Annotated in this window: 119 protein-coding genes (2 of these 119 cut by a window edge); 64 read left to right on the top strand and 55 right to left on the bottom strand. The window is 61.6% G+C overall.

Features of this window, described 5'->3' with window-relative positions:
- The 3 genes in view from LQ231_RS06760 to moaB are tightly spaced (at most 4 nt apart) and all read left to right on the top strand, a layout consistent with a single transcriptional unit that may run on beyond the window.
- On the top strand, positions 1–1,477 hold the 3' portion of the coding sequence (locus LQ231_RS06760; RefSeq protein WP_230170766.1) for a tetratricopeptide repeat protein. 335 nt of this gene lie to the left of the window's left edge; the window shows 1,477 of its 1,812 coding nt (coding positions 336–1,812); the start codon falls outside the window, past its left edge; its stop codon occupies positions 1,475–1,477.
- A gap of 4 nt (positions 1,478–1,481) precedes the next feature.
- Positions 1,482–2,411 (top strand): 4-(cytidine 5'-diphospho)-2-C-methyl-D-erythritol kinase, encoded by a 930-nt coding sequence (locus LQ231_RS06755; protein ID WP_230170765.1) that lies wholly within the window; start codon positions 1,482–1,484, stop codon positions 2,409–2,411.
- A complete protein-coding gene (moaB, locus tag LQ231_RS06750; protein WP_113140448.1) occupies positions 2,408–2,953 on the top strand; it encodes a molybdenum cofactor biosynthesis protein B in 546 nt (181 codons plus the stop codon). Before LQ231_RS06755 ends, moaB begins: the two co-directional genes overlap by 4 nt.
- A 16-nt stretch (positions 2,954–2,969) precedes the next feature.
- Here moaB and LQ231_RS06745 read toward each other — a convergent pair whose 3' ends face one another.
- Positions 2,970–3,491, bottom strand: a complete 522-nt coding sequence (locus tag LQ231_RS06745; RefSeq protein ID WP_230170764.1) for a glycosyl transferase — start codon at positions 3,489–3,491, stop codon at positions 2,970–2,972.
- Between the two features lie 143 nt (positions 3,492–3,634).
- Here LQ231_RS06745 and LQ231_RS06740 point away from each other — a divergent pair, with 143 nt between their 5' ends.
- The gene (locus LQ231_RS06740) at positions 3,635–4,792 is read left to right on the top strand and encodes a PA0069 family radical SAM protein (protein ID WP_113140446.1); all 1,158 of its coding nucleotides are present in this window, start codon (positions 3,635–3,637) and stop codon (positions 4,790–4,792) included.
- Between the two features lie 223 nt (positions 4,793–5,015).
- On the top strand, positions 5,016–5,681 hold the full coding sequence (locus tag LQ231_RS06735) for a ribonuclease HII (protein ID WP_230170763.1): 666 nt from the start codon (positions 5,016–5,018) through the stop codon (positions 5,679–5,681).
- A gap of 112 nt (positions 5,682–5,793) precedes the next feature.
- On the opposite strand, the gene LQ231_RS06730 is transcribed toward LQ231_RS06735, so the two are convergent.
- From LQ231_RS06730 to LQ231_RS06685, 10 genes are all read right to left on the bottom strand, one after another.
- Positions 5,794–6,279, bottom strand: coding sequence for a F0F1 ATP synthase subunit B (locus tag LQ231_RS06730; RefSeq protein ID WP_230173258.1), 486 nt, complete (start codon positions 6,277–6,279; stop codon positions 5,794–5,796).
- A gap of 5 nt (positions 6,280–6,284) precedes the next feature.
- Positions 6,285–6,872 (bottom strand): F0F1 ATP synthase subunit B, encoded by a 588-nt coding sequence (locus LQ231_RS06725; RefSeq protein ID WP_113140443.1) that lies wholly within the window; start codon positions 6,870–6,872, stop codon positions 6,285–6,287.
- Between the two features lie 83 nt (positions 6,873–6,955).
- Positions 6,956–7,183 carry a F0F1 ATP synthase subunit C gene (locus tag LQ231_RS06720; protein ID WP_007597650.1) on the bottom strand — a complete coding sequence of 76 codons (228 nt, stop codon included), beginning with the start codon at positions 7,181–7,183 and terminating at the stop codon, positions 6,956–6,958.
- A gap of 71 nt (positions 7,184–7,254) precedes the next feature.
- Positions 7,255–8,004, bottom strand: a complete 750-nt coding sequence (locus LQ231_RS06715; protein ID WP_113140442.1) for a F0F1 ATP synthase subunit A — start codon at positions 8,002–8,004, stop codon at positions 7,255–7,257.
- Positions 8,005–8,064: 60 nt separating this feature from the next.
- Complete coding sequence (locus LQ231_RS06710; RefSeq protein WP_113140441.1) at positions 8,065–8,427, bottom strand: AtpZ/AtpI family protein; 363 nt, start codon at positions 8,425–8,427, stop codon at positions 8,065–8,067.
- Positions 8,428–8,831: 404 nt separating this feature from the next.
- Positions 8,832–10,046, bottom strand: coding sequence for a cell wall hydrolase (locus LQ231_RS06705; protein ID WP_230170762.1), 1,215 nt, complete (start codon positions 10,044–10,046; stop codon positions 8,832–8,834).
- A gap of 136 nt (positions 10,047–10,182) precedes the next feature.
- Positions 10,183–12,084 (bottom strand): potassium transporter Kup, encoded by a 1,902-nt coding sequence (locus LQ231_RS06700; RefSeq protein ID WP_230170761.1) that lies wholly within the window; start codon positions 12,082–12,084, stop codon positions 10,183–10,185.
- A gap of 14 nt (positions 12,085–12,098) precedes the next feature.
- Complete coding sequence (locus LQ231_RS06695) at positions 12,099–13,040, bottom strand: magnesium transporter CorA family protein (protein ID WP_230173256.1); 942 nt, start codon at positions 13,038–13,040, stop codon at positions 12,099–12,101.
- A 264-nt stretch (positions 13,041–13,304) separates the two neighbouring features.
- Positions 13,305–14,471, bottom strand: coding sequence for an iron-sulfur cluster carrier protein ApbC (gene apbC, locus LQ231_RS06690; RefSeq protein WP_230170760.1), 1,167 nt, complete (start codon positions 14,469–14,471; stop codon positions 13,305–13,307).
- A gap of 422 nt (positions 14,472–14,893) precedes the next feature.
- Complete coding sequence (locus LQ231_RS06685) at positions 14,894–15,631, bottom strand: autoinducer binding domain-containing protein (protein WP_113140718.1); 738 nt, start codon at positions 15,629–15,631, stop codon at positions 14,894–14,896.
- Between the two features lie 368 nt (positions 15,632–15,999).
- On the opposite strand from LQ231_RS06685, the gene LQ231_RS06680 reads away from it, so the two are divergent.
- Together LQ231_RS06680 and LQ231_RS06675 are read left to right on the top strand one after the other, a co-directional pair.
- Entirely contained in the window at positions 16,000–16,890 is an 891-nt protein-coding gene (locus tag LQ231_RS06680) for an SMP-30/gluconolactonase/LRE family protein (RefSeq protein ID WP_230170759.1), read from the top strand.
- A 215-nt stretch (positions 16,891–17,105) separates the two neighbouring features.
- Positions 17,106–17,726, top strand: coding sequence for a PRC-barrel domain-containing protein (locus tag LQ231_RS06675; RefSeq protein WP_230170758.1), 621 nt, complete (start codon positions 17,106–17,108; stop codon positions 17,724–17,726).
- Positions 17,727–17,946: 220 nt separating this feature from the next.
- On the opposite strand, the gene LQ231_RS06670 is transcribed toward LQ231_RS06675, so the two are convergent.
- Both LQ231_RS06670 and LQ231_RS06665 read right to left on the bottom strand, forming a co-directional pair.
- A complete protein-coding gene (locus LQ231_RS06670; protein ID WP_113140436.1) occupies positions 17,947–19,308 on the bottom strand; it encodes an EAL domain-containing protein in 1,362 nt (453 codons plus the stop codon).
- A gap of 123 nt (positions 19,309–19,431) precedes the next feature.
- Positions 19,432–21,117 carry a response regulator gene (locus LQ231_RS06665; RefSeq protein WP_230170757.1) on the bottom strand — a complete coding sequence of 562 codons (1,686 nt, stop codon included), beginning with the start codon at positions 21,115–21,117 and terminating at the stop codon, positions 19,432–19,434.
- 283 nt (positions 21,118–21,400) lie between these two features.
- Between LQ231_RS06665 and mutL the strand changes: the two genes are divergently transcribed.
- On the top strand, positions 21,401–23,242 hold the full coding sequence (mutL, locus tag LQ231_RS06660) for a DNA mismatch repair endonuclease MutL (protein ID WP_230170756.1): 1,842 nt from the start codon (positions 21,401–21,403) through the stop codon (positions 23,240–23,242).
- A 131-nt stretch (positions 23,243–23,373) separates the two neighbouring features.
- Positions 23,374–23,604, top strand: a complete 231-nt coding sequence (locus LQ231_RS06655; protein WP_113140433.1) for a DUF2093 domain-containing protein — start codon at positions 23,374–23,376, stop codon at positions 23,602–23,604.
- A gap of 3 nt (positions 23,605–23,607) precedes the next feature.
- Here the strand turns inward: LQ231_RS06655 and lpxK are convergent, their stop codons facing one another.
- From lpxK to LQ231_RS06625, 6 genes are all read right to left on the bottom strand, one after another.
- Positions 23,608–24,642: a tetraacyldisaccharide 4'-kinase gene (lpxK, locus tag LQ231_RS06650; protein WP_230173254.1), complete on the bottom strand. Its 1,035-nt coding sequence runs from the start codon at positions 24,640–24,642 to the stop codon at positions 23,608–23,610.
- Positions 24,643–24,771: 129 nt separating this feature from the next.
- Positions 24,772–25,479, bottom strand: coding sequence for an HAD family hydrolase (locus LQ231_RS06645; protein ID WP_113140432.1), 708 nt, complete (start codon positions 25,477–25,479; stop codon positions 24,772–24,774).
- A gap of 28 nt (positions 25,480–25,507) precedes the next feature.
- Complete coding sequence (waaA, locus tag LQ231_RS06640) at positions 25,508–26,833, bottom strand: lipid IV(A) 3-deoxy-D-manno-octulosonic acid transferase (protein WP_230170755.1); 1,326 nt, start codon at positions 26,831–26,833, stop codon at positions 25,508–25,510.
- A 166-nt stretch (positions 26,834–26,999) separates the two neighbouring features.
- Positions 27,000–27,233: a DUF4170 domain-containing protein gene (locus LQ231_RS06635; protein WP_113140715.1), complete on the bottom strand. Its 234-nt coding sequence runs from the start codon at positions 27,231–27,233 to the stop codon at positions 27,000–27,002.
- Positions 27,234–27,296: 63 nt separating this feature from the next.
- On the bottom strand, positions 27,297–28,139 hold the full coding sequence (locus LQ231_RS06630) for a 3'(2'),5'-bisphosphate nucleotidase CysQ (RefSeq protein WP_230170754.1): 843 nt from the start codon (positions 28,137–28,139) through the stop codon (positions 27,297–27,299).
- The gene (locus LQ231_RS06625) at positions 28,126–29,472 is read right to left on the bottom strand and encodes a TldD/PmbA family protein (RefSeq protein WP_230170753.1); all 1,347 of its coding nucleotides are present in this window, start codon (positions 29,470–29,472) and stop codon (positions 28,126–28,128) included. The genes LQ231_RS06630 and LQ231_RS06625 overlap by 14 nt, the downstream gene beginning before the upstream one ends.
- 87 nt (positions 29,473–29,559) lie before the next feature.
- On the opposite strand from LQ231_RS06625, the gene LQ231_RS06620 reads away from it, so the two are divergent.
- Complete coding sequence (locus LQ231_RS06620; RefSeq protein WP_230170752.1) at positions 29,560–31,389, top strand: monovalent cation:proton antiporter-2 (CPA2) family protein; 1,830 nt, start codon at positions 29,560–29,562, stop codon at positions 31,387–31,389.
- A gap of 16 nt (positions 31,390–31,405) precedes the next feature.
- Here LQ231_RS06620 and LQ231_RS06615 read toward each other — a convergent pair whose 3' ends face one another.
- From LQ231_RS06615 to LQ231_RS06605, 3 genes are read right to left on the bottom strand one after another with little or no spacing between them, the layout of a single operon-like run.
- Positions 31,406–32,284: a patatin-like phospholipase family protein gene (locus LQ231_RS06615; RefSeq protein ID WP_230170751.1), complete on the bottom strand. Its 879-nt coding sequence runs from the start codon at positions 32,282–32,284 to the stop codon at positions 31,406–31,408.
- Positions 32,285–32,307: 23 nt separating this feature from the next.
- Entirely contained in the window at positions 32,308–32,868 is a 561-nt protein-coding gene (gene rsmD, locus LQ231_RS06610) for a 16S rRNA (guanine(966)-N(2))-methyltransferase RsmD (RefSeq protein ID WP_007597573.1), read from the bottom strand.
- 6 nt (positions 32,869–32,874) lie between these two features.
- Positions 32,875–34,881, bottom strand: a complete 2,007-nt coding sequence (locus tag LQ231_RS06605; protein WP_230170750.1) for a pseudouridine synthase — start codon at positions 34,879–34,881, stop codon at positions 32,875–32,877.
- 69 nt (positions 34,882–34,950) lie between these two features.
- Between LQ231_RS06605 and LQ231_RS06600 the strand changes: the two genes are divergently transcribed.
- Positions 34,951–35,406, top strand: a complete 456-nt coding sequence (locus LQ231_RS06600; RefSeq protein WP_230170749.1) for a nucleoside deaminase — start codon at positions 34,951–34,953, stop codon at positions 35,404–35,406.
- Between the two features lie 6 nt (positions 35,407–35,412).
- Here the strand turns inward: LQ231_RS06600 and LQ231_RS06595 are convergent, their stop codons facing one another.
- The 8 genes from LQ231_RS06595 to soxR all read right to left on the bottom strand — a co-directional run bounded on the left by LQ231_RS06595 (position 35,413) and on the right by soxR (position 44,810).
- Entirely contained in the window at positions 35,413–35,892 is a 480-nt protein-coding gene (locus tag LQ231_RS06595) for a GNAT family N-acetyltransferase (RefSeq protein WP_230170748.1), read from the bottom strand.
- A gap of 67 nt (positions 35,893–35,959) precedes the next feature.
- Entirely contained in the window at positions 35,960–36,589 is a 630-nt protein-coding gene (locus tag LQ231_RS06590; protein ID WP_113140424.1) for a hypothetical protein, read from the bottom strand.
- Between the two features lie 137 nt (positions 36,590–36,726).
- Positions 36,727–39,672, bottom strand: coding sequence for an isoleucine--tRNA ligase (gene ileS / locus LQ231_RS06585; RefSeq protein WP_230170747.1), 2,946 nt, complete (start codon positions 39,670–39,672; stop codon positions 36,727–36,729).
- A gap of 298 nt (positions 39,673–39,970) precedes the next feature.
- Positions 39,971–40,951, bottom strand: coding sequence for a bifunctional riboflavin kinase/FAD synthetase (locus LQ231_RS06580; protein ID WP_230170746.1), 981 nt, complete (start codon positions 40,949–40,951; stop codon positions 39,971–39,973).
- An 11-nt stretch (positions 40,952–40,962) separates the two neighbouring features.
- Positions 40,963–41,814 (bottom strand): TIGR01459 family HAD-type hydrolase, encoded by an 852-nt coding sequence (locus LQ231_RS06575; protein WP_230170745.1) that lies wholly within the window; start codon positions 41,812–41,814, stop codon positions 40,963–40,965.
- Between the two features lie 120 nt (positions 41,815–41,934).
- Positions 41,935–43,290, bottom strand: coding sequence for a chromate efflux transporter (gene chrA, locus LQ231_RS06570; RefSeq protein WP_230170744.1), 1,356 nt, complete (start codon positions 43,288–43,290; stop codon positions 41,935–41,937).
- A complete protein-coding gene (locus LQ231_RS06565) occupies positions 43,287–44,108 on the bottom strand; it encodes a sulfurtransferase/chromate resistance protein (protein ID WP_230170743.1) in 822 nt (273 codons plus the stop codon). The genes chrA and LQ231_RS06565 overlap by 4 nt, the downstream gene beginning before the upstream one ends.
- Positions 44,109–44,306: 198 nt before the next feature.
- The gene (soxR, locus tag LQ231_RS06560) at positions 44,307–44,810 is read right to left on the bottom strand and encodes a redox-sensitive transcriptional activator SoxR (RefSeq protein ID WP_230170742.1); all 504 of its coding nucleotides are present in this window, start codon (positions 44,808–44,810) and stop codon (positions 44,307–44,309) included.
- A gap of 54 nt (positions 44,811–44,864) precedes the next feature.
- Between soxR and LQ231_RS06555 the strand changes: the two genes are divergently transcribed.
- The 5 genes from LQ231_RS06555 to LQ231_RS06535 all read left to right on the top strand — a co-directional run bounded on the left by LQ231_RS06555 (position 44,865) and on the right by LQ231_RS06535 (position 49,451).
- Positions 44,865–45,188 carry a hypothetical protein gene (locus LQ231_RS06555; protein ID WP_230170741.1) on the top strand — a complete coding sequence of 108 codons (324 nt, stop codon included), beginning with the start codon at positions 44,865–44,867 and terminating at the stop codon, positions 45,186–45,188.
- 60 nt (positions 45,189–45,248) lie between these two features.
- The gene (groES, locus tag LQ231_RS06550) at positions 45,249–45,545 is read left to right on the top strand and encodes a co-chaperone GroES (protein ID WP_007597533.1); all 297 of its coding nucleotides are present in this window, start codon (positions 45,249–45,251) and stop codon (positions 45,543–45,545) included.
- 64 nt (positions 45,546–45,609) lie between these two features.
- Positions 45,610–47,250 carry a chaperonin GroEL gene (groL, locus tag LQ231_RS06545; RefSeq protein WP_113140415.1) on the top strand — a complete coding sequence of 547 codons (1,641 nt, stop codon included), beginning with the start codon at positions 45,610–45,612 and terminating at the stop codon, positions 47,248–47,250.
- Between the two features lie 1,019 nt (positions 47,251–48,269).
- Positions 48,270–48,704, top strand: a complete 435-nt coding sequence (locus tag LQ231_RS06540; RefSeq protein ID WP_113140414.1) for a hypothetical protein — start codon at positions 48,270–48,272, stop codon at positions 48,702–48,704.
- Between the two features lie 300 nt (positions 48,705–49,004).
- On the top strand, positions 49,005–49,451 hold the full coding sequence (locus LQ231_RS06535) for a DoxX family protein (protein ID WP_230170740.1): 447 nt from the start codon (positions 49,005–49,007) through the stop codon (positions 49,449–49,451).
- 301 nt (positions 49,452–49,752) lie between these two features.
- Here LQ231_RS06535 and hisG read toward each other — a convergent pair whose 3' ends face one another.
- The 3 genes from hisG to hisS all read right to left on the bottom strand — a co-directional run bounded on the left by hisG (position 49,753) and on the right by hisS (position 53,415).
- A complete protein-coding gene (hisG, locus tag LQ231_RS06530) occupies positions 49,753–50,448 on the bottom strand; it encodes an ATP phosphoribosyltransferase (RefSeq protein ID WP_230170739.1) in 696 nt (231 codons plus the stop codon).
- Positions 50,445–51,566, bottom strand: coding sequence for an ATP phosphoribosyltransferase regulatory subunit (locus LQ231_RS06525; RefSeq protein WP_230170738.1), 1,122 nt, complete (start codon positions 51,564–51,566; stop codon positions 50,445–50,447). The genes hisG and LQ231_RS06525 overlap by 4 nt, the downstream gene beginning before the upstream one ends.
- A gap of 232 nt (positions 51,567–51,798) precedes the next feature.
- Positions 51,799–53,415, bottom strand: coding sequence for a histidine--tRNA ligase (gene hisS / locus LQ231_RS06520; RefSeq protein ID WP_230170737.1), 1,617 nt, complete (start codon positions 53,413–53,415; stop codon positions 51,799–51,801).
- Positions 53,416–53,544: 129 nt separating this feature from the next.
- Here hisS and LQ231_RS06515 point away from each other — a divergent pair, with 129 nt between their 5' ends.
- From LQ231_RS06515 to LQ231_RS06485, 7 genes are all read left to right on the top strand, one after another.
- The gene (locus tag LQ231_RS06515) at positions 53,545–53,775 is read left to right on the top strand and encodes a DUF6290 family protein (RefSeq protein ID WP_007598006.1); all 231 of its coding nucleotides are present in this window, start codon (positions 53,545–53,547) and stop codon (positions 53,773–53,775) included.
- Positions 53,776–53,808: 33 nt separating this feature from the next.
- Positions 53,809–54,027 carry a type II toxin-antitoxin system RelE/ParE family toxin gene (locus LQ231_RS06510; RefSeq protein ID WP_230170736.1) on the top strand — a complete coding sequence of 73 codons (219 nt, stop codon included), beginning with the start codon at positions 53,809–53,811 and terminating at the stop codon, positions 54,025–54,027.
- 3 nt (positions 54,028–54,030) lie between these two features.
- Positions 54,031–54,795, top strand: coding sequence for a hypothetical protein (locus tag LQ231_RS06505; protein ID WP_230170735.1), 765 nt, complete (start codon positions 54,031–54,033; stop codon positions 54,793–54,795).
- A 44-nt stretch (positions 54,796–54,839) separates the two neighbouring features.
- On the top strand, positions 54,840–55,214 hold the full coding sequence (locus LQ231_RS06500) for a hypothetical protein (protein ID WP_230170734.1): 375 nt from the start codon (positions 54,840–54,842) through the stop codon (positions 55,212–55,214).
- A gap of 82 nt (positions 55,215–55,296) precedes the next feature.
- Positions 55,297–55,686 (top strand): DUF305 domain-containing protein, encoded by a 390-nt coding sequence (locus LQ231_RS06495; RefSeq protein ID WP_230170733.1) that lies wholly within the window; start codon positions 55,297–55,299, stop codon positions 55,684–55,686.
- A gap of 107 nt (positions 55,687–55,793) precedes the next feature.
- Positions 55,794–56,507 (top strand): HAD family hydrolase, encoded by a 714-nt coding sequence (locus tag LQ231_RS06490; protein WP_230170732.1) that lies wholly within the window; start codon positions 55,794–55,796, stop codon positions 56,505–56,507.
- A gap of 2 nt (positions 56,508–56,509) precedes the next feature.
- Positions 56,510–57,175 (top strand): DNA-3-methyladenine glycosylase I, encoded by a 666-nt coding sequence (locus tag LQ231_RS06485; RefSeq protein ID WP_230170731.1) that lies wholly within the window; start codon positions 56,510–56,512, stop codon positions 57,173–57,175.
- Between the two features lie 4 nt (positions 57,176–57,179).
- Here LQ231_RS06485 and LQ231_RS06480 read toward each other — a convergent pair whose 3' ends face one another.
- Positions 57,180–57,815, bottom strand: a complete 636-nt coding sequence (locus tag LQ231_RS06480; protein ID WP_230170730.1) for a DNA-3-methyladenine glycosylase I — start codon at positions 57,813–57,815, stop codon at positions 57,180–57,182.
- Between the two features lie 214 nt (positions 57,816–58,029).
- On the opposite strand from LQ231_RS06480, the gene LQ231_RS06475 reads away from it, so the two are divergent.
- Together LQ231_RS06475 and LQ231_RS06470 are read left to right on the top strand one after the other, a co-directional pair.
- On the top strand, positions 58,030–58,842 hold the full coding sequence (locus LQ231_RS06475; RefSeq protein ID WP_230170729.1) for a L,D-transpeptidase: 813 nt from the start codon (positions 58,030–58,032) through the stop codon (positions 58,840–58,842).
- Between the two features lie 101 nt (positions 58,843–58,943).
- Positions 58,944–59,627, top strand: a complete 684-nt coding sequence (locus LQ231_RS06470; RefSeq protein ID WP_230170728.1) for a L,D-transpeptidase — start codon at positions 58,944–58,946, stop codon at positions 59,625–59,627.
- 50 nt (positions 59,628–59,677) lie between these two features.
- Here the strand turns inward: LQ231_RS06470 and LQ231_RS06465 are convergent, their stop codons facing one another.
- From LQ231_RS06465 to LQ231_RS06445, 5 genes are all read right to left on the bottom strand, one after another.
- Positions 59,678–60,148, bottom strand: a complete 471-nt coding sequence (locus tag LQ231_RS06465; RefSeq protein WP_230170727.1) for a hypothetical protein — start codon at positions 60,146–60,148, stop codon at positions 59,678–59,680.
- Positions 60,149–60,206: 58 nt separating this feature from the next.
- Positions 60,207–61,526: a glycolate oxidase subunit GlcF gene (glcF, locus tag LQ231_RS06460; RefSeq protein WP_230170726.1), complete on the bottom strand. Its 1,320-nt coding sequence runs from the start codon at positions 61,524–61,526 to the stop codon at positions 60,207–60,209.
- Between the two features lie 62 nt (positions 61,527–61,588).
- Positions 61,589–61,969 carry a DUF4870 domain-containing protein gene (locus tag LQ231_RS06455; RefSeq protein WP_113140397.1) on the bottom strand — a complete coding sequence of 127 codons (381 nt, stop codon included), beginning with the start codon at positions 61,967–61,969 and terminating at the stop codon, positions 61,589–61,591.
- Complete coding sequence (locus LQ231_RS06450) at positions 61,966–63,174, bottom strand: FAD-binding protein (RefSeq protein ID WP_230170725.1); 1,209 nt, start codon at positions 63,172–63,174, stop codon at positions 61,966–61,968. The genes LQ231_RS06455 and LQ231_RS06450 overlap by 4 nt, the downstream gene beginning before the upstream one ends.
- 265 nt (positions 63,175–63,439) lie before the next feature.
- Positions 63,440–64,873, bottom strand: a complete 1,434-nt coding sequence (locus LQ231_RS06445) for an FAD-linked oxidase C-terminal domain-containing protein (protein ID WP_230170723.1) — start codon at positions 64,871–64,873, stop codon at positions 63,440–63,442.
- 142 nt (positions 64,874–65,015) lie between these two features.
- On the opposite strand from LQ231_RS06445, the gene LQ231_RS06440 reads away from it, so the two are divergent.
- Positions 65,016–65,912, top strand: coding sequence for a LysR family transcriptional regulator (locus tag LQ231_RS06440; RefSeq protein WP_230170722.1), 897 nt, complete (start codon positions 65,016–65,018; stop codon positions 65,910–65,912).
- Positions 65,913–65,954: 42 nt separating this feature from the next.
- Here the strand turns inward: LQ231_RS06440 and LQ231_RS06435 are convergent, their stop codons facing one another.
- Entirely contained in the window at positions 65,955–67,364 is a 1,410-nt protein-coding gene (locus tag LQ231_RS06435) for a DUF6880 family protein (RefSeq protein ID WP_230170721.1), read from the bottom strand.
- A 147-nt stretch (positions 67,365–67,511) separates the two neighbouring features.
- On the bottom strand, positions 67,512–68,783 hold the full coding sequence (locus LQ231_RS06430; RefSeq protein ID WP_113140394.1) for a DUF3422 family protein: 1,272 nt from the start codon (positions 68,781–68,783) through the stop codon (positions 67,512–67,514).
- 182 nt (positions 68,784–68,965) lie between these two features.
- Here LQ231_RS06430 and LQ231_RS06425 point away from each other — a divergent pair, with 182 nt between their 5' ends.
- From LQ231_RS06425 to LQ231_RS06390, 8 genes are all read left to right on the top strand, one after another.
- Entirely contained in the window at positions 68,966–69,805 is an 840-nt protein-coding gene (locus tag LQ231_RS06425) for a FadR/GntR family transcriptional regulator (RefSeq protein ID WP_230170720.1), read from the top strand.
- A 222-nt stretch (positions 69,806–70,027) separates the two neighbouring features.
- Entirely contained in the window at positions 70,028–71,365 is a 1,338-nt protein-coding gene (locus LQ231_RS06420; protein WP_230170719.1) for a glycosyltransferase, read from the top strand.
- Positions 71,347–72,102, top strand: a complete 756-nt coding sequence (locus LQ231_RS06415; RefSeq protein ID WP_230170718.1) for an HAD-IIB family hydrolase — start codon at positions 71,347–71,349, stop codon at positions 72,100–72,102. Before LQ231_RS06420 ends, LQ231_RS06415 begins: the two co-directional genes overlap by 19 nt.
- A 198-nt stretch (positions 72,103–72,300) precedes the next feature.
- Positions 72,301–72,810: an NUDIX hydrolase gene (locus LQ231_RS06410; protein ID WP_162742566.1), complete on the top strand. Its 510-nt coding sequence runs from the start codon at positions 72,301–72,303 to the stop codon at positions 72,808–72,810.
- Between the two features lie 177 nt (positions 72,811–72,987).
- Positions 72,988–74,529: an inorganic phosphate transporter gene (locus LQ231_RS06405; protein ID WP_230170717.1), complete on the top strand. Its 1,542-nt coding sequence runs from the start codon at positions 72,988–72,990 to the stop codon at positions 74,527–74,529.
- Positions 74,530–74,538: 9 nt separating this feature from the next.
- A complete protein-coding gene (locus LQ231_RS06400) occupies positions 74,539–75,276 on the top strand; it encodes a 16S rRNA (uracil(1498)-N(3))-methyltransferase (protein ID WP_230170716.1) in 738 nt (245 codons plus the stop codon).
- A 153-nt stretch (positions 75,277–75,429) separates the two neighbouring features.
- Entirely contained in the window at positions 75,430–76,803 is a 1,374-nt protein-coding gene (locus LQ231_RS06395; protein ID WP_113140387.1) for a glutamate--cysteine ligase, read from the top strand.
- A gap of 134 nt (positions 76,804–76,937) precedes the next feature.
- Positions 76,938–77,825 (top strand): DUF937 domain-containing protein, encoded by an 888-nt coding sequence (locus tag LQ231_RS06390; protein WP_230170715.1) that lies wholly within the window; start codon positions 76,938–76,940, stop codon positions 77,823–77,825.
- Positions 77,826–77,940: 115 nt separating this feature from the next.
- Here the strand turns inward: LQ231_RS06390 and LQ231_RS06385 are convergent, their stop codons facing one another.
- Positions 77,941–78,240, bottom strand: coding sequence for a DUF1127 domain-containing protein (locus LQ231_RS06385; protein WP_230170714.1), 300 nt, complete (start codon positions 78,238–78,240; stop codon positions 77,941–77,943).
- Positions 78,241–78,438: 198 nt separating this feature from the next.
- On the opposite strand from LQ231_RS06385, the gene LQ231_RS06380 reads away from it, so the two are divergent.
- Positions 78,439–79,392: a LysR substrate-binding domain-containing protein gene (locus tag LQ231_RS06380; RefSeq protein ID WP_113140709.1), complete on the top strand. Its 954-nt coding sequence runs from the start codon at positions 78,439–78,441 to the stop codon at positions 79,390–79,392.
- A gap of 11 nt (positions 79,393–79,403) precedes the next feature.
- Here LQ231_RS06380 and LQ231_RS06375 read toward each other — a convergent pair whose 3' ends face one another.
- Together LQ231_RS06375 and katG are read right to left on the bottom strand one after the other, a co-directional pair.
- Positions 79,404–80,054, bottom strand: coding sequence for a TetR/AcrR family transcriptional regulator (locus LQ231_RS06375; RefSeq protein WP_113140385.1), 651 nt, complete (start codon positions 80,052–80,054; stop codon positions 79,404–79,406).
- 236 nt (positions 80,055–80,290) lie between these two features.
- Positions 80,291–82,462, bottom strand: coding sequence for a catalase/peroxidase HPI (katG, locus tag LQ231_RS06370; protein ID WP_230170713.1), 2,172 nt, complete (start codon positions 82,460–82,462; stop codon positions 80,291–80,293).
- A gap of 106 nt (positions 82,463–82,568) precedes the next feature.
- Here katG and LQ231_RS06365 point away from each other — a divergent pair, with 106 nt between their 5' ends.
- Positions 82,569–83,513, top strand: a complete 945-nt coding sequence (locus tag LQ231_RS06365) for a hydrogen peroxide-inducible genes activator (RefSeq protein ID WP_230170712.1) — start codon at positions 82,569–82,571, stop codon at positions 83,511–83,513.
- Between the two features lie 26 nt (positions 83,514–83,539).
- Here the strand turns inward: LQ231_RS06365 and LQ231_RS06360 are convergent, their stop codons facing one another.
- The gene (locus LQ231_RS06360; RefSeq protein ID WP_230170711.1) at positions 83,540–84,697 is read right to left on the bottom strand and encodes a patatin-like phospholipase family protein; all 1,158 of its coding nucleotides are present in this window, start codon (positions 84,695–84,697) and stop codon (positions 83,540–83,542) included.
- Between the two features lie 265 nt (positions 84,698–84,962).
- On the opposite strand from LQ231_RS06360, the gene LQ231_RS06355 reads away from it, so the two are divergent.
- Positions 84,963–85,448: a hypothetical protein gene (locus LQ231_RS06355; RefSeq protein ID WP_230170710.1), complete on the top strand. Its 486-nt coding sequence runs from the start codon at positions 84,963–84,965 to the stop codon at positions 85,446–85,448.
- 85 nt (positions 85,449–85,533) lie between these two features.
- Here the strand turns inward: LQ231_RS06355 and rirA are convergent, their stop codons facing one another.
- Positions 85,534–86,034 carry an iron-responsive transcriptional regulator RirA gene (gene rirA / locus LQ231_RS06350; RefSeq protein ID WP_113140380.1) on the bottom strand — a complete coding sequence of 167 codons (501 nt, stop codon included), beginning with the start codon at positions 86,032–86,034 and terminating at the stop codon, positions 85,534–85,536.
- A gap of 226 nt (positions 86,035–86,260) precedes the next feature.
- On the opposite strand from rirA, the gene LQ231_RS06345 reads away from it, so the two are divergent.
- The gene (locus tag LQ231_RS06345) at positions 86,261–87,250 is read left to right on the top strand and encodes a Fe(3+) ABC transporter substrate-binding protein (RefSeq protein WP_230173252.1); all 990 of its coding nucleotides are present in this window, start codon (positions 86,261–86,263) and stop codon (positions 87,248–87,250) included.
- A 79-nt stretch (positions 87,251–87,329) separates the two neighbouring features.
- On the opposite strand, the gene LQ231_RS06340 is transcribed toward LQ231_RS06345, so the two are convergent.
- The 5 genes from LQ231_RS06340 to LQ231_RS06320 form a co-directional block, all read right to left on the bottom strand.
- Positions 87,330–88,394: a M48 family metallopeptidase gene (locus LQ231_RS06340; protein WP_230170709.1), complete on the bottom strand. Its 1,065-nt coding sequence runs from the start codon at positions 88,392–88,394 to the stop codon at positions 87,330–87,332.
- Positions 88,384–89,457, bottom strand: a complete 1,074-nt coding sequence (locus LQ231_RS06335) for a DUF898 family protein (protein ID WP_230170707.1) — start codon at positions 89,455–89,457, stop codon at positions 88,384–88,386. Before LQ231_RS06335 ends, LQ231_RS06340 begins: the two co-directional genes overlap by 11 nt.
- 121 nt (positions 89,458–89,578) lie before the next feature.
- Positions 89,579–89,971: a GFA family protein gene (locus tag LQ231_RS06330; RefSeq protein ID WP_230170706.1), complete on the bottom strand. Its 393-nt coding sequence runs from the start codon at positions 89,969–89,971 to the stop codon at positions 89,579–89,581.
- A 204-nt stretch (positions 89,972–90,175) separates the two neighbouring features.
- Entirely contained in the window at positions 90,176–91,672 is a 1,497-nt protein-coding gene (locus LQ231_RS06325; protein WP_230170705.1) for a CoA-acylating methylmalonate-semialdehyde dehydrogenase, read from the bottom strand.
- Between the two features lie 116 nt (positions 91,673–91,788).
- On the bottom strand, positions 91,789–92,694 hold the full coding sequence (locus LQ231_RS06320; RefSeq protein ID WP_230170704.1) for an NAD(P)/FAD-dependent oxidoreductase: 906 nt from the start codon (positions 92,692–92,694) through the stop codon (positions 91,789–91,791).
- 143 nt (positions 92,695–92,837) lie between these two features.
- Here LQ231_RS06320 and LQ231_RS06315 point away from each other — a divergent pair, with 143 nt between their 5' ends.
- From LQ231_RS06315 to LQ231_RS06305, 3 genes are all read left to right on the top strand, one after another.
- Entirely contained in the window at positions 92,838–93,299 is a 462-nt protein-coding gene (locus LQ231_RS06315; protein WP_230170703.1) for an Rrf2 family transcriptional regulator, read from the top strand.
- 142 nt (positions 93,300–93,441) lie between these two features.
- Entirely contained in the window at positions 93,442–93,768 is a 327-nt protein-coding gene (locus LQ231_RS06310) for an antibiotic biosynthesis monooxygenase family protein (protein ID WP_230170702.1), read from the top strand.
- Between the two features lie 3 nt (positions 93,769–93,771).
- Positions 93,772–94,653: a LysR family transcriptional regulator gene (locus LQ231_RS06305; protein ID WP_230170701.1), complete on the top strand. Its 882-nt coding sequence runs from the start codon at positions 93,772–93,774 to the stop codon at positions 94,651–94,653.
- Between the two features lie 7 nt (positions 94,654–94,660).
- Here LQ231_RS06305 and LQ231_RS06300 read toward each other — a convergent pair whose 3' ends face one another.
- The 3 genes from LQ231_RS06300 to LQ231_RS06290 form a co-directional block, all read right to left on the bottom strand.
- Positions 94,661–95,269, bottom strand: coding sequence for a DUF1007 family protein (locus tag LQ231_RS06300; RefSeq protein ID WP_230170700.1), 609 nt, complete (start codon positions 95,267–95,269; stop codon positions 94,661–94,663).
- Entirely contained in the window at positions 95,266–95,973 is a 708-nt protein-coding gene (locus LQ231_RS06295; protein WP_230170699.1) for a hypothetical protein, read from the bottom strand. The genes LQ231_RS06300 and LQ231_RS06295 overlap by 4 nt, the downstream gene beginning before the upstream one ends.
- Before the next feature lie 70 nt (positions 95,974–96,043).
- Positions 96,044–96,655 (bottom strand): HupE/UreJ family protein, encoded by a 612-nt coding sequence (locus LQ231_RS06290; protein WP_230170698.1) that lies wholly within the window; start codon positions 96,653–96,655, stop codon positions 96,044–96,046.
- A gap of 319 nt (positions 96,656–96,974) precedes the next feature.
- On the opposite strand from LQ231_RS06290, the gene LQ231_RS06285 reads away from it, so the two are divergent.
- The 3 genes from LQ231_RS06285 to LQ231_RS06275 all read left to right on the top strand — a co-directional run bounded on the left by LQ231_RS06285 (position 96,975) and on the right by LQ231_RS06275 (position 99,786).
- Positions 96,975–97,613, top strand: a complete 639-nt coding sequence (locus tag LQ231_RS06285) for a HupE/UreJ family protein (RefSeq protein ID WP_230170697.1) — start codon at positions 96,975–96,977, stop codon at positions 97,611–97,613.
- A 155-nt stretch (positions 97,614–97,768) separates the two neighbouring features.
- Entirely contained in the window at positions 97,769–98,872 is a 1,104-nt protein-coding gene (locus LQ231_RS06280) for a branched-chain amino acid aminotransferase (protein WP_230170696.1), read from the top strand.
- 293 nt (positions 98,873–99,165) lie between these two features.
- A complete protein-coding gene (locus LQ231_RS06275; protein WP_230170695.1) occupies positions 99,166–99,786 on the top strand; it encodes a hypothetical protein in 621 nt (206 codons plus the stop codon).
- A gap of 1,042 nt (positions 99,787–100,828) precedes the next feature.
- On the opposite strand, the gene LQ231_RS06270 is transcribed toward LQ231_RS06275, so the two are convergent.
- Complete coding sequence (locus LQ231_RS06270; protein ID WP_230170694.1) at positions 100,829–101,332, bottom strand: helix-turn-helix domain-containing protein; 504 nt, start codon at positions 101,330–101,332, stop codon at positions 100,829–100,831.
- Between the two features lie 128 nt (positions 101,333–101,460).
- Here LQ231_RS06270 and LQ231_RS06265 point away from each other — a divergent pair, with 128 nt between their 5' ends.
- The 20 genes from LQ231_RS06265 to LQ231_RS06170 form a co-directional block, all read left to right on the top strand.
- On the top strand, positions 101,461–101,802 hold the full coding sequence (locus LQ231_RS06265; RefSeq protein WP_230170693.1) for a helix-turn-helix domain-containing protein: 342 nt from the start codon (positions 101,461–101,463) through the stop codon (positions 101,800–101,802).
- A gap of 128 nt (positions 101,803–101,930) precedes the next feature.
- Positions 101,931–102,080, top strand: a complete 150-nt coding sequence (locus LQ231_RS06260) for a hypothetical protein (RefSeq protein WP_230170692.1) — start codon at positions 101,931–101,933, stop codon at positions 102,078–102,080.
- Positions 102,081–102,089: 9 nt separating this feature from the next.
- Positions 102,090–102,458 carry a hypothetical protein gene (locus LQ231_RS06255; RefSeq protein ID WP_230170691.1) on the top strand — a complete coding sequence of 123 codons (369 nt, stop codon included), beginning with the start codon at positions 102,090–102,092 and terminating at the stop codon, positions 102,456–102,458.
- Complete coding sequence (locus LQ231_RS06250) at positions 102,458–103,282, top strand: ParB N-terminal domain-containing protein (RefSeq protein ID WP_230170690.1); 825 nt, start codon at positions 102,458–102,460, stop codon at positions 103,280–103,282. Before LQ231_RS06255 ends, LQ231_RS06250 begins: the two co-directional genes overlap by 1 nt.
- Complete coding sequence (locus LQ231_RS06245) at positions 103,279–103,743, top strand: hypothetical protein (protein ID WP_230170689.1); 465 nt, start codon at positions 103,279–103,281, stop codon at positions 103,741–103,743. Before LQ231_RS06250 ends, LQ231_RS06245 begins: the two co-directional genes overlap by 4 nt.
- On the top strand, positions 103,740–105,725 hold the full coding sequence (locus tag LQ231_RS06240; protein WP_230170688.1) for a transposase domain-containing protein: 1,986 nt from the start codon (positions 103,740–103,742) through the stop codon (positions 105,723–105,725). Before LQ231_RS06245 ends, LQ231_RS06240 begins: the two co-directional genes overlap by 4 nt.
- Positions 105,726–105,828: 103 nt before the next feature.
- Complete coding sequence (locus tag LQ231_RS06235) at positions 105,829–106,851, top strand: AAA family ATPase (protein ID WP_230170687.1); 1,023 nt, start codon at positions 105,829–105,831, stop codon at positions 106,849–106,851.
- A gap of 32 nt (positions 106,852–106,883) precedes the next feature.
- Positions 106,884–107,153 (top strand): hypothetical protein, encoded by a 270-nt coding sequence (locus LQ231_RS06230; protein ID WP_230170686.1) that lies wholly within the window; start codon positions 106,884–106,886, stop codon positions 107,151–107,153.
- Positions 107,150–107,455, top strand: coding sequence for a hypothetical protein (locus tag LQ231_RS06225; RefSeq protein WP_230170685.1), 306 nt, complete (start codon positions 107,150–107,152; stop codon positions 107,453–107,455). The genes LQ231_RS06230 and LQ231_RS06225 overlap by 4 nt, the downstream gene beginning before the upstream one ends.
- Positions 107,452–107,733 (top strand): hypothetical protein, encoded by a 282-nt coding sequence (locus tag LQ231_RS06220; RefSeq protein WP_230170684.1) that lies wholly within the window; start codon positions 107,452–107,454, stop codon positions 107,731–107,733. The genes LQ231_RS06225 and LQ231_RS06220 overlap by 4 nt, the downstream gene beginning before the upstream one ends.
- An 11-nt stretch (positions 107,734–107,744) precedes the next feature.
- Positions 107,745–108,395: a DUF3164 family protein gene (locus LQ231_RS06215; protein WP_230170683.1), complete on the top strand. Its 651-nt coding sequence runs from the start codon at positions 107,745–107,747 to the stop codon at positions 108,393–108,395.
- A 5-nt stretch (positions 108,396–108,400) separates the two neighbouring features.
- Complete coding sequence (locus LQ231_RS06210) at positions 108,401–108,838, top strand: hypothetical protein (protein WP_230170682.1); 438 nt, start codon at positions 108,401–108,403, stop codon at positions 108,836–108,838.
- Positions 108,835–109,113 (top strand): hypothetical protein, encoded by a 279-nt coding sequence (locus LQ231_RS06205; RefSeq protein ID WP_230170681.1) that lies wholly within the window; start codon positions 108,835–108,837, stop codon positions 109,111–109,113. Before LQ231_RS06210 ends, LQ231_RS06205 begins: the two co-directional genes overlap by 4 nt.
- The gene (locus tag LQ231_RS06200) at positions 109,110–109,751 is read left to right on the top strand and encodes a regulatory protein GemA (RefSeq protein ID WP_230170680.1); all 642 of its coding nucleotides are present in this window, start codon (positions 109,110–109,112) and stop codon (positions 109,749–109,751) included. Before LQ231_RS06205 ends, LQ231_RS06200 begins: the two co-directional genes overlap by 4 nt.
- Positions 109,751–110,065 (top strand): hypothetical protein, encoded by a 315-nt coding sequence (locus LQ231_RS06195; protein ID WP_230170679.1) that lies wholly within the window; start codon positions 109,751–109,753, stop codon positions 110,063–110,065. Before LQ231_RS06200 ends, LQ231_RS06195 begins: the two co-directional genes overlap by 1 nt.
- Positions 110,062–110,376: a hypothetical protein gene (locus tag LQ231_RS06190; RefSeq protein WP_230170678.1), complete on the top strand. Its 315-nt coding sequence runs from the start codon at positions 110,062–110,064 to the stop codon at positions 110,374–110,376. The genes LQ231_RS06195 and LQ231_RS06190 overlap by 4 nt, the downstream gene beginning before the upstream one ends.
- 86 nt (positions 110,377–110,462) lie before the next feature.
- The gene (locus LQ231_RS06185; RefSeq protein ID WP_230170677.1) at positions 110,463–111,104 is read left to right on the top strand and encodes an SAM-dependent DNA methyltransferase; all 642 of its coding nucleotides are present in this window, start codon (positions 110,463–110,465) and stop codon (positions 111,102–111,104) included.
- Complete coding sequence (locus LQ231_RS06180) at positions 111,104–111,538, top strand: ASCH domain-containing protein (protein WP_230173251.1); 435 nt, start codon at positions 111,104–111,106, stop codon at positions 111,536–111,538. The genes LQ231_RS06185 and LQ231_RS06180 overlap by 1 nt, the downstream gene beginning before the upstream one ends.
- Position 111,539: 1 nt before the next feature.
- Positions 111,540–111,734, top strand: a complete 195-nt coding sequence (locus LQ231_RS06175) for a hypothetical protein (RefSeq protein WP_230170676.1) — start codon at positions 111,540–111,542, stop codon at positions 111,732–111,734.
- A protein-coding gene (locus tag LQ231_RS06170) for a hypothetical protein (protein WP_230170675.1) crosses the window boundary here: on the top strand, positions 111,731–111,874 show its beginning. Its footprint extends 255 nt past the window's final position; 144 of the gene's 399 nt are visible here — the first part of the coding sequence; its start codon is at positions 111,731–111,733; its stop codon lies off the right edge, out of view. Before LQ231_RS06175 ends, LQ231_RS06170 begins: the two co-directional genes overlap by 4 nt.

Below are 111,874 nucleotides of genomic sequence, written 5' to 3'. Positions count from 1 at the left end.
TCCGGCCGTCGAGCGCGTGACATCCGTGGCGCTCGGATTCCAGGCGATCCGCGATGGCCGCTATGACGATGCGCTGAAGACCTTCAAATACGAAGGCCCGAACGATCTTGACCGGCTGATGAACGAATTGCTGATTGCCTGGACAATGGTCGGCGAAGGCAAGGGCAAGGAAGCCCTTGATCTGGTGAAAGGCCTTGAGGGTCCGAGCTGGTATGCGATTTTCCGTAACTACAATGTCGGCGTAATCGCCGCCCTGACCGGCGATAACGACGCAGCCCGGAAGGCGCTGACGGACACACTGATCGACCGCAGCGGCGGCGCGACCGCGCCGGACACCTTTGCCCGGGCAGTCATTGCGCTGGCAACGCTCGAAGCCAATGCCGGTAACAAGCAGAAGGCACTGGATGCGCTGGCGGCCGGTGACGAACTGATCAACAATTACGCACCGTTCAAGGCGCTGCGCGATGCAATCGAAGCCGGCGGCAAGCCGAAGCCGATGGTCGCGAACGCGGCACAGGGTGCGGCCGGCGTGTTGTTTTCCATCGGTGGCGCGCTCAACCGCGAAGGCGCCGAAGACACGGTGATGCTCTATCTGCAGCTATCGCATGCGCTGGACAAAGACGCGGCCGACACGCTGGTCCTGCTCGGCGGCATTGCCGAAAACGCCAAACAGCCGGAAAAGGCGATCGATTTCTACCGCCAGGTGCCGGAAACATCGCCGATGCGGCGGATTTCCGAATTACAACTCGGCCTGACGCTGGCAGAAACCGGCAAGGTTGAGGATGCACGCACGCATCTGCAGGGGCTGATTGCCTCTGACCCGAAGGACGTGCGCAGCTATCTCGCCTATGGCAGTGTGCTGTCGGAAGCCAAGGACTATGCGGCCATGGCGACAAATTACGACAAGGCCGTCGAGGTTATCGGTCAATCGCCGGCCAAGAACCACTGGTCGATCTTCTTCCAGCGCGGCATCGCCAATGAACGGCTGAAGAAGTGGGACAAGGCCGAGCCGGACTTCCGCAAGGCGCTGGAACTCAATCCGGAACAGCCGCAGGTGCTCAATTACCTGGGTTATTCCTGGGTCGACATGAACCGCAATCTCCAGGAAGGACTGGAGATGATCAAGAAGGCCGTCGATCTACGGCCCGATGACGGCTACATCGTCGATTCGCTCGGCTGGGCCTATTACCGCCTCGGTCGGTTCGACGAATCGGTGGTCGAACTGGAGCGGGCCGCCGAGCTTCGCGCCGGCGACGCGACGATCAACGACCATCTGGGCGACGCCTATTGGCGCGTCGGCCGCAAGCTTGAAGCCACCTACCAGTGGAAACGCGCGCTGGCCTCCGAGCCGGACGAGGCCGAAGTGCCGAAGATCCAGGCGAAGATCGACAAGGGCATGCCGCCCATCGAAGCCGACGCCGCCAAGATCGATCCAAAGCCGGTCGATGCGCCGAAGAAAGACGACAAGAAGACCTGATCCGATGAAAGGTCTTGACGATCAGCTGGGAGCCCCGGTCGAGGAGACCGCGCGCGCCAAGGTCAATCTCGCGCTGCATGTGACCGGGCGCCGGGCGGATGGCTATCACCTGCTCGACAGCCTGGTGACCTTTGCCGAAGACGGTGACGAGCTGACATTCCAGCCAGCAGAGACCGACAGCCTGACGCTGACGGGGCCTTTTGCACGCAGCCTCTCGCTTGGCCCGGCGAGGCCCGAGGACAATCTCGTGGCTCAGGCACGCGACCGTTTGCGCGCCGTTCTCGATCAGCATGGGCAGTCCTGGTCGCCCGTCGCCATCACGCTCGAAAAGAACCTGCCGGTCGCGGCCGGGATCGGCGGCGGCTCGGCCGATGCCGCAGCAACCCTGCGTGGACTGATGCGGCTCTGGCAGGCGGACCTGCCCGCAGGCGCGCTGGCGGAGCTTGCACTGTCGCTTGGGGCCGATGTGCCGATGTGCCTTCGCTCAATGCCACTCAGGGCAGAGGGCATTGGCGAGGCGATCACGCCGGTTGCCCTCCCCTCCTTTCCGATGGTGCTGCTCAATCCGTTGATGCCGGTCTCGACGCCGGAGATCTTTCGCCGGCTGGAGCGACGCGACAATTCGCCGATGACAGACCTCCCCGCAGCCCCCGATGCTGAGGCATGGCGCACAGCCTTTCCGCAGCTTCGCAACGACCTGCAGCCGCCGGCTGAAGCGCTTGTACCGGAAATCGCGGAAGCCTGCGGCCTGTTGCGCGAGAGCCTCGCGGTTTATGCCGGCATGTCGGGTTCGGGTGCGACCTGTTTCGGCCTCTACGAAAACGAGGCCGCGGCGCTTAAGGCGGCACTGGCGCTATCGGCCTATCGACCGCAATGGTATGTGCTTCTGACCCGCACAGTTGCCCATCAGCGCGCGCAAGGAGATGCAGCATGAGCCGGATCGACGAAAGCCGTCCCTTCATTCCGGTGGGCATTGCCGTGCTCACAGTCTCGGACACACGGCGCCTGGAAGACGACCGCTCCGGCGACACGCTGGTCGCCCGGATCGCGGAGGCCGGCCACAGGCTCGCCGCGCGGGCCATCGTGCAGGACGACAAGGCGGCGATCCGCGACCAGGTGGAGCAGTGGACAAAAGATGACGCCATCGACGTGGTCATCACCACCGGCGGCACGGGCTTTACCGGTCGCGACGTGACACCGGAAGCGCTGGAACCGCTGTTCGAAAAGCGCATGGACGGCTTTTCCGAGGTCTTCCACCGGATCTCCTATGACAAGATCGGGACCTCGACCATCCAGTCACGGGCGACCGGCGGCGTTGCCAATGCGACGTTCATCTTCGTTCTGCCGGGGTCTCCGGGTGCCTGCAAGGATGCGTGGGATGGCATCTTGAAGCTGCAGCTCGACTACCGCCACATGCCGTGCAATTTTGTCGAGATCATGCCACGGCTCGACGAGCACCTGACACGCAGCAAATAGTCTTGCCGGACGGCGATCAGCGCCTGGCTTCGCGCGCAACCCAGGACGGGATAATTTCAGACGCCAGCCGCCGCGGCTTTTGGCCATGGGCCAGATGCTGAAGATCCATGCCCGAACGGACCAGTGATTGGGCGTGGCGCTTGGGCAGGAGCAGACCATTTTCGAGCGGCGGGCGTGACCGCGTCAGGCGGCGATAGAAGGGCAGCCGATAGACACGCGATTCGGAAAAGCGGGCTGGAACCTTGTTGAGAGCCACATATTCCGCCACTTCGTCGATCCAGCCCTGCGTCATTCGGGCGCCAGGCTCGACCAGAAGCAGCCACTCGCCGCGCACGGAGCCGAGCAATTCTTTCATGTCCCATTGCTGATAAAAGCGGCAGCCCGCCGCATCCGCCACGAAGGATGATCCGTCCTGCGAGCCATGGTCCAGAACGATGACATCGCTTACAAGGCCTTCCACAGCACCGGCTACGAGCACAGACAACGTCTGAGCGAGCTCCGGCTCCTGATCGCGGCATTCCATCATCACTGTCAACATTGCCTATCTCTATCGCATTGCACAAAGATTTGCCACTGCTTTGAGATTGTCCGATTTTCTATTTTGTTCTTGCATTGTTCTCATTGTTGATGGTAGGAATATAGTCATTCGGCGGGATTGATTGACCCCGCGAGGAGCTAAACATGAACGAGCTGTCTCTTGTGGGCCAGGCTGCCTTTCAGCCTGGCAATACGGCAGATATTGCCGATGCGGTGATGACCTCTTCCGGGCTCCGGATCGAGATCGACCGACGTCGTGGTCGCGGGGCAACGCTCAATCCGGGCGGACGCTTCGAGCCGACCGAACGCGTCGCCTTCGACGACGGCTGGCAGAGCCTCGAGGACATGCCGCCGTTCAAGACGGAGGTGCAGGTCGAAAAGCCACGGACCATCATCACCCGCAATGAATCGCCGGACATTCCCTTCGACCGCTCGATCAATCCGTATCGCGGCTGCGAGCATGGCTGCATCTATTGCTTCGCCCGCCCGACACACAGCTATATGGGCCTTTCGGCTGGTCTCGACTTCGAGGCCAGGCTGTTTGCCAAGCCGGATGCGCCGAAGCTTCTGGAACGGGAACTGTCGAAGCCGGGTTACAAGCCGCGGCCGATCGCGATCGGCACCAATACCGATCCCTATCAGCCGATCGAGCGGGAATGGCGGATCATGCGCCAGATCCTCGAGGTGCTCGACAAGGCCAATCATCCGGTGGTGATCGTCACCAAGTCGGCGCTGGTGCTGCGCGATGTGGATATCCTGAAGTCGATGGCCGAACGCGGGCTTGCCAAGGTCGGGGTTTCGGTGACGACGCTCGACCGCAAGCTCGCCCGGCTGATGGAGCCGCGCGCGGCCACGCCGTCGAGACGGCTGGAGACGATCAAGGGCCTGTCGGAGGCGGGCATCCCGGTTGCCGTCATGCTCGGGCCGGTCATCCCGGCGCTGAACGACCACGAGATCGAACGCATTCTCGACAGCGGCAAGGCAGCCGGCGCCACGGAGGCCAGCTATGTGCTGCTGCGCCTGCCGCTTGAGGTCAGCCCGCTGTTTCGCGACTGGCTGCTGCAGCACTATCCGGACCGCTACCGGCATGTGATGTCGCTGGTCCGCTCGATGCGCGACGGCAAGGACTACGACGCCGAGTTCGGCAAGCGGATGAAGGGGGCCGGTCCCTATGCCTGGCAGATCAGCCGCCGCTTTGAAATGGCGACCAAACGTCTCGGCCTGACGCGCCGCAGCCTGCATCTGCGCGAGGACCTGTTCCTGTCGCCCAACAGCAATGGCGTACAGTTGTCGCTGCTCTGATACGTGCGCCGCACCACGGCGCACTACGCTATCGTGATGTCCGGCGGCTGGCACCGCCTCGACATTGCGTTTCCCGGTTCAGTCCGGGTTTCGTCTTCCGGCGCGGTTATCCGCCGCCTCGCGCCGGATGTGTCCCTGGTCAGCCGCCCCGGCCTCTCGCGTCCAACGAGAGGAAGGGACCAGGGGCTTGCAGGAGATCGGGTGCGCGTGCGATTTCTGCCGCATGAAAACGCGCACGCCACCCGATTCTCCCAGCCTGTTTCCCGATCTGCCGCTGGCTCCTGACTTTTCGATCGAGAGCCGCACCAAGCGACGCGGGCTCTGGCCTGTTGCCGGAACCGACGAAGCCGGTCGCGGGCCGCTGGCGGGGCCAGTGGTGGCTGCTGCGGTCATCCTGGATCCACGACATATCCCGCAAGGGCTGAACGATTCCAAGAAACTGTCGTTCGCTCAACGGGAGCGGCTCTATGAGGAGATCCTGGCCACGGCCACCGTCTCGATCGCCTCCTCATCGCCCCGCCATATCGATGCTCGCGATATCCGCAAGGCGAGCCTCGATGCGATGCGCCGCGCCGTTGCCGGCCTCGAATGCAGCGCCAACCATGTCCTGGCCGACGGCCGAGATGTGCCGGACGGGCTTTCCTGTTCGGGAACGGCGGTGGTCAAGGGCGATGCCCGATCCGTCTCGATCGCCGCTGCATCGATCCTTGCCAAGGTCATGCGGGACCGGATGATGGCGCGCGCCGGACTGGTCTTTCCCGACTACGGCTTTGCGCAGCATGCCGGTTACGGCACCGCGATCCATCGCGGGGCGATCGTGATCCATGGCCCCTGCCCGCTGCATCGGATGAGCTTTCGGCCTCTACGGCAGGTGGAGCCATGCGAATAGCATCCATCCCGTTCAGTCAACCTCCGTCGCTAAAGGCGTTGCGGACAGATGCTAGACAACAAAAAAGCCGGGACAAGCCCGGCTTTTTTCAATTTCACAACCGATCCGATGATCAGTTGAGGCGGGCCTTGACCTGGCCAACGGCGCTCTTGAACAATGTGTCCTGAACAGCGCCATCGGTCTTCTTCGCCAGAACCTTTTCGGCCGCGGCAATCGCGAGGTCGACAGCCGCAACGCGCACGGCGTTGACGGCTTCGGTTTCGGCCTGCTTGATCTTCTGCTCCGACAGCGCATTGCGACGTGCAATGAATTCGGCCGTCTTCTGCTTGGCTTCCGCCGTGAGGGCTGCGGCTTCGCGTTCGGCGGCGGCAACGATTGCCGCAGCTTCTGCTTCGGCTTCCTTGCGCTTGCGCTGATATTCGGCCAGCAGATGCTGGGCCTCTTCGCGCAGGCGCTTGGCTTCCGCCAGTTCGTCGCGGATCTTGTCGGCGCGCGCATCGAGGCTCGTTGCCATCATGCCCGGTACCTTCAGATAGGCGAGCAGGACGAAGAAGAGAACGAGACCGACCAGAGCGAAGAATGTTGCGTCGAGATGCATGGTGGTCACGCTCCCTGCTTGGCGGCGCCGGATACGGCAGCCTTGATGTCAGCGGCGGTGGCCTTGGCACCGATCAACTGTTCGACGATGGAACCGACGGTGTCGATGGCGATCGTGTCGACTTCAGCAAAGGCCTTGGCCTTGATCTCGCCAATGCGGACTTCGGCAGCAGCAATCTTGGCGGACAGATCCGCTTCGATGGCAGTGCGTTCCGCGTCGGCCTTGACCTTGGCTTCGTCGCGCGCAACCGAAGCAATCTGGCCGGCTTTCGCCTTGGCCGCGCTCAGTTCGCGTTCGTAAGTTTCAATCGCGGCATCAGCTTCCGACTTGAAGCGGGCTGCCTCGTCGAGATCCTGTGCGATGCGGTCGTGACGGTTTTCCAGGATACCGCCAACGCGCGGCACGATGACCTTCTGCATGAGCATGTAGAAGATGCCGAACGTAATCACCAGCCACAGCAACTGCGAGGCATAGGTGGACGAATCGAACGGCGGGAACACACCGCTCCCGTGTTCCGCATTCGGAACGCCAGTCTCGGTGTGGACAGTGCCCTCTGCCGGCGCTTCCTCGGCATAGGCGGGGGTCACAAACATGCTCACCTCCAGGTGTATTCACAAATGCACGAGATCACGGCTGCCGCGAAAGGCACGCCGTGATCCCAATCTCCAACCGTCTATTAGACAGCGAACAGGAGGAGGAGAGCGATGAGCAGCGAGAAGATGCCCAGAGCTTCCGTAACGGCGAAGCCGAATACCAGACGGCCGAACTGGCTGTCAGCGGCAGACGGGTTGCGCAGTGCGCCGGAGAGGTAATCACCGAAGATACGGCCGAGTGCGAGGGACGTACCAGCCATGCCGAGGCATGCGAGACCTGCGCCGATGTACTTTGCTGCTTCCGCTTCCATATGGATACTCCTTCGAAATGGTTGTTGCGGCTATTTTGGCCCCGGTTCAGCCGGGGCCAGCGACTATATTCTCAGTGACCGCCGTGCACTGCGTCGTTCAGGTACATGCAAGTCAGTACCGCAAAGACGTAGGCCTGCAGGAAGGCAACGAGAAATTCGAGACCGGTCATGGCGACCGTCATCAAAAGGGGCAGAATGGCGCCACCGATACCGACCGCACCCATGGCGCTCATCGACGCGACGAAGCCGGCAAAGACCTTGAGCGTGATGTGACCGGCCAGCATGTTGGCGAACAGACGGACGGAGAGGCTGATCGGACGCGAGAGGAAGGAAACAACCTCGATCGTGGAGACCAGCGGCAGGAGAGCGATCGGCACGCCGGACGGCGCAAAGATACCGAGGAACTTCAAGCCGTGCTTGTAGAAGCCATAGACCAGAACGGTCAGGATGACGAACAGCGCCAGCGCGAAGGTGACGATGATCTGGCTGGTGATGGTGAAGAAGTACGGGAACATGCCGAGCAGGTTGGCCGTCAGCACGAACATGAACAGCGAAAACACCATCGGGAAGAACTTCATGCCGTGGCTGCCGGCGCCTTCGCGCAGCATCGAAGCAATGAATTCATAGGCCATTTCGGCGACGGACTGCATGCGGGTCGGGATCAGACCGCGGTTCGACGTCGAGAAATAGAGGAAGCTGGAGGCCGTTGCGACGGTGGCAACCATAAACAGCGAGGCGTTGGTGAACGAAAAATCAATCCCGGCCACTTCGATCGGAACAATCTTCTGGATCAGAAACTGATGAGTAGGATCGTTGGCCACGTTCTGCTCTTTCGCGTTTTGCCGCCGAAGCGGATATCTTATCGTCGTGCTATGACCGCCTCAGCGATCGTCGCCTTTGTCTTTCAGGTCCATCTTGCGATCGGCCGGATGTGGCGACGCCACAATTCCAACGACACGCATGACATTCAACACGCCGGCGCAGAACCCGATGAGCAGCAATACAATCATGCCCCAGGGCGCCGTACCGACAAAGCGGTCAAAAAGATAGCCCAGAAATGCGCCAACAACGATGGCAGAGATGAATTCGCTCGAGATCTTCATCGCCATTCCGTAACCCTTGCGGGTTTCTTCGGCGTTGATCTCCGCGCTTTCCTCGCTCTTCGCCTTGGTGTCCCGGACAGCCAATTCGGCAGCCAGTCTCCGGCGACGCTCTTCCAGACCTTCTTCCCGATTATCCGTCATGGCTTCCTCCGTCCTATCCGTATCTCACAGGGCATATTTTACACCCGATTTGAATGCAGAAACGGCAGGATAGAAACCCTTGTGGCCCGCTTTGAAGTCGGCCGCACCATAATTTTGAGGACCTGCATAGTCAAGGCATTGCGGCACCAAGTTTCACCACAAATTAACCGATAAATATCAACTACTTAGATCAAATACATGGAAACAACTCACATGACAGACGCCAAATCGTGTCACTTGGTCGCGCTGTGAGGGGAGAATCTGCCACAATCGGTGACGCGCGGCGCCACATTGCGGCACAAGCAAGTCAGCGCAAAACAGAATTGCGTTCGGTGCGTGCCAGAGCCCGCGAATCTCCACCGCAATTCCTCGCAGGGCGGATCCGTAAACGGATCTGCGACACATCAGCTCCAGCCGCCGCCATAGGTGCGGTAGAAGATGTGTTTGCCGATGGTGTCGACCCGCTTCATGGTCGGGCCCCAGTCGGGCTTTACATAGGTTGCGTGGTAGTGGGTGGCAGATCCCACCTCCTTGAACCAGATCTTGCCGGCTGTCACCGCCATGGCAATGTCCTTGGCGGTGCGCCAATGCGATGGCGAGGTGATGCGATCCGGAATGCGATCGCAGGCGAAGGAAAACTGGCAGCGATTGCGCCAGTCCTCGTTCTGATAGACGACGCCACAGATTGTATTGGGATAGTGGGGATTGCGGACGCGATTGAGGATGACCTGAGCGACCGCTGCCTGGCCTTTCACCGATTCGCCCCGCGCCTCGAAATAAATGCCTTCGGCGAGGCATTGCTGCTCCTTGTCGGCAAACACGCCGGCTGGAAGTGCGGTCGCGGCCCAGGCATGGTCCTGCGGGCCGATTTCCGGCAGAAAGCGCCCGCGCGCCATCTGCTTTTCAGTCAGGATCGCATCGAAGGGCGAAACGCTGGCGTAGTCCGGCACCGGCGGTGAATAGGCCGTCGCCAGAACATCCGGATTGCGGTTGGTCACCAGACTTGCCAGCATCGCCGGCAGCGCCGGGTCGGCGGGCAGGTCCTTGCGCTTGAAATAGAAGCTTGCCAGTTCGACCGGACTTGTTTCGGTTTTCTCCTTGGCGAAGGCGGTCCGTTCGGTCGCGTCGTCCTTGGGGTCGAGCAGGAAACTGGTGCGCTGCAGGATCGATCCAGCCGAAAAGGCACGCGGCGGCAACATCTGCTCTACGGCGATTACCCTGCCCTTCTTCTGATCGCGGGTCACGCGCATTTCATCCGGCAGAGGGTCGGCGGCCGGCTTGCCGCCGTCGAAGGCGATGCGGCGACCATCGGGCAGCACGAGCCCGCTGTCACTCGACAAGGCCGACGATGCCTCCTTGGCGGAGAAGGCCAGTTCGGCTTGGTGGATCGAGCCGGCGGGCGACGACGTGAGCACCATGCGCCAATTGCTGGCGCCGCGATCGATGCCGGCCAGAAGGCCCGCCATATCGGCCTGAGCAGCCACCGTCGGGAAGGCCAGCCAGGAGACAAGACCGAAGACCAGCGGTGAAGTCCAGGTCTCCATCCGGGAGGAAACCTTGTTGGAAGGGCGAAATGAGAAACGCAAAACCGAACTCCAGCACAAGGACGCGAGATACATTAGAAAAACATCTCTCATTAACCTTGATGCTTGGTTAATGCCGGCGGATGAATGTCGGAATGGCACTCATGTTCAAATGCCAAAAGGCCGCCGGGCATGCGGCGGCCTTTCGAAGGCTGGGTCATGTCGGCTTTTGTCAGATGATGACGTGCGAGCCGAGTTCCACGACGCGGTTGGCTGGAAGGCGGAAATAATCCGAAGGGTCGGCGGCCGCATTGGCCAGGGTAATGTAAAGTCTGTCCTGCCAGTGGGGCATGCCGGACTTGGCATCCGGGACCAACTTGCGTCGGCCGAGGTAGAACGAGGTCGACATGATGTCGAATTTCAAACCGCAACGGCGCAGATTGGCCAGCGCCTTCGAGACATTCTGGCTTTCCATGAAACCGAAGCGGATCTCGACGCGGGAGAAGCGCTCCGACAGCTGTTCGATGACAAAACGCTCATCGGCGGTGGCGCGCGGACGGCCGATCGTCTTCACCGTCAGGATGATGTTGCGCTCGTGCAGAACATGGTTGTGCTTGAGATTGTGCAGGAGAGCGGCTGGCGCGGTTTCGGCATCACTGGTCAGGAAGATCGCCGTGCCGGGCACGCTGGCCGGGGCGTGATCGCTCTTGCGCTCGATCGACGCAATGAAGGGGGCCAAGGGAACGTCAGAGTGGCGGGTCTTGGCAAACAGAATGCGGCTGCCCCGGCGCCAGGTCCACATGATGAGGGTGAAGACACCGGCAAAGAGGACCGGGATATAGCCGCCATCGTGGATCTTCAAAAGGTTGGCGCCGAGGAAAACCGTTTCCAGGGCAAGAAGCGGGAGCAACGCCGCCACCGCGGTCGTGACGCTCCAGTTCCACCGCTTGCGGACAAATTCGAAGGCCATGATCGTGGTGACGACCATGGCACCGGTGACCGAGATGCCATAGGCGGTGGCCAGCGCTTCGGAACTTTCAAACAGCAGGACCAGGGCCAGAACACCGACCAGCAACAGGGCATTGACCGACGGCAGATAGATCTGGCCGGTATGGGTTTCGGAGGTGAACAGGATCTGCATGCGCGGCAGGAAGCCGAGATGGATCGCCTGTCGGACCAGCGAGAAGGCACCGGTGATCACGGCCTGGCTGGCGATGATCGTCGCAAACGTGGCCAGGATGACGACCGGCAGCAGCGCCCATTCCGGAAACATCAGATAGAAAGGGTTGGCCATGGCGGCGGGATTGTGCAGCACCAGCGCGCCCTGGCCCAGATAGTTGAGCACCAGCGACGGGAAGACCAGCACGAACCATGCCCACTGGATGGGCTTGCGGCCGAAATGGCCGAGGTCGGCATAAAGCGCTTCGGCGCCGGTGACGGTCAGGAAGACCGCGCCGAGCACGACGATGCCAAGAAACCCTTCGCGCAGCATGAAGGTGACGGCATGCCAGGGATTGAAGGCCGAGAGAATGCCGAGATCATCGAAGATGTGGTTGATGCCGCCGGCGGCCATGACCAGGAACCAGAGGGCCGTGATCGGACCGAAGAAACGGGCAACGGCTGCCGTGCCATGTGACTGCACGGCAAAAACGCCAATCAGGATCGCAACCGAAATGGGCACGATGAAATCGCTGAGGTCCGGCGCCACAAGCTTGAGGCCTTCGACTGCCGACAAGACCGAGAGCGCCGGCGTGATCATGGCATCGCCGAGGAAGAGTGCCGCACCGATCAGGCCGAGCACCATCAGGATCGGGCCATGGCCGTTGGCGGTCTTCGACAGCAATGCGAGCAATGACAGGGTTCCGCCCTCGCCGTCGTTGTCGGCGCGCAGCAGGAACAGCACGTATTTGATGGTGACGATGATGGTCAGGGCCCAGATCATCAGCGAGATCAGCCCGATCACTTCCAGGCGGGTGACACCACCTTCGCTGATCGGCTTCAACGCTTCACGGAAGGCATAGAGCGGGCTGGTGCCGATATCGCCATAGACGACGCCGACAGATCCGAGCGCGAGGAAAAACATCCCGCGCGCGCCCTTGTGACCTTCCGAAGAATGGGTGTTGTTCTGTTCCATAAGATGTCAGGCTCTCAGAGCCAGCCTTTCCAGCGGAAGAAAATGAACGGAATGACGGCGGAGATCAGCATGGCAACAAGCGCCACGCCATAGCCGTAGTTCCAATCCAGCTCCGGCATGAAATGAAAATTCATGCCGTAAATAGAGGCGACCAAGGTCGGCGGCAGGAAGACCACCGAGGCGATGGAGAAGATCTTGATGATCGCATTCTGTTCGACATTGATCAGACCGAGCGAGGCATCGAGCATGAAGGTAATGTTGTTGCTGACAAACGCCGCATGTTCGGCAAGCGACTGCACGTCGCGGGCGACCACCGTGCACAGTTCGGCCGCCTCTTCCTCGCGGCGCACGACCTGCTGAGACTGCAGGAACGTCACGAGGCGCGAGAGCGAGATGAGGCTGTCGCGCGTCTTGCTGACCAGTTGGTGATGGCTGGCGATATCGAGCAGCTTGTCTTCGAGAAAGCGCGGTGGCCGACGCTTGGCCGCCTTGCGATCGACGAAGACGGACACCGACAATGCGTCGAGACGAATTGCGACGATCTCCAGCACTTCGGCCGTGCGGTCCACCACCGTTTCGAGAAGACGTCCGAGCAAGGTTGTTCCGGTCGCGCAAGGCTCGGTCGCACGCAACAGGCTGGCGCTGAACAGCGCAAAGGATTTCGGCTCGGCGTAGCGGATCGTCACCAGCCGATTGCCGTGCAGGATGAAGGCGACATCGGTGAGCCGCGGCAGATCCGTCTCGACCTTGTAGATCAGCGAGGCCGTCATGTAGACAGCGCCGTTCTCGACATAGAGCCGGCTCGACGGCTCGATATCCTTCAGTTCTTCCGGCGTGGGCAAGGGAATTCCCAGCCGGTTTTCAACCTGCTGCTCTTCTGCCTTTGTCGGACTTATCAGATCCAGCCAGATGATCGCATCGTCGAAGTCACCAGTGGCAACATCCGGACCGATCACCTGTGCACTGCCATCAGTTCTATAGGCCCGGATCAAGACTAGCTTACCTTCATGGCTGCCAACGCGTGGCAAATTGCCCGGACCCAAACACAAGTGGCAAGAAAAACGCAAGTCGAATTTTGCACTGCAGTACTGCGCATAAGGCAGTGCTCATCGGCGACACGCGTCCCGAGGGCAGCCAGATGTCCGGCATCGGCGGTCAAGCCAGCAAGAATGGCCGCGATCTGAGATCCAGCAGCAAGGCCGATCGATCCGGATCGGTGACTATTCGAAAACGATTGCCGGTGCGGTCCGACCTGAATGCGCCTTGACCTCGTTCCAGACCTTTTCGGCAATCTGGCGATAGACGGCGGCCTGTGGTCCGTCCGGATCGGAAACGACAATCGGCGTCCCGGCATCCGACGTTTCACGAATCGAGATGGTCAGCGGCACTTCGCCGAGGAAGGGCACGCCGATCTTCTCCGCTTCGGCACGGGCACCGCCATGGCCGAAGATATCATAGCGATTGCCGGTGTCGGGTGCGATGAAATAGCTCATGTTCTCGACGATGCCGAGCACGGGCACCTCGACCTTGTTGAACATGTTGAGCCCCTTGCGGGCATCGATCAGGGCCAGATCCTGCGGCGTCGAAACGATGACGGCGCCCGAAAGCGGCACCTGCTGGGCCATCGTCAACTGGGCATCGCCAGTGCCTGGCGGCATGTCGACCACGAGCACATCCAGATCGCCCCAGGCGACCTCCCGCAGCATCTGCATCAGCGCCGACTGCACCATCGGGCCGCGCCAGATCATCGCGGTGCCCTCATCGACCAGGAAGCCCATCGACATGACCTTGATGCCATAATTCTCCATCGGCACGATGATCCGGTTCTCGATCTGCTGCGGCCGGCCGGTAATGCCGAGAAGACGCGGCATCGAAGGTCCATAGACGTCGGCGTCGAGAATGCCGACACGCAAGCCATTGGCCTTGAGGCCCAAGGCCAGATTGACCGCAGTGGTCGACTTGCCGACCCCGCCCTTGCCCGAGGCAACGGCGATGATCGCTTCGATGCCCGGAACGCCGGCCTTGGTGCGTGGCGGCTGCGGCTGGCCGTGACTATGAGCGTGACTGTGCGTGTGTCCTTGACTGGCGGGCGCGCCTGCCGGCGGCTGCGGTCGCGGCGCTGGGGCTGTCCCCTGCTTGCGCTCCGCCGTCAGGCTGGCCAGAACACCCTTGACGCCCGGGATTGCCTTGACCGTGCGTTCCGCGGCCTGGCGCAAGGGCTCGAGGGCCTCGGCCTGATCAGCCGGCACGGTGATCGAGAAATAGACCTTGCCGTCGGAAATGAAGACGTCCGAGACCATCTTCAACTCCACGATGCTCCGATCGAGATCCGGACCGCGCACGCGTCCCAGTGCTTGCAAAACCTGCTCGCGGGTCAACTCGGTCATGGCGTCCTCTTTTCTGGATCATTTCCCAGGCTCTTCGTCAAAGCCCGGATTGTCGTCGCTGCGTAGATAATGGAGGCGAGTGGCTTCGCCAACTGCAAATGCGGAGACAAAAGGTCCCACGGCGACAGAATCAACAATCAGGGAAAGAAAGAAGCAGGCCGCAGGCCTGGAAACAGGAAAGCCGCCAGCAGGAACCGATGTTCACCGCGGCGGCTTATCCTTGCAGCACCCTTGGCTGGGTGCCATGCAGCGTCCCCTCTGGACTGAACTTCAACAAGCACGAAGCGTGCCAAGTTGAAAATTCGTCGACATCACCGCAATTCAGGTCGATTTCCGCCAGTTCGGAGCACAACTTCCGGACCACCTGCTGTCATTCTAGGCGGTCACCTGACGTGGCGCACAAAAATGCACCAGGATCTGGTCTACTTGATCAAGCCGAGACGAAGCGCCTTCGCCACCGCCTGGGTGCGATTCACGGCATCGAGCTTCTTGGTGGCGCGGTTCAGGTAGTGGTTGATGGTGTGTTCGGACAGGGTCAGGATTTCGGCAATCTCAACGCTGGTCTTACCGGCGGCCGTCCAGTTGAGACAATCCAGCTCGCGTTCCGTCAGCATATCGCTGTTGCGACTGTCCATGTCGCGGATCTCGGCCAGGCGGTTGAAGACATGGGCAGCCAGATAGCTCAGTTCCATCATCTCGCGCATGGTGAAAGGCTGGCGCTCGCCGCTGAACGATACGGCGCCGCGCGCGCCCGTTGCATCATGCACCGGGAAATACGCGCCGCGGTTCATGCGAAATCGATGAAACAGCGTCTTGGACAGTTCGGCACTGCGCGGATCGCGCTGCGCGACGACCTCATCGATGTCGTAGGTAAAGGGAATGGAGGCGCGGCGCAGCACGGCCAGGATCGGGCTGCCCGACAGAAGCGCGCCTTGATCGAATTCCGTCAGCAGGTCGGACGGCCAGTTGGTGATGATCGAACTGCTGGACAGATCCAGCGACGTCGCACCCGGCATGTTGAGCACCATGAAAGCGCGTGAGCCATAATGCTCTGTCGCGCGCTTCATGAAGCGAAACACATCAAACTGGGTCTTGAAGCTTTTCACCTCGAGCACCAGCGCCTCGATGCGGCTGGCGTCGGGGGCATCATTGGCGGTCATGGCATCATTTTCTGCACGATATGTTCGGCCATCATGACGATCCACATTTTCCAAGGCGGTATTTCCAATCCGTGGCAGCACCACTCGGTCCTGTGGCACAGCAAAATGTCATCCACTTCGAATCCCAAACATACAAAACCGAAACCATCTCGTCAGGCTTGCTGTCAGTTACGCGATCACGGGATTTATCGAGAACGCGACCTCATGTTGGCTCCCCTGTGAAGCACCAACGAATCCATTCCCCAAGTTGTCATACAATAGACTTGTAAACCACTCTGCGTCCAGCAGCCTCTTTATTTTACCGTAAACCCCTGTCAAACAGCGGGGCGCAGCGGCAAAGGTCGCAGCGACCAATGCGGGAGGATAGCGTGATCTCAATAGTGCCATTCAAGGGTAAGGTTCTCACGGAAGAGCGGCTAGAGTTGGGCGAAGGCCCGACCTATGATGCGCTGACCGACTGCCTCTGGTGGTTCGATATCCTCGGCAAGACGCTTTGCCAGCTCAACATCACGTCGGGTGCCTTCACCAAACATGCATTGCCGTTTCTCGGCAGCGTGTTTGCGGTGATCGACGACAAGCAGCATCTGATCGCGTCCGACAAGGGTCTTTTCCTCAGGGACGCTCTGTCCAGTGCGCTCATCCCCTATGTCGAGATTGAACCCGGCAAGTCCCAGAACCGCTCGAACGATGGGCGTATGCATCCCAGTGGCGCGCTGTGGATCGGCACGATGAGCCGAACGGCCGAGACCGGCGCCGGGGCCATCTATCATGTGGCGGGCACAAGGGTGACCAAGCTGTTCAATGCGGTCAGCATCCCTAACTCGATCTGCTTCTCGCCGGACGGGGCGATCGGCTATTTCAACGATTCGAAGGTCAATCATCTGATGCGGGTCAGCGTCGATCCGGCAACGGGCCTTCCCACCGGCGAGCCGACGGTGCTGATCGACCAGTCCGCGCGCAGCACCGGCGTGATCGACGGCTCCGTGGTCGATGCGGAAGGAACGATCTGGAACGCCAATTGGGATGGCGGCGCCGTTGACCGCTATGCACCGGATGGCCGCCAGATCGCACGCTATGAAATGCCGGCGCGCCGCGTTACCTGCCCGGCGTTTTTCGGATCGAAGCTCGATCGTCTGGCCGTCACGTCATGCTTCGAAGGCCTGTCGGCCGAGGAGATGAAGAACGACCCGCTGGCGGGTGCAACCTTCGAACTCGGCGTTGCCGTCCAAGGGCGTGAAGAACCGCGATTCAAACTCTGAGTTCAATCGTTACAATGACTTGCGGCGCCTCTCGCCGGGCGCCGCAAACCAAAGAACGACCAAATTGTTCCCATAATCGGTGAAAAATAAACCGGTAAAAAAATCGGAACGATCGGACCCGCCAGACATTTTCCTCCCGAACCGACGCCGCGTCGATCACCCGAACGGGCCGGCCGCGTCATTCGAAGACCATCTCAGAGGAAAGGTAGTCCATCATGAACAAGTCCTTTAAAACATTCGCTGCAGCCATGCTGCTGGGTTCCACCGCCATTGCTCCGTTCGCCGTTGCGCAGGACGCCACAGCGCCTGCAACCGGCACCGAAGCCCCGGCCGGCACCGCGCCTTCCGCCACCCCCGTGACGCCTGACGCTACCACCGGCACAGACGCATCCGGCGCTGCCGGCACCAGTGCACAGAGCACGACGGGCGCGGCCATGAACGATGCATACCTGACGGCCCAGAGCGAAACGCAGATGAGCGCCAACGACTTCATGGGTCAGGCAATCTATACCGGCGACAACCAGTCGATTGGTGACATCAACGATCTCCTGGTCGAAAAGGACGGCGGCATCGTCGCAGCCGTTGTTGGCGTCGGCGGCTTCCTGGGCATCGGCGAGAAAAACGTGGCCGTTCCGTTCAGCAAGATCACGCTGACCCGTGAGGCCGGTGAAAACGGTGCCGAAGGCGATGTGCGCCTGACCACGACCGAAACGGCGGAAAGCCTCCGCAATGCGCCTGAATTCAAGACGCTTGACGAACAGGCCGCTGATGCGAGTGCCACTGCTCCGGCTACCATGCCGGCCGACAACACCACAACCTCGTCGACGAACAACTAATTCCGGAACGAGAGACGTGTTGACGTTTCAACGGGCGGCGCTTCAAGCGCCGCCTTTTTTCGTTGGTCGGCAAGCCGGACGGTTCTTGATTGCGTGCACCAATACCGCGCTATCGTAGGCTCATGGCCGGCCAGATGACCCCCGAGACGCTGATACAGCATCGGCTAATCTGGCTAGAGGACGTTTCCAGGCGTGCGAACTGGAGTCGTTGGCAATTGCGTTACGCCGAAGCCCGCTCCACAAGAGCGAATTCGTGGTGATGTTCGCTGAGGTAACGCAAGGTGGCTGCCGTATCGACCGGCTTGCCGAAATAGTAGCCCTGCCCCATGCCGCAGCCGAGCGCACGCAGCTTGTCGGCTTCAGCCTCAGTCTCGATGCCCTCGGCGACCACTTCGAGATCCAAGCCCTCACACATGGTGACGATTGCCTTGATGATGTGCTCGGAAGTGCGGTCTGTTGTGATGGCGGACACAAAAGCACGGTCGATCTTGACCTTGTCGAAGGTGAACTCGCGCAGGCGGCCGAGACTCGATTGGCCGGTGCCGAAATCATCCAGCGAGATGCGGATGCCGGCATCCTTCAATTCCTTGATGATCCGGCGCGCGGTATCGGCCGACGTCATCACCGCAGTCTCGGTGATTTCCAGTTCCAGCCGGCGCGGGTCAAAGCCGACGCTGTTGAGGATCGATAACGTGCTGAACGAGGTGCGCGGATCCATCAACTGACACGAGGACAGGTTGAACGACAGGAACAGGTCGCGTGGCCAGGCAAGCGTCGCTTCGGCGGCCTTGCGCAGCAGCGTTTCCGACAGGGTGTCAATAAAACCGCGCTCTTCGGCCAGCGGCACAAACACGGAGGGCGAGACAAAGCCGAGATCGGGATCGATCCAGCGGGCGAGCGCTTCGAAACCGACGACCCGGTTGTCGCGCAGGCGCACGATCGGCTGGAAATGCACGTCGACCGTGTCGTTGATGATCGCGTTGCGAAGGGCCTGCTCCAACTGGGTGGCACGCTTCATTTCCTGGGCGATCTCACGGGAATAGACTGTGATCTGGCCGCGGCCGCGGCGCTTCGAGCGATAGAGTGCCGTCTCTGCGCTCTTCATCAGTTCCTCGAAGTCATTGCCGGCAAACGGATAGACGGCGAAGCCGAGGGAGGCAGAGAGGCGGACGTTGCGGTCGCCGAGATCGTAGGGCGCCGACAGGACATCCTTGATCATCTGGCCGGCCCGTTCGGCGCCGGCGCGCTCGAAAACCAGCGGCAGGATGATGGCAAATTCGTCGCCGTCGTGGCGGGTGACGGTGGCGCCGTCGGGGGCGCAGGCCTTGAGGCGGTGCGCGACCTGGCACAGGATTTCGTCGCCGGCGGCCTGGCCGAAAAGATCGTTGATGGGTTTGAAACCGTCCAGATTGACGATGCCAACGGTAAACGGCGCCGGATCAGCGGCACGATCGGCTGCCAACTGACGGGCCTTGTCACGCAGCCGGTGGCGATTGCCCAGACCGGTCAGATGATCGGTATAGGCCATGGCGTGCAATTCGTTCTGGTTATACTGCTCGGTGGCAGGTCCAGCGGAGCCCATTCACGTGTCCTGATTCAGTTCCTTCCACGGGCCGAGGATGCGGGGGAAACATTAAAATAATCATATCGATATCGGCGGTCGGGACGTCGCCCGCGGCCCCTTATTTGGGGGGTTGACAGCGCGTCAGGCGTGCGAGGCCGCTTTTCCAATGCTCGGCGCAAGCCTTGTCAACGCCGCATCGACAATGTCCGGGCTCAGCGGCTTCAGGATCACGTCATTCATGCCGGACGAGTAACAGGCATCCCGATCCCGCTCGAAAGCCTGGGTCAGCACACCGATGATCGGCGTCGGGATGAGCGTAGCATGCTCCAGTTCACGGATTCGGCGGGCAGCGTCGAAACCATTGATATCCGGCAGGGTGACATCCATGAGGATGATTGCCGGGGCGAGCTCCTGCCAAAGTCGCACCACTTCCTCACCGGTTGCGGCAATCCGATAGGCATAACCCAGCCCTTCCAGAATCTGTGCAAAGACGATCTGGTTGATTTCGTTGTCTTCCGCCACCAAAACCAAGGCGGGAAACACTGAGGACAACGCGGGTTCGACCACCTCTTCGGTGGTGATTTCCCAGTCATCGACGGGCGCTGGTGGCGCCTGAAGGGCGGTGAGACGATCGAGCACCGTAAACGCCAGGTCTGTCGACAACTGATATCCATCCAGGGCGACGTAATCGACATCGACGGCCTGTATCAATTCAAGGCACCGGACATCCATCTGGACATCGACGATGGCAAGGTCGATGGAGACGCCAACGGACAGGGCGACATTGAGGAAGGCGTCCAGCTCGTCGTCGTTGCGAACGCAGCAACTATCGAGCCCGAGGATTTCAAGCGTCTGCAATGCAGCGGCTTCAAATTCGCGGTCACTGGTAACAAGCAGTGCCTTGCGGCCGCGAAGCCGCTGATCGAGCTTTATATCCGACACTGGAGACGGTTGGCCCGCTCCGACAACGGCCAGGCCATTGTCTGTGTCGGTGGCCGTCGCCATCGAGCCGACCTCGCCGAAACTGGCGACAACAAAGTAGCGGCCGGGTTTTCCCACACGCTGGACATGGGTCAGGATAGGCCGGGAGGGATCGCCGTACAGGCGCATGTTCAGCGTGACCGACGCACTCATGCCGGTGTCCAGCACATGCCGGCTGATGTTCGACAGCGGCGCTGCGATGTCCGTGTCGAAGATCGTGTTGAGGCTGCCGCCGAGCGCATTGTCCGCGCCAACCGCCAGCGCCGCGCAAAAAACCTTGTTGACGGCAACGAGCTGCAGGCTGCGATCCTGGACAAAGACCGGATGCGCGAGATTGTCGAGGATTTCCTCGGTCAGTTGCACCCGTTCCAGGTCGGCACGCCACTGGTCTTCGCGTTTCTTCTGCTCGGTGATATCGGTAATGATGCAAATGCCATAGCCGGATGGCAGACGACGCTTCGAATAACGGGTCCAGCGCTTGGCATCGTCGCAAAGCTGGTGCTCGGAGCGCTCTTTCCAATGGGCGGAAATCTGACGGGACAGCCACTCGTCGCGGTTCTGCGCGGCGCCTTCGCCCTGGTCGCGCCAGCCATTGTCATAGGCGGCGGCCAGGAAATCGCGCAGGCGCGTTCCGGGTTCGAAGAACCGCGCGGGCGCAGGAACAAGAGTTCGCACGGCACGGCTGGCAAACAGCAGTTGATCATTGCGATCGTAGACAAGAAAGGCAGCCGACAAAGCTTCCGATACGGCGTCGAGCATCGCAGCCTGGAGAAAGCTGTCCGACGTCTCGCCCGCTATTCCGTTGCGTCCCCTGTTTTCGGCGGGGACCGGTGGAAACTCGCTCACAATGCTGCCTCTAAGAACCTCATCACGGGAAGCGACAGGTTTGAAATCGGGATCGTGCCTGCAATGAACATTCCGGCAATCACTTGAGGAAGGTGGGAGTATATGAAGAGCGATCCGGCCATCCGCTCTTCCTCCGCCGGCTCGCGAGCCCACCGTGGAAAACATTTCAAGTTGTCTCGAAAACTAGAGCGTTTCCGTTAAGGCGCGCTTAATGATGCAAGCGAAATCGAGGCGGCGACAAATAGGCCTTTCCCCCCGCGCCCGAATCCCGGAAAATGACCGCATGATGATCAAGCAGCTCTCCGAAACCCTGATCAACCAGATTGCCGCCGGTGAGGTCATCGAGCGACCGGCCAGTGCTGCCAAGGAACTGATCGAAAACGCCATCGATGCGGGGGCGACCCGGATCGAAGTGGCGACGGCCGGCGGCGGCAAGACCTTGCTGCGCATTGTCGACAATGGCTGCGGCATGGGGCCGGACGATCTCGAACTGTCGATCCGACGGCACTGCACGTCGAAGATCAGCCAGACGCTGTTCGACATCCGCTCGCTGGGCTTTCGTGGCGAAGCCCTGCCCTCGATCGGCTCGGTTGCCAAGCTGACCATCACCAGCCGGCCGGCCGGTGCGTCTGCGGGTGCGGAAATCTCCGTGCAGGGCGGCAAGGTCGGCTCGGTCCGGCCAGCCGCTGCCAATCCCGGCACGACGGTCGAGGTCCGCGACCTGTTCTTTGCCACCCCCGCCCGGTTGAAATTTCTGAAGACGGAAAAGGCAGAAGCCGGCGCCATCGCCGAAATCGTCAAGCGCATGGCGATCGCCTTTCCCGCCATCCGCTTCGTGCTGTCGGGCACCGATCGCTCGACGCTGGAGTTCCCATCCACCGGCGACGATCATCTGGCGCGCATCGCCCAGATCCTCGGCTCCGATTTCCGCGACAATGCGATTGCGCTCGACGCAGAGCGCGAAGATGTGCGCCTCACCGGATTTGCCGGCGTCCCGACCTTCAACCGCGGCAACTCGGCGCATCAATACGCCTTCGTCAACGGTCGGCCGGTGCTGGACAAGCAGATCCTGTCGGCCATTCGCGGCGCCTATGCCGAGACCATTCCGCACGGGCGTTATCCGGTAGCCGTTCTGTCCCTGACGCTCGACCCGGCCCTGGTCGACGTCAATGTGCATCCGGCGAAGTCCGATGTGCGCTTTCGCGATCCGGGTCTCGTCCGCGGGCTGATCGTCGGCGCGGTGCGCCAGGCGCTGCAGCGCGAGGGCGACCGGTCCTCGACCACAGGTGCCGGCGGCATGCTGCGGGCGTTTCGTCCGGGCTTCAGCCCACAGCCGACGGCGAACTGGTCGGCGGAGGCATCGCCCTATCGCCCATTCGGCAATGCTGCGGAGACCATAGCATCTCCTTACCCCGGTTCTGGCCCATCGGCCGCCACCGGCTTTGGCTTTGCCGAGGTGGGACAGGCATCGTTCGAAACCTTGAGCCAGCCAGCGGCACGCAGCGAGGCGCGGTCGGTGATCGTTGCCGGGGAGCCGGTTGCCAATTTTCCGCTCGGCGCCGCTAGAGCACAGGTGCATGCCAATTACATCGTGGCCCAGACCGGTGACGGGCTGGTGATCGTCGACCAGCATGCCGCGCATGAGCGGCTGGTGTTCGAGCAGATGCGCAAGGCACTGACCGGGCGCCGGCTTCCCTCGCAGGGCCTGCTGATCCCTGAGATCATCGACCTGCCGGAAGAAGATTGCGACCGGCTGATGATGCATGCAGAGGCGCTGGAGCAGCTGGGGCTTGCGGTCGAGCGCTTCGGACCCGGCGCCATTGCGGTGCGCGAAACCCCGGCAATGCTGGGCGAGATGGATGTGACCGGACTGATCAAGGATCTGGCCGACGAGATTGCCGAATGGGACACGGCCGACAGGCTCTCGGCCCGGCTCGAACATGTGGCGGCGACCATGGCCTGCCATGGCTCGGTGCGCTCCGGACGGCAGTTGCGCGTCGAGGAAATGAACGCCCTGCTGCGCCAGATGGAGCAGACGCCCGGTTCCGGGCAGTGCAATCACGGTCGGCCGACTTATGTGGAGCTCAAGCTGTCCGACATAGAACGTCTGTTTGGTCGCAGTTGAGACGGGTATTGGCAGGTTGGCTGGCGCGTATCTTCGGCGGCAAATCCGGCGCGTTGATTTCCGCGGACCGCTCTAGAAATCGCCCGGAGGGCGCTGTATTGCAGTATCGTGACAGGCGCAGGAGACAAAAAATGAACCGTTTCGAAGGCAGCGGCAACCGCGAGGCCAAGATCCGCTATCTCGACGCGGACTTCCAGATTCTCACGCCCGGCAGCCATGTCGTTTGCGCGATGACCGGCCGTCCGGTCCTGATCGACGAGCTGAAATACTGGAGCGTGGCGCGACAGGAAGCTTACGTGGATGCAGCAGCCTCGCTGGAAGCGGAAAAACGCGCCGGTGCCCTTCCCAACCAGTCGCGCTGATCGTCAGGCCTTGGCGGCAAGCTTTCGGGCGCGGCACGCGGCTGAAGCCTTGTCGATGATCTGAGCCGGGGCATTCGGATCGTCAAAGGCCATATCGATTTCGACCACGACCGACTGTTCGGCGAGCCGCGCGGCCTCACCATGTCCACCCGTCAGGCGCACATGGTCCTTGGCCGTGGTCACCAATTGCAAGCCCTGCTTTTGCGCGCGCTGCAAAAGATCGACAATCTCGTCATCGGCCAAGTGATGATGATCGGGGAAACCCTGGCGATCGGTGATCACCGCGCCGACGTCCTCCAGCGTGCGATAGAACTTGCCCGGATCGGCAATGCCGGCATAGGCGAGGACGGGCTTGCCCTTCAGGTCATGCGCATCACGCGGTTTCACATTGGCGACCAGAACCGGCTTTCCGGCGCGCGATGCCTGGCGCACCAGCGCATCGGCGGCATTGCCTGATCCCACCTTCAAAATGGCATCGAGATGGCGCATCTGGGTGCGGATGGGCGCGCGCACCGGACCGGCCGGAACGGTGCAGCCATTGCCGATGCCGCGGATGGTGTCGATGACGATCAGGGCGAAATCGACCTTCAGCCTGGCGCTCTGGAAACCGTCATCCATGATGATCAGATCGACGCCCTCCGCCACCAGACGTTCGGCACCCGCCACGCGGCGGCGGGAAATCACGGTCAGCGCCTCGCGGGCAAGCAGCAGGGGTTCATCCCCTACGGCAGATGAGCGATGATGCTGCGGATCGACCACGGTCGTGACATCGAGCGAGCCGCCATAGCCACGGCTGAGAAAACCCGGTTTCAGCCCTTTTGCCTTGGCGGCACGGGCGATGGCAATCGCGGTCGGGGTCTTGCCGGCGCCGCCGACGGTGAAATTGCCGACGCAGATGACCGGCACGGCCAGCGCATGGCGACGGCGACGGTTCATCAGGCTTGCTGCAATCCGCCCATAAACGAAAGCGACCGGCTGCAGGCAGCGCGCTCGCCAGTCCATCTTGGTCCACCAGAAAGGCGGTGCTTCCGAAACCATGCTGCCCTTGCCCCCGACGCGGTTCCCCAGCCGGGATGCACGGCTCCTCCCGCCACCCCAGCGAGCCACAAGAAGCCTTGCGCGCGTCAGAAGGTCAAGCATTGGTGTATCAAATCGAGACAAAACGGGTCAGCCGAGCACCGCTTCGAGTTCGGTGATGTCGGACAGAACCATGTCGGAGGCAGGCGTCAGCGTCTCGCGCGACCCCGTACCGGACAAGACGCCGATCTTCAGCCCGGCGCCGGCATTCTGGCCCATGTGCAGATCGTGATTGTTGTCACCGACAACGGCGACCTGGGCGGGGGAAAGGCCGGTCGCGGCGCAGAAGCCGAGCACCATGCCGGCTTCCGGCTTGGCGCCATGGCCGCTGTCATAGCCGGCAACAAAATCGATATACTGGGTTATGCCGAAACGATCGGCCGCGACCCGGATCGAGCGTTCATTGTCGCTCGAGGCAATGCCGAGGCGCAGGCCGCGCCCGTGCAGCCGGGCAAACAGCGGCTGAAGCTCGGTGATCGGCACGGAGAGTTGCGCCGCTTCGGCAAAGCAGTCGTCGATGCGCGGCACGAGATCGGACAGCGCCAGCGGCGAACCCGCGACAATCATGCCCTCGGCGATCTCGCGGGTGTTGCCGGAGGCAAACAGGCTGTCGGGAACGATGTCGCCGGAGACCGGATGCATGCCGCAGGCTGCCAGAAGCCGATCGGCCAAAGTCTGATCGCCATCGGCCGCCATCAACGCCACCATGCGGTTGACCGGCCCCCAGCTCGCGTCGAAATCGAGCAGCGTGCCATCCTTGTCGAAGAGGATACCGGCAATTTCTGGCTTGGTGTTCATGTCGGCATCCCTTGAGGCAAGTCGTCGATCAGCTCTGGCTGGCAGTGCGCGGCTCAAGCTTGGCCTTGACCGAAAGCGGGCTGATATAGGGTTCGAGCGCCTTCAGCGTTGCCGTCAGGGCACCGCGCATTTCCTGCATGCTCTCGGTGCCGGCTTCCATCATCTTGGTGCGGGCGAGATCGTTGCTCATCAGGAAATGCACGGCCTTTGCCAGCATTTCGGCGTCGCGGACGATGCGGGCGGAGCCATTGCGCACCAGGCGCTGATAACTTTCGCGGAAATTGCTGACCTGGGGTCCCGAGAGCACCGCGCAGCCAAGCATGGCCGGCTCCAGCGGGTTCTGCCCACCATCGGCAGACAGGGATCGGCCAACGAAGGCGATATCGGTCATGCGCAGGTAAAGGCCCATTTCGCCGATCGTATCGCCGAGAAAGACGTCGGTCTCCGGCGTGATCACGTCACCGCGGGTGCGGCGGGCGACCTTCAGGCCTTTTTCCACCAGCATCGCCTCGATCTCATCAGAGCGTTCTGGATGGCGGGGAACGACGATCGACAGGAGGCCGGTATGCGCCTTCAGGGCGCGATGCACCATGGCGGCGATCTTTTCCTCACCCTCGAATGTCGAGATGGCAGCCCAGGTCTTGCGGGTGCCGATCTGCTGCATGTACCGCGCCAGCACCGCCTCGTCGCAAGGCGGGGCATCACTGTCGACCTTGATATTGCCGGAAATCCCGACCGGCCAAGCACCAAGGTCACGGAACCGCTCGGCATCGACATCCGATTGCGCGATGACCAGCGCGAGCTTGCCAAACAGGGCTTCGGCGACCGACTTGTAACGCAGCCAGCGGTCAATCGAGCGATCGGACATGCGGGCATTGACGAGGATCTGCGGAATCTGGCGGCGGTGCAGTTCCGTCAGCGTTGCCGGCCAGATTTCGGATTCGACACCAATTGCCACGTCCGGCTGCCAGTAGTCGAGAAAGCGGCGCACGGCCGGCAGAAGATCGAGCGGCACATATTGATGCAGCACCGTATCGCCCAGGCGATTGCGGGCGACTTCCGCCGACGTGACCGTGCCTGTCGTCAGCAACACATGCACATCGCGACGGCGCAGCTCGCGCATCAGGGGGACCACTGCGACCGTCTCGCCGACACTTGCGGCATGGATCCACACCATAGGGCCCGCCGGACGCTCCAGACTGGCGTAACCGAAACGCTCGTTGCGGCGTGCGCGGTCTTCCTTGCCCTTGGCTGCGCGATAGGCAAGCAAAGGCCGCGACAGCGGATAGGCAACCAGCCCCAACCAGCCGTAGGAGGCGACAGCGATCTTTGCCAAACCGTCGCTTAGCGCCATGGACCAAACCTGCTCATCTTCATCGACAATGCCAATATGCCCTTTCAAAATGTGGGCCATGCAAAAAGCAACAGATGCACAAAGACTGAGTTTAAAACGTGACCCTCAACGCGGATCGAACACAGCAGTGACGGCTGGGAGCGCAATCAGCTGCGCTGAAACCCGCTTATTCCGTCGGATTCAAAAGACGGTGCATATGAACAATGAAGTAACGCATATGCGCGTTGTCGACGGTCGACTGCGCCTTGGATTTCCAAGCCACAAGAGCGCTGGCATAGTCGGGAAAGATGCCGACGATATCGAGTTCATTCAGATCCCGAAACTGAACCTGTTCGAGGTTCGACAGCTCACCGCCAAAAACGAGATGGAGAAGCTGCTTCTTGTCGCTGGACTCTGTCATTTTTTTCGTTTCATCCCATAGAATTTCTGCAGACATTTCATCTGCGCGATTTCATTTGAAAGGTCAACTCCGGGCAATTGGGGTAAGACTTCCCAACAACTCCGGCAAGACCTGACTGGAGGCCGCCACCAGAACCGGATGCGTAACATCCTGCCGGTTATACATCAGCGGCGCGCCCGACAGATCGGTGAGGCTGCCGCCGGCGCACGAAAGGATCAAGTCGGCAGCGGCGAGGTCCCAGTCATGCGAATTGCGCTTGACCAGCGTCGCGTCGATCCGGCCGTCGGCCACCAGCGCCAGCCGATACGCCAGCGAAGGAACATGCTCGACCCGTTCGATGCGTTTGCGAATTGCCGGATCAAAACCGACAATCATGTCCTGGGCGCAGGCAACCTTCAAAAGTCCGGCGCTTTCGGTTGCCGACACCCGGATCACCGCGCCATTGCGACAGGCCGGACCACCGAGCACGGCCGTAAACTCCTCGTCAAGCGCCGGCGCCACCAGAATGCCGGCGGCGGGTCGTCCCTTGTGGACGACGGCCACGCTGACGCACCAGGTGTCTTTGCCGGCGATGAAGGCACGGGTGCCGTCGATCGGATCGATGACAAACAGTGTCTCGCGACCGAGGCGCGACGGATCATCATCGGTCTCCTCCGACAGCCAGCCATAGGCCGGACGGGCCTCGCGCAACACGGTCTCGAGCGAAAGATTGGCGGCGTAGTCGGCAGCACTGACCGGCGACTGGCCCTCGTTCTTCCACCAGACTTCCGGAGACTGGCCGAAGAAGGACAGCGCCACACGACCAGCCTCGCGGGCGGCTGCCGTGATCAGCTCCAGATCGGCCTGCCAGTCGAAGTCGCCCAAAGCCGTGGAAGATGGCGCTTCGCTGCCGTCAGAGCCCGGCAAGGGTCATGCCCTCGATTGCAAGCGTGGGAGCCGCGACACCGAACTTGCGATCGATGTCATCGGCAGGGGTGACGCGCATGAACATGTCCTTGAGGTTCGAGGCGATGGTCACCTCGGACACCGGATAGGTCAGCTCGCCATTCTCGATCCAGAAGCCCGAAGCACCGCGGCTGTACTCGCCGGTGATCATGTCGACACCCTGGCCGATCATGTCGGTGATATAGAGGCCTGTGCCGACAGCGCGGATCAGGTCTTCGGGCGAGATGTCGCCCGGCTCCAGCGCCAGATTGGTCGACGAGGGCGAAACGGCCGTGCCGCCACGAGCACCGCGGCCATTGGTGCGCAGGCCCAATTCGCGGGCCGCCGACGACGACAGGAACCAGTGCTTCAACACACCGTCCTCGATCATCGTCAGGCGTTCGCCACTGACGCCTTCGCCATCGAAGGGGCGCGAGGACGATCCGCGAACCTTCAACGGGTCGTCGGTGACGTTGAGACCGGCCTTCAGAACCGGCTGGCCCATCTTGTCGCGCAGGAACGAGGTCTTGCGGGCAACGGATGCGCCGTTGATGGCGCCGGCGATCGTGCCGACGAAGCCGCGCGCAACACGCGGGTCGAATATGACGGTCAGATTGGAGGCGGTCGGGACCTGGCGCGGGTTGAGCCGCTTGATCGCCCGTTCTGCGGCGCGTCGTCCGATCACTTCCGCGTCATCAAGATCGGCGTAATAGAGGCGGCTGTCGAAATCGTGGTCGCGCTCCATCTTGGTCCCCTCGCCGGCAATGACGCCGACGGAACGGGAAAAACGCGAGGCGGCATAACTGCCGGAGAACCCATGCGAGGTGACCAGAACCAGGCCACCCATGCCGGCAGAGGCGCCGGCGCCGAGCGAATTGCTGACGCCATTGACGCTGCGGGCGGCCTCTTCCATGGCGAGCGCACTTTCGCGCAGGCTGTCGCTGGAGACTTCCGTCGGATCGTAAAGCTCCAGATCGGCTATATTTCGGGCCAGATCCTGCTCATCGGCGAGCCCGGCATAGGGATCTTCCGGCGACACCCTGGCCATGGCAACCGCCCGTTCGGCAAGCGCCGTCAGGTCGAAGCCGGGATTGGCGGATACGCTGGCGACCTGGTTGCCGATGAAAACACGCAAGGAGAAATCATCGCTCTCGGAGGCTTCGGTCGATTCAACCTTGCCCATGCGGACGCTGACACCCTTGGATCGGGATCGCACGACAACCGCATCGGCGCGGTCCGCTCCAGCCTTGCGGGCCAGATCGACGAGCTGTTCGGCGCGTTGGAGAAGATTGACGGAATCAATTTCATTGGGCATGGCTTGGCCTTTCCTTCCCGCTCCATTTATTGTGCATTCCAGAGGGCATCAAGGGCGGTTCGGGCTTTTCCCGTTCACGAGCCCGGCATGCTGCCAAGGAGACCGCGTTTGTCCACCGCAACCGAAGCCCTTTTCACCCAACCCCTGCTGCTGCTCGGCGGCGCGGTTGTCGCCGCCCCGCTGTTTCGAAAACTGGGACTGGGGACGGTTCTCGGTTATCTCGCCGCCGGCGTGGTGATCGGACCCGTGCTGCACATGATCGCCGGATCGGGCGATATTCTGGCCGTGGCGGAGCTTGGCGTCGTCCTGCTGCTGTTCGTCATCGGGCTCGAGCTCAAACCCAGCCGGCTCTGGCACATGCGTCGTGACATTTTCGGACTGGGGGCGGCACAGGTCATCCTGACCGGCCTTGCCATGACCGGGGCGATCCTGCTTTCGGGGTTGCTCGACTGGCGCGCCGCCGTGGTCGCGGGTTTCGGCCTGGCACTGTCATCGACGGCATTTGCCCTGCAGATCCTCAATGACAATGGTGAATTGAACAGCCGCTACGGGCAGCGCTCGTTCTCGATCCTGCTGTTCCAGGACCTCGCCATCGTGCCGCTTCTGGCGATGATCTCGATCCTCGACGGCAATGGTGGCGAACAGGGTTCCTCCGCCTTTACCGAGATCGCCATGGCGGTCGGTGCGGTCGTCGCCATGATTCTCGCCGGGCGCTATCTTCTGACTCCGCTGTTCCAGGTGATTGCAAGAACGGGTGCGCGCGAGGTGATGATCGCGGCAGCGCTGTTTGTCGTGCTCGGCTCGGCCTATCTGATGCAGGTCAGCGGTCTCTCCATGGCGATGGGTGCCTTTCTCGCCGGCGTGATGCTGGCCGAATCCTCCTACCGCCACGAGCTGGAAGCCGATATCGAGCCGTTTCGCGGATTGCTGCTGGCGCTGTTTTTCATGGCCGTCGGACTGTCGATGGACATCCAGGTGATCGTCGACAACCTGCTGCTGATCACGCTTGCCGTGCCGGTGCTGATGATGGTGAAGGCGGCGGTGCTTTACAGCATCTGCCGGATCGCCGGATCGGCGCACAATGATGCCATCCGGATCGCCATGCTTCTGCCGCAGGGCGGCGAATTCGGCTTCGTGCTGTTCACCACGGCAGCCGCCAGCGGCATCCTGACCGGCGCGACCTCGTCGCTGCTGATCTCGATCGTGACGCTGTCGATGGCGCTCACTCCCCTGGCGACCCTGCTGGCCAGGAAGCTGGTCTCCGAAGACAGTGGCGAACGCGAACAGATGGAAGAGGATTTCGAGGGCGCAGGCGCCGATGTGCTGATGATCGGCTTCTCCCGTTTCGGCCAGATCGCCGCCCAGATCCTGCTGGCCAGCGGCCGCGACGTGACGACCATCGACGACAGTGCCGATCGCGTGCGCCAGGCGGCGCAATTCGGTTTCCGCATCTATTTCGGCGATGGCAAAAGGCTCGACGTGCTGCGCGCCGCCGGCATCGAGAAAGCCAAGATTGTCGCGGTCTGCACGCAGAAAAAAGAAGTGACCGATGCGATCGTCGACCTGATCCGCGCCGAATATCCCGATGTCCGGCTCTATGTGCGGTCCTATGACCGCATCCACAGCCTGTCGCTTCGTGCCCGCGACGTCGAATACGAGCTGCGCGAAACGCTGGAATCCGGTCTTTTGTTCGGGCGCAGGACCCTGGAAGGTCTCGGCGTCTCGGAAGACGAGGCCTATGACATCGGCGAGGACATCCGCCGCCGCGACGAGGAGCGCCTGCGGATCCAGGCACAGGAAGGCATCCAGGCGGGACGCGACATGCTGCATAACCGGCCGGTCAAGCCGGAACCGCTGGTCAAGCCCAAGCGCCCCGTCGCGCCGATGGTCGGAGAAGAGGCCGGTCCGCACAGCTAGTCTAGATCGGCCGGTGTCAGCGCCTGATGAAGTCTTCCATGCGGGCTGAAATCTCGCGCTTGAGACCGTCCTTCAGGCCTTCCGAGGCTTCGAAGATCTGGCGGGCTTTCAGAAAATCGAGCACGCGGAAGGAATTGACCTCCGGGCGCAGATAGATATCGGGCTGGCAGATCTTCATTTTCAGCGCGACGTTCGACTGCATCATCAACTGTGATGCACCAAAGAGACTGTCGATGCGGTTGGGCATCAGGGAGCCGTCGCCTTCCGGCGCGCCGACGACATCGACGCCGATGGTGATGTCGGCCTCGCCGATCAACAGGTCATAGGGCACCGGATTGAAGATGCCGCCATCGATCATCAGCCGGCCCTTGATGGTGACCGGGGCAAACAGTGCCGGAATGGCGGCCGAAGCGGCGAGCGCCTCATAGAGATCGCCATGGTCGCAGATCTGCTCGCACTGGCCGTAATAATCCGTCGCCATCACCTTCAGGGGAATGCCGAGGCCGGTAAAATGCGTCGGGATTTCCGGCGGCAGGAAGGCTTGCAGAACGCGCTGCAGGTTGAACTGGCCGAGGCGAAAGCCGCCAAGCGCATCGCGCATGCTGGCCGGGCGCAGGCCCCAGAGACGGTTCAGAACCTGGGCGCGATTGTCGGCCAGGTGCAGTGCATAGTCGCGGATGTCGCGGCCGCTCATACCAGCGGCATAGGCCGCGCCGATCAGGGCTCCCATGGAGGACCCTGCGATGATCGACGGCTTCAGGCCGAGTTCGTCAAAGACTTCCAGCACGGGCACATGGGCAAAGCCGCGGGCACCGCCGGCACCCAGCGCCAGGCCTATTGTCGGCTGGACATGCGTGCCGGAAGACGGGATCGGGGTCTCAGCAATTATATCCATGGCACCTGTTCTCTTGATCGAAGTCAGGCAGGCCTATAGGAAAAGAAGTACATTTTCGTGTCACCGAAGGTGCGCTCCTCGGTGAAGGCAAAAACCGGGTCGACCGTGACCTGGACATCGCCGCGCTCCTCGAGAATGACCAGCGCGCCGGGTGCCAACCAGCCGCCCTTATGGGCCGAGAGCATCGCCTTTTCGCCCAGGCCCTTGCCATAGGGCGGATCGGCAAAGAGCAGGTCGAACGGCTCTATATTGTTGGAAGGACCGAGATCCGTCGCATCACGGCGCAGGATCCGCGCGCGGCCGTGCAGGCCGAACGCGTCGATATTTTCCCACAGCAGGCTGCGACCCTCGACACTGTTTTCAACGAACAGCGCCGATTTGCAACCGCGCGACAGGGCCTCGATGCCGACGGCACCGGTGCCGGCAAAGAGATCCAGAACACGCGTCCCGTCCAGCAGACCCGGATGGGCGTGGGCCAGAATGTTGAACAGGCTCTCGCGCGTCCGGTCGATGGTCGGCCGGATATCATTGGACTTGGGCGTGGCCAAAGCACGGCCACGGAATTCCCCACCGACAACCCGCATGCCGGCTTACCTCTTGCCCTTCGGCGGGCCACCGCGGCCAGCGCCGGAAGGCTTGCCGCCTGCACCGCGCGGGCCACCGTCGGCCCGTGTGCTTGCCGGACGTCCGCCGGGCTTGCCGAACGGCTTGCCGGCAGGCTTTCCACCCGGCTTGCCGCCGAAGGATTTTCCGGCGGGCTTGTCGCCAAACGGTTTTGCGCCGCGTGGCTTGTCACCGAAGGGTTTTGCGCCGAACGGCTTGTCGCCGCGCGGCCGGTCATCACTGGGACGATCCGAGCGAGGACGATCACCGGCCGGGCGATCTGCGCCGAAACGTTCGCCACGCGGCGCATCGCTGCGCGCACTGTCGCCACGGGGGCGATCGGCGAAATCGCGGCGTGGGCCACGATCCGTTGTCTCACGGCGCGGGCCGCGGTCACCGGTTTCGCGACGCGGGCCGCGGTCGCCGAAGCCACCGCGCTTGTCGCCGTCACGACCTCCATCCCTGGCAGCATCTCTGGCACCGCCTCTGCCACCATCACGACCACCGGGCTTGGTGTCCGGGCCATCGGCGCGGATCCAGTCGCCTTCCTCGTCGCGGGCACGGCTCACCACAACGCGCGGGCCGGTGTCACGGTCGGCGAAATCATTGCGGCCCTTGCTGTCCGGGTTGAAACGTGTCGAACCCTTGGTCGGCTTGCCATCCTTGCCACGGCCGTAACGCTTGCTTTCCGGCAGACCTTCGCGGCGGGCGCGCGGTGCCTTGGCCTCTTCGCCCTCGACGGCTACCTTCTTTTCGGCGACAGGACGGGCACCAGGGGCCATCCAGACATTGGCGGTGCGGCTCTTTGGCGCCATCGGCGCACGCTTCGGCTTGTCACCGAAACGGCTGCCTTCATCACGGGCACCGAAGCCACGCTTTTCTCCGTCACGCTTGCCGGCCGGCTTGGTGCGGCTGTCGTCGCGACGGGTATCCAGGCGGTCGAGCGCACGTTCGCGCTTGTCGCCGGGCTTTTCGCTGAAGCGCGGCTTGGCCGGGCGCTCCTCGCGACGCTCTTCGCGCGCCCATTCCGCCTTGGCGGGCTTGGCCTTTGCCGGAGCGTCCTCGTCTTCATCGTCAACGGCACCGCCATGGGCGAAGATCGGCGCATCGAAATTCGCCTTGGCATCTTCGATCAGGCGCGGACCCAGCTGGTCACGCAGCATGCGGCCACGGACTTCCTGGACATCGCCTTCCGGCAGGTCGCCGAGCTGGAACGGGCCGTAGGAAATACGGATCAGGCGGTTGACCTCGAGACCGAGCGCGCCGAGCACGTTCTTGATTTCGCGGTTCTTGCCTTCGCGAAGGCCCATGGTGATCCAGACGTTGTGGCCCTGCTTGCGGTCGAGCGTTGCATCGATCGCACCATAGAGCACGCCATCGACGGCCATGCCTTCCTTGAGCTTGTCGAGTGCCGGCTGATCGACCTCGCCAAAGGCGCGGACGCGGTAGCGGCGCAGCCAGCCGGTGGTCGGCAGTTCCAGAACCCGCGCCAGGCCACCGTCATTGGTGAGCAGAAGCAGGCCCTCGGTATTGATGTCGAGACGGCCGATCGACATGACGCGCGGAAGTTCATCCGGCAGATTGTCGAACACGGTCGAGCGACCTTCCGGATCGGAATTGGTGGTCACCAGGCCCGCCGGCTTGTGATAAAGCCAGAGCCTTGTGCGCTCGATGCCGCGGATCGGCTGGTCATCGACCTCGATCTTGTCGGACAGCGTCACGTTGACGACGGGCGTGTCGAGCACGGTGCCGTTCAGCTTGACCCGGCCTTCCATGATCATGCGCTCGATGTCGCGGCGCGAGGCCACGCCAACGCGCGCGAGCAGCTTGGAAATGCGCTCGGGCTTCATCCCATCGTCGCCGGCCGGTGAATCGGACCGGGCTGCGCGTGCGGGGTTGATTTCGGTTTTGGCGGCCGGCTTGCGAGGAAGCGGCTTTGCGCCGCGATCAGAGGGCTTGCCCGCCGGTCGCTTGGACTTGTCTTTGAATGTCATTTGCTATTTGCCTGTGGTTTGGGCTGTCGTATCAGGTCGCGCGGCTCTGGTTAAGTGGAAAGTTCACGCATGACTAAGACAAACGGCTTCATGGAGGCGGCTTTTGCCGAGGCGCGCGCTGCCGGGGCCCGTGGCGAGGTGCCGATCGGTGCCGTCGTCGTGCATGACGGCGAGATCATCGGGCGGGCCGGCAACGAGACGCGGGCGCAAAACGATGTCAGTGCACATGCCGAAATCCTGGCGATCCGTCGGGCGGCGGCGATCATCTGCGACGAGCGCCTGGTCGATGCGGATCTCTATGTGACGCTGGAGCCGTGCACGATGTGCGCGGCGGCGATCTCCTTTGCCCGGATCCGCAGGCTCTATTATGCGGCCCAGGACCCGAAGGGTGGCGCGGTCGATAGTGGCGTGCGGTTTTATGCGCAAGCCACCTGCCATCACCAGCCGGAGGTCTATTCCGGCTTTCGCGAGAGCGAGGCGGCGGACATGCTGCGGGCATTTTTCCAGGAACGGCGTGAGAGCTAGACCGGTTCACCCGGCGGCAAAGGCCTTCAGCGCGTCGCCGGACAGGCGGTAGCGGATCCACTCAGTCTGTGGCTCGGCACCGATCGCGTCATAGACGCGGATTGCCGGCTCGTTCCAGTCGAGCACGCTCCATTCGAAGCGGCCGCAGCCCTTGTCGACGGCAACCTTGGCCAGATGTTTAAGCAGCAGCTTGCCGGCGCCGGAACCGCGAAAATCGGGCGAAACATAGAGATCTTCGAGATAAAGCCCGCTCTTCGCCTGCCATGTCGAATAATTGTAGAACCACACGGCAAAACCCGCCGGTTTACCATCAGCCTCGAGGATCCCCGCTTCGGTGACGGAACCCTCTCCGAAGATTGAGGCCCGGATGGTCTCCTCCGTCGCTTCGACCTCGTGGCCCGCCTTCTCATAGACCGCGAGTTCGGTGATGAAGCCAAGGATGGTTGCAGCGTCGTCAGGCGTTGCCGGGCGGATGGTGAATGTCATGTGCTATATCCATACGAAAAAGGCAGGTCGTTGCCGCCCTGCCCTGATCGAAACCTGTCTGCAAATCTTATTGGAAGGGCATCCACCAGGAGCTGTTGCTCTGCTGGGCGGCCTTGGCTTCCTTCTTGCGACGCTTCTGCTTCTTCAGTTCCGGTTCGCCGAGATCGGCCAGCGCGGTCTCTTCCGTCTTGCGGTAGTCGGTCGGTGGATCCGACAGCAGGCGGCGCTGGTCGATATAGGCGCCCTTCTGCAGCTTGCGGGCTTCGCGGAAGGCCTGCCATTTCTGGGTTTCGGTCATCGTGCCGGCCGTGCCGTAGCCGGCGAGCAGTGGCGAACGGTAGTTCGGGTTGCTGGAATTGGCATCGGCTTCCTCGACCAGGCGCTCACGCGTCTGCTCGGGCGCTTCGACCCATTCCGGATTTTCCTTGCTGGCCAGCGACTGCTGCGGCTGAACCAGGGGCGCCTGGGCGACCGATGGCGGCATGACCAGTTCCGGACGCGGATTGTACTTGGTGCCCTTGTTGGCCGGCTCCTTGCCGCCAATCGACACAGCAGAGCCGACGTCATCGGCCAATTGCTCGATCGCCGTCTTGTCGGTGCCATAGGTCGGGCTGCCGAGGCAACCGGTCAGGCCGAGCGTCGCGCCAAGAAGGCCCGCGACACCAAAGCCAACTCTGAACAGATATGCCGATTTCATCAGTGCCTACCAGCCTCGCCGCATTTCGTTCTGTCTTGCCGAAATTCCCAGCGTGTCCGCTGACAGTAAATTTCGGCCATTTTCAGGCAGTTTTACCGGATGGCCCGCCAAAGCGCAAACCATCCGGTAATATTTCGTCAGTGCGCTGCCGCCAGCTCACGCAAGGCCTTCGCATCGCGGGCCGAGACATCGGGATAGTCGGCATCGCTGCCGACATCCTTGGTGATCTTCCAGGAGCGGGCGCATTTGGTGCCTTCGGCCAGCTTCGGCTCGACCGAAACCTTGGTGCCGTCGTCCAGACGGAAGGCCTCCTGCGGGCCTTCATCGCCCACCACGGAGATATCCGAGGTGATGCAGATCTCGGCAAAGTCGAGGCCTTCGAGGGCGGCCAGCAGGTCCGGATCGGCGACATGAACGACGGGAGCCGCTTCGAGCGACGAGCCGATGCGCTTGTCCTTGCGCTCGATTTCGAGCGCGCCGGTGACGGCACGGCGGACCGTGCGGACCTTTTTCCACTTCTCGGCCAGTGCCTCGTTTACCCATTCGGCCGGGATCACCGGGAACTGTTCGAGATGAACCGAGACGGCGGACGGATCACGTGACAGCCAGGCCTCTTCCGTGGTGAACGGCATCATCGGGGCAAACCACAGCACGAGGCTGTCGAACAGCTTGCGGATGACAAACAGGGCCGAGCGGCGCTTCAGGCTCGACGGCGCGTCGCAATAGAGCGTGTCCTTGCGGATGTCGAAATAGAAGGCCGAAAGCTCGACATTGGCGAAATCGGTCAGCGCCCGGGTGATGCGCTTGAAGTCGAATTCGTCATAGGCCTTGCGCACCAGCTGGCCGAGTTCGGCCAGCCGATGCAGCATCAGCTTTTCGAGTTCCGGCAGATCGGCATAGGAAATCTCCTCGCCCTTGTCATGGGCGAGCGTGCCGAGCATCCAGCGGATGGTGTTGCGGATCTTGCGATAGGCGTCGATATTGGTCTGGATGATCGTCTTGCCGACGCGCAGGTCCTCGGCATAGTCCGACGACATGACCCAGAGGCGCAGGATATCTGCGCCGGCATCGTTCATGATCGTCTGCGGGGCGGTGACATTGCCCTTCGACTTCGACATCTTCTCGCCCTTCTCATCCATGATGAAACCATGGGTGACGACGGCATCGTAAGGCGCGCGGCCACGCGTCGCGCAGCTTTCGAGCAGCGACGAATGGAACCAGCCGCGATGCTGGTCGGAGCCTTCGAGATAGACATCGGCCGGCCATTTCAGGTCGGGACGATCCTCCAGCGTAAACGTGTGGGTCGAACCACTGTCGAACCAGACGTCGAGAATGTCGGTGACCATCTGCCACTGTTCGCTGTCATGGGCATTGCCGAGGAAACGCTCCTTGGCACCTTCGGCGAACCAGGCATCGGCGCCTTCATTTTCGAAGGCTGCGAGGATGCGGGCATTGACCTCTTCATCCTTCAGCACATTGCCTTCGGCATCGGCGAAGACGCAGATCGGCACGCCCCAGGCGCGCTGACGCGACAGGACCCAGTCCGGGCGACCTTCGATCATGGCGCGCAGGCGGTTCTGGCCGGCTGCCGGCACGAAACGGGTGTCGTCGATGGCGGTCAGTGCGCGCGAACGTAGGGTCGTGCCGTCGCCGAAGTCCTTGTCCATGTAGACGAACCATTGCGGCGTGTTGCGGAAGATGACCGGCTTCTTCGAGCGCCAGGAATGCGGGTATTCGTGCTTGATACGGCCGCGGGCAAACAGGTTGTTGGCGGCGATCAGCGCCTCCATGACCCGCTTGTTGGCGTCGCCCTTCTTGCCGTTGTCGTCAAGCACGCGGGCGGCGCCGCCTTCAGCCGACGGGCCGAAACCGGGAGCGTCCTCGGTGTAATAGCCGGCGTCATCGACCGGGAATGGGATCTTGGTGTCGATGCCGCGCGCTTCTAGCTCACGGACGTTCGACATCCAGGCTTCAAAGTCTTCACGGCCGTGCGATGGGGCTGTGTGCACGAAACCGGTGCCGGCGTCATCGGTGACGTGGTCGCCATCAAGCAGGGGAACGGCGAAGGTGTAACCCATGTCGGCTAGGGGATGGGCGCAGGTGATGGCGGCCAGCTCACCGGCAGACACGCCACGCAGGCGGGTGAATTCGAGCTTGGCCTTGGCAAATGACTCCGACGCCAGCTTGTCAGCGAAGATCAGCTTCTCGCCCGGCTGAGGTCCGAAATCGTTGGCAGCAGCCGTCACTTCGTAGAGGCCGTATTCGACGCGCGACGAATAAGAGATCGCGCGGTTGCCGGGAATGGTCCAAGGGGTCGTAGTCCAGATGACGACAGAGGCTTCACCTGCGAGCAATTCGGGGAATTCAAACTTGCCGTCGACAACAGGCGCACGACGATTCACATCAACCACCGGGAACTTCACCCAGATCGTATCGCTTTCGACCTCGTGATACTCCACCTCGGCTTCCGCCAGCGCGGTGCGCTCCACAACGCTCCACATGATCGGCTTGGAGCCGCGATAAAGCTGGCCAGACAGCGCGATCTTCAGCAGTTCGCCGGCGATGCGGGCCTCGGCGTGGAAATTCATCGTCGTATAAGGACGGTCGAAATCGCCCTCGATGCCGAGGCGGCGGAATTCTTCCGACTGGATGTCGATCCAGCCTTGGGCGAATTCGCGGCATTCGCGGCGGAATTCGTTGACCGGGACCTCGTTCTTGTCCTTGCCCTTCTCGCGGTATTTCTCCTCGATCTTCCATTCGATCGGCAGGCCGTGGCAATCCCAGCCGGGCACGTAATTGGCATCATAGCCGCGCATCTGGAACGAGCGGGTGATGACATCCTTCAGCACCTTGTTCAGCGCGTGGCCGATATGGATATTGCCGTTGGCATAGGGAGGGCCGTCATGCAGGACGAACTTTTCGCGGCCGGCGGCAGAGGCGCGGAGCTTCTTGTAGAGGTCCATCTGGCGCCATTTGGCGGCCATTTCCGGCTCCTTCTGCGGCAGGCCTGCGCGCATCGGGAATTCGGTTTCCGGCAGATAGAGGGTCTTGGAATAATCGAGCTTTTCAGGGGTATCGGTCATGATCTAGCCATTGAATGCGCGCCGTCAGGGCAGCGCTAAAAAATCGGGAACAGTCGTTTGAGACGGAGAAGCGCTGTGCAAGCGCTGAAAACCCGGACCCTCCGGCAGCTCAAAGCGCGCGGAAGGCCGGGCCTATAATTCGCTGATCTATGATCAATCGACGATATCGGGTCATGGTGGCCGGTTGTTTAAGATGTTTTCCCGGGAAAAGGAAGAGGGTTGAGGCGTGCGCCGACATAGATCGCCCCGAAGGGTGGTAAAGCATCCGGTGGCGCGCAGCCTGTAGAGGACGACCAGGCTAAAACGCGATCTTTTCATCCAGCGCGCCGATCGGCCGGACGCCGGCAAGCAGAGCCCTTGCCTCCTGCTCGTCCTTCCTGATCTGGGCAACCAGCGGATCGAGGCCGTCGAATTTCCACTCGTCGCGCAGATGGCCGAAGAAGGAGACCGAACAGGTCTCGCCGTAAAGATCGCCGGAGAAATCGAAAACAAATGTTTCCAGCCAGGCGGCGCCGTTGTCGGTGACGGTCGGGCGGTAGCCGAAGCTCGCGACGCCATCGCGGATCACGCCGTCAGGCCGGCGAAAGCGCACGGCGTAAATGCCGGCGCGCAGCGTTGCTTCCGGCGGAAGCTTCATGTTGGCGGTCGGGAAGCCGAGCGTGCGGCCAAGTTGGTTGCCCTTGACCACTCCCGCCTCGACGGTGAAGCGGTAGCCGAGCAGGCCGGCCGCCTCGGACACATTGCCATCGGCCAGAAGATTGCGGATGCGGCTGGACGACACCACGTCGGCGCCTTCGTCACGGAAGGCATCGACCAGCGTCACGCCAAAGCCATGGCGGCTGCCTGCTTCCATCAGGAAGGCCGGACCGCCCTCGCGACCCTTGCCGAAATGGAAATCGAAACCGGTAACCACCTCGCGGGCGCCCAGCCATTCGACCAGGATGGAGCGGACGAAATCCTCGGCCGAGCGCTGGGAAAAATCGACGTCGAACGGATATTCGATGACCGACTGGAAACCCATGGCCTCGAGGATGCGGGCGCGCAGCGGGGCCGGTGTCAGGCGAAAAACCGGTTTTTTCGGATTGAAGACCGAGCGCGGATGCGGCTCGAAGGTCAGGACAAGCGCCGGGACGCCCAAGGCTTCGGCGCGTTCCAGCGCACGACTGAGCACCGCCTGATGGCCGCGATGCACGCCATCAAAATTGCCGATCGCCACGACACCGCCGGTCAGGAGCGAAGGCAGCGCTTCTTTCTTCTCGTTGCGATGGAATACGGTCATGCCTGTCTGCCTTATGCCAGCCGCTGCATCCAGAATTTCGGCGCGGCGTTCTCGCGCTTGAGGAAGTCGTGCAGCGCCGGTTCATCCGTGGTGCCGGTCGGCGAATACTCGGCCGCATGGATGCCGCCCGAGATATAGAGAAGGTCTAGGCCGGCATCGATGGCGCCGCGCACATCGGTCGGCATGCCGTCGCCGATCGCCAGAACGCGGGCCGTGTCGATCGCGCTGCCGCGCGCCTCGCCGGCAGCGGCAAGCGTTGCCGCATAGATCGGCGCATGCGGCTTGCCGGCAATGCGGGTCTCGCCGCCGAGCGTGTTGTAGTATGCGGCCACAGCACCGGCGCAGGGGATCAGCCGATGGCCGCGCTCGACGACCAGATCGGGATTGGCGCAGATCAGCGGCACCTTGCGGGCGGCGAATTCGGTCAGCATCGCGGTATAGTCTTCCGGCACTTCGGTCTCGTCGTCAAAGAAGCCGGTGCAGACGATGCAATCGGCCTGGTCGGCTGCAACGGCCTCGACATCCAGCCCTTCGAGCAACGGCATGTCGCGCTCGGGGCCGAGCAGGAAGACCTTTTTCGGGCCGGCGGCAATCAGGGTGCGGGTGACATCGCCCGAGGTGATGATCCGGTCATAGGCGTCATCGGCAACACCGATGGCGCGAAGCTGGGTGATGACACCCGGAGCGGGGCGCGGCGAATTGGTGATCAGGACGACGGTGACACCCGCCTTGCGGGCTGCCGTCAGGGCCTCGGAGGCGGCAGGAAAGGCATCAATGCCATTGTGCAGCACGCCCCAGACATCGCAGAGGATGACATCATAGTTCGCGGTGACGTCGCCTAGGGTGGAAATGCCGAGTGCCATATTCATTCCTGACTTCAAGATCGTGTGGGCTGACATGACAAAGGAATGCCGGCAAGGCAAGAGCCTTGACCCTTTCGGTGGTGAAAATGAATACGGCGGCCAGTCTTCAGGCGGCGGTCTTCAGCTAAGCGTGCGCAGAGCAAGCCCGAGCAGCGCCGCAACGACCAGGGTGCGCCCGACGCCCTGGTGGAAGCGGAAGATCATGACGGCTGCGACGATGGCGACGGCGACGGCTGCAAGATCAAGCGAGGTCCAGTCCGGCACGGGGAGCGACAGATCCAGCGGCAGGCCCGAATGCGCGATCAGCGGCAGTTCGAATGCGCCGACGCGGGTAAAGACGACATGCAGGGCAAACCAGATGGCCAGGTTGAGGATGACGCCGACGACGGCGGCGGTGATCGCCGACAGGGCGGCATTCATCAGGCGATTGCCGCGCAGGCGCTCGATATAGGGCGCGCCGGCGAAGATCCAGATGAAGCTCGGAATGAAGGTGGCCCAGGCGGTGAGCAGTGCTCCGAGCAGGCCGGCCAGCAGCGGATCGAACCCGCCGCCATGGCGAAAGCCGGCAAGGAAGCCGACATAGGAGAGTACCAGGACCAGCGGCCCAGGCGTGGTTTCGGCAAGCGCCAGACCATCGAGCATCTCGCCGGGCTTCAGCCATTGATACTGCTCGACCGCCACCTGGGCGACATAGGCCAAAACGGCATAGGCGCCGCCGAAGGTGACCAGCGCCATCTTGGAAAAGAAGGCATAGAGATCCGGCAAGGCGGTATCGGCCGCAAGCAGCCAAAGCAGCGGCAGTGGCGCCAGCCAGACGGCAACCCAGAACAGCAGCGTTAGCAACTGACGCAGCGCCGGCGGGCGGGCCTCCAGGTTCGTGGGCGCAGGAACATCTTCTGCCGGGATGATACGGGCGCGAACGAGGCCTGCCACCGCCGCCAGCAGGATGACCAGCGGAAACGGCAGCGACAGAGCAAACAGCGCCAGAAAGGCGAGTGCTGCGAGGATCCGGTGAAACCGGGTTTTCAATGCCCGCTTGCCGATGCGGATCACCGCTTCGATAACGACGGCGAGCACGGCCGCCTTCAAGCCGAAAAACAGGCCCGCGACGAGGTCGGCATCCTGGTAGAAGGCATAGAGCGTCGACAGGCCGATGATCACGGCCAGGCCCGGCAGGACAAAGAGCAGGCCGGCGACGATGCCGCCGCGCACGCCATGCAGCAGCCAGCCGATATAGGTGGCCAGCTGCTGGGCTTCCGGTCCCGGCAGCAGCATGCAGTAGTTCAGGGCGTGCAGATACCGGTCCTCATCGATCCAGCGCTTCTCGTCGACGCAGATGCGGTGCATCATGGCGATCTGGGCGGCGGGACCGCCGAAGCTCAAGACGCCGATGCGGGCAAAGGCTGCGGTCAGCTCGGCAAAACTCGGCGGCTGCGCGGACGCCTGCGCCGGATGTTCAACAGCAATGTTTGTCATTTCACTCCATCGCGCCCGCCGCGCGCCACCCAATCGTGTTTCTCATCCATCGCATCGCGTGCCCATCTGTAATAAGCGTCATAGAGAAGCAAACCCTGCTCCAGTTGCTGCAGATCGGATGCGTAGAGCCGTGACAGGCCAAGCGATGCCGCCAGGAGACCGGCGGCCTGCGGTGCGAGATCGAGCCGGTTGGTATCGGCACCGCGGACGATCTCCGCCAGGGTCAGAAGTGCCGGCGTCTCCAATTGGAACTCCGACAGCATGGTGTCGAAGGTGCAGAGATCGCCGCGATGGCTCCAGAAGACGCCTTCCATGTCAAAGGGAATTGCATCGAACCTGTCCGCCACCCCTTCGACCTCGGAGGGCGCCACGAACAGGAAGCGGGCAAAGGGATCAATGAAACGCCGGATCAGCCAGGGGCAGGCAATGCGGTCGATCTTCGGCCGGTTGCGCGTGACCCAAAGCGTTGCGCCGGTGCCATGCGCAAGCCGGGCGATCGGTACCTGCGGCAGACCGGCCGCAGCCCAGGCCAGGACCCCGCCTTCCAGCACCTCGGCCGATAGTCCGCGAATGCGCAGATGGGCCGCCACGCCTTCGCTCAACTTGCGTCCCTGATGACAGGCGACGACAACGGAGGACGAGCCGATTTCGGCGGCCCATGCATCGACCTGTCGGTAGTCGCGCAGAAGGGATCCGGGAATAAGATAAGGATGCGCCTCGACATCGTCGGCAATGCGGACGTCGACAATCAGGGGAGACTGGGATGAACCGAGCAAGCGAAAGAGCTTGTCGGCGGAAATTGCGCCATAGGGTGCCATGATTTGCTCCGTAATTTTGATCCGGACGGATGCGAAATTGCGGCATGGCGCCTCATGGAGCTTTCGCGCACTCCACGGCTGAATCCTCTCAAATTTGCGGGATGCTGTCAAACTCCCTGATGCGGCAATCCCGACATGGCATCGCGACATGGCATCGCGACCGGGCATCGCGACCGGGCGTCTCGGGGAGGCTCAAAGTTATCGCAAAAGCTGCGGCCCGGCGCCGGATCGGCCGAGCCGATCATCCGGATTGCGCAGCGGACAGGCATCGAGCGACAGGCAACCGCAGCCGATGCAGCCATCCAACTGGTCGCGCAGGGCGGTCATCGCGGCAATGCGGGCATCGAGATCGGCGCGCCAGGAAGCCGACAGCCGACGCCAGTCTGCCGCGGTCGGCGGGCGGTCGGACGGCAACTGCCTCAGCGCTTCGGCGATCTGCGACAGAGGCAGACCGAGGCGCTGCGCGGTCTTGATCAGCGCCACCCGGCGCAGGATGCCGCGCGGATAGCGTCTCTGGTTGCCGCCGTTGCGCCAGCTCTGGATCAGGCCTTCACGCTCGTAAAAATGCAGCGCAGACACGGCCACGCCGGCGCGTTCGGCCACCTCGCCGACGCTGAGCGACAGGGATATCCTGGATGGCCCCTTCGGGTCTGTTTCCGCCGCTTCGGCAGGCCTTTGATTATTCCGCTTGATCTCAACCATGGTTGAGGTTCTAGCTTGGCGGGCGTGCAAGGGCAATCGACAAAGGAAAACCCGATGAACGCGAAGATCCCACCTCAGAACACCAAGCCGGCTGCGGCTGCTGATAACAATTCTGCAGAATCCGCGTCCACCTCCCACGTGATGCGCATCGATCGTTTCACCTGCCCGGTTGTGCATCTCTCGGTGTTCACCGGGAGGCTGGCCATCATTCACCGCCATCTGGAAACACTGGAAGGCTGCCTCTACAGCCGGGTCGGCGTCAGCATGGTCAAGCAAGAGCGGGCCCGTCGCAGCGATATTTTTTCAGCCCCGTGCTTGACTCATCAGGGGCCTCTCCTTATCTCAACCTCGCTGGCACTCACCAAGAGCGAGTGCTAACAGTATCGATGCGGACCCGCTCTGCGCTCCGCGAATGTCATTTGATCGAGGGATTAGACAATGGCAAGCACAACTTTCCGTCCGCTTCATGACCGCGTTGTAGTCAAGCGCGTTGAATCTGAAGAAAAGACCAAGGGCGGCATCATCATTCCTGACACCGCCAAGGAAAAGCCGGCTGAAGGCGAAATCATCGCTATCGGCTCCGGCGTTCGCGACGACAAGGGCAACCTGGTCGCGCTCGACGTCAAGGTTGGCGACCGCGTTCTGTTCGGCAAGTGGTCGGGCACCGAAGTCAAGCTCGACGGCGTAGACCTTCTGATCATGAAGGAAGCCGACATCATGGGCGTTATCGGCTGATCAGCCGTTTCACCCTTCCGTTCTGAACAATTCACCAATGGGCTGATGCCCGGGAGTTTTGAAAATGGCTGCTAAAGAAATTAAATTCGGCCGCACTGCGCGCGAAAAGATGCTGCGCGGCGTCGATATCCTCGCTGACGCTGTCAAGGTAACGCTCGGTCCGAAGGGCCGCAACGTCATCATCGACAAGTCCTTCGGCGCTCCGCGCATCACCAAGGACGGCGTATCGGTTGCCAAGGAAATCGAACTTGAAGACAAGTTCGAAAACATGGGCGCCCAGATGGTCCGCGAAGTTGCTTCGAAGACCAACGACATCGCCGGCGACGGCACCACGACGGCAACCGTTCTTGCCCAGGCCATCGTTCGCGAAGGCAACAAGGCTGTTGCTGCCGGCATGAACCCGATGGACCTGAAGCGCGGTATCGATCTCGCCGTTTCGGAAGTCGTCAAGGATCTCCAGGCCAAGGCCAAGAAGATCTCGACTTCGGAAGAAGTCGCACAGGTCGGCACGATCTCGGCAAACGGCGACAGCCAGGTTGGCCGCGATATCGCTGAAGCCATGCAGAAGGTCGGCAACGAGGGTGTCATCACCGTCGAAGAAGCCAAGACCGCTGAAACCGAACTCGAAGTCGTCGAAGGCATGCAGTTCGACCGCGGCTACCTGTCGCCTTACTTCGTGACCAACCCGGAAAAGATGATCGCCGACCTCGACGACGCGTACATCCTCCTGCACGAAAAGAAGCTCTCGAACCTCCAGGCCATGCTGCCGGTTCTCGAAGCCGTCGTTCAGACGGGCAAGCCGCTCGTCATCATCGCTGAAGACGTCGAAGGCGAGGCTCTTGCAACGCTCGTCGTCAACAAGCTGCGTGGCGGCCTGAAGATCGCTGCCGTCAAGGCTCCTGGCTTCGGCGATCGCCGCAAGGCCATGCTGGAAGACATCGCCATCCTGTCGGGCGGCACTGTCATCTCGGAAGACCTCGGCATCAAGCTCGAAACTGTCACGCTCGACATGCTCGGCCGCGCCAAGAAGATCTCGATCACCAAGGAAAACACCACCATCGTTGATGGTGCTGGCCAGAAGTCCGACATCGAAGGCCGCGTTGCCCAGATCAAGGCGCAGATCGAAGAAACCACGTCGGATTACGACAAGGAAAAGCTGCAGGAACGTCTTGCCAAGCTCGCTGGCGGCGTTGCCGTGATCCGCGTTGGCGGCTCGACGGAAATCGAAGTCAAGGAACGCAAGGACCGCATCGACGACGCGCTGAACGCGACGCGCGCTGCTGTTCAGGAAGGCATCGTTCCCGGCGGCGGTACCGCTCTGCTGCGCTCCTCGACGAAGATCACCGTCAAGGGTGCAAACGACGACCAGGAAGCCGGCATCAACATCGTCCGCAAGGCGCTTCAGTCGCTGGTTCGCCAGATCGCTGAAAACGCAGGCGACGAGGCTTCGATCATCGTCGGCAAGATCCTCGAGAGCAACACCGACAACTACGGCTACAACGCCCAGACCGGCGAATTCGGCGACATGATCGCCATGGGTATCGTCGATCCGGTCAAGGTTGTCCGCACGGCTCTGCAGAACGCAGCTTCGGTTGCTTCGCTGCTGATCACGACGGAAGCCATGATTGCCGAACTTCCGAAGAAGGAATCGGCTGGCGGCATGCCGGGTGGCATGGGCGGCATGGGCGGCATGGACATGATGTAAGACCTTCGGGTCTTTCATCTGGCCATACAAGCCGCCCATCACTTCAAGTGGTTCAGCGCGTCAAGCGCGCTGAACAGGCGGCATGGACATGATGTAAGACCTTCGGGTCTTTCATCTGGCCATACGGTTCAGAATACGGAAAAGGGCGGCCTTCGGGCCGCCCTTTTTCGTGGCCAAGCGTCATCGTCACGAAGCGTCTTCGTTGCCAGGCGTCGCAAAACTGCGACAGTCTTCGGTATTCATGCGTTACGGCAAGTCCGGAAAACCAAAAAGGGATCTTGCTGGATCTGCACTTGATCCGTTAACCATTTCCCCTTTAATGCGAGGCCCGTTGCTTCGTCAAAGCACAGTCCTGTGCGCAAGACCAAATTATCTTCACAACTTTTCGGAGTTGGAATTGACAAAGAATACCCGAATATAAAAGATAGCTTATTAAATCTGAGATTACATTTCTGCGTTTGCACTAATATCATATCTTCTGTGTTTCCGAATTCTTACATTATATTTCTCTAATATTTTGAGCCGAAAGATCGACTGAAAATGGGGGCAATTTCTCCTTTCGGAAGAACATGAGGCGTTTTCATGTGTTGTGAAACATGATATCCACCAGCCCATTCTTCGGGTCGCAATTTGGGACACGGGAGGATCGGCTACCGTTGGCGAAGATGAGGGCACTTAAACATAAGGCCACCTTTGTTCATCGGACGTAGTTCGAATTGCAACTCTTGCGTTATCGCAAGAAATCCGGGGAACGAGCGCTTACATCAGACTATTCTTATGTGAATATGAAATGATGTAGGTGAAGGTTGGAATTGTAACCTACGGGCGAGTTGAATGACTTGGGGCGCTGCGCAGTGGAATCCATTTCGACGTGAGCGCTTTGGAATGACTATCGGCAAGCATCAGGCTTGCTGATCCCGGCTATATCGCCGGACGGGCCATACGGGGAAGTTTGGCTCTGGAACAGACATTTGATCCGAGACTTATAGGGCCATACGGCTTTCGACTTGGGGACCACCTTGTTTAAGATTGCAAACGCTGATCTCGCCGCAAATTTCGCGTCACACTTGCTTGAGGGGGAAAGTCCCCTGGGCGAGAATGCATCCCGTTTCGGCGTTTCCGAGGACTGGACGGGTGACCTGACCAATGGATTGCTGAAACTGGGTGAAAAGGCATCGCAGTTGCACGGGTTGGAAGGCGCCGAGTGTGGCCTTCTGACCATGATGCGCTGCTACGACCAGGGCGACCGTGGCCATATCCTGCGGCTGTTCGAACAGGCCGCGACCGCGCCGTCGCGTTTCTGCTATTCCACCACGATCCTGTCGGGCAGCGGCCAGCGTCAACCGGTGTTCTGCATCGGCGAATCCGGCGGCTTCGACGGCAATGAGGGCGGCATGATCGTCGGACTGTTCATCTTTCCCCGGTTTCGCCTTTCGGCGGCCAACAGTGCCTGACGAAGGTGCGCTTCTGCAGCATTAGGTTCCTTCACATGACGGCTCGGCGGCGGCAGGCTTGACGTGTGTCGGATCATGCGTGCATCGAGTGTTGCCTGTATCCGTGTCATTGCGTGAGGCCCGAGCGCGCCGTTTCGCACTTTTGGGAAACGAACCCGGGCTTATTGTTTCGTTTTTGTGAACGATCAGTCAATTGTCGTCAATCTATCGCGTAACGAGAAAAGCAGGCATCTAGAGGTCAGCTTTCTGAAGCCCATCTGGCTTGGGGTTTCAGTGTCATCCATTCAAAGGAGTTTCCTCATGTCCAGCACCAACAATACCCTTCTTCTTGTCGCTCGCGTCCTTCTGTCGTTCATCTTCATCCTGTCCGGCTTCGGCAAGCTGACCGATCCGGCTGGCACTGCCGGCATGATCGCAGGCGCCGGCCTGCCGGCTGCAACCCTGCTCGCCTATGCCGCCGGCCTGTTCGAACTGGTCGCTGGCCTGTTTGTTCTCGTCGGTTTCCAGACCAAGCTGACCGCCTGGGCGCTCGCCCTGTTCTGTGTATTCACCGGTCTCGTCTTCCATAGCGGCACCGTTGCCATCGAAGGCTGGCCGGAAGGCGCACTCGGCTGGATCAACACGCTGAACCAGATCATGCTGATGAAGAACATCACGCTGGCCGGCGGCTACATCCTGCTCGCCATCATCGGCGCCGGTGCCTACTCGCTCGACGCCCGCCGCGGTTCGGCTGCCGTCACCGCCTGAGGCTGACATTACTGGCAACAGAAAAGCCCGCCGGAGCGATCCGGCGGGCTTTTTCGTTTGATGATTTTTGTTGTGTCGTGTGGGGTACCCCCCTCTGCCCTGCCGGGCATCTCCCCCACAGGTGGGAGATCCGCTGGAAACCAGCGCTTCGGCCTTCATTTGGCAAACAGCAGATCTAAGACCTGCAAGTGAATACTGATCGTCGGCCCCACCTTGATCTCCCCCCTTGTGGGGGAGATGTCCGGCAGAACAGAGGGGGGGCCCACGTCCGCGCCGAGCGACCATCATCCGCAAGACAGGCTCACACCACCCCGCGCACAGCCTCGATAATCCGTGCCACGGTCGGGTTGCCCTCATGCTCGGCTTTGCGCGCCCGCACCAGGCAGGCCTCCGATTTGAGGATCACACCATCCGAGAGGATCTTCAGGTGGTTGGCCTTCAGCGTCGAGCCGGTCGAGGTGATATCGACGATGATATCGGCCTGGCCGGCAGCGGGGGCGCCTTCTGTGGCGCCGAGGCTTTCGACGATGCGATAGAGCTGGATGCCGTGGCTGCCGGAAAAATGCTGCTGGGTCAGGCGCCAGTATTTGGTGGCGATCGCCAGGCGGCGGCCGTGGCGGGCGCGGAATTCGGCAGCGACATCGCCGAGGTCGGCCATGGTGTCGACATCGAGCCAGATTTCCGGCACGGCGACGATCACGTCGGCATGGCCGAAGCCGAGGCGTGCGGCGATCTCGACACGGCTGTCTGCATCCGCCAGTCCTTCGCGGATCAGGTCTTCGCCGGTCACGCCGAAATCGACGGTTCCATTGCCGATCTCGCGGGAAATTTCCGATGCCGACAGATAGGCGATCTCGACATCGTCGAAACCTTCGACGCGGCCGCGATAGGAGCGGTCATTGCCGACGGCGACGATCTTCATGCCGGCGCGTTCGAAGATGGCGGACGAATCGTCCTTCATCCGCCCTTTGGAGGGAAGTCCGATGGTGATCGTCATCGGGCTGTCCTCTCGGTTTCGATGCGGTCCAGCCAGAGCGAGAAGCCGACGGCCGGGATATGGGTTTCGGCGCCGAGCAGCGTCAGCAGCCGGTCGAAACGGCCGCCACCGGCAAGCACCGCCGGGCGGTTCTCGGCCACCACCTCGAAAACGAGGCCGGTATAATAATCGAGCGGACGACCGAAGGCGGCGCGGTAGGTGATCGCCGACAGATCGATGCCGGTATCGGCAAGGGCGGCCACCCGTTCGTCGAAGCGCGATACGGCAGCGCCCAGCTTCAGGCCGGCGGCATCGGCGAAGCCGGCCAGTGCGGCAGACGCTTCCGCCAGCGGCAGCTCGAGCGAGAGGAATTCGCGCAGCAGCAGCAAAGCCGCGCCATCGAGGCGGGTTTCGGCAAGCGCCAGCTTTTCCTTCAGCCGGCGGGCGATTTCGGAGGGCGTGCGGCTGGCATTGGTCAGATAACCGGTCGCCTGCATCGTCTCGTCGATATGGGCGACAAGGGCCGCCTCATCGCCCTTCGACAGCAGGTCGGACACTTCCGCGGCAAGACCCGGCACCGGCGACGGCGTGGCGAGACGGCGCAACAATTGGTCGATCTGGGCCGGGTTGCCGAAAGCCTGGATCAGGCGCTTCTGCCAGCCCGCCGGCAGGCCGAGCGCCTGGACAACGGCCTCGAAGACCGACTGGTCGCCAAGCATCACCGACAGGCGCTTGCCGGGCAGCAGGCGTGTGAGGATCTGGACACTGTCGGCGACAGCGCGCGCATCGGCGGCCGCCACACCGGTATTGCCGAGATCCTCGATCCCGGCCTGGTAGAATTCCTGCGCGCCTTCACGGCGCTGCCGGAAAACCTCGCCGAGATAGGCATAACGCTTCGGCGTTCCGGTCGCGGTTTCGATATGGCGCAGGCAGACGGGAATGGTGAATTCCGGCCGCAGGCACAGGCTTTCGCCGCGCTCGTTCTCGGTCAGGAAGATACGCCGACGCAGGTCTTCGCCCGCCATGTCGAGAAAGGGAGCGGCCGGCTGGATCACCGGCGTATCGACGCGGGTGGTGGCGCGGGCGGAGAACTCATCGAGCAGGATGCCGGCGAAATCGGGCATGTCGATCAGGGGCATGGGATGGCTCCTGCTGCGGTGGAAGGATACCCCCCTCTGTCCTGCCGGACATCTCCCCCACACGGGGGGAGATCGAAGGAGGCTCGCGCCTCGACCGCCTGCAAGGACCGAGTAGAAGACAAGAGATGGTGGAAAACGGTGAGCGTGCGCCCAGCCGATCTCCCCCCCTGTGGGGGAGATGCCCGGCAGGGCAGAGGGGGGTAGCCCCTCGTCGGCCGGCGAAAATCAGTCATCACTGACCCTTCGCCCGACGCCGGTCTTCCGCCTGGGCGGCCAGGATTTCCTTGACCTTGGCGACCAGCTCGGCTTCCGGCACCACCTCCTGCGCCACACGGGCCTCGCGCCATTCGGCGTTGTCGGTGATCTCGCCGGACAGGCGCTTGCCCTCGATCAGGTCCTTGATCTGCACCACGCCCTGAGCGCGTTCGTCGCCGCCCTGGATGATGGCGATCGGCGAGCCGCGGCGGTCGGCATATTTCAGCTGGTTACCGAATTTCTTCCAGTTGCCCTGGTACATTTCGGCGCGAATGCCTTCTGCGCGCAGCTGTTGCGTGAAGCGCTGGTAGCGGCCCATGCTTTCGACATCGCCGTCCATGACGGTGACGAGAACCGGGCCGAGCACGTCGTCCTGGCCAAGCTTGCCGAGGTTCTTCAGCGCCGTCATCAGGCGGGAGACGCCGATGGAGAAGCCGGTGGCCGGGACCGGCTGGCCCATGAAGCGCGAGACGAGGCCGTCGTAGCGACCACCGCCGCCGACCGAGCCGAAGACGACCTTTTCGCCCTTCTCGTTGGTGACGTCGAAGGTGAGTTCGGCTTCGTAGACGGGGCCGGTGTAGTATTCGAGGCCGCGGACGACGGACACATCCATACGGATGCGTTTGGTTCCGTAGCCTGCCGCCCGGACAAGATCGCTTATTGCCTTGAGTTCCTTGAAACCCTCGTGCGCCGGATGCTGTGCATCGAAGAGCTCCAGATAACCTGCAAGCTGTATCGAGTTTGCCGGATAGGCCGTCAGTCCGTCGGCATTCACAACCGAGTGGTCATCCTGCGCGGCAGCGTCCGTCGCAGGTTTGAAAAGGTCCTGCGCACTCTGACCCACGCCACTGTAGAAAAGCTCAAGTTTGTTGATTTGATCTTCGGCGAGACCTGCACCTTTGGTGAAGTCACCGCTCTCATCCTTGCGGCCTTCTCCGAGCAGCAGCCTAACGCCCTCAGGTCCAAACTTGTCAAGCTTGTCGATGGCGCGCAGCACGCCCAGACGCCGCCCCGCATTCTCCTCGCCGCCCAGGCCAATCGCCTCCATGACACCGTCCAAAACCTTGCGGTTGTTGACCCGGATCACGTAGTCGCCGCGCTTGATGCCGAGGGCTTCCAGCGTATCGGCCATCATCATGCACATCTCGGCATCGGACTGGACGCCGGGTGCGCCAACCGTATCGGCGTCGAACTGCATGAACTGGCGGAAACGGCCCGGGCCCGGCTTCTCGTTGCGGAAGACGTAGCCGGCGCGGTAGGTGCGGAACGGCAGCTGGATCTCGTTGAAATTCTCCGCGACATGGCGGGCCATCGGCGCCGTCAGGTCGTAGCGCAGCGACATCCACTGCTCGTCGTCGTCCTGCAGCGAAAAGACGCCCTCGTTCGGCCGGTCCGAGTCGGGCAGGAACTTGCCGAGCGCGTCGGTATATTCGAACAGCGGTGTCTCGATCGGGTCGAAGCCGTAGCGCTCATAGACCTCGCGGATGGTCTCCATCATCTGGTTGGCAGCGCGGATGTCGCCGGCCTCGCGATCGACGAAGCCGCGCGGCAGGCGGGCCTTGAGTTTCTGCGGCTTCTTGTTCTTTTCGCTCATGATCACAACCGGATTTCTTCGTTTCAAAATGTGCCGGTGTCTTAGAGGATCAAGCATTTGGCGGCAAGGGCGAAGGGTGGCGAAGTGCGGTTCGCGATGGTATATTGCGGTCTCGAAAGGGTCAGGGCCATGAACAAGCGTGTCACGATCGAAATTCCGGAAGCGATGCACAAGGCGATTGCCGAACATGCGGCGAAAGCAGGCGCCAACACGGACGCCTATGTTGTCGATGTGATCGAGCAGCATCTGGAAGACCTGCACGACATCGCTCTGGCAGAAGCCGCGATGGAGCGGATCAAAAACGGTGAGCGAACCTACACCTGGGAAGAGATGGAGCGCGAACTTGGTCTGGAAGATTGAGTTCCAGGCGACGGCCATCAAGCAGCTTAAAAAATGGGGCATGTCGAGTCCAAGCGCATACGACATTTTCTGCATACGCGCGTCAAACCACTGGAGAACGCACGCCAGCTTGGCGAAGCGCTTCAAGGTCCGCATTTCGAACATCTCTGGCGGTACAAGGTTGGCGATTACCGGATCATCTGCGATATCCGGGATCACACACTGGTCGTGCTCGTCGTCGAGATCGGCCATCGCAGCCAGATCTACCGGTAGAGCATGATCCTCGAAGTCTTGAACTATGTCGCAAGCTGGCCGCTGACGACGTCGGCGCACCGCCCTTATGTGCGCTCGTCGGTCAATCTCTGGTCTCGCGCCCATCGCTGCGCGAACCATTGGGCGGCGCATGAGGCGCACTGCAAGGCGGCGATCCTCTCGGCCATCGACGGATTGCGGCAGCGGCGGACGGCCGTTGTGCTCGGGTCTGGCCTGTTGCGCGACGTTCCGATCGTAGAACTGGCAAAGCGCTTCGACACCGTCGTTCTGGTCGATCTCGTGCATCTGGCCAGTACAAAGGCCTGGATCGCAATGAAGGGCATGAAAAACATCCGGCTGATCGAGCGCGACCTTTCCGGCTTCGAGCAATTGGCAACCGGAGAGCAACCCGAGCCGTTCTCCTTCCTGCGCCAGGTGCCCTATCTCGATTTCGTCGTTTCGGCCAATCTGCTGTCACAGATCGGACTTGGCGCGAAGAAACGGCTCGAAGCCCTGCCCGAAGCAACAATACCCGCCGATGCGCTGAAGACGCTGATCTCGGCGCATCTGGACGGTCTGCGCGATATCGCAGCAACCACCTGCCTGCTGACGGATATAGCCTATAGCGTGGTCGATCGGGCCGGACGGACGCTGGAAACCGTCGATCTGCTGCAGGGTATCGAGGTCCCGGATCCGGATGCGCGCTGGGACTGGCCGGTCGTGCCGTTCGGCGAGCAAAGCGCCGACATTCAGGTGGTCCATCGGGTGATTGCGCGATCACGGTCCTGACGGCGCGCCTTGCATTTGACCCAATCGCGCCTACCATATCAGCCATGAACCGGTTCATCCGTCTTTTGCTGCTGATTGCAGCCCTGGCCTATGGTGCGATGCCGATTTCCGGCGCGATTGCCATGGGTATGGGTATGTCGCAAAGCGATGGCATGGCGGCAGATCCCGGCCAGCACGGCACGATGGTCGCGACAACCGATCCGGACTGTCCGCATGCGGCTGCCTCTTCCAAGCCGTCGGGCAAAGCCGGTGGGGTAAAGATGCTGCCGGGCGGGCATTGCGCCGCCTGCGTGACGCTTGCGCCGCAGATCGCCTTTGCCGATGCCGGAAAGCCGGCGCGGGCCGCGGAAGCGCCACAGCTCTCGCCGCGTCTTCTCTCGCGCAGTCTTGCCCCGCAGGTGCCCCCTCCCCGGTCCTGATCGTGATGTTGCGGCGGCTTGACCGCCAAATCACCATTCAATCATCCCGGATGAGACATCCCGTTCAAGACAGGGGAAAACCATGCTGAAGACAACCATCGTTGCGGCGTCGCTGACGCTCGCTCTCACCACCTCGTTTGCCATCGCCCAGGACAACACGATGCATCAGGACCATATGATGCCGATGGCCGACAAGCAGATGCCGATGGGCGATATCGGCCCGTCGTCGCAAGCCTTCAAGGCGGCCAATGACAGGATGCATGCCGACATGGCCGTGCCGTTGACCGGCAATGCCGATGTCGATTTCGTTCGCGGCATGATCCCGCATCACCAGGGCGCAATCGACATGGCCCGCATCGTGCTGGAACACGGCAAGGATCCCGAGATCCGCAAACTGGCGGAAGGCGTGGTCCAGGCGCAGGAAGGCGAGATCGCCATGATGAAGGACTGGCTGGCGAAGAACGGCCAATAGGCCATCTGTTGAAACAGGCCTGAACAATCGCAATGGCGCAGCAAGGCGCCATTGCTTTGCCGGAGTGGCAGGCTAATCTCTGGCGCATTCACATCCCGGAGGGCGCGATGTCCATTCGTCCGATCACCGTCATCGGCTTCGACGCCGACGATACGCTTTGGCAGAACGAGCAGTATTACAAGCTGACGGAAGCGCATTTTCAAAGCCTGCTGGCCGATTTTGCCGAAGGCGACCGCGTTTCGGAACGGCTGCTGGAGGCCGAGAAGCGCAATCTTGCCCATTACGGCTTCGGGATCAAAGGTTTCACCCTGTCGATGGTCGAGACCGCGCTGGAGATCACCGACGGCCGGGTGCCGAGTTCGGTGATTGGCGAAATCCTGTCGATCGGCCGCGAATTGCTCAGCCACCCGGTCGAATGCCTGCCGCATGCACGCGAGGCGCTGGAGGCACTTTCCGGCCGCTATTTCCTCGTGCTGATCACCAAGGGCGACCTGTTCGACCAGGAACGCAAGCTGGCGCAATCGGGTCTCGGCGACTATTTCGACGCCGTCGAGATCGTCTCCGACAAAACCGCCACCACCTATCGCCGGATCTTCGGCAAACATGGCGAGGGGCCGGAACGCTCGATGATGATCGGCAATTCGCTGAAATCCGACATCGTACCGGCGATAGCCACCGGCGCCTGGGGCGTGTTCGTGCCGCATGAACTGACCTGGGTGCTCGAGCATGTCGACCGGCCGACCGAGGCACCGCGCTTTCGCGAGGTCCCGCATCTGGGCGACGTGCCGTCCCTGATCGAGACACTGAGCCAGCAGGAGTGATCATGCGATCCTTTGACGAAATCTGGGCACTTGCCGTCGATCGCAAGGGCGAGGCGGAGGTGCTGCAGACCCTGCAGCACCCAAAACCGCTTGCCGAGATTGCCGCTACGCCGGACGACCGTTTTCTGGCGACGATGACCCGATGCATCTTCCAGTCCGGCTTCAACTGGAAGGTCGTGGACGCTATGTGGCCGGGCTTCGAGGCCGCCTTCGACGGTTTCGACATCGGGCGCTGCGCCATGCTGCATGACGAAGATTTCGAGCGGCTGGTCTCCGATACGCGGATCGTCCGGCATGGGCCGAAGATCCGGGCGGTGCAGCAGAACGCCGCCTTCCTGTCGGACATCGCACGCGACCATGGCGGCGCCGGCGCCTTCTTTGTCGATTGGCCGGCGGACAATTACATTGGGCTGCTCGACCTGCTGCAGAAACGCGGAACCCGGCTGGGCGGTAATACCGGCCAGTATTTCCTGCGCTTTTCCGGTATCGACAGCTTCATCCTGTCGCAAAGCGTCGTCCACCGGTTGATTGCCGAGGGCGTGGTCGCCAAGGCGCCGACTTCGGCCAGGGACAAGGCGGCCGTGCAAGGAGCGTTCAACCACTGGCGCGAACAGTCAGGCCGGTCGCTGACGGAGATCAGCCGCGTGCTGGCGATGAGCATCGACTAGCGGCTTAGGGACGCACGAATACCAGGCGCTTTTCCTCGATACCCTGCCGGCAGCAGCAGCCTTCGATATGGTCGTTGACCAGGCCCATGGCCTGCATGAAGGCGTAGACCGTGGTCGGGCCGACAAAACTCCAGCCGCGCTTCTTCAGGTCCTTCGACAAGCGCACCGACGTCGGCGAAGTCGGATTGGCCCTGAGCGTGGCATAATCCATGCGGGCGGGACGCTCGCTCGGATCCGGCTCGAACCTCCAGAAATAGCGGGCCAGCGAGCCGAACTCGGCCTTCAGATCGATGGCATGGCGGGCATTGTTGATCGTCGAGACGATCTTGCCGCGATGGCGGATGATGCCGGCATCGGCGAGGCAGCGGGCGATATCGTCATCACCGAACAGGGCGACCTGATGAAAGTCGAAGCCGGCGAAGGCTGCGCGGAAATTGTCGCGCTTACGCAGGATGGTCAGCCAGGACAGGCCCGACTGGAAACCTTCGAGGCAGATCTTTTCAAGCAGCCGGATATCGTCGGTGACCGGATTGCCCCATTCCTCGTCGTGATAGCGGCGATAGTCTTCCAGACCGCCATGCCAGAAGCAGCGGACGAGCCCATCCTCGCCGGTGATCAGTCCTGTCTCGTCGGTACCCATGCGATTCCCCTCCGTTGCATCCGGCGTTTACCATTTGTTCACGAAGTTTCCAAACGCGGCGCTAACCCTGACGAAAGGTTTACGCACGCGCACGCATTTTCATGAACGCCTGTTTACCAATTGGCTGGGTTCGGACTGGCACGATCCGCGTCAGCAAGGCGCGTGGATTGATGCCGCCTTCCGTTGTTTTCGGTCCCATGTAGCGAGTTGTACGATGTCGAAGAAATTTATCCTGCTGGCGCTTCTGGCCAGCCTGCCGCTTGCCTTTCCGTCGTTCGCCAGCGAGCGCTACCAGAACCGGCCGCCGGTCATCGTCAGTCCCGACCTGTCGGCGCCATGGGTGATGCAGCTCGGTGGCGTGCCACAGCAGCGGCAACGGGTCGTCGCGCCGGCGCAGCGGCGGGCGACCCCGGTTTACCAGCGTCAGGTCCTGCAACAGCAGCGCCCGGTGCAGCAGCGACAGCTTCGCCAGCAGCGCCGCACCCTGTTCGACCAGCCGGGCGCCGTTTCGCGGCAGCCGGTTATCCAGCAGGCGGCGGTGCGTCCGAACAAGCCGATCCGCACGCAGATCGATCCGATCTTCCTGCCGCAAATGGTCGCCTATGAAACCGCGCACAAGCCGGGCACCATCGTCATCGACACCAACAACCGCTTCCTCTACCTGGTGATGGATGGCGGCCAGGCGAAGCGTTATGGCGTCGGCGTCGGCAAGCCGGGCTTCGAATGGGCCGGCACGCACAAGGTGACGCGCAAGGCCGAATGGCCGTCCTGGCATCCGCCGCAGGAAATGATCAAGCGCGAGGCCGCCAAGGGCCATTACCTGCCGGCCTCGATGGAAGGCGGACCGGAAAATCCGCTCGGCGCCCGCGCCTTGTATCTCGGCTCCACACTCTACCGCATCCACGGCACCAATGCGCCCTGGACGATCGGTAACGGGGTTTCCTCCGGCTGCATCCGCATGCGCAATGAAGACGTGACCGATCTCTACGAGCGGGTGAATGTCGGCACCAAGGTTATCGTGCTGTAAAATACACAGGCGGCTGAGAAGCCGTTGCGAGGCCTTTTAGGACTTGCTTTGGGAGGGGAGTCGGCTAGGCTCTCCTCCTATCGATTTTCGGGGGACTATCCATGCAGACCAGCATTCGACTTCGAGCCGCAGCCGCAATACTTGCCGCAACATTCGCGCTGCCCTTGCCGGCCGAGGCCATCAGCCTGAACCGCATCCAGACGACCAGCGACGTAGTGCTGGTGGCGCAGCCGAAGCAGGTTCCGGAGAAATTCAAGCGCCGCGCCGTGCGCCTGCAGACCGACGAACAGCCGGGCACGATCATCATCGATACCAACAACAAGTTCCTCTACCTCGTCGAGGGCAAAAACCGCGCATTGCGCTACGGCGTCGGCGTCGGCCGCGAGGGCTTCGGCTGGTCTGGCGTGGTGAAGGTCGGCCGCAAGGAAGAATGGCCGAGCTGGCGTCCGCCGGCCGAAATGCGCCGTCGCGAAGCGGCCAAGGGCCATATCCTGCCGATCGTGCAGGAAGGTGGAGTCGACAATCCGCTCGGCGCCCGCGCCATGTATCTCTACAAGGGCGGCCGCGACACGATCTTCCGCATCCATGGCACCAACCAGCCCTGGACCATCGGCCTCAACATGTCGTCCGGCTGCATCCGCATGATGAACAAGGATGTCGAGCACCTGTACGAACGCGCCTCCATCGGCGCCAAGGTCATCGTCGTCGGACCGGGCAACCGCCAGGGCGATGTGAGCTTCGAAGACAAGGGCGTCGATTTCCTGCGCACCGTCTTCGGCGGCTGAAATCACAAGAGGCCAGCGTGGTGACACACATCACGTTGGCTGCGGCACCATCACTTGATGGCGCAGAATATCGGAGCCTCGTGTGAGATGATCGTTTCGCGCGGGGCTTTTTTGTCGACGGCCAACCGCGAGACCTTCAGGGCATAGCTGCCCTTGAAACTGGCTTCCTGATCAGAACCGCGCTGGGTGATGACCGACAACTCGACCTGCGCCGTGGGCTTTTTTTCGGGAAGAAAGGCACGGATCTGGAAACGCATTTCCTTTCCGTCCATCCAGTATTGCTGCAGCATTTCGGAATTGATCTCGAACCGGCCGAGTTCGGGCGGCGCATCGGGTCCCTTGACCGCGGCGATGCCCCGGAAATGCACCAGCTTCTTGGCGTCTTTCTTGCTGAAGCCGCTTTCCAAAGACATGTTCAGCACGGCGTCCGACGTGGCGCAATAGATCCGTCCAGCCGCGTATGCCGCCTGCCCGTCCGCGATCAGCACCGCCAGCGCAAGAGAGGCCACTAACTTCAACATGTTTCCTCCTCGGGATTACACCATCCCGAAGCCACTATAACAGCGAGCACTTAATAATTTACGCCTGAACCTGCCGAGGCCGCATCAGTGCCGCCGGCTTTTCGCCGCCATAGGCCCAGTCGAGCAGTTCGACCGTGTGCACGATCGGAATGCCCGTCGCCGAGCCGATCTGGGTCATGCAACCGATATTGCCGGCGGCGATCAGATCCGGCCGGGTGGATTCGATATTCCTGACCTTGCGGGCCTTGAGCCTGGCGGAAATTTCCGGCTGCATGATGTTGTAGGTGCCGGCCGAGCCGCAGCAGAGATGGCCTTCGGGCGGATCCTTGACGGTAAAACCTGCCGCCTTCAGCAGTTGTTTCGGCGCCATCGTGACCTTCTGGCCGTGCTGCAGCGAGCAGGCCGAATGATAGGCGACGGTCAACCCCTTCGGTTCGCATGCCGGCAGATCGAGGCCGGCGAGATATTCGGTGACGTCCTTCGCCAGGGCCGAAATCCGCGCCGCCTTTTTGGCATAGGCGGGATCGAGGCGCAGCATGTGGCCATAATCCTTGATCGTGGTGCCGCAGCCGGATGTGGTGATGATGATGGCATCGAGCCCGCCGGCCTCGATCTCGCGACACCAGACATCAATGTTGCGCCGGGCGGACGCAAGCGCCTGTTCCTCGCGCCCCATGTGATGCACCAGCGCGCCACAGCAGCCCTCGCCTTGCGGCACCACCACTTCGACGCCAATGCGGGTCAACAAACCGATCGCGGCCGCATTGATGCCGGGATCGAGCACGGGCTGGGCGCAGCCGGTGAGGATAGCCACGCGGCCACGGCGTGTGGCCTGCGGCGCATGGTTTGCCGGTTGTGCCAGTGGCGATGGCGCCGGCACGGACGCGGGGGCAAGCCGGAGCATGGCCGCAAACGGCTTCAGCGACGGAACACGATCAAACAAACCAGCCAGGGGACGCCCAAGTCCGGCGAGCCGCAGCGCCAGGCGAAAACGCCCCGGATAGGGCAGGGCCATCGCCAGGACGGCGCGTGTCAGGCGGTTCATCAGCGGCCGCCTGTAGGTCTTTTCGATATGGATGCGGGCATGGTCGACTAGGTGCATATAGTCGACGCCCGATGGACAGGTGGTCGTGCAGGCCAGGCAAGACAGACAGCGGTCGATATGGGTGACGATTTCTTTGTCGGCGGCGCGGCCATTCTCCAGCATGTCCTTGATCAGGTAGATGCGGCCGCGCGGGCTGTCGAGCTCGTTGCCAAGCGTGACATAGGTCGGACAGGTGGCGGTGCAGAAGCCGCAATGCACGCATTTGCGCAGGATCGATTCCGCCTCCGCAATATGCGGATCGGCAAGCTGCTCGGCGGTGAAATTGGTCTGCACGTCGATCCTCCGAAAGAGCGACAACCGAGAAAACCCGGATCGTCGCTCTCCTCACTTGCTGATTAGACCCACCAACTGTCGGGTCGTTCGATCGGCTGGTTTGCCGAAACCTTCTGCAGGCCGATGACGCAGCGCACGACGATCCAGATCGCGGTGGCAAACAGCAGGATCAGCCCGAAGAAAAAGATCGCCAGAATGGAAGAGACCAGCGCGTAGAGAAGGCCGATCCAGAAGGTGCGGATCGCCCAGGTGTAATGTGTATCAACCCATGCGGCTCCCTTGCCGCGGTTCATATAGGCGATCACCAGGCCGATGATGCCGCTGATGCCGACGACAAAACTGACGAGATAGAGGCCATAGACCAGCTGGGCATTGAGACGGCCCGGCGTGAACCAGCTCTCCGTCGATGAAGGGGTCGGCACTTGTGAATTCGGATCGGTCATAGCGTAGCTCCTGGCGCCATCAATCCGGGATTGAAGATCCCGTGCGGATCGAATTTTGCCCTGATGCGCTGTGAAAGCAAGGCAACCGCCGGCAATTGCGGCTCGAAGGCCGGCGTGATGGCACGAACCGCATCCGGCGCCCGCATCAGCGTGGCATGGCCGCCACCGAGCGTGCGGATGCCATGGCGCAGGATCTCGGCTTCCGGATCCGCCTCCATGCGCATCCAGATCAGGCCGCCCTGCCAGTCATAGAAGGCATCGACACCGGCGCGCAGGCGCAGACCAGCGACCAGTTTCCAGCCCTCCGACGGCGGCGTGGACACGCGCCAGAGCGGGCGCGACGAGCCATCGGCGTAAGGAGCCACATCGCGGATCTCGCGCCAGAGGAAGACGGTCTCGTCGACAGAAAGCCGGGAGACCGGGCCATAAGCAGCCATGGCGGCCAGAAGTTTTTCGGCGCGCACGGCAACCGAGGCGGTGAGGCCTTCCAGCCGCAGCACGGTGGCCGATCCTTCCGGCAGCGCGCCGCCGATGAAGCGGCCCGCCACGCTTTCCGGAAGATGCGCCGCACCCGAGACTTCGACCGGCAGCGCCATGGCCGCGGCCATCGCCCGTATGGCGGCTTCATCGTCGAGGCTCGACAGAACCACGGTCACGGCCGTTTTCGGTGTCGGCAGAACCTTGAAGGTGACTTCGGTAAGGAAGCCGAGCGTGCCATGGGAGCCGGCGAGCAGCTTGACGAGATCGAGCCCGGTGACATTTTTCATCACCTTGCCGCCGGCCTTGATGATCTCACCGCGTCCATTGACGAAACGCACCCCAAGCAGATGGTCGCGGGCAGCGCCCACGGTGAAGCGGCGCGGGCCGGAGGCATTGGTGGTAAACAGGCCACCGAGCGTCGGCTCGCCAGCTGTTCCCATCAAGCCGCGATGGTCGATCGGCTCGAAGGCCATGGCCTGGCCGTTTTCGGCCAGTGCTGCCTCGATCTCGGCGACCGGCGTGCCGGCCCTTGCGGTGATCACCATCTCGGCCGGATTATAGGCGGTGATGCCCGTGAGGCCGGAAGCGCTGAGTGGTGAGGCGCCCGTCACCGGATTGCCGAAACCGGCACGGGTGCCGCCGCCGGATATCCGCAGCGGCTCGCCACGTCCGGCATGGTCGCGGACGATGTCTGCGGCTTCTGTTTCGGTTGTCGGGATCAGCATGAGATGGGCTTTCGCGGAAAGCGACGTGTGATTGGCCGGTCGGCGTGGTGGATGTGAGTACCCCCCTCTGCCCTGCCGGGCATCTCCCCCTCAAGGGGGGAGATCATTTGGAGCAGCGCCTTGCACACTTCAGACGCCGAAGACGCAAACGAGAGCGTCATGCACCACGGTTGGCTTGAGGCAAAAGCATCACGGCTTGCCGATCTCCCCCCTTGAGGGGGAGATGCCCGGCAGGGCAGAGGGGGGTGCACCATCGAAGCCACCATCACGACCTCCCCTCCAGCGGAAAGACCTTGGACGGATTGAGGATCCAGGCTTCATCGAAGGCGGAACGTACGGCCATCTGCTGGGCGAGATCGACCTCGGCGAACTGGTGGCGCATCAGGTCGCGTTTCTCGATGCCGACACCGTGTTCGCCGGTCAGGCAGCCGCCGGCATCGACGCAGAGTTTGAGGATTTCCATGCCGGCGGCTTCGGCCTTGGCGGCGTCTTCGGGATCGTTGATATTGTAGAGGATCAGCGGGTGCATATTGCCATCGCCGGCGTGGAAGACATTGGCGACACGCAGGCCGTAGCGATCGATGATCTCGGAGGTCTTGCGCAGGACATAGGCGAGCTGGCTGAGCGGCACCGTGCCGTCCATGCAGATGTAGTCGGCGATGCGGCCGGTGGCGCCGAAGGCCGATTTGCGGCCTTTCCAGATCAGCGCGGCCTCGGTCGCCGACTGGCATTCGCGCACGGTCTTGACGCCGTGTCGCCTGGCGATCTCGACGATCGACAGCAGCATCGCGTCCATCTCCGCCTCCGAGCCTTCGACCTCGATGATCAGCAGGGCTTCGACATCGAGCGGATAACCGGCCTTGGCAAAGGCCTCGCAAATCTCGATTGCCGGCTTGTCCATGAATTCGATGGCGACCGGGACAATGCCGGCGCCGATGACATCGGCGACGCAGGATCCGGCGGCCTCGGCGCTGTCAAAGCCGAAGAGAACCGGGCGCGCGCCTTCCGGCTTGGCGAGCAGGCGCACGGTCGCTTCGGTGACGATGCCGAGCTGGCCTTCCGAGCCGCAGATGAGGCCGAGCAGGTCATAACCCTCAGCATCGAGATGTTTGCCGCCGAGATCAATCACCGTGCCATCGACCAGCACCAGTTTGACGCCGAGCAGGTTGTTGGTGGTGACGCCGTATTTCAGACAATGGGCGCCGCCGGAATTCATCGCGATATTGCCGCCAATGGTGCAGGCGAGCTGTGAACTCGGATCGGGCGCATAGAAGAAGCCATCAGCACCGACGGCCTCGGAAATGTTGAGATTGGTGACGCCGGCCTGCACGGTTGCCGTGCGGTTGGCAAAGTCGATGTCGAGTATGCGGCTCATCGCCGACAGGCCGAGAACCACGGCGTCCTCCTGCGGGATCGCGCCGCCGGACAAGGAGGTGCCGGCGCCGCGTGGCACGACCGGGATGGCATGACGATGACAATATTTCATCACCGCCGCGACCTGTGCCGTGGTTTCCGGCAGGACGACGGCGAGCGGCCTGCGGCGATAGGCAATGAAACCGTCGGTCTCGAAGGGTACCAGCGCATTGGGCTCGTGCACCAGTCGTCCGGCCGGAACAAGCTCGGCGAGATCGGTAAGGATTTCGGCGCGGCGTGACAGGATGGCTGCCTGCGGCGGCAAAAAGGCGATGGCTTCGGACATGCTGATACTCCCTCGTTCCACCGTAGTCCCGCGCCGCCGGATCCTCAACATGCATCAACTGGTAAAAAATACTTACCATTTTGAATCGCGAACAGCAAATGCTAAGCACTTATGACAAATTGGTAAAAAGTAGCATTCACTGATGACAAATCTTGGCGATCTTGAAGTCTTCGTTCGCGTGATTGCGGCCGGAAGCATGTCGACCGCCGCGCGTGACCTCGGCCTGTCGCCCGCCGTTGTGTCGAAACGCATCAAGCGGTTGGAAGACAAGCTCGGCACCCGGCTTCTGCAGCGCACCACACGACAGATCTCGCTGACGGAAGCGGGCCAAGGTTTTCATGAGCGGGTGCTGACCGTGCTTGGCGGGCTGGAAGAGGCGGAAGCCTTTGCCTCCGGGCGCTCGTCGGAGGTCAATGGCACGCTGAAGATCTCGGCGCCAACCTCCTTCGGCCGCATGCATGTCGCGCCGCATCTGAAGCCGTTCATGCAGGCGCATCCGGATCTGGAAATCCATCTCGTGCTCTCCGACGAGTTCACCGACATTGTCGGCGGCGGCTTTGATCTCGCGATCCGCATTGCCGAACTGAACGACAGTTCGCTGGTGGCGCGCAGGCTGGCGCCGGTGCGCCGCGTTCTCTGCGCCTCGCCGGACTATCTGGCGGAACACGGCGAGCCCAAGGCGCTGGAAGACCTCAAACGTCATCGCTGTCTGCCGGCGCACAATCACGAAGCCTGGCGGCTCGAGGGGCCGACCGGGGCCATAACGCTCCGGCCGGAAGGCATGTTGACGACCAATTCCAGCGAGGTGATCCGCGAGGCGGTGATCGCCGGTCTCGGCATCGCCCTGCGCTCGACCTGGGATATCGGCGCCGAACTCAGGTCCGGAAAACTGGTGCAGGTTCTGCCGGCCTATGAAAGCTCGCGCAATGTGGCGCTGTCGGCGGTCTATCCGAGCCGGCAGTTTTTGCCGGCCAAGGTGCGGCTGTTCATCGACTATGTGGCAGAGCTTTATGGGCCGCACCCTTATTGGGATAGGTAAGCACACACCTACCAAACAGGCGCGCGCCAACAGCGGTCCGGCTTACGGCCAGATGCCCGGAACAGCGCTCCAGAAACCATGCTTCTTCGGATGGTTGCGGCGCAGGTCGTCGACGAAATCCTCGTGGTCCTTGAGCCTAACATCGTCCGGCAGATGTGGCGCGATCCGGCCAAGCTCGACCAAATAGCGGGCGGCAAACGGATAGGCGATACCGATGCCGCGGCGGAGGATATCTGATATAAGCGTGCGGTAGAGGACCGTTGCGGCCAGCGGCTGCTGGTCAGCCAGCGCTTCGGCCGCCGGCGCGAGATCCTCGAAATAGCGGCCTTCCCAGCGATCATCGTGTCGCAGCACATGGGCGGCAGCGCGATCGAGCTTGGGCCAGGTGACGAAAAACTCCAGCGCGGCGTAGATATCGCTGGCATTTTCGACCAGCGCAAAGGCCCGGTCGATCTCGTCGAATTCGGCAAAATCATCGAGTTTGGCGAGATAGAGCTTGAGCACGGCCGGATCGAAGGTCTCGGAAAACTCGCGCCAGCGCAAAGCCTGCGCATCTTCGCGACGTTTCAACCGTTCCAGGATTTCCGCCTCGAGCAGACGGCGCTCGCGGGCGCCATATTCCGGACCGACCGAAACCAGTTCCCCATTAAACGGCAGCAGGCGCAGACCGCTCGGACGTTGCTGCACCCATTCCAGCGCGTCCTGAAAACGGCCGGCGGCATGCAGCAGGGCGGCCATGGCCAGCGTGTCGCGGCGGTTTTCCGGCTTGCTGTTTTCGAGCTTCAGCAGCGTGTCGAGATCACCCTGATGCACGGCCAAAGCCTGCAGCAGGTCGAGCGCGCCGAGCTTCAGCGGCTCCTTTGCCAGGACCTCGTTGAGCAGCGCCTTCCAGCTTTCGGCAGCCGGCTTGCCGAGAACGCCGGTCAGCGTCCGCAGAAATCCGGTATGCTCGCCGTAGCGATCGCGCAGCCGCAGCTTTTCGATCTGCGGCACCAGCAGAACCTGCTCTTCGGGCGCAATCGTTCCGATCAATTCGGCCGCCGCGACCTCGGTATCGTCAAACACCTTCCACAGCCGTGCATTGTCCGACACCAGGCGCGCCGAGATCGGGAAGCGCAGCGCGAGGAACCGCAGGATGCGCTCGGCGGCACCGGCCGGATCGGCCGCGCCGAGTTCCGACAGGATATTGCGCGACAGGCCGGCAAATTCGATCGCCAGATCCTTGGCACGTGCCGTGTTGATGCGCGTCACCGCCTGATCATAGGTGTCGAGGCGCTTGTCGAGCAGGCGGGCCATTTCGTGCGGGCCGGTCTCGCCTGCCAGTGCCGTCAGCAGCCGCGCCTTCAGGGCCTTGTTGGCCGTCGCCTCCTCAAGCAGGATCTCGACCAGCTTGTCGAGGCCCAGGCCGGAGAGCCCCTTCTTGTCGAGTTTCGCGCGTGTCTGCCTTGCCATCTAGTCCGCTTACATCATTCCTGCCGTTGGCACCTATATCGGCTGCCCTACTGGGACGGGCAAGCAAATTCGAAACAACACATCGGTGATAAGCAAGCCTATTCGCACTAGAATGCTCTCGGCGACATTCCCGTGCAATGACCGGCCTCAATGCCCGTCTTCGTGGCTTCTCCTGATCCGCCGGACCACCCACCAGACGCCGAAAACGACGAAGGGCACCGAGACGCCGGTGATCACCGCCGCGTCGACCGGCAGGAGATCGTGGCTGACGGCCTTTGCGGCATAACCGATCAGACCGATCACATAATAGGAAATCGCCGCGACCGAGAGGCCTTCGACCGTCTGCTGCAGGCGCAGCTGCATTTCGGCGCGCCGGTTCATCGTGGTCAGCAGATCGGAATTCTGCCGCTCCAGTTCGACGTCGATCCAGGATCGCACAAGGCCGGTAGCGCGCGACAGCTTGCGCGACAGGTTGGCCTGGCGTTCCTCGATCGACTGGCAGGTGCGCATGGCCGGTGCGAGGCGCCGCTCGAGGAAGGAACCGAGGGTTTCGTGACCCGGAACCGGCGTCTCGTCGAGCGTCTTGATGCGCTCGCGCACGATGCCGTCATAGGCGCGGCTGGCGCCGAAGCGGTAGAGGCTGAGCGCGGCATTGGCCTCGAGTTCGGCGGCAAGGCGGGTGATCTCGGCCAGCATCTCGTCGGATTCTTCGCGGGCATGGGCCTTCATGCGCTGGGTGACTGCGGTCAGGCCATCTTCGATGCGGCGGATTTCGGGCGACAAAGTCTGGGCAAGCGGCAGGCCAAGCATCGCCGTTGTGCGATAGGTCTCGATGTCGAGCAGGCGCTGGACCAGCGCGCCGCGGCCGGCCTCGGTCATGCCGCGATCGATGACCAGAATCTGGGTCAGGCCGTTACCATCCTGGCGAAAGTCGGTGAGCACCGCCGCCTGGCCGTTCTTCAGCTCGCTGTAACAGAGGCTGGCAGGATCGAACGCCGCCTTGGCTTCGTCGATGTCCGGCCCATCCGGGCGCAGCTCCAGCCTTATGCCGGAAATCAAGGGGCCAGGTGCTGTAAAGCCATCGCCGAACGGATGGATCGGCACATCGCCACCGAATTTTTCCGGCAGCGGTCCGTCCCAGAACCAGGTAGAAAACTCGGTGTGGCGCTCCCAGCGCAATGTGCCCTGCCCCCAGGCCAACTGGTGGTGGCGGGCCTGGCGCTCCGGCGGGGCGATGCCGCGGCCGCGCGACAGTTCGGCGATCGCCGCATGATGCACCGCCGCGCCGCCATCCATCATGAAGGCGAGCTGGAAGATGACGCGGCCGGATTTCACCAGCGCATAGGGGCGCGCATGGATCTCGCCCAGCGCCAGGGCCCGGTCCGCGGCCAGCGGAAATGCAAAATCACCCTTTGCCACGTGTCCGTCTCCGCTTGCGTCCCTCCTGACGTAGCAGCGAGAAGGAGCCGGGGCCAAGGAACAATCGTCACAGGCGGTGCAAGAGTTGAACAGGTGTCGCGTTTTCGCCACGGCGCAAGTGGACCATTAATTTGACCATTTGCACCGACACTTGGTAAAGCTCGCTCAAAGGGGAGAGGTCGATGAGCGACGGTGAAGATGGGCTTTTTGCGGGCGTCAGCCATAGCCGAACAGCCGACGAAGTGGTGCACCAGCTGGAATTGCTGATCCTCGACGGCGTGCTGCGCGATGGCGACAGGCTGCCCGGCGAGCGCGACCTTGCGCAATCGCTGGACGTCTCCCGACCGATCCTGCGCGAGGCGCTGAAGGAACTGGAGGCGCGCGGCCTGCTTGTCAGTCACCACGGCGGCGGTACATTTGTCGCCGATATCATCGGCCAGGTGTTTTCCAAGCCGATCACCGACCTGATCTCCCGGCATGCGCGCGCGACCCGCGACTATCTGGAATACCGGCGCGAACTGGAAGGGCTGACGGCGGAATTGGCCGCAAGACGGGCAACCGAGGCCGACAAAGCACTGCTGTCGCGGATCATCGACGACATGCGCCAGGCGCATGAAGCCGGCCTGCCGGAAGACGAACTTGCGGCGGATGTCGAGTTCCACAATGCAATCGGCGAGGCGGCGCATAATGTCATCCTCCTGCACACCATGCGCGCCTGCTACCGGTTGCTGTCGGAAGGCATTCTCTTCAATCGCCGAGCGGTTTTCTCGCTTGCGAATGCCCGCGAAAAGCTGCTCGATCAGCATGTGGCAATCCAAGACGCCATTCTCGCCGGCGATGCGGTGATGGCCAAGCAGGCGGCGCAGGCGCATATCGACTTCGTCATGCAGGCGGCCGCAGAAACGGCAAGATCAGACGAGTGGAACCGGGTTTCCAAGCTGCGCATGATCCGCCGCGACGGCCATGCACCGTCCGCACGCAGCCCGCGCCCCGGGCTGCCGCCCAAACCGGACAAGGCGTAATCCATGCCCTCGCGTGGCGGCATCGGGTTCGCGTGCAAACGCATTGCCGTGACCAGGGAACAAAAAGGCGTGAGTTTTTTGTTGCTTGTTTCAGCGACTTAGCTGACAAAAGCGCGCCACAAATCGTATTTATTGAAATTTTAATCTCACAACTTGGAACTTTGGCGTATCATGCGCGTTTTCAATGCGCTTCATACAAACACATTTTTCTGAGTGGGGACCATGACAAGACATATCGACCCGCAGGAGACGCCGCGTATCGCGCTGGTTTCCACCCATGGCTATGTGGCCGCTCACCCACCACTTGGCGCGGCCGATACCGGCGGACAGGTGGTGTATGTTCTCGAGCTGGCCAAGAAGCTCGCGCAACTCGGCCATCAGGTGGACATCTATACCCGGCGCTTCGAGGATCAGCCGGAAATCGACGTTGTCGACGACAATGTGCGCGTGGTGCGCATTCCCTGCGGCGGCCGCGATTTCATTCCCAAGGAATATCTCCATCGCCATCTGAACGAATGGAACGAGAAGGCGCTGCGCTATATCAGGCGCGAGGGCCTGTCCTATCTGTTCATCAACAGCCACTACTGGGATGCCGGCGTTGCCGGCCAGCGCCTGTCAGAGGCCTTGGGCGTGCCGCATATTCACACGCCGCATTCGCTCGGCATGTGGAAGAAGCGGCAGATGGAGACCGACTATCCGGAGCGGGCGGACAAGTTCGAGACCGAGTTCAACTTCAAGGAACGCATTCAACACGAGCTGATCGTCTATCGCAGCTGCCAGTTGGTGGTGGCGACGACGCCGATCCAGCTCGACATGCTGACACAGGATTACGGCGTCGCCCGCAACCGGGTGCACATGATCCCGCCGGGCTATGACGACAACCGCTTCTACCCCGTCTCGAACGCGTCGCGGCAGATGATCCGCAACCGGCTTGGATTCGAAGGCACCGTTGTATTGGCGCTGGGTCGGCTGGCAACGAACAAGGGTTACGATCTCCTGATCGACGGGTTTTCCGTGATGGCAAGCCGTATCCCAGACGCGCGGCTCTATCTGGCGCTCGGTGGCGAAAACCTCGACCCGCAGGAACAGAAGATCCTCGACGAGCTACATGCCAAGGTCTCGCATTACGGCCTCGAAGACCGCGTCGACTTCTCCGGCTTCATTGCCGACGACGATCTGCCGGACTACTACCGTGCCGCCGACATGTTCGTGCTGTCGAGCCGCTACGAGCCATTCGGCATGACCGCGATCGAGGCGATGGCGAGCGGAACGCCGACCGTGATCACGGTGCATGGCGGCCTGTTCCGCGCCGTGAGCTACGGACGTCATGCGCTGTTTGCCGATCCTTTCGACAAGGAGGATCTCGGCATCACGATGATGAAGCCGTTCAAGCATCCGCGGCTCTACGACCGCCTGTCCCGCATGGGCGCCCACAAGGCACGCAGCCTGTTCACCTGGACCGGCATCGCACAACAGCTCGTGGCGCTGGTCGAGGGCCGTCCGGTGGCGCAGGCGCTGGAAGAAAGTGATTGGGCCGAACCATGGAACGACGGCGATTGAAACCGATCCGGCTTTTTTCATCCGATCTCGACGGCACGCTTGCGGGTGATTGCCGCTCGACGCTTGAATTTGCCAAGCTGTGGGATGCGCTCGACCCGCAGACCCGTCCGCTGCTCGTCTATAACAGCGGACGCCTGGTCGGGGACATTCTGGAATTCACCGCGGAAGAGGGACTGCCGACCGCAGACTTCATCATCGGCGGTGTGGGCACGATGCTGCACGCAGCGCATGACGAAGGCCTCTCCGGCCTATATGCGCAGGCGCTCGGACGGGGTTTCGACAACCAGCGGATCGATGCATTGCTGCATCAGCTCGAACACCTGAGCCGCCAGCCGGAACAGTTCCAGCATGGGCTGAAATCCAGCTGGTTCCTGCACGATGCCACACCGGAGATGCTGCACGGTCTGGAGGCGATGCTGCGGAATTCCGGCCACGAGGCGCGTGTCGTCTATTCCAGCAACCGGGATCTGGACGTGATTCCTGTTCTGGCCGACAAGGGGCAAGCGCTGACGTGGCTTTGCCAGAGGCTGGAGGTCGGGCTGGACGAGGTCGTGGTGGCCGGAGACACCGGCAACGATCGCGCCATGTTCGAGCTGGCGGATGTGCGCGGTATCATGCCGGGCAACGCACTTGCTGAACTCGCAAGCCTCGCGAAGGGCAACCAGCGTATCGTGCAGGCCGAAGGTCAATGCGCGGCCGGCGTCATCGAAGGTTTGCGGCATTGGCAGGTGCTTTGATCCGGCAAAGCCGAACATCGGCCTAAACAACCAAACTTAGTCAGTTGCGCCACGACATGTCGCTTGACGATGCCCTCCTATCGACGGCTGCTGTTAGCACAACGAATCTGTGTATTTCCCAGATGCTTTGATGGCAACGTCTTCAAGTTGTCGTGGTATCGTGTCTTAGTCATATTAGAGAATTAAGGTATAGGATATTTGGCTATTTTGCGCCGTATGGCATCAGATCTGAAGCTCATGTTCCGGCGGCCGCTGCGCCAGCAGTTTGCCGCCATATGCTATCGGCTGCGCAAAAAAAACGGTGATCTGGAAGTTCTTCTGATGACCAGCCGCGACACCGGTCGCTGGGTGATCCCCAAGGGCTGGCCGATGGAAGGCAAAAAGGCCCATGCCGTGGCCGAGCGTGAAGCCTACGAAGAAGCCGGCGTCAAGGGCAAGGCGAGCAAGGAGCCGATCGGCTTCTTTACCTACAACAAGCGCATGGACGGCGGGCTGAAGATCCTGTGCCGGGTCCAGGTGCATGCCCTCGAAGTCAAGGACATGCTCGATGACTTTCCGGAAAAGGGCATGCGCCGCATGGAATGGGTGAATTGCCAGGAGGCTGCATCCCGGGTGCAGGAGCCGGAACTGAAGATCCTGCTGCATAGCTTCGAACAGGACATGATCAACCGGGGCGCTGCGCGCAGCCGGGCCAATGCCGCCGAATAGGGTCGAATAGACCGGAACAACATCCATCTCCGTGTTGAACCTCTGGCTTTTTGCGCTTACGCAAGGAGATGAAATGCATGCCCGCGTCGTCGGTTTTGCCGCGACGCAGGAATGCATCTGATCCCCATGCCTCGGATGGCAAGACATCGGGTCGTTCCGTCCGAAGGAAAGCAAAATATGGCCAAGCCTGACCTGAAACCGCAACCCAGAGCGCAGTCCAAACTGTCCAAACCGACCCTGGACAAGGACCTCGACAACATCACCTACGCTGAAGAGGCCGCCCTGCATCTTTTGCGACGGGTGATGCCCTTCGGTATCGGCCTTGTCTTTCTGGTTCTGGTCATGGCGCTTGCCGGAATTTATGTCAGCGATCGGCCCGGTGCGGTGATCATGGTCGCGGCGGCTGTTCTCGGCGGCTATATGGCAATGAATATCGGCGCCAATGACGTGACCAACAATGTCGGCGCGGCCGTGGGTGCGCGGGCGATTTCCATCGGCGCCGCACTTGCGATGGCAGCCGTCTTTGAAATTGCCGGCGCGATGATCGCCGGCGACGACGTGGTCATGACGATTTCGCGCGGCATCCTGGCGCCGGAATCCGTCGGCAATCCGCAATCCTTCGCGACCGCCATGCTCGTCGCCCTGCTTGCGGCCGCACTTTGGATCAATCTGTCGACATGGTTGAATGCGCCCGTGTCGACCACGCATTCGATCGTGGGCGCGGTCATGGGCGCCGGCGTTGCCGCTGCCGGAATGGATGCCGTGAACTGGTCGTCGCTGGCCGGTGTCACCGCCAGTTGGATCATCTCGCCGCTTCTCGGCGGCGGGCTCGCGGCGCTCTTTCTCGCCTTCATCAAGGAATTCATTCTCTACCGCATGGACAAGATCGGCGCTGCCCGACGCTGGGTGCCTGTGCTGGTGGGCCTGATGGCCGGGGCATTTACCGTCTACCTGACCATCAAGGGCATCGGCCAGGTGTTTGAACTCCGGCGCTTTGACGCGCTGATCGCTGGGACATTCGTCGGCCTTGGATGCTGGCTGGTCGCCATTCCATGGATCCGCAGCCAGGCCGAAGGGCTGGAAAACCGCAATCAGTCGCTGCGCAAGCTGTTTCGCCTGCCCCTGGTGATATCCGCCGCCCTGCTGTCGTTTGCCCACGGCGCCAATGACGTTGCCAATGCGATTGGTCCGGTGGTGGCGATCTTCCAGGCGATTGGCGAGGATACGGCCATGGCACGCATGGCAACCCCGACCTGGGTCACCCTGATCGGCGCCCTCGGCATTGCCGTTGGCCTGTTGCTCTATGGCCCACGTCTTATCCGTCTCGTCGGCACGCAGATCACCAAGCTCAACCCGATGCGGGCGTATTGCGTGGCGCTTTCGGCCGCCGTTACCGTCATTCTGGCCTCGTCGCTCGGCTTGCCTGTCAGCTCGACCCATATCGCCATTGGTGCGGTCTTCGGTGTCGGCCTCTACCGCGAATGGTATATCCGCAACTCGAAACGCCGCATCCAGTATCTGCGGGAAAAATTCGGCAAATGGGACGCGGACGATGAACTGGTGGCGGAACGCGATCCCGATGAAGTCGGTCGCCGCCGTCTGGTTCGCCGTTCGCATTTCATCACCATGATCGCCGCCTGGAGCGTGACCGTGCCTTGCTCTGCGGGTCTGGCTGCCCTTCTCTACGGTGCCATTTCGCTGATGTTTGGACATATCTGAGGGTTTTTCATGCGCGCCAACTATCGGATGCAGAGACTGCATGTAAACGCCGCACTTTCGGCTGGTACTGCCTTCGAGGCAACGCCCGAGCAGTTCAACTACCTCGCCAATGTGCTGCGCTTTGAAGAAGGCGCAGATGTGCTGATCTTCAATGGCCGCGACGGCGAGTGGCGCGCGACCATCAGTTTCCCGACACGCAAGCGCATCCTTCTGACACCGGTTGAAGAGACGCGACCACAGCCGGCCGATTGCGACCTGCAGTTTCTGTTCGCCCCGCTGAAGGTTGGACGAATGGACTATCTGATCCAGAAGGCCGTCGAGATGGGTGCCGGCACCCTGCAGCCGGTGATCACCCAGCATGTGCAGGGCAAGATCGGCAATATCGAGCGGCTGCAGGCAAATGCCACGGAAGCGGCCGAGCAATGCGGCATCCTCGCCATCCCGACCGTCGCCCCACCGGTGAAGCTGAAGGACATGCTGGAGCGCTGGCCTTCGGAACGACGGATCATCTATTGCGACGAGGATGCCAGCACACAGAACCCGCTGCCGGCGCTCCAGGCCATCACCGAACGCTCGCTGGCTTTGCTGGTCGGTCCGGAGGGCGGATTCTCGGACGAGGAACGCGAGCTGCTACGCGCCCTGCCCTTCGTCACCGCCATCCCGCTCGGGCCGCGGATCCTGCGCGCCGATACGGCGGCCGTCGCGGCCATAGCCGTGGTGCAGGCGGCAATCGGGGACTGGCGGTAGGCGGTTTCGCAAACGTCAATTTCAAGAGTACGGCGTTTCTCTTTTTTGAGCAGGCCTTGAGAGTTTTTCACTTGCACACAACAAATTTCCGGTCCAATCACCTGTCCCCATGGGCCTACGCGCCCTGCGACAAAGCCCAACAAGGTTACCTTCATGGCTCGTGACACGACCGACGATACACCCCTCGGCTCCATTGAGGACATGGCCGCCTATATGGCCGCCGGCTCCAAGCCGAAAGAGGCGTTCCGGATCGGCACAGAGCACGAGAAATTCGCCTTCTTCCGCGCCGACAACAGCCCCGTGCCGTATTTCGGCGACGCGAGCATTGCAGCGCTCCTGAAGGGCATGCAGGCAAAGCTTGGCTGGGATCCGATCATGGACGGTGACAATATCATCGGCCTCGGCGAACAGTCGGGCATGGGCGCGATCTCGATCGAGCCCGGTGGCCAGTTCGAGCTTTCCGGTGCGCCGGTGGAAACGCTGCACCAGACCTGCAAGGAATCGAACCATCACCTGGCCGTGCTGCGCGACGTCGCGGAACCGATGGGCATCCGTTTCCTCGGCCTTGGCGGCAGCCCGAAATGGACGCTGGCCGAAACGCCGCGCATGCCGAAGCAGCGCTACGACATCATGACCCGCTACATGCCGAAGGTCGGCAGCAAGGGTCTCGACATGATGTACCGCACCTGCACGATCCAGGTGAACCTCGACTTTTCGTCGGAGGCCGACATGCGCCAGAAGATGCGCGTGTCAATGAAGCTGCAGTCGCTGGCGACCGCGCTGTTCGCCTCCTCGCCCTTCACCGAAGGCAAGCCGAACGGGCTGGTTTCCTGGCGCGGCGATATCTGGCGCGACACCGACAACCAGCGCGCCGGTGTTTTGCCCTTCACCTTCTCCAAGGATTTCTGTTTCGGCGACTATGTGCGCTGGGCGATCGAGGCGCCGATGTATTTCATCGTGCGCGACGGACGTTATCACGACTGTACCCACGTCACTTTCCGCCAGTTCATGGACGGCGCGCTGAAGGGCGAAGTGGCCGAATGGGAGCCGACACTCGGCGACTGGACCAACCACCTTTCGACGCTGTTTCCGGATGTCCGCCTCAAGCGCTTCCTGGAAATGCGTGGCGCCGATGGTGGTCCATGGCGGCGGATCTGCGCTCTTCCGGCCTTCTGGGTCGGACTGCTCTACGATGACGCAGCCCTTGCCGCCGCCGACGAACTGACCGCCGACTGGACCGTCGACGACGTGATCCACATGCGCGACACCGTTCCGGCGCAGGGCCTGAAGGCTTCAATTGCCGGCCGCCCGCTGATGCATGTGGCGCGCGACGTTGTCGACTTGTCACGGCAGGGCCTGAAGGCCCGCGCACGTCTCAATGGCGAAGGCCAGGACGAGAGCGTGTTCCTCGGCCCGCTGGACGAAGTGCTCGCCAAGGGCACGACACTGGCCGACGACATGCTGTCGCTCTACCATGGTCGTTGGGGTGGTCGGATCGATCCGGCTTTCGAAGAATACCAGTATTGATCGGGGGGCTGCGACGGCCCCGCTCTTTGCAACACACTGGCGCTTTCGCAACACCGGTAAAAACCGGTTTGCGCAGTGTTTTTTCCGGTTATAGTGCCAGCGATGATCTGCATGTAACCGGGGAGAAAACGTCCATGCTGCCACTGTTCGACATGATGCTTCAGGCGCAGAACGGCACGGCGATGGATGCCATGGCCCGTCAGTTCGGACTTGCCCAGGAGCAGGCGGCCAAGGCCATGGCGGCCCTGACGCCGGCCTTCGCCTCCGGTTTCAAGCGCAGCGCCAGCAACCCATACGATTTCTCCACCCTGATCTCGTCCATGACCTCTGGCAACTACGCCAAGTATTTCGAGGACATGAGCTCAGCCTTCACGCCGCAGGGCGTGGCCGACGGCAATCAGGTTCTCCAGCAGCTGTTCGGCTCCAAGGACATGTCGCGAGCGATTGCCGCCCAGGCCGCCCAGCTGACAGGCATCGGCCAGGACGTGCTCAAGCAGATGATGCCGGCGATGGCCGACACGATCATGGGCGGCCTTTTCAAGCAGACGACCGGCCAGTTTCCCGGTGCGGATGCCTTTGCCAACTCGCCGATGAACAAGATGATGCAGCAATGGCTGGAAAGCACCGGCATGCAGCCGAAACCGCAGCCGCAGGCCAACATCTTTGACAACCCCTTCACCAAGGCTTTCCAGGACATGATGGGCGGGGCGAAGAAGCCCGAGACCGCCACCGGCAATCCGTTTTTCGACAATCCGTTCGCCAAGGCATTTCAGGATATGGCGGCCTCCTATGGCGCGGCAGCCGGTGGCAAGCCGACAGAAAATCCCGCGCAGTCCGCCAGGGAAGAGGCGAAACCTGCAGCAGCCGAAGATCAGGCCGGCTTCACCGCAATGATGAACTCGATGTTCGACAGCGGCCTAGAGGTCCAGAAGAGCTATCAGAAGAGCATGGAGCAGATCTTCGACCAATATCTGACCGCCAGCAAGGGCGAAGCCGCAGTTCCGCCGGCCGAAAAGCCATAGCTCGCGGCCTTTCCGGCATCCGGCTGGTGCGGTCAAAAAAAAGCCCGGCCTGAATTCGTTCAGGACCGGGCAAAATGCAGGGCTATTGGCTATCACCCTGCGGGGATGGGAAAAGTCACTCGGCGCGCACCCCGCGCAGCGAATTCTCGGACCGGCGGCGTGCTATGCGCTTCAGATGCGGCGAAGGATCGTCCGCGTAGCTGACCAGATTGAGGACTTCGTGGATGTCGACACGGCTGAGGCCGAGGTCATTCAGGAGCCTCTCATCCAATTCAACCAGGCGGTTCGCAGCACGATGATTGCGCAGGGCGGAGCGAAGGGATCGCAGGGTCACCATCCAGTTCGCCAGACGCTGGGCAAGCGTCGGCCGTGGAGTAGCGAGGTCAAGGTCGAGGATCCGATCAGTCGTGCGCATGGCAGTCATCCTTCCGATTTTGGCACGAGAAAAAGCGTCCTTGCCGCAGTTGCGGAAAGGTCATGGGGTTGGGGTTTGAACAGAGCGACCACTATTGGTCAGTGCGATTTGCAAGACCGAGAATGTCGAAAGCATATTGATCAGTCCAACGAATGTTTCTAATGGTAAGCATCAACATCATTTATGGATGCTCCCGTCATGTCGGCACCTCTCGATATCGATCAGCTTCAGACTTTCATTGCCATCGTCGATACCGGCAGCTTCACCAAGGCGGCCGGCCGCGTGTTCAAGACCCAGTCCGCCGTGTCGATGCAGATGCGCCGTCTGGAAGAGCGCGTCGGCAAGCAGCTGTTCATCAAGGATGGGCGCGGCAACAGGCTGACGGCCGACGGCGACAAGCTTCTCAACTACGCCCGCCGAATCATCCGTCTTAACGGCGAGGCGATCGCTGCTTTCGACGACAATCGTCTCGAGGGCACATTGCGCATCGGCACGCCGGACGACTACGCCGATCGCTACATGCCGGAGATCATCGGGCGCTTTGCCAAGACGCATCCGAATGTCGAACTCTATATCGTCTGCGAGCCCTCGGTCGATCTTGCCGAGAAGATGGCCAAAGGCGAGCTCGACATTGCGCTGGTCACGCACAATCCGCTGCTGCGGCAGTCGGATGTGGTGCGCACGGAGCCTTTGTGCTGGGTCGGTTCGGCCAACCATCCGCTGCGGGAAGACGCCCCCGTGCCGCTCGCCGTCGGCCGTCGCGATTGCCAATGGCGGCAATTGGCATGCTCGGCGCTCGACGCCGACGGGCGTGAATATCAGATCCTGTTCACGAGCTGGTCATCAACGGTGGTTGCCGCCGCGGTGCTTGCCGGCATGGCTGTATCGATCCTGCCGGAATCGGCGCTGCGGACGGGTATGAAAGTGCTGACGGCCAATGATGGTTTTCCGCCGCTGCCACCCGTGCAGATCGGCCTGATGAAGCGTCCAGGCCTGTCGACTTCGCTGCTGAATGCGATCACGGACCACATTACCGCGTGCCTCGACAACATCACCCCGGCGCAGGTGGAGGACGATCTGGACGGCGAGGGCAAGCCCTACGCGCGATACTATCCGCGTCAGAGATCAGGCAACATGGTTCCCGGCTGGTAGGCGAGCCGTGTTTAGATGTCGAAAAGCGTCGCCTTGATGAATTTCTGCCACTGCACGATATAGATCTGCGCCTGCGCTTCCGGCAATCCGGCAATGAAGCGAATGACTTCGCCCGTGCTGAGGATCTGCAGCTTCAGATTGGCGCGCATGCGCTCCTGATCCTCCTCGGGCACAAGATCGCCGAGATCGGCCAGAAACGCGGTAATGATCCTGTCGTGACTGGCTGTCGACAGTTGCTTCAGGTCCGGGTCCGACAAAGTCGCCGTCCACATTGACAGGTAGACCGGCTCCTTGGTGAACATTTGATAGAATTTGATCAGGGATTCGCCGGCACGGTCACGAGCCTCTTCGCGCGTCTTCACGCCGCTGAATACAGTTGTGGTGGTTCCACTGATCGATTTGGTGAAATGATCATGCAGCGCCCGGATGATCGCCGCCTTTTCCGGAAAGAACTGGTATAGCGAGCCAATCGGTATGCCCGCCTGCGCGGCAATCTCGCTCATGGTCAACGCCGACACGCCCTTTTCCGTCACCAGGCGGATACTCGCCGCCATGATGGCTTCCAGACGCTGGATGCTGCGCTCCTGCTGCGGCTTCTTGCGCAACCGGAGTCGCGGCTTTTCATTGTGGTCGATCATCGACATACCAACCGGTGTACCCACCGGCTCCCTGTAAACTTATACCAAGCCAAATAAGGGCGGCAACTGCCCAAAAGGTTAACGCGACCGTCAGGAACTCCGCAATTGCATCGAAGAGCACAAAAAAGGTCAGCGCTGGCGGGCGCTGACCTTTTTCCGCATCATCTGGCCGAGCCTGCTCGGCCAGATGATGCTGTCGGTTTCAGGGAGACAGACAGGCTGGTTTCGGCTCAAAGACCGGCACCAGCTGCCGCATGCGATCAGACCAGATCGAACCGGTCTGCGTTCATCACCTTGGTCCAGGCCGCGACGAAATCCGCCACGAACTTTTCCTTGTTGTCGTCCTGGGCATAGACTTCCGCATAGGAACGCAGGATCGAGTTCGAGCCGAGCACGAGGTCGACGCGCGTCGCCGTGTACTTGGTCGCACCGCTCTTGCGATCGCGGATGTCGTAGGAATTGCTGCCGGTCGGGACCCAGGTATAGGCCATGTCCGTCAGGGTGTTGAAGAAGTCGGTGGTGAGTGCGCCAACGCGGTCGGTGAACACGCCATGTGCCGTGCCGCCGTAGTTGGTGCCAAGCACGCGCAGGCCGCCGATGAGCACGGTCAGTTCCGGAGCAGTCAGGCCCAGCAACTGCGCACGATCGAGCAACATTTCCTCGGGGCTGACGACATAGTCCGTCTTCTGCCAGTTGCGGAAACCGTCAGCGAGCGGTTCGAGAACAGCAAAGCTGTCCGCATCGGTCTGCTCGGCTGTGGCGTCGCCGCGACCCGGGGCGAAGGGTACGGTGATATCAAAGCCCGCGGCCTTCGCCGCCTGCTCGACGCCGACATTGCCGGCCAGAACGATGACGTCGGCAAGACTTGCGCCGGTTTCCGATGCGATGCCTTCGAGAACGGCCAGGACCTTGGCAAGCCGCTGCGGCTCGTTGCCTTCCCAGTCCTTCTGCGGCGCCAGGCGAATGCGAGCACCATTGGCACCGCCACGCTTGTCGGAACCGCGGAAGGTACGGGCGCTATCCCAGGCCGTCGCCACCATCTCGCCGGTGGACAGGCCACTGTTGATGATCTTGGCCTTGACCGCCACGACGTCATAGTCGGTACGGCCGACCGGGATCGGATCCTGCCAGATCAGGTCTTCGGCGGGAACATCCGGACCGAAATAGCGCGACTTCGGGCCGACATCGCGATGGGTCAGCTTGAACCAGGCGCGGGCGAAGGCGTCCGAGAATGCCGCGAAGTCGTTCATGAAACGCTGCGAGATTTCGCGATAGATCGGATCGACCTTGAGGGCCATATCCGCATCGGTCATCATCGGCATGACGCGGATCGAGGCATCCTCGACGTCAACCGGCTTGTCCTCCTCGGCAATGGTGATCGGTGCCCATTGCGACGCTCCGGCCGGGCTGTGGGTCAGCGTCCATTCATGCTTGAACAGCATCTCGAAGAAGCCGTTGTCCCACTTGGTCGGCTCGGCGGTCCAGGCACCTTCGATGCCCGACACGACGGTATCGCGGCCGATGCCGCGACCCTTGGTGTTCATCCAGCCGAGACCCTGGAATTCAGGCCCTGCAGCTTCGGGGTCGGCGCTGAGATTGGAGGCACTGCCATTACCGTGGGACTTGCCGATCGTATGGCCGCCGGCGGTGAGCGCTACGGTTTCCTCATCGTTCATGCCCATGCGGGCGAAGGTTTCGCGCATCTGGGCAGCGGTTGCCAGCGGATCGGACTTGCCGTTGACACCTTCCGGGTTGACGTAGATCAGACCCATCTGCACGGCGGCCAGCGGGTTGGCCAGTGTTTCCGGCTTGGTCACATCTCCGTAACGTTCGTCGCTCGGCGCCAGCCATTCCTTCTCGTCACCCCAATAGGTGTCCTTTTCCGGATGCCAGATGTCTTCGCGGCCAAAGGCGAAGCCAAAGGTCTTGAGACCGGCGACGTCATAGGCCATCGTGCCGGCGAGCGCGATCAGGTCGGCCCAGGAGAGCTTGTTGCCGTATTTCTTCTTGATCGGCCACAGCAGGCGGCGACCCTTGTCGGTGTTGACGTTGTCCGGCCAGGAATTCAGCGGCGCAAAGCGCTGGTTGCCGGTATTGGCGCCGCCACGACCATCCGTCGTGCGGTAAGAGCCGGCAGCATGCCAGGTGACGCGGGCCATCATGCCGACATAGGAGCCCCAGTCAGCCGGCCACCATTCCTGGCTGTCCAGCATCAGCGCGCGCAGATCGGCCTTCAGCGCCTCGACGTCGAGCTTCTTCAGCTCTTCGCGGTAGTTGAAGTTCGGACCCAGAGGATTGGTCTTGGCGTCGTGCTGGTGGAGGATGTCGAGGTTCAGCGCATTCGGCCACCAATCCATCACAGACTTGCTCGTGGCGGTGTTGCCGCCATGCATTACCGGACATTTGCCGATCGGTTTCGTATGTTCGTTCATATTGGCCTCCTGTTTTAACGGAACGACGTTTCTGGCGGCACAATCTCGTAATTGATCCATAATTTCCAATTGTATTTGATGGTATCTTCGATAGGATATTCCTATCATGATTACCATTCGTCAGCTGCGCTATTTCGAGGCTCTTGCCACCACCCTGCATTTCGGTCGTGCCGCGGAAATGGTGCATGTCAGCCAACCGGCGCTGTCGACGCAGATCATGGAACTGGAGCGTCATCTCGGGGTCAAGCTGATCGAGCGGACCCGCGGATCGACCTTGCTGACGGCCAAGGGCGCCGAGCTTCTGGCGCATGCACGCCTGGTGCTTTCATCGGTGGACCGGCTCGAACAGGCGGCGCGGCAAAACAGCGGCACGCTCGAGGGTCTGCTCAGGCTCGGCATTATCCCGACGGTTGCGCCCTATCTGGTGCCGCAGGTGGTGCCTTATCTACGGCGCATGCATCCGTTGATCGAACTGGAACTCAAGGAAGCGGTGACGGACCGCCTGTCCGCGGATCTCGCCGAAGGGCGGATCGACGCGATGATCGCTGCCCTGCCGATCGAAGCCGACAATTTCGTCGACATCCACCTGTTCACCGATCGCTTCTTCATGGCCATGGCCGAAAACGACAGCGACGTGCTTCTATCACCGCTCACCGAAACCCAGGTAGACCCGGAACGATTGCTGCTGCTTGAAGAAGGACATTGCCTGCGCGATCAGGCACTGGCCGTGTGCAAGGCGGCCAACCGGCGCAGCCTGATCAATTTCGGCGCGACCTCCATGGCAACGCTGCTGCAGATGGTGTCGCACGACATGGGCATGACGCTGATCCCGGAAATGGCCGTCGAGACGGAGACCAGCCGCAACCATCTGCGCATCGTGCCGTTTGCCGAACCGCAGCCGGCCCGCGAGATCGGACTGGTCTGGCGCCGCTCCAACCCACGGCGCGCCGACATGGAGGCGCTGGCCCATGCGATCATCGCCAGCCGGCGCGAGCCTTCGAAACAGCTGCTGCGGGACAGCACCGTGCGGGTGCGTCCGATTGCGTCGTAGCGCCGCCCGCTTTTCAATCAACCGCTTTAGGACACGACAGCCCGGTTGTCGTGACGTTCGCGCGCCAGATCGAAGATCTGGATGCCGTCCTTGGGCCTGCCGCGGTTGCGCCATTTGGAATGGTTGAGCGTGTAGCTCACATCGTCATAGCCGGCCTGCCAGTGCTCGTTGATCGAGCGGCGGGAGAATTCGACATCCATTGCATGGGTGGCATAGGCGGCACGGCGATGGATCAGGTGGACGATCGTGACATCATATTCCTGGCCGATGGATCGCAGGATCCTGGCGTCTTCATCGTCGAGGAATTCCGGCGGCAGCTTTTCCAGCAGGCGCTTGGCAGCGCGCCGGACCACCTGCTTTCTGGCGAATTCATCGGTGTTCATGCGGGTGCGGCTGGAATAACGGATTTCCTTGACCCGGCTTTCCACTTCGAACTGATCGCGCGGCATGGCCCCGCGGGCGCTGAAGAGATCGACCTGGAAAATTTCCAGATCGCGGGTTGCCTCATTGACCGCCAGCACATGTTGCAGCGGGGTATTGGAGACGAGGCCACCATCCCAATAGAAACGGCCATCGATCTCGATCGGAGCAAAGCCCGGCGGCAGCGCCCCGGATGCGGCGATGTGACGGGCATCAAGCTTGGTCTGGCGGTTGTCGAAATAGGCGAAATTGCCCGACTGGACATCGACGGCACCCAGGCTGAGGCGGGTCGATCCATCGTTCAAAAGATCGAAATCGATCAGGGCCTCGAGCGTCTTCACCAGCGGATCGGTATCGTAATAGCTGATCAGCGCAGCAGGATTGGCGGCAAGCTGGAACGGCGTGTAGAGGCGCGGCGAAAAGAAGCCAGGTACGCCGAAAAGTGTCCCCGCCATCGCGGCCAGATCATTGTTCATCCGGCGCAAACTGCTGTCGCTTTCGCCGAAACCAAACCCCGGACTAGACGAAACCATGTCCCAGAAGGCACGGAGATTGGCGATGCGGCTCTCGCGCGGGCTACCCGCGACGATCGCAGCGTTGATGGCACCGATGGAGATGCCGGCCAGCCAATCGGGCTCGACCTCGTGCTTGTGCAGCGCTTCATAGGCACCGGCCTGATAGGCGCCAAGCGCGCCGCCACCTTGGAAAACGAAAATCTGATTGCTGTCGGAATTGCGAACCGAATTGCTGGCGGTGTCGGACATGGGTGCTCGATACAAATTGTTGCAGTGCACCATATATAGGGATCAATCGTGCCCGAACCAGTGCCGTCAGCGCCAGACTGCGTTTCTCTTTCGACAGGGTCGCTCATGGCGTTCAATCCGGCAGCGGAATGGCACGATCGGCATGCCGAACTGCCAAAATGGCGTGGAAGCCTTCCCAAAAGAGGTTCGACCTTGCAAACAAAGACTTGGCTAAATTCCGCTCAAGCTCCTAAGCTGCGGCAACATCTGTGACATTGGGGATAACATGCGCCTTCAACTGCAAGCGGGATCACGGTCCCGGACGATTCTATCGCGCACGCTGCTTGCGTTCCTCATGTCCTCGGCACTGTCGTTGACGCCCGCCCTCGCAGACGAAACCGAGGTGGATCAGCAGATCGAAAACCTGCTCGGCAATGCCGAAGTCTTCAAAGCCACGATCGCCGACCTGCAGGGGCGTATCGCCAACGAAGATTCGATCGCGGTTTCCGCCTTTATCGACTACCCGATCACCGTGACGATCAACGGCAAGCGCAAGACGCTTCGCCAGGCGGAAGACCTGGAGCCGCTCTACTACGACATCTTCATCCCGGAGATCACCGATGTCATCGTCAACCAGGACTATGGCAGCTTGTTCGTAAACGGCGACGGCGTCATGTTCGGCAATGGCGAAGTCTGGATGAACGCCGTCTGCCTGGATGATGCTTGCAACGAGACCGAAGCCAGGATCATCACGATCCAGGCAGCCGATTAAAAAAAAGACCCGCTGGTGACAGCGGGTCGGCAGGATCAGGTCCGATCCCCGGGATGGCGCATCGGCGCCAATCCTCGGGTGGTCTTCAAGCAGCGGGCGCAGTCAAGGCAGCAGCTGCGGCCGTGGCCGCGATGCCCTTGGGCGAAAATTCATTCAACCCAAGCAGGAAGTTGATCTGCGGACGCGTCTTGACCAGGTCGTCGATCGTGTACTGCGACAGCACGTCGAAGAAGGCATTCAGAGCCTTGCGCAGGGCCGAGTTCAGGCCACAGCTATCGATCAGCGGACAATCCACATCACCATCATCTTCGAAACATTCGGCCATCGCGAAGCTGTCTTCCGTGACGCGCACGACATCGAACAGGGTGATCTTGTCGGCGGCACGACCGAGGCGCACGCCACCGTTGCGACCGCGCACGGTTTCAACCAGACCCGCCTTGTTCAAAGGCTGGAGAATCTTGAACAGGAAGAGCTCAGACACGCCATAAGATCTGGCGATTTCCGGGATCCGACTCAGGTTTTCCTGGTTCGCAGCGCAGTACATGAGCATGCGCACTGCGTAATTTGTCTGCTTTGTCAAACGCATGCATGATTCCTCAGTTTCACTTTGGCCTTATATAGCGCCTTTTGTAGTTTTGAACAATTCCAAAATACTCAAGTTCTGAACTCACGAAATTGTGAGTGAAGCTTAGCGTGATTGACACCCCGGAGCAAATTATGAATATGCGGCTCAAGTAATTCAACAGGGAGGTAAAATCATGATGAAAACCCACTTTACCCGTCTTGCGCTGAGCGCTGTTTCGGCCCTTTCGATGACCGCTGGCGCCGCCTTGGCCGATGGCGAGGTCAATATCTATTCCTATCGTCAGCCGGAGCTGATCCAGCCGCTGATGGATACGTTCACCAAGGAAACCGGCATCAAGACCAATGTGCTGTTTCTCGACAAGGGACTGGTCGAGCGCATTGCGGCCGAAGGCGCCAATTCTCCGGCCGACCTGATCCTGACCGTCGATATTGCCCGCCTGACCGAAGCCAAGGAAGGCGGCGTAACGCAGCCGCTCAACGACGAACGGATCAATTCCCAGATTCCGGCACAGTACCGGGACAAGGATGGCGACTGGTTCGGTCTGACCACCCGCGGTCGCGTCGTCTATGCCTCCAAGGAGCGTGTGACGGAAAACACGATCACCTATGAAGAGCTCGCCGATCCGAAGTGGAAGGGCAAGCTTTGCATGCGCGACGCGCAGCACTCCTACAATATCGGCCTGTTTGCCTCGATGGTCGCCCATCATGGCGCCGAATACACCGAAAAGTGGCTGGCCGGCGTCAAGCAGAACCTGGCCCGCAAGCCCGACGGCAATGACCGCAGCCAGGCCAAGGCAATCATGGCCGGCGAATGCGACATCTCGCTCGGCAATACCTATTATGTCGGTCTGATGCTGACCAACGAGAAGGATCCCGAGGAAAAGGAATGGGCTGCCGCCATCAAGGTGCTGTTCCCGAATACCGCCGATCGCGGCACGCATGTCAACGTCTCGGGCATGGCACTCGCCAAGAACGCGCCGAACATGGACAATGCGATCAAGCTGATGGAATTCCTCGCTTCGGATGAAGCCCAGGGCATCTATGCCGAGAAGGTATTCGAATATCCGGTCAGCCCGAAGGCCAAGCCTTCCGACATCGTTGTCGGCTTCGGCACGATCAAGCCCGACAGCCTGGCGCTGACCGATGTCGCCGCCAACCGCAAGGTGGCCTCCGAGCTGGTCGACAAGGTCGGCCTGAACGAAGGCCCGAGCAACTAAGCTGCTTCGGATTTTTCACGGACAGAAAGGGGCGACCGGTCAGGTCGCCCCTTTTTTTATGCGTTGTGCCTGGCTCCCGTCAGGCTGACGGGCGGCCGGACATCTCTTTGGCATAGTCCTCGATCGCCTTGCGGCGATCGCCGGTGCCGGGATGGGTGGACAGGAACGAGCTGTCATCCTTGCCGCCATACTTCTTTTCGATCAGGCTGAAGAAACGATTGATCGCCGCCGGGTCGCGACCGGCCTTGATCATCAGTTCGACCGATACGCGGTCTGCCTCGCTTTCGGCGTCGCGCGAATAGGACAGCGCCATCAGGGCCGCACCATTGGTCATGATGTCTTCGCCGGCACTGCCGATATCACCGGCAATCAGCATGATCAGCCCTGCCGTACCCGCGGCACGGTAGAGCTGGCGCAGCGAGTGCTCCCGTTCGACATGGCCGATTTCATGAGCGAGCACGCCGGTGATCATGTCGAGATCGCCGGCGGCCAGTTCCACCAGTTCATCGGTGATCACCAGTGAGCCGTCGGGCAAGGCAAAGGCATTGGCGCCGATCGGACCACCGCGGCGGAAATTCAAGTTATAGCCGCCCACACCCCGTACCGACACGGCCGCAACACTGGCAAAGGCATCGCTGATCTCGCGGCGCTTTGCCTCCGGCAAATCACTGTCGCTGAACACCGTCTTGTCGAGCGAGATCAGCGTGCCGCTCGCCATCCATTGCGTGACGACGGGCGGGGTCACCAGGACGGCAACCTCCACCAGGGCCGGAACGGCAAAACGGTAGATCAGGCCGGCCATCAGGAAGATCGCCAGCACGACGCCGATCAGGCGCGGATGGAAGCGCTCCAGTTCATGGACGAAGCCGATGCGCTGGTGGCTGCGGAGCCAGAGGTCGACGGCATCATTGTCTTCGGTCTCGAAGAGAGACCCATCGGCAAAGGTGATCCGGCGCGGGATGCGGCCGATACGGGCCGACACGTCGACACGCGACAGGTCGTTGACCGCGACCGGATCGCGCATCTCTGCGTCAAGGCTGACGAACAAGGTCTTGCCCGTCGCCGATAGTCCCGCCGGCGAGGCGAGACTGGAGCCTGGCGGATGCCAGCGACCGGCTGCAATGCGTGTGGGATCAGAAGCCAAAATCGAACCCTTCGAGATCGAGATATTCCGCCGTCACGGCAGAACCGGACTGCTGAATGGAAGCGACAACCTCGCCCAGTTCGCCATCGACGACAATGCCGGAATGGGTGACGACGTAACGGTGTTCGCGCACGGCAGCCCATGGCCGCATCAGGCCGAGGGTCACGACCGAGACAACCAGGTTCGACACCAGGATCCAGAAATAGCGCAGCCGGCCGAGATCGGAAAACAGGCGGTGGCGGGTATCAAGCGTGGTGGCGTTCATCACGACATTGCGCACGCCGACGCGGTAGAAGATCGCGGCGATGCCGAACAGCAGGAATGCGGGGATCAGTGTGCCATAGATCGCCATGACGATCTGGAATGTCGGATCGTCCTCCATGCCGAAGGAGGCGCTATCCGCCATGGAAAAATATGCCAGGAGGCCGAGGCCTGTGCCAAGTGCCATGCCGACGATCATGATCAGGAAAGCCGGTAGCCAGACGCGGTAGAGGCTGCCGATCTTCGGATCGGTGGCAAAGGGACGATCACCGTAGCGCAAATTGTTGAAAATGTAGCGATAGAGCCAGCGGCTGGCGAAGGGTGCCAGAATGCCGAACGAAAACAGTGCAACCACGCCGCCGATGATGATGGCAACAAAGGCGCCCCAGGTCTTGCCGGTAAAATCGAAGCGAATGTTGCGATAGCTTGTGACCCGCGCATTGAAACGCAGGCTGCGCATGACGATCCACGGCAGAAGCAGCAGCATCAGCACGCCAAGTGCAATGCCGACAAACGGCATAAATGTCAGGACGATATTGTAGAGGATGATATAGGCAAAAACGATCGCCCGGCCGACGAAGATCTGCATGCCACGGGCGTGATAGTCGAAGGAATGATCGTCAACGAAGCTGTTGCCGTAGAAATAGCGATTGCGGCGGACCTTGGCCCAGGCGGAATAGATGCCGAGGGTGACGATCGTCAGAAGAACATTGACGATCCAGATGCCGAAATATTCGCCGGCGCTGCCGCGGAAATCGCCGCGCTTCAGGTTGGATGCCCGTCCGAAGACTGCTTGTTGCATGAAATATCCCTTAGCTGATCAAATGGACACGCGGCCTTCACCCCAAGGCACACAAATGCCAATGAGCATGCCCGGCGGCGGCACTCAAGTGCGATACGACACTGCGGCGAACCGAATACCGTCAGGTTTCGCGGATCTCGACGCACCACCATTTCGGTCGCGTGCTGCGGTAGGAATGAAAGGTCGGTCGCAGCTCGATACTTGCCTGGCGATCAAAACAGCCGAGAAGCAGGGCTATGGTGGGCGCGTCGTCGATCGCACCCAGTGACGAGCCGCACTGGCTGCAGAAGGCGCGCGACGAGATTTCCGATGAACGCCAGACGGCGGGCACACCACCCGGCCCCACCCAGCGCACGGCATCGCGAGGGAACTCGACCCATGTGGCGGTCAGGGCGCCGGTATGGCGCTGGCACATCTTGCAGGAGCAGGTATGCGGCCGCGCGGCCGGTGCTTCCGCCTCAAAACGCAGCGCGCCGCACAAACAGCCGCCGGTGTGCAATTTCAATCGTGCCATTCCCGCCCTCCCCAGCTGCGGGAGAGGCTATTGCAATCTCGCGCGCTCGACAAGCAAACGCCACCCTGCCTTGCGACAGGGTGGCGCATATCATTGCCGGTGACGGCGCGGATCACTTCATCTCGGCATGGCGAATTCGTTGCCGTCCTTGATGCCCGCCCGGCGCCCGCAGCAAACGAAGTGCCGCGAGGACGCCAAAGCGCATTACTTCATCGTCGGCATGACGAATTCGGCGCCGTCCTTGATGCCCGACGGCCAGCGGCTGGTGACCGTCTTGGTCCGGGTCCAGAACTTGATCGAATCCGTGCCGTGCTGGTTGAGATCGCCGAAGGACGAGGACTTCCAGCCGCCGAAGGAGTGGTAGGCGAGCGGAACCGGGATCGGCACGTTGATGCCGACCATGCCGATATTGATGCGGGAGGCGAAGTCCCGGGCGGCGTCGCCGTCGCGGGTGTAGATGGCAACGCCATTGCCGTATTCATGCTTCATCGGCAGATCGAGGGCTTCCTCATAGGTCTTGGCGCGGACGACAGACAGGACGGGGCCGAAGATCTCGGTCTTGTAGATGTCCATATCGGGCGTGACGTTATCGAACAGGCAGCCACCGACGAAGTAGCCGTTTTCATAGCCCTGGAGCTTGAAATCGCGGCCGTCGACGACGAGCTTGGCACCGGCTTCGACGCCACTGTCGATCAGGCCGCGGATACGTGCCTGGGCTTCCTTGGTGATAACCGGGCCGAGATCGGCCTTGTCATCGGTGTAAGGGCCGATGCGCAAGGATTCGACCATCGGGGTGAGCTTGTCGATCAGCCGGTTTGCAGTTTCTTCGCCGACCGGTACTGCGACCGAGATCGCCATGCAGCGTTCGCCGGCCGAGCCGTAGCCGGCCCCCATCAGCGCCTGAGCGGCCTGGTCGAGATCGGCGTCGGGCATGATAATCATGTGGTTCTTGGCGCCGCCGAAGCACTGGGCGCGCTTGCCGTTCATGGCCGCCGTTCCGTAGACGTAGCGGGCGATCGGGGTCGAGCCGACGAAGGAGACGGCAGAGATGTCCGGGTGGGTCAGGATGCCATCGACGGCCGACTTGTCGCCGTTGACGACGTTGAGGATGCCGGCCGGGAGGCCTGCCTCGATCATCAGTTCGGCGAGGCGGATCGGAACGGACGGGTCGCGCTCCGAAGGCTTCAGGATGAAGGCGTTGCCGCAGGCGATGGCAGGCGCAAACATCCACATCGGGATCATGGCCGGGAAGTTGAACGGCGTGATGCCGGCGCCGATGCCGACAGCCTGGCGGATCGAATACATGTCGATGTTCGGGCCAGCGCCTTCGGTGAATTCGCTCTTCGACAGATGCGGGATACCGATGACGAATTCGCAGACTTCGAGACCACGGATGACATCGCCCTTGGCGTCTTCGATGGTCTTGCCGTGCTCGCGCGAGAGGATCTCGGCGAGGCTGTCCATGTTGTCGTTCAGCAGCTGGACGAACTTCATGAAGACGCGGGCGCGGCGCTGCGGGTTCGTGGCGGCCCACTTGGCCTGGGCCGACTTGGCGTTCTCGACGGCTGCATTGAGCTCTTCGGCGCTCGCCAGCGAGACTTCGCCCTGCACTTCGCCGGTTGCCGGATTGTAGATCGGCTGCTTGCGACCAGAGGTGCCGGCGACATGCTTGCCGCCGATGAAATGACCTACCTGATACATGGGTGTCCTCCTGATTGTTATGCAGGCAGTATGCGCTTTGATTTTGACAAATCAACGCGATGATTACCGCATCCGTTGTGCGCAAATCGTAGCCACCTTCTTTTATTGCCCGGTGATTACTCCCACAAAGACGCCTCGATCAGCGCCCGGTGCGCCGACACCCCGGCCATGACACCCGCTACGCTGGCGAGGGTGGCATTGTGCATTGGGCTCGCGGCATCGCCGGCGGCAAAGACACCGGGCATGCTGGTGCGGCCCATTTCGGCCCTGATGTGGAACCCTTGAGGACTTTCCTCCAGCTCCAACCCGAGTTGGCTGGCGAGCGGGGAAGCGATGGCAACCTGGGACTGGGCGAAGAGGGCGTGCACCTCGACCATGCGTCCATCGGCGAGGCGGACACCCTGCAGGCCCTGCCCCTCTCCCAGCAGTTCGACGACACGTTCGGTTTCCATTGAAACGCCCCGTGCCGAGAGCATCGCGGAGAGCTCCTCATCGAATGTCACGCCCGGCTCGACAAACATGGTGGTCTTGCCACAATCGGGCAGAAGTCCGCCCTGGTGTGCGGCAAGCGGCGAGGAGGCGAGGATACCGATCGGGCCGCCGCCGATCTCAAAGCCGTGGCAATAGGGGCAATGCAGCACGCTCCTGCCCCAGCGTTCGGCAAGGCCCGGTATCGCCGGCAGCGTATCCTCGACGCCAAGGGCAAGGATCAGGACAGTGCTTTCGGCGGTGCCATGCTCGGCCAGCTCGAGATGGAAGCCGCCGATGCGGCGCTCGGCCATTAGCGCCTCGTCCTCCCACAGCGTCAAGGTCGGATAACGGCCGAGCTGGGCCAGCGCATCCGCACGGATATCGGCCGGGCGGCGATTGTCCTGGCCGAGAAAGCCATGCGCGGTCGCGGCGAAACGATTGCGCGGACGACCGGCGTCGACCATCAGCACATGTTTTCGGGCGCGCACGAGCTGCATGGCAGCCGACAGGCCGGCGAAGCTTCCACCGACGACGATCGCATCAAATTTCATGATCAGGCTCCTTTCTCACGTATCTTTTCAAGTCACGTACTTTCATAAGTTACAGAAGCGGCGCCCGTCAAGTGATGTAACTCCGCTTGTTGCATAAGGCACTTTGCGCTAACGGATACATCCAAGCCCAGAAGGATACGCCGATGCGAGGTGACACACGGCTGTCGCGCATGCTGCATGTATTGATCCATCTCGACCGCCATGCCGACAGCATGACGTCCGAGATGATCGCCAAAATACTCAACACCAATCCCGTCGTCGTGCGCCGGACGATGGCGGGCCTGCGCGAGCGCGGATACGTGCAGTCGGAAAAGGGCCATGGCGGCGGCTGGCGGCTGGCCAAACCGCTGGCCGATATCACCCTGCTTGACGTCTATGACGCGCTGGAGCGGCCGGAGCTCTTCTGTCTGGTCACATCTTCCGACCATGCCGGTTGCCTGGTCGAGATCGCGGTCAACGAAGCGCTGGAGGACGCCAGGCGCGCGGCAGAAGAATTGCTGCTTTCGCGCTTCTCGACGATCCGCCTGTCGGACATCGCCGACAGTTTCGAGAATAAACTTTCCCTGCTCGGGCTGGACACCGGTTTGTCAGGCTCCGGGCTGTGATTTAGCGTCGCCAAGGCTTTCCCAGGCGGGACGTGACACCTCCTGATCGCGAGTGGACACTTCAAATTCAACAGGTCAGCGCTATGAAACTGGCGCCTGCTGTGCGAAAATTGATGTAACCAATCCTTGCGGGACCCCCGAGATGAGCGAAGCGCGCACTGCCCCGATCGTCAGAATGGCCGAACTGGAGATCGAGGCGGACCAGTTGGAGGCCTATCGCCTGCTGCTGGCCGAGGAGATCGAGGCTTCCGTCACCATGGAAGCGGGCGTGCTCATGCTGAATGCGGTCGCTCTCAGGGATGAACCGAACCAGATCCGCATCCTCGAAGTCTATGCCAGCCAAAGGGACTACGAGGCCCATCTGCAAACGCCGCATTTTCTCAAATACAAAAGCCTGACGTCCGGCATGGTCAAAGCCCTGCGGCTGATCGATGTCGATCCGCTCCTCATGCGCAGCAAGATGGACTAGACGATGAACTGGGACGATGTGCGGATATTCCTGGCGGTTGCGCGTACCGGCCAGATCCTTGGCGCATCACGGCGCCTCGGCCTGAACCATGCGACCCTGTCGCGGCGGCTGACGTCGCTTGAGGAAGCGTTGAAGACGCGGCTGTTCATCCGCCGTACCAATGGCTGCGAGCTGACCGCCGAGGGTGAGGCATTTCTCGCTTCCGCCGAGCGCATGGAAACCGAGATGCTGGAGGCTCAGGCCCGCCTGGGGCGGACCGATACGCAGGTGGCGGGCACCGTGCGCATCGGCGCGCCTGATGGTTTCGGCGTGTTCTTCCTCGCCTCACGGCTCGGCGCCCTGATCGAGCGACATCCGGAACTGAAGATCCAGCTCGTGCCGGTGCCACGCTCTTTTTCGCTGTCACAGCGCGAGGCGGACATCGCGGTGACACTGGAGCGTCCCGACCAGGGGCGGCTCGTCTCGTCCAAGCTCGTCGACTACACGCTTGGGCTCTATGCCGCGAAATCATATGCCGAGGCGCACGGACTGCCGGCGACGCCGGAGGCGCTGAAGACCCATCGCCGCGTCGGCTATGTGGAGGACCTGATCTTCACGCCGTCGCTCAATTTCACCGGCGAAGTGATGCGCGACTGGAATGCCGGCTTCGAAATCTCCTCGGCGATCGGCCAGACGGAAGCGGTGCTGGCCGGAGCCGGCATCGGCATCCTGCACAGCTATATCGCGCGCCAACATAAAAGCCTCGTGCGGGTCATGCCCGATGTCACGATCCGGCGCGCCTACTGGACGACTTTCCACGAAAGCGCGCGCGAACTGGTGCGTGTGCGCGCCGTGGTGCAGTTCCTGCAGGAAGCCGTCGAGGCGGACCGGGCGATTTTCAGCTGAGGCCGGCTCAGCGGCAGGCGAGAACGGCCACCTCCGGGGTGACGAGGCCGCCGAAATAGACCGCATCCGGCTTCGGCTCTATCGTCGTCGTGCAGCGCCCGTCATCGCCGCGCAGGATCAGCGGCCGATCCGGCGCGAAGCGGAAGGCGAGCGTCAGGTCGCGGTCGCGCAGCATCAGTTCCAGCCGTGTGCCACCTTCCAGCCGAGCGGGATCGTGCAGGGCAAAGGCGAGATTGAGGACGATATGCCCCGCCTCCATCGTCACATGGCGCGCGCTTGGCGCAGCCAGCCGAACAGGCCTTCCCGCGACCGTGATTTCGGTGAAGAAGCCACGGCCTTGCAGGTTGGCGGCGATCTCGGTTGCCAGGCGTTCCGCCTCCTCAGGGCCGAGCGCGCCATCGCGATCGGCATCGACGCGTTGCAGAAGCCGGGCGCTGGTCAGTGCATCAAAGGCGAGCCGCTCTGCCATGCCGGTCAGCTGGCCGGCATGAAAGTCGAACAGGAAGCGCGCCGTCACCGCCATATCGGGATGGGCAAACGCCGGCGCGGCAAACAGCAGGCTCGCGGCGAAAACAAACCGGGTGAACAGCGGGCGATATCCTGTCGCGCGTCTCATCGCCCGGCTCCGGCCTTGTCGAGCGCCGGGAGAAGCGGCTCGAAGCCTGCGAACGCGCCCTCGCCGCCGAGCGCGGCAAAGGGTGGCGGCGTCAGGCTCTTGTCCTGGGCCGCCAGATAGGCGCCACCATAAAGCAGGCCGATGGCGATCATCCAGCTGGCGAGGATGCGGCTGCCGATCGACAGCCAGGGCGGGTCGAACCGCATGACCGGCAGCGCGATGACGGCGACGAACCAGAGCTGGGCCAGAAGGGCCTGAGCGAGATAATGCGGCGCATACAGCGTCGGATCGCCCAGCCGCGTCGCGATGGCGATCGCCGCTGCGACCAGCGGGACCAGCGGCAGGCCGACATAAGGCCTCGCGGGGCGCGGCAGAACCAGGGCCAAGCCAGTCAGCACGCAGGCGAGCGGGCCGGTGAGGAAAAGGTTGGCGGCGGCGGCGGGGATCGGCGCCAGCAGCAGATAAACGTGTTCGCGCAGCAGCAGTCCCAGCACGGCCCCCGCGACCAGCAACAGGGCTGCCGCCAGTCGTGCCGGCTGCGGCAACTGGCCGATCAACAGGCCGAGCCCGAACAGCGGCAGGAGACGCTCGGCCGAGCACAGGTCGAGCAGCAGCCAGCGGTGGCCGGCGGCCAGATCAAGCACCAGCAAAACCAGCAGACATACGCCACCGGCGGCCAGCAGTATCCATCCGGATTTTCGCATCACCGCACTCACGGGACCGACCGGCCGCAGCCGCGCCAGAAGCCATCCGGACCAACCGGGGCGGGCCGCATCAGGCGACGAGGAAATACAGGCCACCAAGGCCGATCAACCCGCCGAGCGCGCGCGACAGATTGCCCTCACGCCATCGCTGGAAGGCGAGGCCCACGGCAATGCCGGCGAGATGGATGAGGCCGGTCGCGACGACAAAGCCGATGGCATAGTCGGCCGGATCGGCAGCACCCGGCAATTCGGCACCATGGGCATAACCATGGAAGACCGCAAAGACGCCGATGACCAGAAGCGCAAGAATTTCCGGCGGGCGCCAGACAAGGGCAATGGCTGCGCCGAGAACGACGATCGACAGCGCAATGCCGCTTTCGACGCCCGGCAGCGGGAGACCGGCGATGCCCATGATGCCGCCGACGACCATGATCAGCGGAAAGGCGATCGGCAGGCTCCAGACCGCGCGGCCACCCATCTGCGCGCCCCAGAGACCGACGCAGAACATGGCGAGCAGATGGTCGAGACCCGAGAGCGGATGTTCGAAACCATGCAGGAAGCCACCGGCCTCGCCGGTCAGGATATGCGCTTCTGCAAGCCCCGGCATGGCGGCAAGCGCTGCTGCGGCGACAAGGACGGGCAGGCGGGAGTGAAGGCGGGAGCGGGACAGAATGCGCGGCATGATGGTCTCCGGATTTGGCAGGCGTTCGCGGTCGACGGGCGGATCAGGCACCCTTTCAGGCACCCGCTCTGGTGCCCGAAGGTGCTTGGTCAGGCGACCGGTCAGCAGGCAGACATTGGCAGTTCGTATCTAGGCGCGCAGTATCCCGGCAGTCCAGTCCTGCATGCCGGGAGAGCCAGAACGACAGCTTTGCGGCAAAAGCAGGATGACCGGCCGAGCCGCATGCTTTGCCACGACTATAACCGAATCGCCGATGACTGTAGAGCAAGGGCCGGATAAAAACCGTGCCGGCGCCTGCCGCCTTCGACCGGAGATCGTCATGAACCTCAAGCCTTGCCGCATCACACGCGCTTATCTCCGGACAGGCCTGCCGTCGGCACTCCTGCCGGCACTCCTGCTGGCCGCCCTGCCCTCGGTGGCCGAAGCGCATGTGATGGACGGGCCGCTGGGCGGCTTCGGCAGCGGCTTCGGGCATCCGCTGGCCGGCCCCGATCATTTCCTCGCCATGCTCGCCGTCGGGCTCTGGGGCGCGCAGATGGGCGGCCGCTCGGTGTGGTCGCTGCCGGCGACCTTTCCGCTGATCATGTGCATTGGCGGCGTACTCGGCATGCTTGGCCTCTTACCGACGGAGATCGTGCAGGTCGGGATTGCGGTCTCGGTGCTGGTGCTGGGCGCCGTCATTGCCGCGCAGTGGAAGGCGCCGGAATGGGCAGCCCTTGTGCTGGTCTCGGCCTTCGCCATCCTGCATGGCATACCGCATGGCGTGCTGGTGCCGCGCGCCACCGATCCTGCGGCATTTACCGTCGGCTTCGTCGTCTCGACCGGCGTCATCCATGTGCTCGGCATCGGCATCGGCTATGGCCTGAAGCCGCTGCTGGACGGCCGGCTGGTGCGCGGGCTCGGCGGCCTGATCGCCGCCTGCGGGCTTTGGTTTCTCCTCTCCGCCTTTGTCGCCTGATCCGCAGGCTTGCATCTGCGCGTAATTGCTGCGCTGCACCTGCGGGTTTCAGTTGACAAAACCGCCCGGAACCGCACAAACCACGGCTTCCGGATCATGTCGCAGCATACGGGCATGGCCGACAGCATTGTCGAATTATCCAGCACAGGCTCCCCATGACCACAGATACCGCATTGCTCGACTTCACGATCACGCCGAATGCCCATCCGATGGCGGAAGCCGACCGGCTGACGGCGTTTGAAAACCTCGGCTTCGGCACGCTGTTTACCGACCATATGACCGTGATCCAGTGGGACATCGACAAGGGCTGGCATTCGGCCGAGGTCAAGGCGCGCGCGCCCTTCCAGATCGACCCGGCGGCCAGCGTTCTGCACTATGCCCAGGAAATCTTCGAGGGCATGAAGGCCTATCGTACGCCGGACGGCCGCATCACGCTGTTTCGCCCGGAAGAAAACGCCCGCCGCTTCAACAAGTCGGCCGCGCGCATGGCGATGCCGGACGTGCCGGAGGAACTGTTCCTCAAGGCGGTCGAAGAGCTGGTGAAGATCGACGCCAAATGGGTGCCGGAGGGCGAAGGCAGCCTCTATCTGCGCCCATTCATGTTCGCCAGCGAGACCTTTCTCGGCGTGCGCCCGTCGCGCCAGTATATCTTCTGCGTCATCGCCTCGCCGGTCGGCCCCTATTTCAAGGGCGGCGGCAAGCCGGTCACGCTCTGGGTCTCGGAAGATTTTACCCGCGCAGGTCCCGGTGGCACGGGGGCTGCCAAATGCGGCGGCAACTATGCCGGCAGCCTGCTTGCCCAGGCCGAAGCCACCAAGCGCGGCTGCGACCAGGTCGTCTTCCTCGACGCGGCCGAGCATCGCTGGGTGGAAGAACTGGGCGGCATGAACGTGTTCTTCGTGATGAATGACGGCACGATCGTCACCCCGCCGCTCGCCGGCACGATCCTGCCGGGCATCACCCGCGCCTCGATCATCAAGCTCGCGACCGAAAACGGCCTCAATGTCGTCGAGCGGCCCTATTCCTTCGAGGAATGGCAGAATGACGCGACCAGCGGCAAGCTGCGGGAGGCCTTTGCCTGCGGCACCGCCGCCGTCGTTGCCGCCATCGGCACCGTGCGCCATGCCGGCGGCGAATTTGTCATCGGCAATGCCGGCACCGGCATGGAAACCGAAAAGCTGCGCAACCAGCTGACCGGCATCCAGCGCGGCACGGTCGCCGACAGCCATGGCTGGGTGAAGGACGTCACGCTGGCGTAAGCGGCGGGCGGGATTGGGAATGAAGGGAGCCCCGTCATGGTAACATGGCGGGGTTTTTTCGTTTGTTTGCCATAAATGACAGGGCCCGGCAAAGCCGACGCGGTTCAATTGGCGCTTTGCCATCATAGCCGACGTCGACTGCAATGGGGATTGCCATATACCCCAGTCTCTACGGGCCAAGCGCGTTGCTAGAAATACTTCCTACTCCCGCTCAAAGTGTCCATTTCGCTTATGATCTTCGGTTCGGCATTGCGAACGGGCATACTGCCAAAAGTTGAGATGGGGCCGATTCGATGAAACAGCCAACGGATCCAAGCGGACCACTGTATGTCCAGCTGATGGAAGAAGTGAAAGTGCGGCTAACCAGCATTACCGCACTGACACAGGATCAGCGGGGTATCGCATCACCCCTGGTCCGAGAATTTTGCTTTCTTCAATTGAGGATGTTGTGCGAACTCATCGCGCTTGGATGTCTTGTGGCAAATGGTGACATCTTAGCAAGGAGTGCCAGAGACCTAGGCACAAAATATAAGCCCAAAGAAATGTTCGACGCTGTAGAAAAACTGCACCCTCGCTTTTATCCATCCCCAAGGACTCCGACTCGGACCGAAACGGGTTGGCACTTCAATGACTATAATCATCACTTTTTGTCGAGGGAGGAGCTTGTCTCCCTCTGGGGAAGGTGCGGCGACATTCTACACAAGGGAGGTTTGAAGAAAATCATCAACCGAAAGCCGCCAATTCAACGAAGTTTCCAAGACGTCAGCAGTTGGGTGCTAAAGATCCAAGGCCTTCTGAATGTCCATCAAATCGAACACGTGGGCCACAATTCCGGACTCATAATCTACATGAACTTCGGCGACGAAAATGGGGTGGTGACTGTCCACAGGTACGAAGCCATCACCGCTCTCTGAACCTAGTGTTTGCCAGAAATGATCTCGACTTGACAGAACCATCGGAAGACCAAAAATTCCGATCAAGCGCATCACTGTTGTCTGTCACCAGGTACTGCATTAACCGGGAATATCCGATAATATCCGGGAAAGAGTGAAAAAGGCTGGAATTACAAAGCCTTTGATGGGCCGGAGTGGGAGCCGGCGGGCGGTACGTTTGACACCGCAAAACCGCGACCGGCGCGCTCGACGACCGGAATAGCGCAAAATCAGCCCCGGCTTCAAGACCATCCTCAAAAACCGGTTAAGACCCTTTGAGGCGGCTTCAAATCATTGAAATATATAGAGGCGCATAATTCCGGCTGATCTGGGGAGCGGAGCATTGTCTGCCCCGATGTCGGCCAAAATCCAATTTCAGGTATTGTAATCTGGCAAAACCTCGGCCGCGGACCGCTGGAAAGCCCAGAAACACGGGGTTTTGGAGGCGCTCCAGAAGCATTTCAGCCCCTTCGAGGTTTTGCAGCACATCCGGCCAAAACGGGATTCGTTATTGGCTCGTTTACGGTGCGCTCTCTATAATCATGCTGGGCTTGAACACCCTGACTTCACATAGGCGCGCCGCCATAGCGGTGGCCGAACACATGCGCAGCTTGGCGGCTGGCGCATTCGCCGTGGCCTTTCGGCCGGGGGCGATGCGCTATGTCCAGGCTTCGGCTAAAGGCGCGTCGGCGTGTCTGTGAAGCGCGTGTTCAACCCCCGGCTCCGGCGCTGTCTTCCGGGATTCTCAGTATGGGCAGGATGGCGCAAATACCAGCCGTCATTATTCGCGTTTACCTTGCAGTGAAAACACTGCTTGTCTTCAGGTGGTGGCGTGCCCTAGCCTTAACAATTACTTACTGAGCATTTGAGGCAGTGTTGAATTGATCGCATAAACCCGTAGTCGCCCATCATTCGGAGGCCATCGCCTCTTTCCACATTTCGCTGATGCGCTTGACCTGGTCGATCCGACCGGGAGTGCCCGGCTCTGCACCAGATTCGCGGCCTTTCGAGCATGGTTCCACAATCATGAAGCCTCGCGTTTCCCGGTGCCTGGATCCATCTTTGCCTCACGGAGCCGCTTAGTGAGGCGCATCTGTAGCCACGGCAACATGGCAATGATTTCGTCGAGGTCGTTGATATCGTCGACCTTGCCGATCAGGTCGTTATAGAGCGCGACAGCTTCTCCTGCGATTTTCTCGCGAGGTAGCCGCACGTTAGCATCATCGTAAACGGTGGTGACGACACCCGCGATCTTGTCGATGACAGCTTCGTTGTAAGACGCAACCGCGCCTTCGAACATCTGACCTTCGCCAGTCAACAACCAATCCAAATTCACGTGATGCTCGCTACTGAGCCAGAGCATTAGTCTGGTCGGAAGTTCGGTCAAACCCTGCTCGTATTTTTCGAAGGTCTTCCTGGGCGCTCCAAAAGCTTCAGCGAATTGTTCTCTGTTTCGGAAACCGAGTTGGGTTCTGAGGGCAATGAGCCGCTGCCCAATCGGCTTTAGGTAGCTCTTATCTGCGCTCATGTGCAGCATACCCAAATAGTGGGTTTACAGGTACCCAAAATACGGGTACTCCTTTCTATGTTCATAGACCAAATCACCCATGAAAAGGGAGGCCGGCTAGGGCCTCCCCATTCACAACGAGGAATACCATGCACCATGACCGCACTGCGGACAAGGCAGCGAAACTGCGCCTTGACGAGATGATCCGTGTCAAGCGTCTCCTGTCCGAGACCGGCTTAACTCTGACCGGCATCGACAAGGAATACGGCCTTGCGCTCGGCACTTGCGGCAACACGCTGCAGCAGGCGAACCTTGCCGGCGAGCGGGCGATTGCCGCTGCTCTGCGCCGACGCCCCGAGCACCTATGGCGGAGCCGCTATCATCCCGATGGCCAGCGCCGCAGCCCGCAGCCGCCGGAGAACTATGCCCGTCCGCCGAGCATGCGGGCGCGGCGTCAAAAGCACGAAGGTGCAGCGCAGGAAGCTGCATGATGCGTGATGCTGGCCAGACCGCTGCTCTAGCCTGCCGCGACCTTCGTCGCAGGGACATTGTCCCCGGCTGTCAGACCCGATCGACCAGCACCACACCCCGACAATCCCGCATTTCCGGACCCTCGCCAATGACGAAAACGCGTGCCGAAATCGACAGTCGAAACCCCTTCATTCCGTCGTCCTCCCCCGTCTGCCGCGTGGCCGACCTGGTGCTTTTGTTCAGCGTAGCACTGGCCGGTCTCGTGGCAGCGGCGGTCGCCCTTTTCGTCCAGCTTTGAGAGACATTCATGCTCAATCCATATTCTGAGGAAGAGCGCCTGCAGGCGATGGTTTCAGCCTGCTACCGCGCCAGCCGCTCGCACTTCAATCACCTCGCCATTGCCCATGTTATCGACCCGCCCAGGGACATGTTCGACGCCAAGCTGGCGCGACAGATCGCGATCCATATCTTGTCGGTGGAATTCATCGTTCCGCGCCGTCGATTGGCGGCTCTCCTGTCGCTCGCCCGCTCGACCATCCTCGGCGCGGTCAACACCGTCGATGACCGGATGTATGACCCGGTTTTCGAGCGAGCCTACGGACGGATCGCGGCCCGTGCCAACGACCTGTTCATGGCGGCTTTGACCGAAGCTGCAGGGCTTGAGGACGCGGCATAATGGCTGAGTTCATCCGCGCCCCCATTGCCGACATCCATATCGGCGAACGGCTCCGGCCGATCGACAGCGACTACGTCGAGGCGATTGCTGCCTCGCTGTCCGAACGTGGCCAGATCAGCCCGATCATGATCCGCCGCACGCCGGCCAAGAACAAGGGCGCCACGCCCTTCACGCTGGTCGCTGGCGGCTATCGAACCACAGCCGCCAAGCTGCTCGGATGGAGCGAGATCGACGCCATCATCGTTGAGGCTGACGCCGTCGAGGCGCAGTTGCTGGAGATCTCCGAAAACCTCTACCGCAATGAGTTGAACCCGCTCGATCGCGCCATCTTCGTGATGAAGTACCGTGAGCTTTGGGAAGGCAAGCACGGCAAGATCGTGCCTGGCGGAGATCAGAAATCAAAGGACACCGAGTGCCCTTTGATCTTCGCGCCTGGTCGAGAGCTGTCCAAGCAGGTCCAGGAGCGGTTCGGTTTCGGTGAGACGACATACAAGAAAGTCGCCCGTATTGGGAAAAACCTGCACCCAACATTGCGTGCGGCCGTGCGCGGTACCGCCGCCGAGAATGATCAGTCCGCCCTTCTGAAGCTGGCCAAGTTGCCGGCTGACGATCAGGTGAAGGTCGCCGCAGCTCTCCGCGAAAACGGTGATTTGAAGCCGGTTTTAACGTGGCTCAAAGGCCCGAAGGCTGAGGTCGATCCGCAGGAGGAAATTTTCCGCAAGGTTAGCGCGCTGTTGGCCAAGGCCGAGGCGAGCACCTTGCGCCGTGTCCTCGACCATATCGGCACGCTGAGCGACTTCTCGTTTCTGGAGGCCGCAGAATGAAGCGCGATCCTGCACAGTTCGATTTCTTCGCGACCGCCGTTTTCCCATCGCGCACCGCCACCGACACACTCGACCTCGATCGCTTCCGGTCACGCCTCAAGCGCGAGATGGCGCGGGCTATCCGCGAATGCCCTTATGACCGGCCGACGATCGCCGCTCGAATGGCCCACTATCTCCGGCTCGACTCCATCTCGAAGGCCGCGCTCGATGCCTACACCGCCGAGAGCAAGGCGACCCACGACATCAGCCTGATCCGCTTCAAGGCTTTCGTCCGAGCCACCGGCGCGGTCTGGCTTTGGGACATCATCGTTTCCGACGACGGGCTTCTCCTTCTCGAAGGTGACGAAGCCCGTTTGGCAGAGATCGCCCGAGTCCAGCAGGAACAGCGCGTTCTGGCCGATCAGCTCAAGGTGCTGAAGGCCACGCCGGTCAACATCCGTCGCAATGGAGGCCGGTCTTGAAAGAGTGGTTCACAGTCGCTGATATGTTGGCAGCGAAGTTGCCGGAAATGCCCTTGGATGCACCGGGATATACCCGGCACATCGTTAAACACGGCTGGCGCGCCCATCCCGAAAAGATCCGCAAGCAGGAAGGCCGCGAAGGCGGCGGCGGCTTCGAATATCACTATTCGCTCCTGCCCTCGGTCGCCCGTCAGAAACTCGCGTTCCTGAACGCGCAGCTTCCCACCGGCCGCGCCGAGAAGACACGCCTGCTCTGGCAGAAGTTCGAAGCGCTGACGGACAAGCAGAAGTCGGTCTGCAAGGCCCGTCTGGCGATAATCGTCGATGTCGAGGAAATGAAGGTCTCCGGGATCAAGGCGCTCGACGCGATCAACCATTGCTGCCGCAAAGCCGATGTCAGCGTTCGCACCTATTACCATTGGGTGGCACTGCTGGAAGGCCATGCCCGCACCGACTGGCTGGCAGCACTGGCACCGTCGACTTCATCGATCGCCGATGGCGTCCAGCCTGACCTTGCGCCTGTCCACCAGGATGCCTGGGACGTTCTCGCCTCGGATTTCCTGCGGGCGGAAGGTCCGGCATTTTCGGCCTGCTACCGTCGCATGAAAGCCGTGGCCAAGAAGAAAGGCTGGGCACCGATTCCCGCAGAGCGCACCTTGCGCCGCCGCATGGATATTCTGGTCCCGAAGGCCGTCCAGATCCTCGCCCGCAAGGGCAAGGAAGACGCGAAGAAGTTGTTCCCGGCCCAGCGCCGTTCGGTCGCTCATCTGTTTGCCATGGAGATGGTCAACACAGACGGTCACAAGCTCGACCTGCATGTTTCCTTCCCCGGCCGCGACAAGCCCGGCCGCGTCTACCTGATGGCAACGCAGGACATCTATTCCCGCAAGATCCTGTCCTGGACCCTTGCCGAGGCTGAGACCTGGGAAGCCGTCCGCACCATCGTCGGCAACATGATCGAGACGCATGGCATCCCGGCGCGTCTCTACATGGACAACGGCAAAGCCTTTGCCTCGAAGAAGATCTCCGGCGGTGCCAAGCGCCGCAATCGCTTCAAGATCACAGAGGACGAAGTTGCCGGTCTGCTGCAAACGCTCGGCATCGAGGCCCGTTTCGTCAATCCATATTCCGGCCAGTCGAAGCCGATCGAGCGCGGCTGGGGCGACCTTGCCGAGAACATCTCAAAGCACCCGGCAATGGCTGGCTGCTACACCGGCCGCAGCACTCAGCACAAGCCGGAGAACTACGGCAAGAGTTCCGTGCCGCTCGCCGAGCTGGAGCAGCACGTCGCCGAGTGCATCGAAGAACATAACGCCCGTGAGGAGCGCAAGACCGAGACAGCTAAGGGCAAGAGCTTCGACCAGGTGTTCATCGCCAGCGTCGAGGATCCGGCCAACCAGCACATCCGTTATGCCAGCCCATCGCAGCGTTCGCTCTGGATGCTGACCGCCGAGACGATCACGGCCCGCAAGCCCGATGGTGCGATCCACCTCTTCGACAATCGCTACTGGAATAGCGCGCTTAATCAGTGGATCGGCAAGAAGCTCACCGTTCGGTTCGACCCTTCGAACCTGCACGGCTCGGTCAAGATCTACGACCCGCAGGGCCGTTTCCTCTGCGATGCCGATTGCATCGACAACAGTGGTTTCGACTGCGCCGCCGCTGCCCGCGATATCGCCCGCGCCCGCTCGACGAAGAAGAAGGACGACACGGCAGCGCTGAAGAGTGCAAGGCGTCTGTCCGATCTGCAGCTCAAGGATCTGATGAGCCGCAGCGACAAGGTCACGCAACCAAAGCCGGCACGTCCGACCGTGACCCGCCTGATCACCCGCACACCGGTTTCGACGAACCTTGCGCAGGTGCCTGCAGGCGAGATCGACGATCAGCAGTTTGAAGACAGTTTCAGCCGGGGCCTTGCACGCCTCGCCGGTGTCGATGCCGCCATTCTCAAATTCCCGAAAGGGGGATCGCCCGGCAGGTAGTGCGTCCGGGCGTCAATCACAGAGCCGACATGTACCGAGTACGGTTCCAAAAAAAAGGGCGGATCCAAAGACCCGCCCGACAATCAAAGCAAGGAACCTTTAGATGATTAAACCGAAAAGCACAATCCAGCCCTGGAGCTTCCCGACGGTCGCGGCCGATTTCGCCCAGCGTCACCCCGCGGACGATGTCGAATTGTGGCGCAAGCTGCTCACCCGCGTCATGGATGCCGCCCAGGCGAACGGCTGGAACAAGGCCGAGGTCGGTCGCCGCGCCGGCATCAAGGAAGGCACCTTCTCGCAATGGTCGAACGGCAACTATCCGGGCACGCTGGCCAACATCAACGAGCAGGTCAGCAATTGGCTGGAGGCGCTGGAAGAGAGTGCCAGCATTGCGGCAAGCATTCCCGTCTCGCCTATGTTCGTGAAAACCAATGTCGGGCAGGACATCTTCAACGTCCTGATGTTCACCCAGATGACCGCCGGCTTCACCGCCGTTACCCTGCCTTCCGGCTCTGGCAAGACGACGACGGCACGCCATTTCTGCAACACCCGCCCGCATGCCTGGCTGGCGACGATCAGCCCGAACACCAAGACGGTTCATGGCATGCTGGTCGAGCTGGCGGCAGAACTGGACATTCAGGAACACAACCCGACCCGCCTCGCCCGCGCCATCGGCCGCAGGTTGCAGCGCATCGGTGACGGCACGCTCCTCGTCATTGACGAAGCGCAGAACCTCGTTCCCGATGCCGTCAACCAGATCCGGCACTTTGTCGACATCTACAAATGCGGTGTGGCGCTCCTTGGCAACGAAGACACTGCCGTTTCCTTCATCAAGGACAAAGGCTCGGTCGCCAGCCGCGCCCAGGTCGCCACACGCTTCGATCGCCGGCTGAAGCGCGAGAAGGATCCTGTCCAGGACGCTGCCATGCTCATTCGCGCCTGGCACATCGAAGACAAGGATTGCGTCACCTTCCTGCATGGCATTGCGACCAAGCCCGGTGCACTTCGAAACATCGACCGCACGATCAAGGCAGCCATGATGGCCGCGCTCGGCAATGGCGAAGAGCTGAATATGAACTATCTGGTTGCCGCTTGGCGCAACCGCGACATGGGAGACATCCTATGAGCGCGGTTCCCCTCAGCGCCAGCCTTCAGGATATGCTGAACGACTTCGCCAGCGTCAAAGACAGCGCCGATGGCATCAGCATGGATCAGGATCAGGTCATCATCTTGGTGAAAAAGCTGACCGCCCTTCAGGCCCTGGCGACCAACCTCGAAATTGAAGTGCGGTGCCACCGTGACAACGAAGCCGGCCGTGGGGCCCGCACGTTCCTTGAAGAGGAATCAACCGGGCATCTGGCAGACATGCTGCCGGAAGTCGAAGGCAATGTGGTGCGGCCGACATTTGGAAAAGGGGATCGCGCATGAGTTGCGAACCTATCCCATCCACGATGCTCGCCGCAGTGCGCGCCGCTTTGAGTCGCTACGAAGCAAAAGGCGTCCTGTTGCAGCCACCGGAAGTCAGAGCTTTGCTCAGGAACCTCCGCACGATCGAGGAACTGACACGCAACCAGGAAGAGGAACTGGAGATCCGTGCCGAGATGCTGCGCATCAAGGCCGATCGTCCTGATCCAGCACCGCTAGCCTACACGGGTGTCATCATTCCGATGCCACGTCGCCGCCCAGCTCTTCGCGTGGCTGGCTCGCCAGATGGTGGTGACGCGGCATGACCGACGTTGCTGTCACCCTCTTCATCCCGATCGATGACATCGTCGATGCCCTGGAACCGCGCGTAGCTCTGGTGATGTCCCAGACACGAGCGGTCAGACCTCCCAAGCGTAAAGACCTGACTAAGGCATTGATCAATGCCTGCGGAGAACTGGCTGAGGCCTACACGCGCTACGAAAATGGCCTCGGCACTCGCGATGAACAGCCTGCACTCAAGAAAGTCCTGTTGGCTTCGACGCATGTTCGCCGAGCCTTCAAGGGCTGCAAAAATCAACTTTGAAGGAACAGAAAATGGAAGCTGTAATTCTGGAAAACCTGTCCGATGGCACCACGATGGTGAGCGGCAAACTCTGCATGACCGACGCCAAAGGTCACTTCGTCCCGGTCAACCTGATCAAGCCGGCCGACAAGCTGCAGGATGAAGTTGTTCGCAAGGTCATGGGCTACGCGGACGAAATTTCCGCGCAGATCGCCCGGTTCCGTGCCCACACGATGCAAGACCTCGACGGATACGATCAGCTCCTCGACCAGGAGTACGGTGTCAAGGTCGGCGGCAAGAAAGGCAACCGCACCTATCAGTCCTTCGACGGCCTGCTGCGCGTCCAGGTCTCGGTCAACGACTTCATCGACTTCGGCCCGCAGCTTCAGACCGCGAAGCTGCTGATTGACGAATATCTGAACGAATTGACGGCCGACAGCCCGGAGCAGATCCAGGCGCTGATCACCGAAGCCTTCAATACCGACAAGGCCGGCAAGATCGATGTTGCCGGCATCAAGAAGCTGAAGCGCCTGCAGATCGAGGATCCGCGCTGGAAAGACGCCATGCGGGCGATCGAGGATGCCGAGCGCGTCAACTATTCCAAACAGTATGTCCGGTTTTACCGTCGCGCCTCGATCGAAGATCAGTGGCAGGCGGTGACCGTCGATCTGGCGAAAGCGTGAGGGCGATGATGTACGAGACCCTCCACGACTGCGAAGCCCGCATCGCCGCCATGTATCCGATCCACGCAATGGGCGACATCGACAGCCCTCCAGACTGGCTTGAAGAATTCCTTGACGGTTGCGGACCTAAAGATCTTGCGGCGATCGTTGCCGCTTGCCCGGAATTGCTCTCTGTCGCCGAGCCGAACGATTTTGACCGGACTTCCGATATGGCGTCCGCCTTTGCAGAGCAGTGGACCCTTCACAGCCGGTCCGGATACATCGTCCGCGCCGAGATATGCGTGCGTCGATACATGGGCAAAACCTCATCCTTTTATAGCGGCTGGGGCATCGTCCAACTCTACTGGATTTACGTCGAGTCCGCTGATGAGGCGGTGGCGCGTGTCACTGAAATTGCCAACCAGCAGCATCAGACATCTGAAGCCAAGGCGGGTGAAGCATGACCCCGCAATCATCCTTCGCCGCACAGCGCGATAACATCGTTGACAGCCCGGCCTTCCAGGCAGCCTGCCAGCGGTACGCCAAGAGCAATGGCTCGTCCGAGGCAATCGCTATGGCGGTCCTGACTGCAATCGGCTTCCCCGATCTCTTCTGCGATGCGATGCGCTACCGTTGGATGCGGGACAACGGCGTCATCACACCCACTATGGAAGTGATCAATGGTGCCGATGTCGATGCGGCTGTAGATGCCGTTATGATCTGGGAGGAAAGGCCATGACCTCCTCCACCGCCGCAATCCACGTTGCCAAGAAGAACCTCGGCCTGAACGACGACACCTACCGAGCCAAGCTTCAGGTCATCACCGGCAAGACATCCACGAAGGAAATGACCGAGGCCGAGCGGCAGAAGGTCTTGACCGTTCTGCGCAACGACGGCTTCCAGACCGCACCCGGCAAGCCGTCCAAGGGTCTGACCGGCAAGTATGCCAAGAAGCTGCAGGCGCTCTGGATTGCCGGCTACAATCTCGGCCTCGTCCGCGATCGGCGCGACACGGCGCTGCTCGCCTTCGTCAAGCGCCAGACCGGTGTCGATCACACCCGCTTTCTCCACCAGCCCGAAGACGGCCGCGCCGCGATCGAGGCGCTGAAGGCTTGGCTGCACCGGGATGCGCGCGTGAGCTTCGGCAACAACAATGGTTGGGACTGGATGCAGCGCGACGGCGCGAAGATCGCCTGGGCGCAGTGGAAGCTGTTGAACCCGACCGTCAGTTTCATGGTTCGCAAGGGCTTCGATGAGGAGGTCTCGCGCATCCTCGGCCTTGAGAACGGTTTGCTGTCCGCCGTCACCGATCGCCAATGGCAGTCCGTGATGAACGCTCTGGGCGAAAAGGTCCGGGCGCGAAAGGAAGGTGCCTGATGTCCGAACAGAGTGGAAATAATGACATCACCCGGCCGATCGTCGGCATCGAAAACAGAACTGCTCAGGAAGTGTTCGACATCATGGTTGATCGCATCCGACGCACCCCAGCGCCCTCACCACATGTGTTGGGGCTGGAAGCGATCATGGATGACGTCTGGAATGCTGCCGTCGAGCAGGCAGCGGTCATTGCCAAGGACTGTGTTCATCTGACCCCCGAACCTGACGCGGCGATCAGGGTCATGTTGAACGGACGTGCTAAACTTCACCCTGCGAGCCAAGCCGCCCTCGCCACCACGGAGGGCCAGCCATGAGCAAGATCACACTTCGCGAAGCTGCCCAAGACCTTCTTGACGCCCACCGTCGCGGACCACACGTCTCCGAAAGGGCTGACCTTTGGCGCATACTCAAGGCCGTGCTGGCTGAAAAGCCGGAAGGCTCAAATGCACCTGTTATCGCTGGTGTCACCGTTGATGTTCTGCTCGACCAATGCGAGCGATTGGCGGAGCCGATCCGCGCCAACACCAAATCTTTCCAGTATGCCAGCGCACTGGATAACTGTGTCGCCGTCATCAAGGCCTTGAGGGACATGGACCCATCGCCCCAAACGAGGGGGGATGTTTGATGCACAATGCCAACGTCATGAACGAGCGGCACCAAGCCGCCGACTCCCTCGACTATTTCCCAACGCCGCCATGGGCAACACGCGCCGTGCTGCACGAGCTGCTGAAGCGGTTGCGGCTGTCCCAGCCTCTCGACCAGTGCATCGTGCGTGACCCTTGCGTCGGCGGCGGTCACATGCTGCCGCCTCTCCGGGACGTGTTCAAGAGGGTCGATTTTTCCGATGTCTTCGATTGGGGCATCAACCCGCCGATACGCGATTTTACCTTCGATTCGATTGCGGCGCTGAAAGCCGATGGCGAAGACCGACCGGATTGGATCTTCTGCAACCCGCCTTTCAATATTGCTCTGACTTTCTTCGAGTGCGCCTTGAAGATCGCCCGGTATGGCTTCGCCTTCCTCGTCCGCAGTTCGTGGCTCTCTGGTCAGGAACGATACCACGTTGTTTTCAGCCACCATCCGCCGACGTTCGTGGTTCACTTCGCCGAGCGAGTGGCAATGATCGAGCGCGCGTGGGATCCGGAAGCGTCGAGCGCCACCGATTATGTTTGGATCATCTGGATCCAAGGTTGGGTGCCGCAGCCACCAGTCTGGCTTCGCCCAGGCATGCAGGACAAATACACGCGCGCATCTGACATGGCTCTGGCATCGCCTGGGGAGGCCAAGCGCCGCCTCAAGAAAAAGAAGGAAGAGGAAGCAGCTAGACGAGCTGCAGAGAAGGCGGTGGCGTGATGGTTGCCTACGGCTTCAAAAAGTACTTCGCCCCTCAGATCGAAGAGCTGACCAAGACCCACACCATTCGTGGCCACCGTCGCCGCCACGCCCATGTCGGCGAGCCGGTTCAGCTCTTCACCGGCATGCGCACCCGCCATTGCCGCAAGATCATGGCCGACCCGACCTGCATCGCCGTGCTGCCGATCATCATCATGTCCAGTGATCTGCTCGATGCCGGCATCGCCTACATCGAGGTGAACGGCCAGCCTCTGCACCGTGACGAGATCGAAGCCTTTGCCGTCTCGGATGGCTTCGATCCCGCGCGCCTGGCTGGCCTTGCGCCCCGATCGCTGATCGGTGCGACGGCTCGCGAAACCATGGGTCGCTTCTGGCGCTCCGAAAACCCCGGCTCCCGTTTCGAGGGTGTCATCATCCGATGGAAGGTTGACTGACATGGCCAGCACCCTGCCTCTTTTCGAGCATCCCCAACTCGCTGCCATCAAGGCCGAGCGCGAGCAGCTGCAGCGCAAGCTCGAAAGAGGCGGCTGCGATGCCCATAGCCGGATCCGTCGCGAACACAGACTTGCAATCCTGACGGCTCAACAGATGCAGATCGAACTGCGCCTGGGAATGGGGGCGTCGTCATGAGCAGCAAGTGGCCCGGCATCCTTAGCGATATCGTCGACATTGCAGGCACCAATGCCGCCTTTGCTATTGCCCAGAGCCATGGCGGCACACGCGTCTCCATTCCGCCTCGCGCCACGCCTGACCATTGGCTGACCATCCTT

Origin of the sequence: Rhizobium sp. CECT 9324 (assembly GCF_918741265.1) — a bacterium.
Lineage (GTDB): Bacteria > Pseudomonadota > Alphaproteobacteria > Rhizobiales > Rhizobiaceae > Allorhizobium.
This window is presented reverse-complemented; position numbering and strand designations above follow the sequence as displayed.

Bases quoted from the DNA above. Each gene is read 5' to 3' on its own strand.
- LQ231_RS06755 (WP_230170765.1), top strand. From the start codon at position 1,482: ATGAAAGGTCTTGACGATCAGCTGGGAGCCCCGGTCGAGGAGACCGCG.
- moaB (WP_113140448.1), top strand. From the start codon at position 2,408: ATGAGCCGGATCGACGAAAGCCGTCCCTTCATTCCGGTGGGCATTGCC.
- LQ231_RS06745 (WP_230170764.1), bottom strand. From the start codon at position 3,491: ATGTTGACAGTGATGATGGAATGCCGCGATCAGGAGCCGGAGCTCGCT.
- LQ231_RS06740 (WP_113140446.1), top strand. From the start codon at position 3,635: ATGAACGAGCTGTCTCTTGTGGGCCAGGCTGCCTTTCAGCCTGGCAAT.
- LQ231_RS06735 (WP_230170763.1), top strand. From the start codon at position 5,016: ATGAAAACGCGCACGCCACCCGATTCTCCCAGCCTGTTTCCCGATCTG.
- LQ231_RS06730 (WP_230173258.1), bottom strand. From the start codon at position 6,279: ATGCATCTCGACGCAACATTCTTCGCTCTGGTCGGTCTCGTTCTCTTC.
- LQ231_RS06725 (WP_113140443.1), bottom strand. From the start codon at position 6,872: ATGTTTGTGACCCCCGCCTATGCCGAGGAAGCGCCGGCAGAGGGCACT.
- LQ231_RS06720 (WP_007597650.1), bottom strand. From the start codon at position 7,183: ATGGAAGCGGAAGCAGCAAAGTACATCGGCGCAGGTCTCGCATGCCTC.
- LQ231_RS06710 (WP_113140441.1), bottom strand. From the start codon at position 8,427: ATGACGGATAATCGGGAAGAAGGTCTGGAAGAGCGTCGCCGGAGACTG.
- LQ231_RS06705 (WP_230170762.1), bottom strand. From the start codon at position 10,046: ATGTATCTCGCGTCCTTGTGCTGGAGTTCGGTTTTGCGTTTCTCATTT.
- LQ231_RS06700 (WP_230170761.1), bottom strand. From the start codon at position 12,084: ATGGAACAGAACAACACCCATTCTTCGGAAGGTCACAAGGGCGCGCGC.
- apbC (WP_230170760.1), bottom strand. From the start codon at position 14,471: ATGACCGAGTTGACCCGCGAGCAGGTTTTGCAAGCACTGGGACGCGTG.
- LQ231_RS06685 (WP_113140718.1), bottom strand. From the start codon at position 15,631: ATGACCGCCAATGATGCCCCCGACGCCAGCCGCATCGAGGCGCTGGTG.
- LQ231_RS06675 (WP_230170758.1), top strand. From the start codon at position 17,106: ATGAACAAGTCCTTTAAAACATTCGCTGCAGCCATGCTGCTGGGTTCC.
- LQ231_RS06670 (WP_113140436.1), bottom strand. From the start codon at position 19,308: ATGGGCTCCGCTGGACCTGCCACCGAGCAGTATAACCAGAACGAATTG.
- mutL (WP_230170756.1), top strand. From the start codon at position 21,401: ATGATGATCAAGCAGCTCTCCGAAACCCTGATCAACCAGATTGCCGCC.
- LQ231_RS06655 (WP_113140433.1), top strand. From the start codon at position 23,374: ATGAACCGTTTCGAAGGCAGCGGCAACCGCGAGGCCAAGATCCGCTAT.
- lpxK (WP_230173254.1), bottom strand. From the start codon at position 24,642: ATGGTTTCGGAAGCACCGCCTTTCTGGTGGACCAAGATGGACTGGCGA.
- LQ231_RS06645 (WP_113140432.1), bottom strand. From the start codon at position 25,479: ATGAACACCAAGCCAGAAATTGCCGGTATCCTCTTCGACAAGGATGGC.
- waaA (WP_230170755.1), bottom strand. From the start codon at position 26,833: ATGGCGCTAAGCGACGGTTTGGCAAAGATCGCTGTCGCCTCCTACGGC.
- LQ231_RS06635 (WP_113140715.1), bottom strand. From the start codon at position 27,233: ATGACAGAGTCCAGCGACAAGAAGCAGCTTCTCCATCTCGTTTTTGGC.
- LQ231_RS06625 (WP_230170753.1), bottom strand. From the start codon at position 29,472: ATGCCCAATGAAATTGATTCCGTCAATCTTCTCCAACGCGCCGAACAG.
- LQ231_RS06620 (WP_230170752.1), top strand. From the start codon at position 29,560: ATGCTGCCAAGGAGACCGCGTTTGTCCACCGCAACCGAAGCCCTTTTC.
- LQ231_RS06615 (WP_230170751.1), bottom strand. From the start codon at position 32,284: ATGGATATAATTGCTGAGACCCCGATCCCGTCTTCCGGCACGCATGTC.
- rsmD (WP_007597573.1), bottom strand. From the start codon at position 32,868: ATGCGGGTTGTCGGTGGGGAATTCCGTGGCCGTGCTTTGGCCACGCCC.
- LQ231_RS06605 (WP_230170750.1), bottom strand. From the start codon at position 34,881: ATGACATTCAAAGACAAGTCCAAGCGACCGGCGGGCAAGCCCTCTGAT.
- LQ231_RS06600 (WP_230170749.1), top strand. From the start codon at position 34,951: ATGACTAAGACAAACGGCTTCATGGAGGCGGCTTTTGCCGAGGCGCGC.
- LQ231_RS06595 (WP_230170748.1), bottom strand. From the start codon at position 35,892: ATGACATTCACCATCCGCCCGGCAACGCCTGACGACGCTGCAACCATC.
- LQ231_RS06590 (WP_113140424.1), bottom strand. From the start codon at position 36,589: ATGAAATCGGCATATCTGTTCAGAGTTGGCTTTGGTGTCGCGGGCCTT.
- ileS (WP_230170747.1), bottom strand. From the start codon at position 39,672: ATGACCGATACCCCTGAAAAGCTCGATTATTCCAAGACCCTCTATCTG.
- LQ231_RS06580 (WP_230170746.1), bottom strand. From the start codon at position 40,951: ATGACCGTATTCCATCGCAACGAGAAGAAAGAAGCGCTGCCTTCGCTC.
- LQ231_RS06575 (WP_230170745.1), bottom strand. From the start codon at position 41,814: ATGGCACTCGGCATTTCCACCCTAGGCGACGTCACCGCGAACTATGAT.
- chrA (WP_230170744.1), bottom strand. From the start codon at position 43,290: ATGACAAACATTGCTGTTGAACATCCGGCGCAGGCGTCCGCGCAGCCG.
- LQ231_RS06565 (WP_230170743.1), bottom strand. From the start codon at position 44,108: ATGGCACCCTATGGCGCAATTTCCGCCGACAAGCTCTTTCGCTTGCTC.
- soxR (WP_230170742.1), bottom strand. From the start codon at position 44,810: ATGGTTGAGATCAAGCGGAATAATCAAAGGCCTGCCGAAGCGGCGGAA.
- LQ231_RS06555 (WP_230170741.1), top strand. From the start codon at position 44,865: ATGAACGCGAAGATCCCACCTCAGAACACCAAGCCGGCTGCGGCTGCT.
- groES (WP_007597533.1), top strand. From the start codon at position 45,249: ATGGCAAGCACAACTTTCCGTCCGCTTCATGACCGCGTTGTAGTCAAG.
- groL (WP_113140415.1), top strand. From the start codon at position 45,610: ATGGCTGCTAAAGAAATTAAATTCGGCCGCACTGCGCGCGAAAAGATG.
- LQ231_RS06535 (WP_230170740.1), top strand. From the start codon at position 49,005: ATGTCCAGCACCAACAATACCCTTCTTCTTGTCGCTCGCGTCCTTCTG.
- hisG (WP_230170739.1), bottom strand. From the start codon at position 50,448: ATGACGATCACCATCGGACTTCCCTCCAAAGGGCGGATGAAGGACGAT.
- LQ231_RS06525 (WP_230170738.1), bottom strand. From the start codon at position 51,566: ATGCCCCTGATCGACATGCCCGATTTCGCCGGCATCCTGCTCGATGAG.
- hisS (WP_230170737.1), bottom strand. From the start codon at position 53,415: ATGAGCGAAAAGAACAAGAAGCCGCAGAAACTCAAGGCCCGCCTGCCG.
- LQ231_RS06515 (WP_007598006.1), top strand. From the start codon at position 53,545: ATGAACAAGCGTGTCACGATCGAAATTCCGGAAGCGATGCACAAGGCG.
- LQ231_RS06510 (WP_230170736.1), top strand. From the start codon at position 53,809: ATGGGGCATGTCGAGTCCAAGCGCATACGACATTTTCTGCATACGCGC.
- LQ231_RS06505 (WP_230170735.1), top strand. From the start codon at position 54,031: ATGATCCTCGAAGTCTTGAACTATGTCGCAAGCTGGCCGCTGACGACG.
- LQ231_RS06500 (WP_230170734.1), top strand. From the start codon at position 54,840: ATGAACCGGTTCATCCGTCTTTTGCTGCTGATTGCAGCCCTGGCCTAT.
- LQ231_RS06495 (WP_230170733.1), top strand. From the start codon at position 55,297: ATGCTGAAGACAACCATCGTTGCGGCGTCGCTGACGCTCGCTCTCACC.
- LQ231_RS06490 (WP_230170732.1), top strand. From the start codon at position 55,794: ATGTCCATTCGTCCGATCACCGTCATCGGCTTCGACGCCGACGATACG.
- LQ231_RS06485 (WP_230170731.1), top strand. From the start codon at position 56,510: ATGCGATCCTTTGACGAAATCTGGGCACTTGCCGTCGATCGCAAGGGC.
- LQ231_RS06480 (WP_230170730.1), bottom strand. From the start codon at position 57,815: ATGGGTACCGACGAGACAGGACTGATCACCGGCGAGGATGGGCTCGTC.
- LQ231_RS06475 (WP_230170729.1), top strand. From the start codon at position 58,030: ATGTCGAAGAAATTTATCCTGCTGGCGCTTCTGGCCAGCCTGCCGCTT.
- LQ231_RS06470 (WP_230170728.1), top strand. From the start codon at position 58,944: ATGCAGACCAGCATTCGACTTCGAGCCGCAGCCGCAATACTTGCCGCA.
- LQ231_RS06465 (WP_230170727.1), bottom strand. From the start codon at position 60,148: ATGTTGAAGTTAGTGGCCTCTCTTGCGCTGGCGGTGCTGATCGCGGAC.
- LQ231_RS06455 (WP_113140397.1), bottom strand. From the start codon at position 61,969: ATGACCGATCCGAATTCACAAGTGCCGACCCCTTCATCGACGGAGAGC.
- LQ231_RS06450 (WP_230170725.1), bottom strand. From the start codon at position 63,174: ATGCTGATCCCGACAACCGAAACAGAAGCCGCAGACATCGTCCGCGAC.
- LQ231_RS06445 (WP_230170723.1), bottom strand. From the start codon at position 64,873: ATGTCCGAAGCCATCGCCTTTTTGCCGCCGCAGGCAGCCATCCTGTCA.
- LQ231_RS06440 (WP_230170722.1), top strand. From the start codon at position 65,016: ATGACAAATCTTGGCGATCTTGAAGTCTTCGTTCGCGTGATTGCGGCC.
- LQ231_RS06435 (WP_230170721.1), bottom strand. From the start codon at position 67,364: ATGGCAAGGCAGACACGCGCGAAACTCGACAAGAAGGGGCTCTCCGGC.
- LQ231_RS06425 (WP_230170720.1), top strand. From the start codon at position 68,966: ATGAGCGACGGTGAAGATGGGCTTTTTGCGGGCGTCAGCCATAGCCGA.
- LQ231_RS06420 (WP_230170719.1), top strand. From the start codon at position 70,028: ATGACAAGACATATCGACCCGCAGGAGACGCCGCGTATCGCGCTGGTT.
- LQ231_RS06415 (WP_230170718.1), top strand. From the start codon at position 71,347: ATGGAACGACGGCGATTGAAACCGATCCGGCTTTTTTCATCCGATCTC.
- LQ231_RS06405 (WP_230170717.1), top strand. From the start codon at position 72,988: ATGGCCAAGCCTGACCTGAAACCGCAACCCAGAGCGCAGTCCAAACTG.
- LQ231_RS06400 (WP_230170716.1), top strand. From the start codon at position 74,539: ATGCGCGCCAACTATCGGATGCAGAGACTGCATGTAAACGCCGCACTT.
- LQ231_RS06395 (WP_113140387.1), top strand. From the start codon at position 75,430: ATGGCTCGTGACACGACCGACGATACACCCCTCGGCTCCATTGAGGAC.
- LQ231_RS06390 (WP_230170715.1), top strand. From the start codon at position 76,938: ATGCTGCCACTGTTCGACATGATGCTTCAGGCGCAGAACGGCACGGCG.
- LQ231_RS06385 (WP_230170714.1), bottom strand. From the start codon at position 78,240: ATGCGCACGACTGATCGGATCCTCGACCTTGACCTCGCTACTCCACGG.
- LQ231_RS06380 (WP_113140709.1), top strand. From the start codon at position 78,439: ATGTCGGCACCTCTCGATATCGATCAGCTTCAGACTTTCATTGCCATC.
- katG (WP_230170713.1), bottom strand. From the start codon at position 82,462: ATGAACGAACATACGAAACCGATCGGCAAATGTCCGGTAATGCATGGC.
- LQ231_RS06365 (WP_230170712.1), top strand. From the start codon at position 82,569: ATGATTACCATTCGTCAGCTGCGCTATTTCGAGGCTCTTGCCACCACC.
- LQ231_RS06360 (WP_230170711.1), bottom strand. From the start codon at position 84,697: ATGTCCGACACCGCCAGCAATTCGGTTCGCAATTCCGACAGCAATCAG.
- LQ231_RS06355 (WP_230170710.1), top strand. From the start codon at position 84,963: ATGCGCCTTCAACTGCAAGCGGGATCACGGTCCCGGACGATTCTATCG.
- rirA (WP_113140380.1), bottom strand. From the start codon at position 86,034: ATGCGTTTGACAAAGCAGACAAATTACGCAGTGCGCATGCTCATGTAC.
- LQ231_RS06345 (WP_230173252.1), top strand. From the start codon at position 86,261: ATGACCGCTGGCGCCGCCTTGGCCGATGGCGAGGTCAATATCTATTCC.
- LQ231_RS06335 (WP_230170707.1), bottom strand. From the start codon at position 89,457: ATGCAACAAGCAGTCTTCGGACGGGCATCCAACCTGAAGCGCGGCGAT.
- LQ231_RS06330 (WP_230170706.1), bottom strand. From the start codon at position 89,971: ATGGCACGATTGAAATTGCACACCGGCGGCTGTTTGTGCGGCGCGCTG.
- LQ231_RS06325 (WP_230170705.1), bottom strand. From the start codon at position 91,672: ATGTATCAGGTAGGTCATTTCATCGGCGGCAAGCATGTCGCCGGCACC.
- LQ231_RS06320 (WP_230170704.1), bottom strand. From the start codon at position 92,694: ATGAAATTTGATGCGATCGTCGTCGGTGGAAGCTTCGCCGGCCTGTCG.
- LQ231_RS06315 (WP_230170703.1), top strand. From the start codon at position 92,838: ATGCGAGGTGACACACGGCTGTCGCGCATGCTGCATGTATTGATCCAT.
- LQ231_RS06310 (WP_230170702.1), top strand. From the start codon at position 93,442: ATGAGCGAAGCGCGCACTGCCCCGATCGTCAGAATGGCCGAACTGGAG.
- LQ231_RS06305 (WP_230170701.1), top strand. From the start codon at position 93,772: ATGAACTGGGACGATGTGCGGATATTCCTGGCGGTTGCGCGTACCGGC.
- LQ231_RS06300 (WP_230170700.1), bottom strand. From the start codon at position 95,269: ATGAGACGCGCGACAGGATATCGCCCGCTGTTCACCCGGTTTGTTTTC.
- LQ231_RS06295 (WP_230170699.1), bottom strand. From the start codon at position 95,973: ATGCGAAAATCCGGATGGATACTGCTGGCCGCCGGTGGCGTATGTCTG.
- LQ231_RS06290 (WP_230170698.1), bottom strand. From the start codon at position 96,655: ATGCCGCGCATTCTGTCCCGCTCCCGCCTTCACTCCCGCCTGCCCGTC.
- LQ231_RS06285 (WP_230170697.1), top strand. From the start codon at position 96,975: ATGAACCTCAAGCCTTGCCGCATCACACGCGCTTATCTCCGGACAGGC.
- LQ231_RS06280 (WP_230170696.1), top strand. From the start codon at position 97,769: ATGACCACAGATACCGCATTGCTCGACTTCACGATCACGCCGAATGCC.
- LQ231_RS06275 (WP_230170695.1), top strand. From the start codon at position 99,166: ATGAAACAGCCAACGGATCCAAGCGGACCACTGTATGTCCAGCTGATG.
- LQ231_RS06270 (WP_230170694.1), bottom strand. From the start codon at position 101,332: ATGAGCGCAGATAAGAGCTACCTAAAGCCGATTGGGCAGCGGCTCATT.
- LQ231_RS06265 (WP_230170693.1), top strand. From the start codon at position 101,461: ATGCACCATGACCGCACTGCGGACAAGGCAGCGAAACTGCGCCTTGAC.
- LQ231_RS06260 (WP_230170692.1), top strand. From the start codon at position 101,931: ATGACGAAAACGCGTGCCGAAATCGACAGTCGAAACCCCTTCATTCCG.
- LQ231_RS06255 (WP_230170691.1), top strand. From the start codon at position 102,090: ATGCTCAATCCATATTCTGAGGAAGAGCGCCTGCAGGCGATGGTTTCA.
- LQ231_RS06250 (WP_230170690.1), top strand. From the start codon at position 102,458: ATGGCTGAGTTCATCCGCGCCCCCATTGCCGACATCCATATCGGCGAA.
- LQ231_RS06245 (WP_230170689.1), top strand. From the start codon at position 103,279: ATGAAGCGCGATCCTGCACAGTTCGATTTCTTCGCGACCGCCGTTTTC.
- LQ231_RS06235 (WP_230170687.1), top strand. From the start codon at position 105,829: ATGATTAAACCGAAAAGCACAATCCAGCCCTGGAGCTTCCCGACGGTC.
- LQ231_RS06230 (WP_230170686.1), top strand. From the start codon at position 106,884: ATGCTGAACGACTTCGCCAGCGTCAAAGACAGCGCCGATGGCATCAGC.
- LQ231_RS06225 (WP_230170685.1), top strand. From the start codon at position 107,150: ATGAGTTGCGAACCTATCCCATCCACGATGCTCGCCGCAGTGCGCGCC.
- LQ231_RS06220 (WP_230170684.1), top strand. From the start codon at position 107,452: ATGACCGACGTTGCTGTCACCCTCTTCATCCCGATCGATGACATCGTC.
- LQ231_RS06215 (WP_230170683.1), top strand. From the start codon at position 107,745: ATGGAAGCTGTAATTCTGGAAAACCTGTCCGATGGCACCACGATGGTG.
- LQ231_RS06210 (WP_230170682.1), top strand. From the start codon at position 108,401: ATGATGTACGAGACCCTCCACGACTGCGAAGCCCGCATCGCCGCCATG.
- LQ231_RS06205 (WP_230170681.1), top strand. From the start codon at position 108,835: ATGACCCCGCAATCATCCTTCGCCGCACAGCGCGATAACATCGTTGAC.
- LQ231_RS06200 (WP_230170680.1), top strand. From the start codon at position 109,110: ATGACCTCCTCCACCGCCGCAATCCACGTTGCCAAGAAGAACCTCGGC.
- LQ231_RS06195 (WP_230170679.1), top strand. From the start codon at position 109,751: ATGTCCGAACAGAGTGGAAATAATGACATCACCCGGCCGATCGTCGGC.
- LQ231_RS06190 (WP_230170678.1), top strand. From the start codon at position 110,062: ATGAGCAAGATCACACTTCGCGAAGCTGCCCAAGACCTTCTTGACGCC.
- LQ231_RS06180 (WP_230173251.1), top strand. From the start codon at position 111,104: ATGGTTGCCTACGGCTTCAAAAAGTACTTCGCCCCTCAGATCGAAGAG.
- LQ231_RS06175 (WP_230170676.1), top strand. From the start codon at position 111,540: ATGGCCAGCACCCTGCCTCTTTTCGAGCATCCCCAACTCGCTGCCATC.